The organism is Caldanaerobius fijiensis DSM 17918 (genome assembly GCF_900129075.1).
Lineage (GTDB): Bacteria > Bacillota > Thermoanaerobacteria > Thermoanaerobacterales > Caldanaerobiaceae > Caldanaerobius > Caldanaerobius fijiensis.
In genome coordinates this window covers 1-115,343 of the sequence record NZ_FQVH01000004.1, presented here as the reverse complement: position 1 = coordinate 115,343, position 115,343 = coordinate 1, and the positions used below count along the sequence as shown (strand labels likewise).

100 protein-coding genes, 2 tRNA genes and 3 pseudogenes (1 of these 105 running past the window's edge) are annotated in these 115,343 nt (G+C 37.3%); 30 read left to right on the top strand and 75 right to left on the bottom strand.

All coding sequences use genetic code 11. From position 1 onward, the window contains the following. Positions 1 to 571: the 5' portion of a Cof-type HAD-IIB family hydrolase gene (locus BUB87_RS03405; protein ID WP_073341785.1), read on the bottom strand. Its footprint begins 230 nt before the window's first position; 571 of the gene's 801 nt are visible here — the first part of the coding sequence; its start codon is at positions 569 to 571; the stop codon falls past the left edge of the window. 83 nt (positions 572 to 654) lie between these two features. Here BUB87_RS03405 and BUB87_RS03400 point away from each other — a divergent pair, with 83 nt between their 5' ends. Further along, positions 655 to 1,128: a general stress protein gene (locus tag BUB87_RS03400; protein WP_073341784.1), complete on the top strand. Its 474-nt coding sequence runs from the start codon at positions 655 to 657 to the stop codon at positions 1,126 to 1,128. Positions 1,129 to 1,150: 22 nt separating this feature from the next. Here BUB87_RS03400 and BUB87_RS03395 read toward each other — a convergent pair whose 3' ends face one another. The 10 genes from BUB87_RS03395 to amrA all read right to left on the bottom strand — a co-directional run bounded on the left by BUB87_RS03395 (position 1,151) and on the right by amrA (position 9,537). Then, positions 1,151 to 1,687: a 2-oxoacid:acceptor oxidoreductase family protein gene (locus tag BUB87_RS03395; protein WP_073341782.1), complete on the bottom strand. Its 537-nt coding sequence runs from the start codon at positions 1,685 to 1,687 to the stop codon at positions 1,151 to 1,153. Then, entirely contained in the window at positions 1,687 to 2,433 is a 747-nt protein-coding gene (locus tag BUB87_RS03390; RefSeq protein WP_073341781.1) for a thiamine pyrophosphate-dependent enzyme, read from the bottom strand. Before BUB87_RS03390 ends, BUB87_RS03395 begins: the two co-directional genes overlap by 1 nt. A gap of 2 nt (positions 2,434 to 2,435) precedes the next feature. Beyond that, the gene (locus tag BUB87_RS03385; RefSeq protein ID WP_073341779.1) at positions 2,436 to 3,494 is read right to left on the bottom strand and encodes a 3-methyl-2-oxobutanoate dehydrogenase subunit VorB; all 1,059 of its coding nucleotides are present in this window, start codon (positions 3,492 to 3,494) and stop codon (positions 2,436 to 2,438) included. 12 nt (positions 3,495 to 3,506) lie between these two features. Then, positions 3,507 to 3,722, bottom strand: coding sequence for a 4Fe-4S binding protein (locus tag BUB87_RS03380; protein WP_073341777.1), 216 nt, complete (start codon positions 3,720 to 3,722; stop codon positions 3,507 to 3,509). After that, positions 3,719 to 4,390, bottom strand: coding sequence for a hypothetical protein (locus BUB87_RS03375; RefSeq protein WP_073341775.1), 672 nt, complete (start codon positions 4,388 to 4,390; stop codon positions 3,719 to 3,721). Before BUB87_RS03375 ends, BUB87_RS03380 begins: the two co-directional genes overlap by 4 nt. 105 nt (positions 4,391 to 4,495) lie before the next feature. Continuing rightward, on the bottom strand, positions 4,496 to 5,683 hold the full coding sequence (locus BUB87_RS03370; protein ID WP_073341774.1) for a CdaR family protein: 1,188 nt from the start codon (positions 5,681 to 5,683) through the stop codon (positions 4,496 to 4,498). Continuing rightward, on the bottom strand, positions 5,676 to 6,503 hold the full coding sequence (gene cdaA / locus BUB87_RS03365) for a diadenylate cyclase CdaA (protein WP_073341772.1): 828 nt from the start codon (positions 6,501 to 6,503) through the stop codon (positions 5,676 to 5,678). Before cdaA ends, BUB87_RS03370 begins: the two co-directional genes overlap by 8 nt. A 148-nt stretch (positions 6,504 to 6,651) precedes the next feature. Continuing rightward, a complete protein-coding gene (locus BUB87_RS03360) occupies positions 6,652 to 7,065 on the bottom strand; it encodes an adenine nucleotide alpha hydrolase family protein (RefSeq protein ID WP_073341770.1) in 414 nt (137 codons plus the stop codon). An 82-nt stretch (positions 7,066 to 7,147) separates the two neighbouring features. Next, entirely contained in the window at positions 7,148 to 8,134 is a 987-nt protein-coding gene (amrS, locus tag BUB87_RS03355; RefSeq protein ID WP_073341769.1) for an AmmeMemoRadiSam system radical SAM enzyme, read from the bottom strand. Beyond that, positions 8,131 to 9,537 carry an AmmeMemoRadiSam system protein A gene (amrA, locus tag BUB87_RS03350; RefSeq protein ID WP_073341767.1) on the bottom strand — a complete coding sequence of 469 codons (1,407 nt, stop codon included), beginning with the start codon at positions 9,535 to 9,537 and terminating at the stop codon, positions 8,131 to 8,133. The genes amrS and amrA overlap by 4 nt, the downstream gene beginning before the upstream one ends. A 122-nt stretch (positions 9,538 to 9,659) precedes the next feature. On the opposite strand from amrA, the gene BUB87_RS03345 reads away from it, so the two are divergent. Next, positions 9,660 to 11,411, top strand: a complete 1,752-nt coding sequence (locus BUB87_RS03345; protein ID WP_073341766.1) for a glycoside hydrolase family 3 protein — start codon at positions 9,660 to 9,662, stop codon at positions 11,409 to 11,411. 22 nt (positions 11,412 to 11,433) lie between these two features. Here BUB87_RS03345 and BUB87_RS03340 read toward each other — a convergent pair whose 3' ends face one another. From BUB87_RS03340 to BUB87_RS03305, 8 genes are all read right to left on the bottom strand, one after another. Beyond that, positions 11,434 to 12,003: an ANTAR domain-containing response regulator gene (locus BUB87_RS03340; protein ID WP_073341764.1), complete on the bottom strand. Its 570-nt coding sequence runs from the start codon at positions 12,001 to 12,003 to the stop codon at positions 11,434 to 11,436. Positions 12,004 to 12,025: 22 nt separating this feature from the next. Next, entirely contained in the window at positions 12,026 to 13,357 is a 1,332-nt protein-coding gene (gene glnA, locus BUB87_RS03335; protein WP_073341763.1) for a type I glutamate--ammonia ligase, read from the bottom strand. Positions 13,358 to 13,518: 161 nt separating this feature from the next. Then, entirely contained in the window at positions 13,519 to 14,250 is a 732-nt protein-coding gene (locus tag BUB87_RS03330) for a GltB/FmdC/FwdC-like GXGXG domain-containing protein (RefSeq protein ID WP_073341761.1), read from the bottom strand. Continuing rightward, a complete protein-coding gene (locus BUB87_RS03325; RefSeq protein ID WP_073341760.1) occupies positions 14,247 to 15,515 on the bottom strand; it encodes an NAD(P)/FAD-dependent oxidoreductase in 1,269 nt (422 codons plus the stop codon). The genes BUB87_RS03330 and BUB87_RS03325 overlap by 4 nt, the downstream gene beginning before the upstream one ends. A gap of 1 nt (position 15,516) precedes the next feature. After that, positions 15,517 to 15,960, bottom strand: coding sequence for a 4Fe-4S dicluster domain-containing protein (locus tag BUB87_RS03320; RefSeq protein ID WP_073341758.1), 444 nt, complete (start codon positions 15,958 to 15,960; stop codon positions 15,517 to 15,519). 13 nt (positions 15,961 to 15,973) lie between these two features. Continuing rightward, a complete protein-coding gene (locus BUB87_RS03315; RefSeq protein WP_073341757.1) occupies positions 15,974 to 17,479 on the bottom strand; it encodes a glutamate synthase-related protein in 1,506 nt (501 codons plus the stop codon). Further along, positions 17,476 to 18,597 (bottom strand): class II glutamine amidotransferase, encoded by a 1,122-nt coding sequence (locus tag BUB87_RS03310; RefSeq protein WP_073341755.1) that lies wholly within the window; start codon positions 18,595 to 18,597, stop codon positions 17,476 to 17,478. The genes BUB87_RS03315 and BUB87_RS03310 overlap by 4 nt, the downstream gene beginning before the upstream one ends. A 198-nt stretch (positions 18,598 to 18,795) precedes the next feature. Beyond that, positions 18,796 to 20,148: a citrate/2-methylcitrate synthase gene (locus tag BUB87_RS03305; protein ID WP_073341754.1), complete on the bottom strand. Its 1,353-nt coding sequence runs from the start codon at positions 20,146 to 20,148 to the stop codon at positions 18,796 to 18,798. Between the two features lie 225 nt (positions 20,149 to 20,373). Between BUB87_RS03305 and BUB87_RS03300 the strand changes: the two genes are divergently transcribed. From BUB87_RS03300 to BUB87_RS03270, 7 genes are all read left to right on the top strand, one after another. After that, positions 20,374 to 22,125, top strand: coding sequence for an ABC transporter ATP-binding protein (locus BUB87_RS03300; protein WP_073341752.1), 1,752 nt, complete (start codon positions 20,374 to 20,376; stop codon positions 22,123 to 22,125). Positions 22,126 to 22,135: 10 nt separating this feature from the next. Further along, positions 22,136 to 23,929, top strand: a complete 1,794-nt coding sequence (locus BUB87_RS03295; protein ID WP_073341806.1) for an ABC transporter ATP-binding protein — start codon at positions 22,136 to 22,138, stop codon at positions 23,927 to 23,929. A gap of 65 nt (positions 23,930 to 23,994) precedes the next feature. Beyond that, positions 23,995 to 25,533 (top strand): stage V sporulation protein B, encoded by a 1,539-nt coding sequence (gene spoVB, locus BUB87_RS03290; RefSeq protein WP_073341750.1) that lies wholly within the window; start codon positions 23,995 to 23,997, stop codon positions 25,531 to 25,533. A 65-nt stretch (positions 25,534 to 25,598) separates the two neighbouring features. Then, positions 25,599 to 26,474: a hypothetical protein gene (locus BUB87_RS03285; RefSeq protein WP_073341749.1), complete on the top strand. Its 876-nt coding sequence runs from the start codon at positions 25,599 to 25,601 to the stop codon at positions 26,472 to 26,474. A gap of 102 nt (positions 26,475 to 26,576) precedes the next feature. Further along, complete coding sequence (locus BUB87_RS03280) at positions 26,577 to 27,053, top strand: ECF transporter S component (RefSeq protein WP_073341747.1); 477 nt, start codon at positions 26,577 to 26,579, stop codon at positions 27,051 to 27,053. Between the two features lie 5 nt (positions 27,054 to 27,058). Continuing rightward, positions 27,059 to 28,054, top strand: a complete 996-nt coding sequence (locus BUB87_RS03275; RefSeq protein WP_073341745.1) for an AIR synthase family protein — start codon at positions 27,059 to 27,061, stop codon at positions 28,052 to 28,054. 63 nt (positions 28,055 to 28,117) lie between these two features. Further along, a complete protein-coding gene (locus BUB87_RS03270) occupies positions 28,118 to 29,143 on the top strand; it encodes a Gfo/Idh/MocA family protein (protein ID WP_073341744.1) in 1,026 nt (341 codons plus the stop codon). 159 nt (positions 29,144 to 29,302) lie between these two features. Here the strand turns inward: BUB87_RS03270 and kdpDN are convergent, their stop codons facing one another. The 8 genes from kdpDN to BUB87_RS03230 all read right to left on the bottom strand — a co-directional run bounded on the left by kdpDN (position 29,303) and on the right by BUB87_RS03230 (position 38,570). Further along, complete coding sequence (gene kdpDN / locus BUB87_RS03265; RefSeq protein WP_143156603.1) at positions 29,303 to 30,430, bottom strand: KdpD-like non-kinase potassium sensor; 1,128 nt, start codon at positions 30,428 to 30,430, stop codon at positions 29,303 to 29,305. Positions 30,431 to 30,442: 12 nt separating this feature from the next. Continuing rightward, complete coding sequence (kdpC, locus tag BUB87_RS03260; protein ID WP_073341740.1) at positions 30,443 to 31,015, bottom strand: potassium-transporting ATPase subunit KdpC; 573 nt, start codon at positions 31,013 to 31,015, stop codon at positions 30,443 to 30,445. Positions 31,016 to 31,032: 17 nt separating this feature from the next. Next, positions 31,033 to 33,039, bottom strand: a complete 2,007-nt coding sequence (gene kdpB / locus BUB87_RS03255; protein WP_073341738.1) for a potassium-transporting ATPase subunit KdpB — start codon at positions 33,037 to 33,039, stop codon at positions 31,033 to 31,035. Positions 33,040 to 33,053: 14 nt separating this feature from the next. Then, positions 33,054 to 34,739, bottom strand: coding sequence for a potassium-transporting ATPase subunit KdpA (kdpA, locus tag BUB87_RS03250; RefSeq protein WP_073341737.1), 1,686 nt, complete (start codon positions 34,737 to 34,739; stop codon positions 33,054 to 33,056). 13 nt (positions 34,740 to 34,752) lie between these two features. After that, positions 34,753 to 34,830 (bottom strand): K(+)-transporting ATPase subunit F, encoded by a 78-nt coding sequence (kdpF, locus tag BUB87_RS15035; RefSeq protein WP_073341804.1) that lies wholly within the window; start codon positions 34,828 to 34,830, stop codon positions 34,753 to 34,755. A 326-nt stretch (positions 34,831 to 35,156) separates the two neighbouring features. Continuing rightward, a complete protein-coding gene (locus tag BUB87_RS03240; protein ID WP_073341803.1) occupies positions 35,157 to 36,236 on the bottom strand; it encodes a DUF362 domain-containing protein in 1,080 nt (359 codons plus the stop codon). 10 nt (positions 36,237 to 36,246) lie between these two features. Continuing rightward, a complete protein-coding gene (locus tag BUB87_RS03235) occupies positions 36,247 to 37,692 on the bottom strand; it encodes an ArnT family glycosyltransferase (RefSeq protein WP_073341735.1) in 1,446 nt (481 codons plus the stop codon). Between the two features lie 17 nt (positions 37,693 to 37,709). Further along, the gene (locus tag BUB87_RS03230) at positions 37,710 to 38,570 is read right to left on the bottom strand and encodes a decaprenyl-phosphate phosphoribosyltransferase (protein WP_073341734.1); all 861 of its coding nucleotides are present in this window, start codon (positions 38,568 to 38,570) and stop codon (positions 37,710 to 37,712) included. Between the two features lie 218 nt (positions 38,571 to 38,788). On the opposite strand from BUB87_RS03230, the gene BUB87_RS03225 reads away from it, so the two are divergent. Next, positions 38,789 to 38,872 (top strand) — tRNA-Leu (locus BUB87_RS03225). 110 nt (positions 38,873 to 38,982) lie between these two features. On the opposite strand, the gene BUB87_RS03220 is transcribed toward BUB87_RS03225, so the two are convergent. The 7 genes from BUB87_RS03220 to aroC form a co-directional block, all read right to left on the bottom strand. Beyond that, positions 38,983 to 40,011, bottom strand: coding sequence for a nicotinate phosphoribosyltransferase (locus BUB87_RS03220; RefSeq protein WP_073341732.1), 1,029 nt, complete (start codon positions 40,009 to 40,011; stop codon positions 38,983 to 38,985). Between the two features lie 36 nt (positions 40,012 to 40,047). Continuing rightward, positions 40,048 to 40,614 (bottom strand): lytic transglycosylase domain-containing protein, encoded by a 567-nt coding sequence (locus BUB87_RS03215; protein ID WP_073341730.1) that lies wholly within the window; start codon positions 40,612 to 40,614, stop codon positions 40,048 to 40,050. A 14-nt stretch (positions 40,615 to 40,628) separates the two neighbouring features. After that, positions 40,629 to 41,225: a dephospho-CoA kinase gene (gene coaE, locus BUB87_RS03210; protein WP_073341729.1), complete on the bottom strand. Its 597-nt coding sequence runs from the start codon at positions 41,223 to 41,225 to the stop codon at positions 40,629 to 40,631. Between the two features lie 11 nt (positions 41,226 to 41,236). After that, complete coding sequence (gene polA, locus BUB87_RS03205; RefSeq protein WP_073341727.1) at positions 41,237 to 43,864, bottom strand: DNA polymerase I; 2,628 nt, start codon at positions 43,862 to 43,864, stop codon at positions 41,237 to 41,239. An 88-nt stretch (positions 43,865 to 43,952) separates the two neighbouring features. Beyond that, positions 43,953 to 45,137, bottom strand: coding sequence for a DUF4349 domain-containing protein (locus BUB87_RS03200; protein ID WP_073341726.1), 1,185 nt, complete (start codon positions 45,135 to 45,137; stop codon positions 43,953 to 43,955). A 28-nt stretch (positions 45,138 to 45,165) separates the two neighbouring features. Beyond that, on the bottom strand, positions 45,166 to 45,684 hold the full coding sequence (locus BUB87_RS03195) for an RNA polymerase sigma factor (protein WP_073341724.1): 519 nt from the start codon (positions 45,682 to 45,684) through the stop codon (positions 45,166 to 45,168). An 87-nt stretch (positions 45,685 to 45,771) separates the two neighbouring features. Beyond that, positions 45,772 to 46,920: a chorismate synthase gene (aroC, locus tag BUB87_RS03190; RefSeq protein WP_073341723.1), complete on the bottom strand. Its 1,149-nt coding sequence runs from the start codon at positions 46,918 to 46,920 to the stop codon at positions 45,772 to 45,774. A gap of 246 nt (positions 46,921 to 47,166) precedes the next feature. Here aroC and BUB87_RS03185 point away from each other — a divergent pair. Beyond that, positions 47,167 to 47,255, top strand: a tRNA-Leu gene (locus tag BUB87_RS03185). A 199-nt stretch (positions 47,256 to 47,454) separates the two neighbouring features. Here the strand turns inward: BUB87_RS03185 and BUB87_RS03180 are convergent. The 3 genes from BUB87_RS03180 to BUB87_RS03170 all read right to left on the bottom strand — a co-directional run bounded on the left by BUB87_RS03180 (position 47,455) and on the right by BUB87_RS03170 (position 50,369). Beyond that, the gene (locus BUB87_RS03180; protein ID WP_073341721.1) at positions 47,455 to 48,243 is read right to left on the bottom strand and encodes a GGDEF domain-containing response regulator; all 789 of its coding nucleotides are present in this window, start codon (positions 48,241 to 48,243) and stop codon (positions 47,455 to 47,457) included. A 355-nt stretch (positions 48,244 to 48,598) separates the two neighbouring features. Further along, positions 48,599 to 49,072: a hypothetical protein gene (locus BUB87_RS03175; RefSeq protein ID WP_073341720.1), complete on the bottom strand. Its 474-nt coding sequence runs from the start codon at positions 49,070 to 49,072 to the stop codon at positions 48,599 to 48,601. Between the two features lie 910 nt (positions 49,073 to 49,982). Beyond that, entirely contained in the window at positions 49,983 to 50,369 is a 387-nt protein-coding gene (locus BUB87_RS03170; protein ID WP_073341718.1) for a helix-turn-helix domain-containing protein, read from the bottom strand. A 142-nt stretch (positions 50,370 to 50,511) separates the two neighbouring features. Between BUB87_RS03170 and BUB87_RS03165 the strand changes: the two genes are divergently transcribed. Beyond that, positions 50,512 to 50,664 (top strand): Spo0E family sporulation regulatory protein-aspartic acid phosphatase, encoded by a 153-nt coding sequence (locus tag BUB87_RS03165; RefSeq protein ID WP_073341717.1) that lies wholly within the window; start codon positions 50,512 to 50,514, stop codon positions 50,662 to 50,664. On the opposite strand, the gene BUB87_RS03160 is transcribed toward BUB87_RS03165, so the two are convergent. From BUB87_RS03160 to BUB87_RS03140, 5 genes are all read right to left on the bottom strand, one after another. Further along, entirely contained in the window at positions 50,661 to 51,218 is a 558-nt protein-coding gene (locus BUB87_RS03160; RefSeq protein WP_073341715.1) for a D-sedoheptulose-7-phosphate isomerase, read from the bottom strand. The genes BUB87_RS03165 and BUB87_RS03160 overlap by 4 nt on opposite strands. 21 nt (positions 51,219 to 51,239) lie before the next feature. Continuing rightward, positions 51,240 to 52,172, bottom strand: coding sequence for an ROK family protein (locus BUB87_RS03155; protein WP_073341714.1), 933 nt, complete (start codon positions 52,170 to 52,172; stop codon positions 51,240 to 51,242). Between the two features lie 102 nt (positions 52,173 to 52,274). Continuing rightward, positions 52,275 to 53,225: an SPFH domain-containing protein gene (locus tag BUB87_RS03150; RefSeq protein WP_073341712.1), complete on the bottom strand. Its 951-nt coding sequence runs from the start codon at positions 53,223 to 53,225 to the stop codon at positions 52,275 to 52,277. Then, a complete protein-coding gene (locus BUB87_RS03145; protein ID WP_084110833.1) occupies positions 53,222 to 53,665 on the bottom strand; it encodes an NfeD family protein in 444 nt (147 codons plus the stop codon). Before BUB87_RS03145 ends, BUB87_RS03150 begins: the two co-directional genes overlap by 4 nt. A gap of 27 nt (positions 53,666 to 53,692) precedes the next feature. Further along, the gene (locus BUB87_RS03140; RefSeq protein ID WP_073341711.1) at positions 53,693 to 55,738 is read right to left on the bottom strand and encodes a glucan 1,4-alpha-glucosidase; all 2,046 of its coding nucleotides are present in this window, start codon (positions 55,736 to 55,738) and stop codon (positions 53,693 to 53,695) included. A gap of 100 nt (positions 55,739 to 55,838) precedes the next feature. On the opposite strand from BUB87_RS03140, the gene BUB87_RS03135 reads away from it, so the two are divergent. From BUB87_RS03135 to BUB87_RS03105, 7 genes are all read left to right on the top strand, one after another. Further along, positions 55,839 to 56,216: a DUF4912 domain-containing protein gene (locus tag BUB87_RS03135; RefSeq protein ID WP_073341709.1), complete on the top strand. Its 378-nt coding sequence runs from the start codon at positions 55,839 to 55,841 to the stop codon at positions 56,214 to 56,216. 12 nt (positions 56,217 to 56,228) lie between these two features. Next, a complete protein-coding gene (locus tag BUB87_RS03130; protein WP_073341708.1) occupies positions 56,229 to 57,821 on the top strand; it encodes a glycoside hydrolase family 57 protein in 1,593 nt (530 codons plus the stop codon). Between the two features lie 155 nt (positions 57,822 to 57,976). Then, a complete protein-coding gene (locus BUB87_RS03125; protein WP_073341706.1) occupies positions 57,977 to 59,164 on the top strand; it encodes a CDP-glycerol glycerophosphotransferase family protein in 1,188 nt (395 codons plus the stop codon). Beyond that, on the top strand, positions 59,165 to 59,836 hold the full coding sequence (locus BUB87_RS03120; protein ID WP_073341705.1) for a phosphocholine cytidylyltransferase family protein: 672 nt from the start codon (positions 59,165 to 59,167) through the stop codon (positions 59,834 to 59,836). It abuts the gene before it with no gap. 78 nt (positions 59,837 to 59,914) lie between these two features. Beyond that, positions 59,915 to 61,102: a glycosyltransferase family 4 protein gene (locus BUB87_RS03115; protein WP_073341703.1), complete on the top strand. Its 1,188-nt coding sequence runs from the start codon at positions 59,915 to 59,917 to the stop codon at positions 61,100 to 61,102. Positions 61,103 to 61,206: 104 nt separating this feature from the next. Then, positions 61,207 to 62,388: an O-antigen ligase family protein gene (locus tag BUB87_RS03110; RefSeq protein ID WP_143156602.1), complete on the top strand. Its 1,182-nt coding sequence runs from the start codon at positions 61,207 to 61,209 to the stop codon at positions 62,386 to 62,388. Positions 62,389 to 62,408: 20 nt separating this feature from the next. Continuing rightward, positions 62,409 to 63,527, top strand: coding sequence for a glycosyltransferase (locus BUB87_RS03105; protein ID WP_073341700.1), 1,119 nt, complete (start codon positions 62,409 to 62,411; stop codon positions 63,525 to 63,527). A 40-nt stretch (positions 63,528 to 63,567) separates the two neighbouring features. Here BUB87_RS03105 and BUB87_RS03100 read toward each other — a convergent pair whose 3' ends face one another. The 7 genes from BUB87_RS03100 to BUB87_RS03070 all read right to left on the bottom strand — a co-directional run bounded on the left by BUB87_RS03100 (position 63,568) and on the right by BUB87_RS03070 (position 72,160). Beyond that, positions 63,568 to 65,937: a sugar phosphate nucleotidyltransferase gene (locus tag BUB87_RS03100; protein ID WP_073341699.1), complete on the bottom strand. Its 2,370-nt coding sequence runs from the start codon at positions 65,935 to 65,937 to the stop codon at positions 63,568 to 63,570. Further along, positions 65,934 to 67,175: a glycosyltransferase family 4 protein gene (locus BUB87_RS03095; RefSeq protein WP_084110831.1), complete on the bottom strand. Its 1,242-nt coding sequence runs from the start codon at positions 67,173 to 67,175 to the stop codon at positions 65,934 to 65,936. The genes BUB87_RS03100 and BUB87_RS03095 overlap by 4 nt, the downstream gene beginning before the upstream one ends. Before the next feature lies 1 nt (position 67,176). Next, the gene (locus BUB87_RS14335; RefSeq protein ID WP_159432360.1) at positions 67,177 to 67,371 is read right to left on the bottom strand and encodes a hypothetical protein; all 195 of its coding nucleotides are present in this window, start codon (positions 67,369 to 67,371) and stop codon (positions 67,177 to 67,179) included. Beyond that, positions 67,337 to 67,585: a hypothetical protein gene (locus BUB87_RS03085; RefSeq protein ID WP_073341694.1), complete on the bottom strand. Its 249-nt coding sequence runs from the start codon at positions 67,583 to 67,585 to the stop codon at positions 67,337 to 67,339. The genes BUB87_RS14335 and BUB87_RS03085 overlap by 35 nt, the downstream gene beginning before the upstream one ends. Before the next feature lie 109 nt (positions 67,586 to 67,694). Next, positions 67,695 to 70,157, bottom strand: a complete 2,463-nt coding sequence (locus tag BUB87_RS03080) for an alpha-mannosidase (RefSeq protein ID WP_073341692.1) — start codon at positions 70,155 to 70,157, stop codon at positions 67,695 to 67,697. A 22-nt stretch (positions 70,158 to 70,179) separates the two neighbouring features. Further along, positions 70,180 to 71,319, bottom strand: a complete 1,140-nt coding sequence (locus BUB87_RS03075) for a DUF362 domain-containing protein (RefSeq protein ID WP_073341691.1) — start codon at positions 71,317 to 71,319, stop codon at positions 70,180 to 70,182. A 13-nt stretch (positions 71,320 to 71,332) separates the two neighbouring features. Continuing rightward, positions 71,333 to 72,160 carry a Cof-type HAD-IIB family hydrolase gene (locus tag BUB87_RS03070; RefSeq protein WP_073341689.1) on the bottom strand — a complete coding sequence of 276 codons (828 nt, stop codon included), beginning with the start codon at positions 72,158 to 72,160 and terminating at the stop codon, positions 71,333 to 71,335. Positions 72,161 to 72,307: 147 nt separating this feature from the next. Between BUB87_RS03070 and BUB87_RS03065 the strand changes: the two genes are divergently transcribed. Next, entirely contained in the window at positions 72,308 to 72,733 is a 426-nt protein-coding gene (locus tag BUB87_RS03065; protein ID WP_073341799.1) for a transcriptional regulator PerR, read from the top strand. Here the strand turns inward: BUB87_RS03065 and BUB87_RS03060 are convergent. Beyond that, the gene (locus BUB87_RS03060) at positions 72,726 to 73,907 is read right to left on the bottom strand and encodes a pyridoxal phosphate-dependent aminotransferase (RefSeq protein ID WP_073341687.1); all 1,182 of its coding nucleotides are present in this window, start codon (positions 73,905 to 73,907) and stop codon (positions 72,726 to 72,728) included. The genes BUB87_RS03065 and BUB87_RS03060 overlap by 8 nt on opposite strands. Positions 73,908 to 74,185: 278 nt before the next feature. Here BUB87_RS03060 and BUB87_RS03055 point away from each other — a divergent pair, with 278 nt between their 5' ends. From BUB87_RS03055 to BUB87_RS14325, 4 genes are read left to right on the top strand one after another with little or no spacing between them, the layout of a single operon-like run. After that, the gene (locus BUB87_RS03055; protein WP_159432359.1) at positions 74,186 to 75,532 is read left to right on the top strand and encodes a radical SAM/SPASM domain-containing protein; all 1,347 of its coding nucleotides are present in this window, start codon (positions 74,186 to 74,188) and stop codon (positions 75,530 to 75,532) included. A 32-nt stretch (positions 75,533 to 75,564) separates the two neighbouring features. Next, a complete protein-coding gene (locus tag BUB87_RS14940) occupies positions 75,565 to 77,235 on the top strand; it encodes a glycosyltransferase family 4 protein (protein ID WP_073341684.1) in 1,671 nt (556 codons plus the stop codon). A gap of 52 nt (positions 77,236 to 77,287) precedes the next feature. Beyond that, on the top strand, positions 77,288 to 77,461 hold the full coding sequence (locus BUB87_RS14330) for a hypothetical protein (protein WP_159432358.1): 174 nt from the start codon (positions 77,288 to 77,290) through the stop codon (positions 77,459 to 77,461). 13 nt (positions 77,462 to 77,474) lie between these two features. Continuing rightward, positions 77,475 to 77,651: a hypothetical protein gene (locus BUB87_RS14325; protein ID WP_159432357.1), complete on the top strand. Its 177-nt coding sequence runs from the start codon at positions 77,475 to 77,477 to the stop codon at positions 77,649 to 77,651. A 150-nt stretch (positions 77,652 to 77,801) separates the two neighbouring features. On the opposite strand, the pseudogene BUB87_RS03045 reads toward BUB87_RS14325, so the two are convergent. The 7 genes and pseudogenes from BUB87_RS03045 to BUB87_RS03015 form a co-directional block, all read right to left on the bottom strand. Continuing rightward, a pseudogene (locus tag BUB87_RS03045) lies at positions 77,802 to 78,293 on the bottom strand (MutS-related protein); the annotation flags it as partial. Positions 78,294 to 78,594: 301 nt separating this feature from the next. After that, complete coding sequence (locus BUB87_RS03040; protein WP_073341681.1) at positions 78,595 to 80,370, bottom strand: ABC transporter ATP-binding protein; 1,776 nt, start codon at positions 80,368 to 80,370, stop codon at positions 78,595 to 78,597. Between the two features lie 11 nt (positions 80,371 to 80,381). After that, a complete protein-coding gene (locus BUB87_RS03035; RefSeq protein ID WP_073341679.1) occupies positions 80,382 to 82,121 on the bottom strand; it encodes an ABC transporter ATP-binding protein in 1,740 nt (579 codons plus the stop codon). Between the two features lie 102 nt (positions 82,122 to 82,223). Then, positions 82,224 to 82,541 (bottom strand): GNAT family N-acetyltransferase, encoded by a 318-nt coding sequence (locus BUB87_RS03030; protein ID WP_159432356.1) that lies wholly within the window; start codon positions 82,539 to 82,541, stop codon positions 82,224 to 82,226. Between the two features lie 396 nt (positions 82,542 to 82,937). Continuing rightward, the gene (gene gltA, locus BUB87_RS03025; RefSeq protein WP_073341676.1) at positions 82,938 to 84,329 is read right to left on the bottom strand and encodes an NADPH-dependent glutamate synthase; all 1,392 of its coding nucleotides are present in this window, start codon (positions 84,327 to 84,329) and stop codon (positions 82,938 to 82,940) included. Continuing rightward, positions 84,322 to 85,176, bottom strand: a complete 855-nt coding sequence (locus BUB87_RS03020) for a sulfide/dihydroorotate dehydrogenase-like FAD/NAD-binding protein (protein WP_073341674.1) — start codon at positions 85,174 to 85,176, stop codon at positions 84,322 to 84,324. Before BUB87_RS03020 ends, gltA begins: the two co-directional genes overlap by 8 nt. Before the next feature lie 87 nt (positions 85,177 to 85,263). Continuing rightward, positions 85,264 to 86,304, bottom strand: a complete 1,041-nt coding sequence (locus tag BUB87_RS03015) for a zinc-binding dehydrogenase (RefSeq protein ID WP_200792747.1) — start codon at positions 86,302 to 86,304, stop codon at positions 85,264 to 85,266. Between the two features lie 317 nt (positions 86,305 to 86,621). Between BUB87_RS03015 and BUB87_RS03010 the strand changes: the two genes are divergently transcribed. From BUB87_RS03010 to BUB87_RS03000, 3 genes are read left to right on the top strand one after another with little or no spacing between them, the layout of a single operon-like run. Then, a complete protein-coding gene (locus BUB87_RS03010) occupies positions 86,622 to 87,791 on the top strand; it encodes an iron-containing alcohol dehydrogenase (protein ID WP_073341673.1) in 1,170 nt (389 codons plus the stop codon). 39 nt (positions 87,792 to 87,830) lie between these two features. Continuing rightward, positions 87,831 to 89,522, top strand: a complete 1,692-nt coding sequence (locus tag BUB87_RS03005) for a [Fe-Fe] hydrogenase large subunit C-terminal domain-containing protein (protein ID WP_073341671.1) — start codon at positions 87,831 to 87,833, stop codon at positions 89,520 to 89,522. Then, a complete protein-coding gene (locus BUB87_RS03000) occupies positions 89,519 to 90,718 on the top strand; it encodes a PP2C family protein-serine/threonine phosphatase (RefSeq protein WP_073341670.1) in 1,200 nt (399 codons plus the stop codon). Before BUB87_RS03005 ends, BUB87_RS03000 begins: the two co-directional genes overlap by 4 nt. Positions 90,719 to 91,023: 305 nt before the next feature. Here the strand turns inward: BUB87_RS03000 and trpS are convergent, their stop codons facing one another. Next, positions 91,024 to 91,998 (bottom strand): tryptophan--tRNA ligase, encoded by a 975-nt coding sequence (gene trpS, locus BUB87_RS02995; RefSeq protein ID WP_073341668.1) that lies wholly within the window; start codon positions 91,996 to 91,998, stop codon positions 91,024 to 91,026. Positions 91,999 to 92,153: 155 nt separating this feature from the next. Here trpS and BUB87_RS02990 point away from each other — a divergent pair, with 155 nt between their 5' ends. Continuing rightward, entirely contained in the window at positions 92,154 to 93,776 is a 1,623-nt protein-coding gene (locus BUB87_RS02990) for an NAD+ synthase (RefSeq protein ID WP_073341666.1), read from the top strand. A gap of 6 nt (positions 93,777 to 93,782) precedes the next feature. On the opposite strand, the gene BUB87_RS02985 is transcribed toward BUB87_RS02990, so the two are convergent. From BUB87_RS02985 to BUB87_RS14650, 8 genes and pseudogenes are all read right to left on the bottom strand, one after another. Further along, on the bottom strand, positions 93,783 to 102,461 hold the full coding sequence (locus tag BUB87_RS02985) for a glycoside hydrolase family 94 protein (RefSeq protein ID WP_073341665.1): 8,679 nt from the start codon (positions 102,459 to 102,461) through the stop codon (positions 93,783 to 93,785). A 98-nt stretch (positions 102,462 to 102,559) separates the two neighbouring features. Then, the gene (locus tag BUB87_RS02980) at positions 102,560 to 103,708 is read right to left on the bottom strand and encodes a hypothetical protein (protein ID WP_073341663.1); all 1,149 of its coding nucleotides are present in this window, start codon (positions 103,706 to 103,708) and stop codon (positions 102,560 to 102,562) included. Positions 103,709 to 103,756: 48 nt separating this feature from the next. After that, on the bottom strand, positions 103,757 to 104,221 hold the full coding sequence (locus BUB87_RS02975; RefSeq protein WP_073341661.1) for an ABC-2 family transporter protein: 465 nt from the start codon (positions 104,219 to 104,221) through the stop codon (positions 103,757 to 103,759). Further along, the gene (locus BUB87_RS02970; protein WP_143156601.1) at positions 104,218 to 104,460 is read right to left on the bottom strand and encodes a hypothetical protein; all 243 of its coding nucleotides are present in this window, start codon (positions 104,458 to 104,460) and stop codon (positions 104,218 to 104,220) included. Before BUB87_RS02970 ends, BUB87_RS02975 begins: the two co-directional genes overlap by 4 nt. 5 nt (positions 104,461 to 104,465) lie before the next feature. Next, entirely contained in the window at positions 104,466 to 105,011 is a 546-nt protein-coding gene (locus BUB87_RS02965; protein ID WP_073341658.1) for an ABC-2 family transporter protein, read from the bottom strand. Between the two features lie 39 nt (positions 105,012 to 105,050). Continuing rightward, complete coding sequence (locus BUB87_RS02960) at positions 105,051 to 105,368, bottom strand: hypothetical protein (protein WP_073341657.1); 318 nt, start codon at positions 105,366 to 105,368, stop codon at positions 105,051 to 105,053. A 41-nt stretch (positions 105,369 to 105,409) separates the two neighbouring features. Further along, positions 105,410 to 105,511 (bottom strand): annotated as a pseudogene (locus BUB87_RS15030) (ATP-binding cassette domain-containing protein); the annotation flags it as partial. Then, positions 105,499 to 105,648: a hypothetical protein gene (locus BUB87_RS14650; RefSeq protein ID WP_234945937.1), complete on the bottom strand. Its 150-nt coding sequence runs from the start codon at positions 105,646 to 105,648 to the stop codon at positions 105,499 to 105,501. The gene BUB87_RS14650 and the pseudogene BUB87_RS15030, both read right to left, overlap by 13 nt. A gap of 114 nt (positions 105,649 to 105,762) precedes the next feature. Between BUB87_RS14650 and BUB87_RS15025 the strand changes: the two genes are divergently transcribed. Further along, a complete protein-coding gene (locus BUB87_RS15025; protein ID WP_073341655.1) occupies positions 105,763 to 106,065 on the top strand; it encodes an exo-alpha-sialidase in 303 nt (100 codons plus the stop codon). Here BUB87_RS15025 and BUB87_RS02945 read toward each other — a convergent pair. From BUB87_RS02945 to BUB87_RS02930, 5 genes are read right to left on the bottom strand one after another with little or no spacing between them, the layout of a single operon-like run. Continuing rightward, a complete protein-coding gene (locus BUB87_RS02945; protein ID WP_268761574.1) occupies positions 105,950 to 106,714 on the bottom strand; it encodes a GNAT family N-acetyltransferase in 765 nt (254 codons plus the stop codon). The two genes, BUB87_RS15025 and BUB87_RS02945, sit on opposite strands and share 116 nt — an antisense overlap. An 18-nt stretch (positions 106,715 to 106,732) precedes the next feature. Next, on the bottom strand, positions 106,733 to 106,870 hold the full coding sequence (locus BUB87_RS14320) for a hypothetical protein (protein WP_159432354.1): 138 nt from the start codon (positions 106,868 to 106,870) through the stop codon (positions 106,733 to 106,735). A 46-nt stretch (positions 106,871 to 106,916) separates the two neighbouring features. Next, positions 106,917 to 107,225 (bottom strand): ClpX C4-type zinc finger protein, encoded by a 309-nt coding sequence (locus BUB87_RS13975; RefSeq protein ID WP_084110821.1) that lies wholly within the window; start codon positions 107,223 to 107,225, stop codon positions 106,917 to 106,919. Between the two features lie 42 nt (positions 107,226 to 107,267). Beyond that, positions 107,268 to 108,770: an ABC transporter ATP-binding protein gene (locus BUB87_RS02935; RefSeq protein ID WP_073341652.1), complete on the bottom strand. Its 1,503-nt coding sequence runs from the start codon at positions 108,768 to 108,770 to the stop codon at positions 107,268 to 107,270. Between the two features lie 43 nt (positions 108,771 to 108,813). Further along, complete coding sequence (locus BUB87_RS02930) at positions 108,814 to 109,074, bottom strand: hypothetical protein (protein WP_073341651.1); 261 nt, start codon at positions 109,072 to 109,074, stop codon at positions 108,814 to 108,816. 830 nt (positions 109,075 to 109,904) lie between these two features. Here BUB87_RS02930 and BUB87_RS02925 point away from each other — a divergent pair. After that, positions 109,905 to 111,192 (top strand): annotated as a pseudogene (locus BUB87_RS02925) (IS110 family RNA-guided transposase). Positions 111,193 to 111,313: 121 nt separating this feature from the next. On the opposite strand, the gene BUB87_RS02920 reads toward BUB87_RS02925, so the two are convergent. From BUB87_RS02920 to BUB87_RS02905, 4 genes are all read right to left on the bottom strand, one after another. Continuing rightward, on the bottom strand, positions 111,314 to 111,529 hold the full coding sequence (locus tag BUB87_RS02920) for a hypothetical protein (protein ID WP_073341650.1): 216 nt from the start codon (positions 111,527 to 111,529) through the stop codon (positions 111,314 to 111,316). A 334-nt stretch (positions 111,530 to 111,863) separates the two neighbouring features. Then, on the bottom strand, positions 111,864 to 112,910 hold the full coding sequence (locus BUB87_RS02915; protein WP_073341648.1) for a uroporphyrinogen decarboxylase family protein: 1,047 nt from the start codon (positions 112,908 to 112,910) through the stop codon (positions 111,864 to 111,866). 84 nt (positions 112,911 to 112,994) lie between these two features. Beyond that, a complete protein-coding gene (locus BUB87_RS02910; RefSeq protein WP_073341647.1) occupies positions 112,995 to 114,218 on the bottom strand; it encodes an alpha-L-fucosidase in 1,224 nt (407 codons plus the stop codon). Between the two features lie 110 nt (positions 114,219 to 114,328). Continuing rightward, a complete protein-coding gene (locus BUB87_RS02905) occupies positions 114,329 to 115,141 on the bottom strand; it encodes a metallophosphoesterase family protein (protein WP_073341645.1) in 813 nt (270 codons plus the stop codon). Positions 115,142 to 115,343: the final 202 nt, after the last annotated feature.

The window sequence follows — 115,343 nt, the reverse complement described above, 5'->3', positions numbered from 1 at the left end:
CTTTAGTCACTCCTTTAGGTAATAGTTCTATGAATAATTTATCAGATTGTACCCATGTAAAATTATCCGTATATTTTTCAATATTTCGAACTAATCTTTTGGATATTTCTGCATCTCCTAAGAATAATATTTTCATTATATTTTTCATATTTTGTATATTTTCAACTTCAGTGCAGTAAACGTGATCAATATCCATAAAGCGATGTACAAGCTCAGTAATTTTTTTTACAAATATGCCATCAATTCCAAACGCTAACATATCTACAGAATTATTCTCTAACCATGTATTTGTTGCGATTTTGTATACATCATCGGGTAAAAATTCGCTATATAATATTCGCTTTGTTTTTGGATGATATATCATACAACCATTAAATAGTATCACAGGCACATCGATATCAAGCTCCTCAATAAAAGGCTTTGCCGAATTAATACCACGGCCAGTAGCAATGGTAAAAATCCCACCACTATTTCTAAATTTTTCTATAGCTCTTTTCGTAGCAGGTGTAATAACTCTCATATCATTTATAAGTGTTCCATCAATGTCAGCTATAACCATTTTATATTTCATCCGAAATTCACCTCTCGTAAATTATACCATAGGAATACTGTAAGCTAAATAGGTTATATTAAATATGAAAGGGAGGTATGAATATGTCAAAAGTAATAGGTGTTTTTAATACAAGAGAACAAGCTGAAAAAGCCATAGTTACTATGAGACAACAAGGTTTTAAAGATAACGAAATTTCTATTGTATCTAAAAAAGAAAACATTGAAAACAACAACAACGAAGGTATTCGCTTTGATTCAATCGCAGATGGTACTACCACAGGTGGTATCCTTGGAGGAGTTGCAGGACTGTTAGCCAGTGCTGGTGCTTTGGCTATCCCGGGTATTGGACCTATAGTAGCTGCAGGACCTATTGCAGCTATGTTAACAGGGGCAGTAGGAGGAGGTATTGCCGGCGGATTAATTGACATGGGCATTCCTGCTGCTGAAAGTCGCAGGTACGAGGAAGAAGTTAAAAAGGGCGGTATTTTAGTAGTAGCTCAGTCGGACAAAAATAAAGTAAACGATGCAGCTAGTATTATGAGGGCTAATGGTGCTTATGATGTTAAAACAGAATAACAGAGGAATTAATTTTCCTCTGTTATTGTACACTCATAGCGCCGCGTTCTAATGCCTCTATATTTTGTGGTATATATTTAGCTTTTGACCCCTCCATAATCTTGTTAAGCGCCTCATATGCGCTTTTAAAATCAACAATATTTGTCCTTTTTATAAAAGCACCGAGGGCTACCATGTTAGCTACCCTGAGATTTCCCAGCTCATTTGCTATATCATTAGCTTTAACATATACCACATCTATATCAGCTCTATCTGGTTTTATATCTATAAGGCTGGAATTAACGATCAACAAACCACCTTTTACTAAAGTCCGCTGAAATTTTTCTAGTGAGGGACGATTCATGACTATGACTGCTGTTGCTTCTGTGACTAAAGGCGAACCAGGATCGCCATCTGTCACAACCACATGGCAATTAGCTGTACCTCCCCTTTGTTCAGGACCATAGGAAGGTAACCACGAAACATTTTTGTTTTCAATCATTCCAGCATACGCCAAAAGCTGCCCCATAGACATTATTCCCTGTCCACCAAAACCTGCCATAATCACTCTCTGTTCCACTATTTGTCCACCTCCGGTGATTTAAATACTTTTAAGGGATAAACTGGTATCAAATTATCATTCAACCATTTTATAGATTCCACCGGAGTTAACCCCCAATTGGTTGGGCATGTTGATAAAACCTCCACAAGAGAAAACCCTGTCCCCTTTATCTGATTTTCAAAAGCTTCTTTAATGACTTTTTTTGCATTTCTGATATGCTTTATATCGTGTACAGATACCCTTGCCACATACTTTGCACCATCAAGAGTTGAAAGCATCTCACTTATTCTTATGGGATAACCATTCATTTCAACATTCCTGCCAAACGGTGTTGTAAGAGTTTTCTGCCCTAATATAGTTGTAGGTGCCATCTGACCACCGGTCATACCATATACAGCATTATTGACGTAAATAACTGTAATCTTTTCTCCTCTCGCTGCAGCGTGAACTATTTCTGCTGTACCTATTGCCGCTAGATCTCCATCCCCTTGATATGTAAACACAACACTATCAGGGACCACCCTCTTTATACCTGTAGCTACAGAGGGAGCTCTGCCATGAGATGCCTCCTGAAAATCGCAGTTTATATAATCGGATATGAAAACCGAGCAGCCAACGGATGCAACACCGATAGTTTTTTTCTGTATTCCCAGTTCATCTATTACTTCACATATCAATCTATGTATTATTCCATGGGTACAACCTGGACAATAGTGCATGGGTTTATCCGTCATACTTTTGGGCTTTTGAAATACGATCGCCATATTTAATACCTCCCCAAAATTGACTTTACTTTATTGACGATTTCTGCAGGCTCTATCACCACTCCACCAGGCCTACCCAAAAAGTGAACAGGTATCCTGCCGTTAGACGCCAACAAGACATCCTCGTACATCTGTTCTAAGCTCATTTCTACAGTAAGTAAAGCCTTTACGTCTAAATTATCAAAAGCCTTATAGGGAAAAGGCCATAGGGTAATGGGCCTTATAAGTCCTACTCTTAACCCTTCTTTAGAAGCCATTGAAATCGCCGTTTTTGCTATTCGAGATGTAATTCCATAAGCTACTATTACTATTTCTGCTCCCTCAATATTAAATTCTTCATACATAACCTCATTTTGCTTAATTCTATCATATTTTTCTTTTAAGCGGTAATTATGTTGTTCTAGAGCTTCAGGCTCTATATAAAGAGATGTTATAAGGTTAGGCTTTTCCCTATCCCTCATGCCGGTGGTAGCCCAGTCTTTTTGTTTAACAGGCAATTCTTCTGATAATTTTTCTTTAAATTCTACAGGTTCCATCATCTGTCCTAAAATTCCGTCCATAAGCACCATTACAGGATTTCTATATTTATCTGCCAGGTCAAATGCTTTATCCATCATATCTGCTATTTCTTGTACAGATGCAGGCGCTAATACAATCAAGTGATAATCACCATGTCCGCCACCCTTAGTTGCTTGAAGGTAGTCCGATTGGGCAGCCGTTATATTTCCTAAACCCGGACCACCTCTCATAACATTTACTATAACACAAGGTATCTCAGCACCCGCTATGTATGATATACCTTCCTGCATCAAACTTATTCCTGGACTGCTGGACGATATCATAACGCGTCCTCCAGCGCCACCGGCCCCATATACCATATTAATGGCAGAGACTTCACTTTCCGCCTGTAAAAACACACCTCCAACTTCTGGAAGTCTCTTTGCCATATATGCCGTTACCTCATTTTGCGGTGTTATGGGATAGCCAAAATAATATCTACAGCCGCTCATTACAGCCGCTTCAGCCATAGCTTCATTACCCTTCATCAAAATTTTCACAATATCACCTCCAAGTTATATCCTCTCTACTTCAATAACACAGTCAGGGCAGATCATTGCACAAAAAGCACATGCAATACATTTGTGCATATCTTCCTCAGCTATAGTTGAAGGGTGATAACCTTTTACATTTAAACTATCAGACATTTTAACAATTCTCACAGGACATACTGTTGTACACAGCTCGCAGCCTTTGCACAAATCCTGTTTAAACGATACCTTTCCTCTCATTTGATCGCCTCCATTAGCAAATGACTATTTATATTTTTAATATAAAACACCTCGCCAGCTACGTCTTTTATGCCTTCCAGTATTTCTTTTTTGCCCACCGTATACTTAATCGGTAAACCGCAGAGTTTAGAAAGTTCGCGACATAGTTCATTACCTTTTTTTATATCCTGTACAGTAGTTTCATGTAACAAATGGGTATTATTTAGCAAATGTGTAACTTTAAGCCTCGATGCCCTTTCAATGCTTACAAGGTAATTATATGCCTTTTCTGCAGTGGCGGTCATAGGTCTATTGGCATTTATAACATACCACATCTCGTAATTCATTTTTGAAAGATAATTATAAAAATAACCTAAGGCTAACGCACCTACGTCGTCACCGCCTACATCAAAAACCGTCGGCTTATAATCCTGCAATGCACCAAATATCCGTGGCGAAAGCGCAGGCATATCTAGAGTTCTATAGTGTTCTTCAGTACTTATAATATTTATACCCATTTCTTTATATTGTTCAGTAAAATTCCTTGACCTAAAATACGGATTTATGAAATCTAAGTCAACAAGATTTATAGGGCCTTTTCCTTCATCAAGGAGTTTAATAGCTAGATTCAACGCAATTTCCGTTTTACCAGAACCATAATGCCCCACTATTATGTATAGCTCTTTCATTGTTGTCACCTCATTTAGTACCTACTATAAATACCAGCTACTAATATAATACACCTCTTTTATTTGGTTTGCAAGCAAATAAAAAAAGGTCGAATTCAAACGACCTCATTGAACATTTACTTCTACATGAGATGGTTCAACGTTCAATACTTCTATCCCCTGTGGCACTTCAACCTTTACGGGCACCATATGTTTTCCAGAAAGAAGACCCGTGATATCTACATAAGCAGTTATGTCTGAATCTACAAGGTTATTTATATCGCTTTCGATACCTCGTAAAGTCAGCCTTACTTCTTGGGTTGCAACAGTACCTCTTGCGTCATCAGAACTCCTCACAACTATACCCTTCTTTACATAATTCTTTTTTACCAGCCTTTGAATATTAAGATTTACACTAACTTTATTGCCTTCATTGACGAGGATTACACCTTCTGGTACATCTAATTTTGCCTCTACTTTTGTACTCTTCACATATTTTGATAAATCCAGAGGTATAGTATTTAAATTATTGACTCTGTCTAATATGTCATCTCTAGCTGCAATTGTTATATAAGGTGGATCAACACCGTAGTCTACCAACTTTAGATCATCGGGCAATTTACCTTCAAAATTCACATTTACTTGGACGTCTTTTTTTCTATATATAGGAACTGATACATCAACAGTCTTAGGATTGTATTCCACATATTTGACCTCTTTGCCATCCTTATCTATCAAAAATATAGGCAAAGATACATTAAGCGTATCTTTTCTATTACTTATATTTACTTGCGCTGTAGCACTCTCTATATTCTTTATAATGCTTTCAGGACCTTTTACAAACACCTCATCAGGTCTTACAATGGGATCCGTGTTTATATACCCCTGTTTAGGTGTTCCTGTTATCCGTATACGCATTTTTATTTGCTGTTTTACCAATGCGTCAAGATATATCTTCATAGAATTAGGGCTGACGCTTACAACCTGGATATTCCCGGGCAATCCAAAAACATCTACAGGAAGATTATTCCATCCTTTTTGCTTAAAATTGCTTAAATCAACCTGAGCTATAATGCCTGAGGGATTTAACGATATTATATCATTTCTTCTACCCTTAACTTTTATATTAACTCTTTCATCTTTTTTATCTAATATCACTAAACCTGCTTGTTGAATCACACTCTCATTTTTAAAGCTAACGGGAATATTATTTACGTCATAGGTAATGATGGGATTTTCTGTACTTGTAACATAAAGCCACAAAAAAAACGCAATAATAATCGAGAATATTTTCCATCCCAGATCTTTACTCATGCTTGTTCACCCACTTAAACCAATTACTCGCCTTGAAATCTATCTGTTTTCTCTTTAACTGGCTCAATAAAACCTCTTTTAGCGTTTTAATATCAAGATACCTGGAAATTTTGCCGTTTTGTGCTATTGAAATGGTACCAGTTTCTTCTGACACGATAACACATATAGCATCAGATATCTCAGTAATACCTATCCCGGCCCTATGCCTCGTTCCCAAATCTTTGCTTATATCATTGTTTTGTGATAAAGGTAAAAAACATCCTGCAGCCATTATTTTGTTTCCTCTTATCAAAACAGCTCCATCATGTAAAGGCGTATTAGGTATAAAGATATTTATAAGCAATTCACCGGAAATAAGCGACTCCATCTTGGTACCAGTATTTATTATATCATTTAATCCTGTTTCTCTTTCAATAACAATAAGCGCACCTATGCTGGACTTTGACAGATACTTTACAGCCTTTACAATCTCTTCCACAACTTCTGCGCTGCTTTCCTGTTCAGTAGAAAATATAAATTTCGTAAAAACCTTATTTCTACCTAGTGATTCTAATGCATTTCTGAGCTCGGGTTGAAATACAATCAGCAAAGCTATTACTCCAACCGTCATGGCATTTCTCAATATCCAATTAATGGTTCGAAGCTGTAATATTTCACTGAGCTTTGTTGCGACTAATAAAATAAAAAGGCCTTTTAATAATTGTTCTGCTCTCGTTCGCCTTATAACCTGAAATATCTTATATAAGATATAAGCGATAATTGCTATGTCAACAAAATCACTGAAACGCATTGCCTTTACAAGGTTAACTAATTCATTCATCCCATCACTCCTATGCTATGCAGCTTTCTACATGTTCATATATTAATTATACAACAAATTTACCTTAAAATTAAATACCTGGTATTAATTTTTGAGTTAAAGATTAAATAAAAAATTAAAAAATAATAAAAAGGACCCTGACAGTCCTTTAATCGACAACTTCCAGAAAAATATTGCTTTTTTCTATCTGTTTTTTTAATGGGTTTATAACATCCCCATATCTTATCACTTCAAAAGCTGATCTCAATGATTTACCCACTATTATCTCAGTGATATTATTTTCTTTTGCGAACTGTGCTAATGTCTCATATATCTTTTTCCCTGTAAGTATAGTAACAGTTCCACCCATTTTTTGCGCAATATCAAATAAATCTAACAGTATCTTATGCTCTCTTATGTCCTTAGATATATCTTCAGATTTGTTGACATATACTACACAAAATTCCCCTTTTGTTTCGTTTGCCCTCTGTGCTCCTCGTTCTATAAGCCTTATGCAACTTCTCTGAGGGGTTATGCAAACCATTATCCTGCTTCGAGTGCCAGGATCAAAATTTTTTATCATCCACTATCTCCTTCCCATAATGGCCCAATTAACTCCCAATTATATTATATAATGAACTCTGTTATAAAGTCAAATTCAGGATTTAAAACTGAACTTTGATTTCTTTTCTGCACCTCGAACATTTTTTGTCCTGGCCCACTCCTACTATATCCACATATATGTCTCTTTTTATAAGAAGATTGCCACAATTGGGACAATAAGTATTGTTATCTGTCCCACCGACATTACCGATATACACATAATTAAGATATTTTTTACCAATTTTATATGCATTTATCAAGGTATTAATCTCCGTTGGTGGATTCTCCATTTTATAATTGGGGAAATACCTGGTAAAATGCAACGGAATATCTTTATCTATACTAGCTACCCATTTTACCAGTTCTTCTATCTCTCCAAGATTATCATTTTCACCTGTTACGATAAGTGTCGTCAATTCCACATGACACAGACGGGATGCTATTTCCACAGTGTTTATAACAGGCGCCAGTCTTCCTCCGCATAGCGTTTTATAATAATGATCTGAAAAAGCCTTTACATCGATATTAAGTGCATCAATATATGGCAATACGTTATAAAGAGGTTCTGGGTTTATATAACCATTTGTAACCATAATGTTTTTTAAGCCGCGGTCTTTAGCTATTTTCGCGCAGTCGTACATATATTCATACCATATTGACGGCTCGTTGTACGTATAAGCGATTCCTATATTTCCTCGCTGCCTTTCTGCTATATTTATTAACTCTTCTGGTCTTATCAATCTGTATTCCACATCTTGTTGTTGAGAGATATGCCAGTTCTGGCAAAACGCACAGCTCAAATTGCAGCCAAAAGATCCTATGGAGAGAATATAACTACCCGGATAAAAATGATAAAGTGGTTTCTTTTCTATTGGATCCATCGCTATTCCTGTCACCTTGCCGTAGTTATCTGATACAAGGATTCCATTTTGATTTTTTCTTGCTCTGCATATACCATATTTGCTATTTTTTATTCTACAGCCTTGAGGGCATAACTTACAATATACCATACCATCTTTCAATTTTTCATAATACATAGCTTCTTTCATTTATGTCTCACTACCTCAAATCTTTCTATACTATAATGCTCATATGGCTTTATTCCGGCTTTTTTAAGTGCTATAGATATTTGTTGATCTACTGTATCTACTCCTTCTAAATCAGGTAACAACAGGCCCGATTTATAACCACACCTCACGATGACGCCGTATTTTTTGGGATCTAATTCATCTTTAGAGCTTACTTTTTCAGGAGGCATCAAAACATCAACAGAGTATACTAAATCCTCCAGTTCATTTTCTTCTACAGGATAAAAACGTGGATCTTCAAATCCCGCACTAATAGCATTCATTATTATCTCCAATGCCACATTCTCTCTTTGAGGATATATTGTTCCTATGCATCCTCTTAAGTCTCCATCTTTATGAATTGACACAAACACTCCTGCTCTTTTATTTAACATTTCCTCCGGTAAGTCTTTCGGTATAGGCAATGGCGTTCTGTTTTTTAGATAATATTCAAGACTTTGCCTTGCCAACCTGACGTAAGGATCCTCATTTTCCCGTATATTTTTTATTTTACTTCTTTTAATATCATACAATTCATCTACAAGGCTAGGTTTTCCCGAACCTGTTACCAAAAACGCCGCAACGCCATATCCCACACCAAAGGGCCCTTCGTGGGATAAAACCCTTGCGTCAACTTCATACCCATCTAAGACACCCAACATAACGCATAAAGATCTGTATCCGCACTCTGCCGCTTCATGAATCAATTGCTTATCCATGTTTATTATGCCTACAACATCCATCTTACCCAGCATATCTAATAACGTTTTATCAAAGACTTCTCCTTTTGGAGAATAACCATTTGGACTATCAGGTGTCAAAACGTGCGAAAGATCGCCGCTGGCTATAAATATCACATTTCTGTCTGATTTTTCAACAGCCTTTTGTATGGCTATACCAAACTCATAAAGTTGTTCAAAAGGTAAGAATCCATATGACATGCGAATCAATTTAAATCCGCGGTAGTGTTGTGTAACAAAATAAAGAGGCACTATAGTTCCATGGTCCAATTCAGGTGACAATGAATATCTCTTTAGAGCATGAGAATCTATCTTGACATTAGGAATACCTTTGCCATCAGCTTCTTTCAATATCAGCTGGATTAAATCCTGATCGCTTTCAAATTCCAACTCCACACCTGGAGCCATAAATTGACCCAGGTCCCCTCTTAAGTGTAATTGAGCATCGACAGATACCGCATCCCTAAACACATATCCATGGGGAGATATGATTATTATAGTATCAGGTTTTAGTTCTTTTATTTGCCGTGCAATTTCGTTTAATTTGTCAATGGTTATCTGTATCTTCTTTTCTTCACCACGCCCTACTTCCGGTACTATTATAGGGGGATGTGGCATTAAATATGCAGAAAGTACTTTACCCATAATCATCACCTCAAAGTTATTTTGGTAGCTTATAATTAATTATACCACTTTATTAAAAACAAATATTATGCACTTATATATCTTGTTTATTTTTGATAAAATATAATCTAGGTGGTGATTATATGAAAAATTTTAAAATATTTGCTTTGTTGATTATATCTCTCTCTATTATCCTAAATTGCTGCACTGTTAAAAGCAAGTATCCCATAAATAAAAAAGAAACAAAAAAACCTAACAGATATGATTTTATAGATAATTATATTAAAAATATGACATTAGAAGAAAAAATAGGCCAGATGTTTATGCCTGCAGTCTACTATGATGGCGATAAAACTCAATTGGAAAAATACATAAAAATGATAAAAGATTATAAACTAGGGGGAGTCATCCTATTTCCTGAAAGCCTCGATACTGCTCAACTGGTAAATCTTACCTATACCATACAAAATGCATCTAAGATACCACTTTTCATAAGTACAGATCAAGAAGGTGGACTTGTTTACAGGCTGAAAGATGGTACCAAGCTCCCAGGAAATATGGCCATTGGAGCCACAAGGTCTACAGACCTTGCCTATAAAAACGGACAGGTAGTTGGTTCTGAACTAAAAGCTGTTGGTATAAACTGGAATTTAGCCCCTGTGGCAGATGTTAATTCAAATCCCGCTAATCCTATCATAGGGATTAGGTCTTTTGGGGGTTTTCCAGACCTTGTATCGCGTATGACCGTAGCCTATATGAAAGGCGAGCAAAGCCAGAATATAGCTACATGCTTGAAGCACTTTCCAGGTCACGGAGATGTAAACATCGACTCCCACCTTGGGCTTGGTATTGTGAACAAAAGTATAGATCAACTGGAAAAAAACGAATTAAAGCCATTCAGCGATGCCATAAAAGCAGGAGCAGATGCCGTAATGTCTGCACACCTTTCTTTTCCTGCCCTTGACGATACAAAGATAGAAGTAAAGACTTCTGATGGCACCATAAAAAAAATTACAATACCCGCGACCTTATCCCAGAAAATCCTCACGGGCGTCTTGAGGGAAAAACTGGGATTCAAAGGTGTTATTATTACTGACGCTATGAACATGAGAGCTATATCTGATAATTTTAATCCCATTGATGCAACCATCAGGGCAATAAAAGCGGGCGCTGATATAGTATTGATGCCTGTTGATTTGCAGGGGTCTTATGATGAATTACTAAAACAGGTGAAAAACGGAAGTATATCGGAATATAGAATAGATCAATCGGTAAAAAGAATCCTTTCATTAAAAAATAAAATAGGTATACTAAATCGACCTACAATTAATTTAGAAAAAGCAATTGACATGGCTACAAAAATTTTAAGTTCTAACACAAACAAAGCCATTGAAAGAGAAACCGCTCAAAAAGCCATAACCCTTGTGCGGGACAACAAGCACATAATACCGCTAAAAAACATATCTCCCCCAAAAAAAATTCTTGTTGTCGCGGGTAATAAGGTTAGAATAGATCAATACATAGCCCAAATTCGTAAATACTATCCGTACCATATAGATACCCTGGTAGTTGACGATGCTGTCTTAAACAGCAATAAAGAGCTCAGCAATACCACAAAAGCCGCGATCAACGGAGCTGATATAATCATAATAGGTACCGTAGATATAACAGAGAAGGACAACCAAATTGTAAAGATACTCAATAATTATGGCAGAGAAAAAATCATCATATTAATTGCTATTAAAAATCCTTATGACATTATGTATTATCCCAACGCTGAAACCTATCTTGTTCAATATGGGTGGAATAGGGCTAATTATGAAGCCGTTGTTGATGTTATTTTTGGAGGCATAAAACCAACCGGGAGATTACCCGTAAATATTCCCGGTTGCTAAATTATCTTTTGTGAAAGCACAACTATGAGTACATAATTATTATAGCATCGGCAATTTGCTCCATAGGTATGCCCTTGTCCATACTCCTTTTTCTCATGTATTTGTATGCATCATCTTCAGACATGCCTTTTACTTTCATCAGTAAACCCTTAGCTTTTTCAATTTTTTTACGAGATTCTATAGTACGTTTTAACTGATCAATTTCGTCTAACATTTTTGCTATTTTTTTTGAATTATATATGATATAATCGATAATCTGCACAAGACTATTTCTATCTAAACTTCTAGTTACATAGGTAAAATTACATTTTTCTCTAAGCTCTTCCATAAATTCTTTCCCTATGGTGTTGGATATGAATAAAATTGGAGAAATCCTTCCTTCTTCAAAAATTTTGATTATCTCAAATCCGCTTATACCGATAATATTATTGTCAAGTATTACTAAATCGGGCTTTAAACTTCTGGCAAGTCGAACGGTAGAAGACCCATCCTGTGTTTCATAAACAAAATAGCCATTTTGTATTAATATGGACTTAAGGGTCGTGCGTGTAACGTCATTGCTGTCAGCGACTATTATTTTATATTGTGCCACCGCCCATCACCCCTATTGTCCATTAAAACTTCTCAAGATATCTATCCAATTCCCACTGGCTGACATAAACTCTAAAATCATTCCACTCTATTCTTTTTGCCTCAATATATCTTTTTGAAATATGAGGACCTAAAGCTGACATGATTAATGAATCCTGCTCAAGGCAATTTAAAGCTTCATCTAATGTGCCTGGAAGGCTATCTATTTCCAATTCTTTTAACTCTTCATCTGTTAAATCAAAAATATTTCTATTAACAGGAGCTGGTGGTTTTATATTGTTCTTTATACCGTCAAGACCTGCTTTTAACATAACCGCAATAGCTAAATACGGATTTGCAGTGGGATCTGGACTTCTCAATTCAATTCTCGTGGCCATACCCCTTTTGGCGGGAACTCTTATCAAAGGGCTTCTATTTCTAGCTGACCATGCTATATACACGGGGGCTTCATAACCTGAAACAAGTCTTTTATATGAATTGACAGTAGGATTTGTTATAGCCGTAATAGCTTTGGCATGTTTCATGATACCGCCAATATAATTATATGCGATATCGCTCAGTTCTAATTTTCCATTAGGATCATAAAAAGCATTTTTTCCATCTTTCATCAGCGATTGATTCATATGCATCCCAGAACCGGCTATACCAAATACAGGTTTTGGCATAAATGTAGCATGCAATCCATGTTTCTGAGCTATAATTCTTACAACCATCTTAAACGTAAGTATTTTATCAGCAGTAGATAGAGCATCGTCATACTTAAAATCAATTTCGTGTTGTCCTGGTCCTACCTCATGGTGAGATGCCTCAACCTCAAACCCCATCTCTTTAAGAGTTCTCACCATATCTCTTCTGGCGTTTTCACCCAAGTCAATAGGAGCCATATCAAAATATCCCGCTTCATCATGTGTAATTGTTGTCGCATTACCTCTTTCATCGGTGAGAAAAAGATAAAATTCACACTCAGGACCTACATTCATTTGGAATCCCATGTCGCTAGCTTCTTTTATAACCTTTTTTAATGTATTTCTGGGACATCCTTCAAATGGTGTTCCATCAGGGTTGTATATATCGCATATCAGTCTTGCTTCAACGCCATCGTATTTCCACGGAAAAATCACAAATGTAGAAGGATCAGGCCTTAAATACATATCAGACTCTTCTATCCTGACAAAACCATCTATTGAAGAACCATCGAACATCAATTCGTCATTCAACGCCCTCTCCAATTCTTCTATAGGTATTGTTACGTTTTTCATTATCCCAAATATGTCGGTAAATTGTAAATGTATCAATTCGACTCCTCTCTCCCGGGCAATACGCAAAACATCTTCTTTAGATAAATTATTTGCCATTTTACAACCTCCTTAAAAGCCATATATCATAAAAAGGCGCACTCAAAAAGGATATATACAAATCCCTGAGAACGCCTTTGTTCTTTTCAACTCTTATTATATTTTACTATTTATAGTATACCAGAATTAATTATTTTTTGCAACCACAATATTTCGAATCTTCAGTGTGTATACAATCTACCATATGGCCTCTTGTTATACGGGTACAATTTAATAAAATCTTCTTTCATAATCTCATAAAAATCTACATTGAATAGTTTGGCATATTCTTCTACATATTTTGATATTATGATCATATCCTTATCGTCCAGAGGCATCTTTTTTACCTCCTTGCCCAGCTTATAGTCCTCTACATCTCCCCTAATATACATTACTCCGCCGTGCATACCCGTACCGCAAAAATCTCCAACGATGTCCCTATCCGTGTTAAGACCTAAAAGTATAAGAATACCACCTGCCATATACTCCCCAAAGAAGTCTCCAGCACTACCCCCTACCACAATTACAGGTACTTTATCCATATACTCTTTCATGTGAATACCTACTCTATATCCAACACTATCTCTTATATATATAGTACCTCCTCTCATGGCATAGCCGATGACATCACCGGCATGCCCATGAACTATGACCTTACCATCATTCATGGTATTACCTATTGCATCCTGACCATTGCCCTTTACCTCAATTGTAAGTCCATCCATAAATGCAGCCATATCATTGCCGGGAGTTCCTTCTATTATAATCTTGGCATTTGCACTTATTCCATCACCGATATATCTCTGGCCATTTACATTTTTAAGGTATATCTCCTTTTCCCCTTTTTTTATTTCCTCTTTTATCATTTCGTTTAAATCTTTATAATATATTCCTGATGCATCAATGATTTTCATGCAGACACCACCTCTCCCAGCATTTTTGCCTTTCTATATTGTTTAGGAAGATAAACATAACCGAAATCATCTTCCAACAGCTTATCTTTAAAGGGCGAAACATCCACTTTTTCTTTCATAAGATTTGTATAAATACCTGCTCTATCAACTTCACCTATTTTAATAAATCCTACTATTCGGTTATCTTTTAATACCAACTTCTTATAAACCGTCTTATCCTCATCCTTTTTAACAAGTACTTCAAACTCATCTGATGGCGGATTAATAATACCGGCTGTTATCATATGCACATCCTCAAAACCTATAGAGTTCATTGCAAAGCTGCCGTCATACACCATCTCATTACCTGTCATATTGGCGCCAGCAACTTCTCCCTGCATATATGCATTAGGCCATATAGGTATAACCCTGTTTTGCTCATACAACATATCATAAGCCTCAGCTACGTCACCTGCAGCATAAATTCCTTCTACATTAGTCATCATATGTCTATCAACCACTATACCCCTATTTACAGTAATTTCGCTCTCTTTAACCACATCTGTATTTGGCACAACGCCAATAGCTATAATAAGGTTATCGCATTCTAATTTTGTGCCATCTTTTAGGACAACACCGCTTACATATTCATCTCCAAGAATTTCTTCAACGGTATTCTGAGTTATTATCTTTATACCGAAATGCTCAAGCCTCTTCTGGACCATCATACCGCCCTGAGTATCCAATATGGCGCTGAGTACCCTATCGGCCAGCTCTACTACAGTTACATTGATACCAAGATCTCTTAATCCTTCTGCAGCCTTAAACCCTATCAGTCCACCGCCAACCACTACAACGTTTGAACCTGGCTTTACTGAATTTTTTAATTTCTTGGCGTCATCCATTTTTATAAAAGTGTGTATATTTTTCTTCTCAAGACCTTTCATAGGCGGCACAAAAGGCTTTCCACCTGTAGCTATCAACAATTTACTGAACTCTATTTCCCGTCCGTCTTCTAACAACACCGTTTTATATTGAGTATTTATTTTTACCGCCTTGCGCCCAAGGATCGGGGTGACATTATTTTTTTGATAAAAATCTCTTTCTCTATAAGCCATCCTATCTTCATCTACTTTATTTCCAAGATAATATGAGATCAATGGCCTTGAATAAACATGGTATGGTTCATCGGATATTATTACAATTTCATTATCCTTATCGTATTTCCTAATCGACTCCACAGCACCGACAGCTGCTGCTGAATTGCCTATTATGACGTACCTCATATTATACCCCCCTATCCTCGTATATCAGTGCTTCATTAGGACAATTGGCTACACAAGCAGGCATACCAACTTCTGCACATAAATCACACTTAGATACTACTTTATTTTCTACATCTCTGTTAATAGCACCAAATGGACATATCATTATACAGGACCAGCAGCCAACACATTTGCTTGTATCACAAGTCACCACACCTGATACAGGATCTTTTCTCATAGCACCCGTAATACAAGCTTTGGTACAAGGCGCTTTTTCACAGTGTCTGCACTGAAGCGAAAAAGAAAGCGGTATGTTTTCTTCCACAATCAATCTTGCAACAGGCCTGGGATTCTCCATTTTAAATGCTTTAATCACATTCTTAGATTTTGAATGGGATGTAATACAGTATACTTCACATAGCCTACAACCAATACAAACCTCTTCCTTTGCGTATACCTTTTTCACGCTCCTACCCCCCTCACTCTCCAGCAGCTTTAATTCCTAGAATCTCAAGTTCTTTTTCAGTCATACCTACACCTCTAAGCATAAGCCTATTACCTTTAAGACTTTCAATATCATTTATCCCCATTCCACCGAGAATTTCTTTTATCTCGTGACTCCACGCGTTTATAAGATTTACCAGTCGCCTCGCTCCTATATCTGGATTCAATCTCTTTACAAGATTAGGATCCTGAGTAGCAATTCCCCAGTTGCATTTACCTGTATGGCACTGTTGACACATATGACACCCCAATGCGATAAGAGCAGCCGATCCAATATACACCGCATCTGCACCCAGCGCTATCGCTTTTATAACATCAGTGCTATTTCTAATGCTTCCTGCTGCCACAATAGATACTTGATGCCTTATGCCTTCTGACCTAAGCCGTGCGTCAACAGCAGCTATTGCAAATTCTATAGGAATTCCCACACTATCCCTTATCCTCTTCGGAGCAGCACCTGTACCACCCCTAAATCCGTCTATAGCAATATAATCTGCACCTGCTCTTGCTATTCCCGACGCTATTGCAGCAACGTTGTTAACTGCAGCAATCTTTACACCAACAGGCTTTGTATAGTTGGTAGCTTCTTTAAGCGAATAAATAAGCTGCGCCAGATCCTCTATAGAATATATGTCGTGATGTGGTGCAGGAGAAATAGCATCACTGCCTATCGGAATCATTCTAGTCTGTGAAACATCTTCACTGACCTTCTCACCAGGCAAATGTCCTCCAATTCCAGGCTTTGCTCCCTGACCTATTTTTATTTCAACAGCCGCGCCCGCGTTTAAATAATCCTTATTTACACCAAAACGGCCTGATGCCACCTGCACAATAGTATTGGGACCGTATTCGTAAAAATCTTTATGAAGCCCACCTTCGCCAGTATTGTAACATATACCCAATTCTCTAGCAGCCCTTGCCAGTGACGCATGGGCATTATAGCTAATCGATCCATACGACATAGCTGAAAACATGATCGGCGTATTAAGCTCAATCTGTGGAGGCATTTTAGTTTTCAATTCTCCGTTTTCATCTACTTCTATTCTATCAGGTTTTCTTCCAATAAAAGTCTTTAATTCCATTGGTTCTCTTAATGGGTCAATTGAAGGATTGGTAACCTGGCTGGCATTTATAACCATTTTGTCCCAATATATAGGGTACGGCTTGGGATTGCCCATAGCTGCCAGCAACACACCGCCAGTTTCCGCTTGCTTATAGATATCTCTGATGGCTTCAGGTACCCAGTTGGCATTATCTCTATAGACCTGTGGGTGTTTTATTATAGTCAATGCCTGTGTAGGACATAATGTCACACATCTGAGACAATCTACGCATTTCATATCATCAGCCATCATTTTATCAGTTTCTTCATCGTAATAATGTACCTCAAAAGCACATTGCCTCATGCACACCTTACAATTAATGCATCTATCGTAATCCCGTATAACTTTAAATTCGGGCGTCAAAAGGCTCAGACTCATGCGGATACCTCCTTCGTCGATTTTTCCTGGGCTTGTTCATATTCTACATAACCTATAACCGGTTCACCACCTCTGGGTATCCAGATTTTATCCGGTTGTTTAATTACTTCTCTTATTGCAGATTCTTCGCTGGCAACCATCATAAAGTCACCTTTTGATGCAGCTGTTAGAGGCCTTAACTTTAACCTATCGTTAATAGCTACAAATCCATCAGTATGAGATAAAATAATAGAAAAAGGACCATTCAAAAGTGCTCTTCCATATACTATTTTAAGGTTTTTATATAATACTTTTTCCCTCTCACCCATCCTATCTACGGTACGCCATAAGGGAGATGCCACTACTTTACATGCCAGCTCAAAAGACAGCTTGTGCTTTCTTACGAGAAGGTCAAATATATACGCAGCTACCTCTGTATCTGTCTGAAGTGTACATTTATAACCGAATTGCTCTAAAAATTCGCGGTTTGCTTCATATGAAGACAATTCACCGTTGTGAACCACAGCAAAATTTAAGATACTAAAAGGATGGGCTCCGCCCCACCAACCAGGAGTATTAGTAGGAAACCTTCCGTGGGATGTCCATAAATATCCACGATAATTTTCAAGCTTATAAAAATTAGAAACATCCTCTGGATATCCTACCGCCTTAAAAACGCCCATATTCCTGCCACTAGAAAACACATAGGCACCGTTTATGTTGCTATTTACATAAAACACAAATCTCGAGGTAAATTCATCTTCATCCAATTCTAAAGCGTTTAAGTGTTCTAATTTTGGTTTTGCAAAATACCTATATATAAGGGGAACATTTTCAATTCCCTTAGTTTTCCTAGTGGGAATTCTTTCCTCATAAGCTACATTATACTGTGTCTTTAAATACCTTTCTGTGTCTTCCTTTGCCACGATATCATCGTAAAACATATGAAAAGCATAGTAATCCTCATACTCCGGATAAATGCCGTACGCCGCAAATCCTCCACCAAGACCATTGGACCTATCATGCATCGTTGCAATAGAGTCGGTAATCATTTGACCTGAAAACCTGTTACCTTTCCTATTTAAAATGCCACTTATTGCACACCCTGATGGAATTCTAATATTTCCTTCCCTTAACATTTTTTTCCCCCTTGCCATTATAGAGTAACTGCAAAATTATTTTCGAAGTCTTGCAAAATACGTTTAAGTCAAAAAGGAATATCTTGTAATAAAATCTCGATATTCCTTTATCAAAAAATATAAAGCAGTACAATAGTATTTATTATTATAAATGTTTTTTGTTTTTTTTGCAATATTATTTTTTATAAATTTCAAATTTCATATTCTTTGTTCTAATGGTATATAAGGCTTATGGCCAGATACACTTTTATATGCCGGACGTATAATTCTCTGTCCACTGACCAATTCCTCTATTCTGTGGGCACACCAGCCAGCAATTCTGGCTATAGCAAAAATAGGCGTGTAAAGTGGTTCCGGCAAATTCAGCATTTTATACACGAAACCCGAATAAAAATCCACGTTGGCCGAAATGTCTTTACTAGATTGTTTCATCTCAGCAAAAACTTTTGGCGCCAGTTCTTCAACCTTAAAATACAAGTTAAGTTCGTCCTCCATATTTTTCACTGCTGCAAGTTCAGCCGCTTTTTTCTTCAAAAGCACTGCTCTAGGATCTGATAGTGTATATACCGCATGACCCATTCCATATATTAGCCCGGATCTATCATATGCCTCTTTCTTGATTATCTTTTTTAAGTACTCCTTGATCTCTTCGTCATCATTCCAGTCATGCACGTGCTTTTTAATATCTTCCATCATACCCATAACCCTCAAATTAGCTCCACCATGCTTGGGTCCTTTTAGTGAACCTATGGCAGCAGCGATAGCAGAATAGGTATCTGTACCAGTCGATGTCACTACGTGAACCGCAAATGTGGAATTATTACCGCCCCCATGCTCAGCATGTAATATCAGTGACAGATCTAACAATTCCGCTTCCAACCTTGTGTACTTATTATCAGGTCTTATCATATATAAAAAGTTCTCAGCAGTATAAAGGTCCGCTCTTGGTGGATGGATGTATAAGCTATTATGGTCGTGATAATGAGATTTTGCTTGATAACCATATGCTACCATGGTAGGAAACCTTGCAATCAATTCAATACTTTGCCTCAAAACATTCTTTATACTGATATCATCTGGATTGTCGTCATAAGAATAGGAAGCTAACACACTTCTTGCCAGCTTATTCATTATATCAGGACTGGGCGCCTTTAAAATCATATCTTCTGTAAAACCATCAGGTAGACTCCTTAAATTTCCTAAAAGTTCCACAAAATCTTGCAGCTCAGTTTTATTAGGCAACCGCCCGAATAATAGTAAATAGCAGACTTCCTCAAAGCCATACCTTCCATCTTTCTGAAGTCCCTCAACTATTTGGCTGACATCAATTCCCCTATAATAAAGCTTACCTTCTACGGGTACCTTTTCATTTTCATCAATAGTGTATCCGTGCACTTCACCAATCTCAGTCAACCCTACCAAAACACCAGAACCATTGCTATTTCTAAGCCCTCTCTTTACTTCATATTTTGTATAGTACTCAGGATCAATTCTGTTGTTATCTTCAGCAACAACAGACATTTTGTCTAAAAACTCATTAAAATTTACCATATTGTTATCCCTCCTAAAATCGAACTAAATGGGCGCAATTAATAAATATCGTTATCTTTACAAAATGTTTGTAAATTGAGTACATGTGTTTATAAGAAGAGTATATTTTCTTAATTATATAATTAAAATAGTAAAAATTCAATAAGCGATTATAAATTAGTTTTATTATATAAATATTTGTGATATAATAAATTTAAAATACATCAAGGGAAGGGGAGAACATCGTTGAGAGAATACCTCGTGCTAAAAAATTTCTTTATAAGGCACAAATGGCCTTATATCATAGGAGCCATATCTCTAATAATGCTAGATTTTGTTCAAGCATACATACCTAGACTAATGGGTAACATAACTGATGGCCTAAAAAACAGAACTATGCCTTATGATCAACTAATAAAATATGTGTTTACTGTACTAGCCATGGCAATAATCATTTTCGTCTTGAGGTATTTCTGGAGAATGGGTTTTATGGGTACCGCCAGATGGCTAGAATACGAGATGAGAAGAGATCTTTTTTCACATCTCCTCATACTTTCACCAGATTACTACAATCACCATAAAACAGGAGACCTTATGGCCCATGCGACAAACGATATCCAGGCAGTAAGAATGTCAATTGCAAGAGGTATGACAAATTTAATGGATACGATTGTCTTATTTACCACAAGCCTCATTATTGTAGTCAAGACTATAAACCTAAAGTTAGCATTAGTTGGATTAATACCAGGTCCTTTTATGTTCATAATAGTAGTTATCTTCGGCCGAAAAATAAGAGAAAGATTTAGAAGGGTGCAAGAAGCTTTTGCAAACATGACAGATAAGGCAGAAGAAAACATAATGGGAATACGAGTTGTAAAGTCCTATGTACAGGAAAAAGGAGAAATTAAAAAATTTGATAAAGCCAATATGCAAAACTTTGAAGCTAATATGGCAATGGTGAGATTATCATCAATTTTCGGTTCTTCCATGCAAATTTTATCCGCCATAAGCACCGTTATTGTAATCATATATGGTGGTACTCTAGTAATAAACAAAACTATCACACTTGGCGATTTCGTAGCTTTTAACTCATACATAGGTATGCTTTTAGGTCCCTTGACATCGCTTGGTTGGGTTGTAAATATATTTCAAAGAGGAAGCGCTTCCATGAAGAGAATAAATACTATAATGAGGACAAAGCCAGAAATTGTCGACAGTCCCGACGTTGTCGATGTTAAAGAATTAAAGGGAGATATTAAGATACAAAACTTAACATTCAAATACGCAGAAGATTTAGAACCTGCTTTAAAAGATATAAATATCGAAATAAAGATGGGAAAAACGTTAGCCGTTGTAGGACGTACAGGATGTGGAAAAAGTACCCTTGCAAATTTACTGCTACACTTATATAAAGTACCTGAAGGTACAATCTTTATTGATGGAATTGACATAAATAAAATTCCATTGAAAACACTAAGAGAAAACATAGGATATGTTCCGCAGGATACATTTTTGTTTTCATCTACTATAAAGGAAAATATCGCTTTTTCTCCCGACGATATACCACTAGAAAAAATACAATATGCTGCTAAGTTGGCAGGCATTCATGACGAGATAATGGGCTTTAAAGATGGATATGATACAGTGCTAGGTGAACGAGGTGTTACATTGTCAGGTGGACAAAAACAAAGAACTGCTATCGCCAGAGCTGTCCTTAAGAATCCAAATATATTGATTTTGGACGATTGTCTCTCCGCCGTAGATGCTCAAACTGAGGAACAGATTCTCAGAAATTTGAAAGAATTTATGAAAAATAGGACCAGTATAATAATATCTCATAGAATATCCGCAGTAAAAGATGCTGATGAAATAATAGTCCTGGATGAAGGTAAAATAGTTCAACGGGGAACCCATGAAGAATTATTGGCAACAGAAGGTTTTTACAAAGAGTTATATAAAATGCAACAACTAGAAGAAAATATCAATACAGAGGAATGAGGTGAGGACATTGCCTAAGGAATATATTGATGAAGAAAATCCACAGGTAAAGTTATATGATAGAAATGTTTTAAATTACATGAAAAAGTACGCACAGCCTTATATAAAGCATTTTATCATCGTTTTTCTATTACTCCTGATAATCACAGGCACAAATCTAACAGGGCCCTACATATTTAAAATGGTCATTGATAATTATCTAAACGCCAAAAATATTAGCCCTATTGTAAAATACAGGGGCGTTGTTCTGCTAGGTTTTCTGTACTTTGGCATTGCCCTAGCCGGAGGAATATTTAATTTTCTCCAATCCGTCATGCTTCAATATATCGGTCAGAAAATACTATACAACATCAGGACTGATATATTCGTGCATTTGCAGCAAATGTCTCTCTCATTTTTTGACAAAAATCCCGTAGGCAGATTAGTTACCAGGATAACCAGTGATACAGATGCCATAAACGACATGTTCACAAACGTATTGGTATTTCTGGTCCAGGATATGCTTTTGATAACGGGTACTATAATTGTAATGATTAAACTCGATTATAGATTAGCACTTTTGTCCTTAGTTGTAGTACCGCTTGTCGCTATATCTACGATAATATTCAGAAGATACGACAGAAAAGCATACAGGATGATAAGGACAAGAATAGCAAGAATATATGCCTCACTCTCAGAATATATTTCAGGAATGAGGATTATACAAATTTTTAATCGTGAAAAAATGATATATGATAAATTTGACAATATAAACAAAGATTATATGAATGTGAGCTTTTACCAATTGAAAATTTTCTCAATTTTCCGGCCTCTGAACGAATTTTATAGATTTTTAGCCCTAACAATACTTATATGGATAGGCGGCGGTCAGGTGCTGAGAGGTTATATAACATTTGGAGTTTTGTTCGCTTTTTTCAATTATATCAATCAGTTATTCCAGCCTATAATCGATCTCTCTGAAAAATATGACATGATACAATCCTCAATGGCAGCGGCTGAAAAAATATACACACTTTTAACCACTCCACCGGACATAAAAGACCCTGAAAACCCAATTATACCAGAAACTATAAAAGGTCGAATTGAATTTAAAAATGTATGGTTTGCTTATAATGGAGAAGACTGGGTATTAAAAGACGTAAGTTTTACTATAGAGCCAGGACAAACAGTGGCATTCGTAGGCGCTACAGGAGCTGGAAAATCCTCCATCATAAGTCTTATTAGCAGGCTGTATGATATACAAAAAGGAGAAATTCTTATTGATGGCATAAATATAAAAAACATACCCCAATCTGTACTCAGACGTCATATTGCCGTAGTGCTTCAAGATGTATTTTTGTTCACAGGAGATATCAAGTCAAACATAAGATTAAATAACGAAGAGATAAGCGACGAAAAGCTCAAAGAAGTAGCCACATATGTAAATGCAGATAAGTTTATACAAAAATTACCAAAAAAATACGATGAACCGGTCACTGAAAGAGGTTCTACCCTTTCACAAGGGCAAAGGCAACTTATCGCTTTTGCCAGGGCTTTAGCTTTCGATCCGACTATATTAGTCCTTGATGAAGCAACCGCCAACATCGACACAGAAACCGAACAATTAATTCAAGATTCACTGATGAAAATATCTAAAAACCGTACTACTATAATCGTTGCTCATCGCTTATCAACCATACAGCATGCCGATAACATCATAGTCATACACAAAGGGCGCATAAGAGAAATGGGCAAGCATCAAGAGCTTCTAGCGAAACAGGGCATTTATTACAAATTGTATCAATTGCAAAATGCTAAAATATAATATTGCATAAATTAACCCCCCCCTGAATATAAATTAATAAGATTATATACTGGAGGAATCCCACGTTGGTCAAGAAAAAGACGTTTATTCAGGGGGCTTTTATTTTAACAATTGCCAATCTCATCACAAGGGTAATAGGTTTTGTATATAGAATAATATTATCAAATTTAATAGGCGCAGAAGGAATGGGTATTTATCAGTTGACGTTTCCTATATACATTCTTTCACTTTCTTTAGTCACAGGAGGATTTTCTGTGGCAGTGTCCTCTCTGGTTTCAAGAGAATCCACACACAACAATAATGAATGTTCGTTTAAAATAGTAAACACCGCTCTTAAGATCACAATTTCTTTGAGTATTGCTATTTCGATATTTTTACTATTAAGTGCTAAATGGTTTTCGCTTTATATACTTAAAGATAGCAGAACTTTTGCAAGTTTGCTTATCTTTGCACCAGCGATTTTTATCATCGCAACGTCTTCAATAATTAGAGGCTTTTTTGAAGGCATGCAGGATGTTACACCTAATGCCATTGCAAACATTCTTGAACAATTATCCAGAGTTATAATTGTCCTGGGATTATTATATTTTTTAAATGGTATAGACATATCTTATTCTGCATCATCAGCTATAGCTATGTTTGGTAACATAATTGGAGAAATATCTGGTTTTTTTTACCTTTCTTATGCTTTTCATAGAGAAAAGAAAATATATTCAAATACCAATTTAAAGACAACAAGTTATTTTGGCGACATAATAGCAATCTCGATACCTCTTACTGTAAATAGAGTTATTATCAATGCACTATCTGCCGTAGACAATATACTTATACCTCAGAGGCTTTCAGTAGCCGGTCTAAATAGCTCACAAGCCATCAGTATATACGGAGAACTAACGGGAATGGCTATGCCGCTTATTTTTTTTCCCTCAATAATAACCAATTCTCTTGCAGTAACATTAATACCAGCTGTTTCCGAAGCTCATTCCAACAAAAACTACAATTTAATCGAGCGCAGGGTAAGAGAAGCTATAGACGTATCACTGATAATAGGTTTTCTAACGATGACAATATTCCTGGCATTACCTGAACCTATAGCTCGCATGCTTTACCCCGCTGGCCACGTAGGCCAGATGCTATTCTGGCTTTCATTTACTATTGTACCTATTTTTCTAAATCAGGTATTTGCCAGCATATTAAATGGTTTAAACTTACAGGTTATTACCTTTAGAAACTCGTTTATCGCATCGTGTATGAGGTTATATTTCACGTACATACTTGTGGCTATGCCGTATTTAAAAATCAATGGATATATAATAGGGATAATAATAAGTTATACTATACTAAACATACTGGACTATACATCGCTTAAAAAACACACAAACATATCTATAGGTTGCAATAGTTTTATATATCCATGTATAGCTGCATTTTTTACATATTTTGCATTTAAATATTCTTTCGTATATTTCTTCCTGGCAGGAATAAATAAAGTAACGGGCTTGTTAATATCACTTGCTTTTGGCTGTTCACTATATATTCTAATCCTTATGTACTTTAGAGTCATAACCATTAACGCCATAAAAAAAATGTTTAGAATAAAATGATAATAAAATATGCAAGATAATAAAACTTATTCAAAGGTAGAATAATACATATGAGGTGATAACTTATGAATAATAAAATACTTAAGGTAAGCTTAACATTGTTTTTAATAACCATGCTTATATTAAACTTAAACGGCTGTAAACCGAAAAAGAAACCTAACATACCTAAAAACCTCAAAAAAACCAGCGCCGAATTACCTAAACCCTTAACCTCTCTCAAAGAGGATTTAGACAAACTTTATAAATCACTGGAAAAAGTTATCAACGAAAAGATAATGCCAAAGCCATCAACGTCAGAAAGCCGTGGAGGACAACAAGGTGGTCAAAGTAAACAACAGGGAAAAACTCAAAGCAGCCAAAAGAGCAGCAAAGCTAGCGAAAAAGGTAAAGCTGGTGAAAAACCTGCACCATCACCCGAACAAAAAGTCCTTTCAGATGCTACTAAAATCGTAGATAAAATACACAAGGATTGGAACGACTTACAGCCAGAACTGACAAAAAACGGCGCCAGCAGTCAAATGATAGAACAGTTCTCTAACAATTTAAATGCTTTGACAAGCAGCTTAAAAACCAACAACCCTGCAACAATAGCAGTAGCCACCAACGAAACATATAAGTTTATACCTGATTTTATGGCGCTATTTAAAGCAAAAAACATACCTGGAATATATAGAGTTATATACCAGATACGCAATATCTTTCTAAAAGCATATCATGACAATTGGTCAGGAGCAAAATCTGACATTGCGTCGCTCAACAGAGAATGGGCCACTCTGCGGGCATCAATAGAACAAAAGCAGGTATCAATAGCAAATAAAATCGATTATTCTATAAAAGAGCTAGAAAAAGCTATTGATAATAAAGACAAATCCTTAATAAAAATAGAAAGCGAGATATTAAATTCCAATATTAATTCACTGGAAAAGGCTATAAAGAAATAAATCCGGTTGCAGCCGGATTTATTTCTTTATCTTTTAGCCAACTCCAATATATGATAGAATATATTAATAAGACAAAAACCGACGAAGAAAGGGTGTGCTGTATTGAACAAAAAAACGAAACATATAGCTGTTTTAGGCCTTCTTATGGCCGTGCTGATAGTAGCAACTGCCGTCACTAAATTTGCGATTCCCAAACCTAGCATTTATTTCAACCTCGGCGAAGCAGTAATATATCTTGTGGCGCTATTATATGGCGGCAAGACCGGTGGTATACTAGGTGGAGTGGGTTCTGCATTGGCAGACCTTCTAGGTGGATACCCTATATGGGCACCATTTACTTTTGTTATAAAGGGGTTGGAAGGATACATAGTGGGCACTGTAAACAACAATAAAAATGCCCTTTTAGCCATAATTTCTGGTGCCCCTGTTATGCTTATTGGATATGCTATTTCTGCTGGATTGATATACGGCATCGGCGCTATACCCCTAGAATTTGCCGGAGACTTAATACAAGTTACATTAGGAGCGATTATAGCTCTTACGATATACAAAAGATTGAAAAACACGATCAGGAGATGATTTTATTGAAAACAGGAAAAGTTCTACCGGAATTACTTAAAAAATATGCCTATAACAATATAGGATTGAAAAGAAACGAAGTCATTGCACATGCCGGGGTTGGTATGGATTGTAGTATCATCGATTTTGGAGAAAATGTGGCCGTTTTATCTACAGATCCTATTACAGCAGCAGAAAAAAACAGCGGTTATTTATCTGTCATCATATCTTGTAACGATATAGCTGCATGTGGAGCTAAACCTTTAGGTATTCTTGTCACAATTTTATTGCCTGAAAATGCATCTGAATCTATTTTTAAAGACATGATGGAATCTATAGATAAAGCAGCTAAAGAACTTGGCATAGAAGTACTTGGCGGTCACAGCGAGGTCACTCCATCTGTTACAAAACCTGTGATATGTACAACAGCACTGGGAATAGCAAAAAAGAATTCTTTTGTCACAGCATCCAATGCTAAAGTTGGTGATGATATCATTGTGACAAAATCAATAGGACTTGAAGGAACAGCAATAATTGCATACGATTACGAATATATATTGACCAAAAACTTTAGTCATGAAATGGTGGAAAGAGCAAAAAATTTCTTAAAGGAGATCTGCGTAATTAAAGATGGCCTTATAGCATCAAGTACAGGTGTCAATGCCATGCACGACATCACAGAAGGAGGGCTTTTAGGAGCAGCTTATGAAGTTGCCGAGGCTTCAGGAGTCGGAATAGAAATATATTTAGATAATGTACCTATAAGACCCGAAACTAAATATATATGTAACTTTTTTAATATTAACCCATTAGGACTTATATCCAGCGGTTCTTTGCTGATATCTTCTAAAAACGGGAAAAATGTTGTAAGTAAACTCAAGGAATCCGGAATTGACGCTACAATAATAGGAAAAGTAATACCAGAAGGTCTTTATATCATCTCATCAAATGGCGAAAAGAATCCATTGATACCTCCAGAAAGAGATGAATTATTTAAAATTAAAGAAAATTTCCCGTGTTGACAGATGTTTTATATATGGTAGAATAATAATTGGTTCGTACAAATTATCCAGGGGGTGAGTCTTATGTTAAAAGTAGGTCTGATTGGCATCGGATTTATGGGGAGAGGCCATTTAGATAACTACATACGGTTAGAACAGGAAGGTTTTCCTGTCAAACTTACTGCAATTTGCGACATAGATGAAGAAAAATTCAAAGGTAAATTTGTGGAAGGTAACATTGACGTAGGTAAAGGCAAATACGACTTTAGCAAATATAACCTCTACACTGATATTGATGAAATGTTAGAAAAAGAACAGTTAGACTATGTTGATATAGCCCTGCCTACATATCTTCACGCAGAAGCCAGCATAAAAGCGCTTAACAAAGGAATGCATGTATTATGCGAAAAACCTATGGCACTAACCTCTGATCAATGCAGACAGATGATAGATGCCGCAAAGAAAAACAACAAAAAGCTCATGATAGCCCAATGTTTGCGCTTCTGGCCTGAATACGAAGTTTTAAAAGAGTATGTAGAAAGTGGCAAATTTGGTAAGGTGCTCAGCGGATACTTCTATAGAGGTGGCGGCACACCTAAGTGGTCCTATCAAAACTGGCTTTTACAAAAAGATAAAAGCGGAGGTTGCCTTTTAGATCAGCATATTCACGACGTAGATATGATCAACTGGCTCTTCGGCAAACCAGATAGCGTATCTACGATAGCAAGAAATGTAATTCCAGGAAGTGGTTATGATATTGTTTCTACAAATTATTATTACGCTGATGGCAAGGTCATAAACGCCCAGGATGATTGGACTTTAGGTGGAGACTATGGCTTTGAAATGCTATTCAGAGTGAACTTTGAAGGAGGCAATCTCATATATCAAGGTGGTACATTAAAGATAAACCCCAATGATGGAAAAGGATATATACCTGAACTGCCAAAAGATAATGGATATTACCGCGAAATAAAGTACTTTGTAAATTCTATTATAAACGATACGCCAATCACTGTAGCTACACCAGAAAGCACTATGGCAACCATTGAAATTGCTGAAAAAGAAGTAGAATCCGCAGACAATAATGGAAAACCGATTCCTGTGAAGTGAACGATGTTAGATGTTTCAATGAAATGATCGAATTGAGACAGCCTGGCAACAACTTGGCCAGGCTGTCTTTAGCAGTTTTCCTTCATTTTAGCAACTTTCCTTCATCGTGCTTTTTATCCCACAAGCTTAAAAGATCATAACAAGGCTAAATTTATACGCTCACCAGAAATACGGGTCAGCTACTATAAGGATATCTATAAACCTGGTTTTTTGCATGATCCGCCGCACAATGGAACCTTTTATAATTTCATCAATTCTCCTTCTCGCTGACTGACCCAATACGATCTGAGTTATTGCCTGTTCTTTAGCATAATCTATAATGGCTTGTACGGGATCCGACGAGATAATCATTTTAAATTCTGCATCCAGCTCATCACAAAGTTGTTTTATTGCATCCAATTTTTTTAGCTTTTCCGAATCCCTCAGCTCTATTTCTCTGGATACATGCAGTACATAGAGCTTGGCTTTTAGCATTTTAGCTACTCTCCAACTTCTTCTTATCAAATATTCAGAGTTATATCTCAAATTTATACAAACTAGAATTCTCTCCTGCGCCCCCATCAATCCTTCGACTTTTTTCATATTTCTGTATTCCAGTAGGCGCTCATCTACTTCATTGGCAACTTCTCTAAGAGCCAGTTCCCTTAACGCCGTCAAATTACCTTCTCTGAAAAAATTATTCAATGCCATTTCTATCTTATCGCTGCTATACACCTTACCCTGTCTTATCCTCTCCCTCAGCGCCTCTGGAGAAATGTCCACAACTTCAATTTCATCTGCGTATTCAAGTATATAATCTGGAACCGTCTGTCCAACCTTTATACCTGTCATCCTGTTTATGTAATCATTAAGGCTTTCCAGATGCTGAATGTTAACAGCGGTCATGACGCTTATCCCATTTTCAATCAAATCCAGTACATCCTTATACCTTTTCTTGTTTTTGGAACCGGGAGCGTTCCTGTGGGCCAGTTCATCCACTACAACCAATTGAGGCTTTCTTGCAATTATACCTTCAAGATCCATTTCTTCGAGTTCCATCCCATTATAGTATATTTTTTTTAATGGCAGTATCTCAAGTTCACCTATCTGTTCCTCTGTTTCTTTCCTACCGTAGGTCTCAACAAAACCTATGACCACATCTATACCCTGTCTTTTTAACTCATTAGCATCTCTTAGCATTTTGTATGTTTTGCCGACGCCAGGAGCAGCTCCGATGTAAATCTTCAATCTGCCTTTATTCGCTCTCTGTAATTCCCTTAAAAAATAATCCGAATTCTTGTTTTCCAAGTTCATTTCACCTCAACGATGTACTAAATCGTACAAAGCCAAATTCAATTTTAATACATTAACCCTCGGTTGTCCAAAAAGACCTAATGCACTTTTCTCAATATTTCTATCAATTAAATCTTTCACCTCCTGGTACTTAAGTCCATTTGCCTGTGCTATTCTTTTTGCTTGAAGATAAGCTGCATCAACTGATATATCAGGATCAAGGCCTGACGCTGATGCTGTAACCAACTCCACTGGTATATCTTTTTTTCTTATCCCCGGATTTTCTTTTAGCACTCTTTCTATATCTTTTTCCACTTTAGCCTTAAAAATCAGATTGCTTAACGCTAAATTACTACCTCCTGATTTTAACGGGTTATAATCAACAGCAGAAGGCCTCCCATGAAACCATCGATTACCTGTAAATTTTTGACCAATAAGCTCCGAACCAACAGGTACACCGTTTATATATATTATACTTCCATTAGCTTGATATGGGAAAATACTTCTGGCTACCAGTGCCATAAGCACCGGATAAATAATCCCTAATATACACATAAAGATAAGAGTCAATTTCAATGACTTCCATATATTATTTGCCATTTTACAACCTCCACCATTTACAACATCGATATTATTACATCAATTATTTTTATACCAATAAAAGGCGTAATAATACCTCCAAGTCCATACAACAGCAGGTTTTTCAAAAGAAGTGATCCCGCGCTCATAGGCTTATACTTTACCCCTTTCATAGCCAGCGGTATAAGAGCAGGTATAATCACTGCATTAAAGATAAGCGCAGATAATATAGCGCTCTGTGGCGACGACAGTTTCATTATGTTTAGTATATTAATAGAAGGCAAAGCCCCTGATATAATTGCAGGCAGTATAGCAAAGTACTTGGCTACATCATTGGCAATACTAAAAGTAGTAAGAGCACCACGGGTCATAAGCAGCTGTTTTCCTATGGCTACCACTTCGATTATCTTGGTAGGATTTGAATCCAGATCCACCATATTGGCCGCTTCTTTTGCCGCCATGGTACCACTGTTCATTGCAAGACCCACGTCAGCCTGAGCCAGTGCCGGAGCATCATTGGTACCATCTCCTGTCATGGCCACAAGACGCCCTTTTGCTTGTTCAGCTTTAATTGCCTTAATCTTATCTTCAGGCTTGCTCTCAGCAATAAAGTCATCAACTCCTGCTTCTCTGGCAATTGTGGCTGCTGTAAGAGGGTTATCCCCTGTTACCATGACAGTCCTTATTCCCATTTTTCTCAGCTGTTTAAACCTCTCCTGCATGCCAGGCTTTATAGTGTCTTTTAAGTATATAACCCCAATTATCTCATTATTTTTCACAATCACAAGAGGTGTACCGCCCAATCTACATATTTTGTCCACCTCTGCATTTAACTCATCAGGTACCTTACCTCCGGCATCCTTGACAAATTTGATAGCCATATCACTAGCACCCTTACGCACCTTAGTGCCATCTTCAAGGTCTAACCCGCTCATTCTGGTCTCTGCGCTAAATTCAATCGCCCTGGCATTCTTAAGCACGCTTTCACTGATAGTGACACCTCTTTTTTTAGCCAGTTCTACTATTGATCTGCCTTCAGGGGTAGAATCCTTTAAAGACGCCAGCATGGCATAATACGTGGCCTCTTCTTTAGAATGCCCACCAACGGGAATGAAATCATCGGCCATCCTGTTGCCATAAGTTATGGTACCTGTCTTATCTAAAAGCATCGTATCTATATCTCCGGCTGCTTCCACGGCTTTACCCGACTTAGCTATAACATTAAATTTAGCAACCCTATCCATACCTGCTATACCTATAGCAGATAACAAGCCTCCAATAGTAGTAGGAATAAGGCATACCAACAAAGCCAGAAGTGTAGTAACACTTACATTAATCCCCATATATGCCGCGATGGGTCTAAAACTCATGACAACAGCCAAAAATATGATGGTAAGGCTAACCAATAAAGTGGTCAGTGCTATTTCATTGGGCGATTTCTGTCTATTAGCTCCTTCTACCAGGCTTATCATCCTGTCAAGAAATGATTCTCCTTGAGACACTGTTATCTTAATCTTTATCTCGTTGCTGATAACCTTTGTACCGCCTGTCACAGAGCTAAAATCCCCACCTGCTTCTTTGATCACAGGAGCAGATTCACCTGTAATAGCTGATTCATCAATAGCTGCGATACCCTCGATAATCTCGCCGTCACCGGGAATTAATTCGCCAGCCTTGACTAAAACCACATCGCCCTTTTTCAGCTCTGATGAGGTCTTTTCGTATATTTTCCCATTTTTATCTATAACCCTTGCTATTGTTTCCTTTTTCGTCTTTTTAAGGGTTTCTGCCTGAGCCTTACCTCGGCCTTCTGCAATCGCTTCAGCGAAGTTAGCAAACAACACGGTTATGAACAATATCAAGGTAATAGTGCCATTATACCATACGTCTTTAGCTGTACTCCCAAAAAAAGTGGGAAATAGAGTTGTGAGCAGTGATATAAGTGTTCCAATTTCCACCACAAACATTATGGGATTTTTTATCATAGATTTGGGATCCAGCTTTTTGAAAGAATCTAAAACCGCATTTTTTATAATACCGTTCATGTTTCAGCACCTCGTTATAAAGTTTTTAGAAATTCTGATATAGGCCCTAATATCAATGCCGGGAAAAACGTCAATGCACCTACTATGAATATTACGGCTATAAATATCAAACCAAATAACGCACTATCTGTTCTGAATGTTCCAAGCGTTGGCTGCGCCGGTATCTTTTTTGCCATAGATCCTGCAACCGCCAGCAGTAAGAAAATCGACACATACCTTCCTATAAGCATCACCAAAGCTGTCATAATATTCATAAATGAAGTATTGCCGATAAACCCTGCAAATTCCGACCCATTATTAGCTGCTGCCGACGTAAATTCGTAAAGCATCTGAGTGATACCATGAAAGCCTGGATTGTTTATAGAAGCTCTTCCTGCAGGCAATAATATCGAAATTGCAGTAGCAAAAAGTATAAGCAATGGATGTATCAAAATGGCCAGTGCTATATATTTCATTTCCTTTGTTTCCACTTTCTTCCCTAAAAATTCTGGAGTCCGTCCTACCATCAAACCTGTAATAAACACCGTCAATACAGCATAGGTGATGATATTGATTAACCCGACGCCATCGCCTCCAAAAATCGTATTGAGCATCATGAGACTGAGAGGCACAGCGCCTCCTAATGGCGTATATGAATCATGCATGCTGTCTACAGAACCAGTAGTAAATGCTGTAGTAACCGTTGCAAACATGGCCGATTGTTCTGTGCCAAACCTTACCTCTTTCCCCTCCATATTCCCTGCTGCAGTATTTATTTGCAGTTTGTCATAAGGGAAACCAGGATGGGATTCGGCAAAAACACCGCCTGCCAAAAGCAAGACAAAAATCAGCATAAGAGAAGTATATAAAACCCACGCGTGTTTTTTGTTTTTTACCTTAAGCCCATAAGTATACACCAGGGATGAGGGAATGAGCATCATAGTGAGTATCTCCAATGCATTGGTCAAAGGAGTAGGATTCTCAAAAGGATGGGCTGAATTAGCGCTGAAAAAACCCCCGCCGTTTGTCCCCAAATGCTTGATAGATTCAAGAACAGCTACCGGCCCCCTGATTATCGACTGTGTAGTACCTTGAATCGTTTTGACATCAATTTTCCCTGCAAAAGTCATGGGAACTCCTTGCCATACTAAAATCAAAGTCATAATAATAGAAAGGGGCAGCAATAATCTCACGATAGTTCTTACTAAATCTACGTAAAAATTACCAAGCCCCTCTTCTTTGCCATTGCCGGCAATACCGCGTATAACAGCTGCCGCAGAAGCAAGGCCCGTACCAGCAGATGTAAACATGAGAAATATTATGACGATAAGCTGATTTGCAAAGCTTATGTCTTTTTCACCTGTATAATGCTGAATATCAGTATTAGTAACAAAGCTGACCGCTGTACTAAAGGCCAGTAAGGGATTCATATTTTTTGCCCCGGTAGGGTTATATGGCAAATAGGATTGTATTAAGAGCAAAAAAAATGCGATTAAAAGCATTACTAAATTAAAAACCAGGAGCGCAACCGCGTATTGTTTCCAATTCATATTTACAGTTACATCAATTCCACTTAACTTATATATGAAATTTTCTACTGGCTTAAATATAAATTCAAGCCTGGATTTTTTCAATTCGTATATTTTAAATATATATGTACCTAAAAGCATTGATAATAAAATGGCTATCACTATTATGACAACTATGCCTATAATTTGCATAAAACAATTCCTCCTAAAACCTTTCAGGATTTAATAAAGCATAAAATAGATATATCAACAAAAGTATAAAAATCAAATAGACTATAATCATTTTCCATCACCTTTTTTCATACTCAATCCTTATTATTTGCATAAAAAATTAAGTTTAATACATAACAAAAAACACCCCCGTTTCAGATATAATCACATTATAGAATTATCTTTAAGCATAATCAAATCCATGCAAAATCATAGTTTGATTGATAAAACGTTACTTTTTAAGTTAATAGATGATTTTTCTTTTTATATCTCAGCTATTCTCATTATTTTGCAATATTCCATAATTAATCGTTAGGAGGTAAATAATCATTTTATTCATACGGCTTCCTTGGCCACCCACTCTTGGTGCACATTAAAAAAGTACCTTTTAAAAGGTACTCAATAAGATTTAAAAAGTTTTCCCCAGTCAGTATTATTTTGAAATTCTAATACAATTTTCCTGCCTTTTAAAGGATACCAGATGTAATCATGATATACCGCTGACCCTAAAATAAAAACATATACTAACGGCGTTTGGAAAAATAATTTTTGAATCTTTTTAAGCGGGCCAAACCACAATAAATCACCTACTTTACTTGCCATGTTGTCACCGACTTTAAAGCCGAAATTAACATCACTTATATTTTCCCCTACAATGTCAATGTTTTCAATCATGCCATTACCCAATCCCTGCTGGTCAGCAATCCTTATATAGTCTATAGTCATCGGATCAAAACCCATCATCTTTGACGCAATAGCATCAATGGCAACCTGATCATGAGAAGCTAAAATATAGTTTTTTATAACAGGTATCATGGTCCTTGGCCCAGGGCCATTACCAGCAATAGTTCCATCCATAGCAGCAAATATCCCTGCGTGTATCTCCTTTTGTATTTTTAAAAGGTCCACAAGGGTTTCATGGATTACGCTATGGGTATAATGCCGTTTGGTATTGAGCAACCCTCCAAATGCATTCTTCATAGCACCTGTTGTAGTGGTATAAATGTGACATTTCATTGTGGGCAGGTGTACGATATTTTTACCGATAAAATAATCAGGTATCATAATACCTTTTGGATATATTTTATCTAAAACGAGCATTTCCGACTTTGGTTTATATTTTATCCATCTCATATCTTCTTTTCTAAAATTAAATAATACCTTTACACCATATCTTTTAAATATGCCCGTATATTTATTGAGCTTTTCGCCCTTAAAGGGATTTGTAACCACCGTATTATTCTGAACAACTACAATATCTTTAAAACCACAGTCTTTTAAGTAACATATCACTCCCTCGAGCTGCCATGGAGTTGTATTAGCCGCAGGATATGGATAATGCCATGATATATTATCTTTCAAAATCGTAACGCATGATTTATCCAGATGTTTCTCCATTTCTGCTAAAGACAATAACTTTTTATAATCCTCAATAACGTCTTCGGGACTTGTTTTTAAAACAGCTACCTTAGATCTCATAATCTTTACCTCACTTTCGAGCATAAACCCACACATTCCCTTGTCTATCAATAAACTGATAATTTTCATACATGGCTTCTTTCATTTCTTGTGTCCATCTGTCAGAGTTAGTGGTATGATCTGCATTCAAATCAAATTCCAACATTATAAGGCTAAATTTTTTATTTACAATATCCTTTACAATTTTATTTTGATCCCATATACCTTGATAATAAAGCTGCGTAAAAATAAATGGATCAAAATATATTTCCTTATTATGAGCTGGTAAAATCCCAAGATTTTCGGCTAACACAGGACCGTCTGCATTTTTTACATATTTATCAAGCTTCTCAAAAGGTGGCTGTGGTCTCCAACCCCAGCTCAATGTGTTTGGCCCAAACCTGTAATTGCCCAGCTGTATCAATATCAAAAACGCTACTGCAGCTAGAACCACCTGATTTTTTTCTTTTTTTGCAAATTTTATTGCATCATCTATCAATACACCCTCCATTACACCACAAACAGCAATAGGCTCTATAAGGTAATTAAGCATAGAGCCAACTTTTCCTACTGTCAATTGCACAAGGAATGCGAATAAAAAGTAAAAAGCGATAATCTTTCTCTGTGGATTTTTTATCCATAAAATCGCGGTTATAAAACTAATTATCAACATGAGGGTATATGTATTTACCTCATGGGACATAAAAAACCATAATTGTTTCAATGTAAAGAAATTGGCGTTATACTTGACGATATGCAAGTAAAATTGACCTCTCGTCAATATGTCAAGCAGTGCAAATATCGCAAGGCCCAAAAAAGCCATATATCCAATAAGTTTTAAAGCAATCTTTTTGTTTTTGGTGTACAGATATAAATAGGCTGCTGCCGTCGCTGCAATCATGGATTGTCTCGTATATAAAGCCAATAGGAAAAATAAAATTGTCCACCTCAGCTTTTTATAATCATTCTCATATTTAATAACCCAATATATACCCAACATATTAAAAAAAATTGACAATGTATCGATCCTCATATATATGCCCCAGACATATACGTAATCAATAGACATGTAAAATAGTCCACTCATAAATGAAACCAAGCGATTTTTCGTCATATGAAATACAACTTTATAAATGAGAAATGACGTACCCAGCACAGACAAAAAAGCAATGGTTCTACCTGTAGCAAAGGTTAAGCCAAAAATAGGAACAAGTAAAAACGATAATAAATTAAAAACAGGCGGATAATTTCCAACTATGTATGGTGGCACATTTATGTCCTTGTAGTAAATTTGCCCATGTAGCATAAGCCTTATTTGATTTAAAATAGGGCCTTCCCCATAATCTAAAGGTTGTGGATATCCAATAGCATAAACAGCTCGATATATGTAAAGATAAGCCACCCATGCCATGGATATGACTGCTAAAGCTATTGAAAACCAAAATATCAATTTATTGAAAAATATTTTTACTCTCATCTCTTTATACCCCCTCGTTAAAATTTATATATAATCACTAATGTAAAGACAAACCATAACATAATATCAATTACTAAAGGTATATCATTAGTTACAGTATCTTCGGGTGCTCCGCCTTTTTCATTATCATATAATAAGTAGAGGTATCTGTATAACCCGTATATAACGAATGGTATGGTAAGCATCAGTTTTTTATTATGGCCTGATAAAAACGTATATAATGAATATACAACAATAGTAGAAGCTACTGTAGAAGATATCATTTGGTCAAGAAATCCTTGCGAGTAAAATTTCAAATTCCCTCTGATTTTACTCGCATCTTTAAACAAAAGTTCATTTTTCCTTTTGCTAAGCGCAAGAAACAAGGCTAAAAGAGATACGGTTGTAGTGAGCCACGGCGATAGATTTTTTCCTATTGCTACACTGCCCGCTATCACCCTGAGCACAAAACCGAATGCTACAAAAAACGAATCTAATATTATCTCTCCTTTTACATAAAGTGAATAAACTAAAACCTCTGTGAGATAAACTAAGCATACAACTCCAACCAAAGTATTTATATTGAACGCTATAACCAATGATATGATTTCTAATACAACCGCTGTGATAAGGCCTTCAAATATTGAAACCTTGCCTGATGCAATTGGCCTGTTTTTTTTCACCGGGTGCATCCTATCTCTATTTATGTCTATTATATCATTTACAACATAAGCACCGCCTGAAATCAAACAAAAGAGAATAAAAACAAATAGAATAGTACGCAGAAAACGTAAATTAAACAATTCACCGGAATATATAATCGCGGCAAATACGAAAATATTTTTTATCCATTGTTTAGGCCTAAGGGCTTTCAAAACTTCAATTAAATGTTTATACAAACAGTAACCCCCTTTTTATTTTAACAAACGTTTTCACCATGAAATTTAATTATGTATAAACTCCTTATTAAGAAATATGCATATACATTTTTGCTTAATGCTATTATAGCATATGTATTTTTTAAAAAACAGCTACCAGCATGCAAAAAGAGTATTGACAATATAGAAAAACAATTATATAATAATATTCGCAATCGTTGCTAATACAATATGTAATTGCCGAGATGGTGGAATTGGCAGACACGCTACTTTGAGGGGGTAGTGAGGGCAACCTTGTGCGGGTTCGAATCCCGCTCTCGGCATATTATGATGAAATAAAAAGCGAGTATGAGCTCGCTTTTTTTGTTGGCTTTAAATATCAAATACCGGGCATACAACCCGGTATCTACTTGTGTAAACTGATCGTGATTTTCTATTTTACTTTAATTAATTTATCGTTATCTATTATTCCAGGTATCCTTCCCCTTTTAGCAATAGGTTGACCTTCTACTTCTTTTATATCCATGGTCATATCTATGGGATGTGCGCCAGATATATAACTACCAACACCAAAAGCATCAACGTAATCAGCCAGTTCTGAGATCTTTTCGGGGTATAATCCACCTGAAACGATTATTTTAACATTATTGAAGCCTTTTTGGTCTAATCTCGCCCTCACTTCTTTTACCAGTTCAACAGTCACACCACCTCGCTCTCCAGGCGTATCCAGTCTAACACCATACAGTCTTTTCCCTAATGCCTGGGCCACCCTTATAGACTCCTCCGCTTCATCTTTAAACGTGTCCACCAGTATGGTAATAGCCTCATCGGGAGGCGTTATTGCATCATAAGCCAGAGCTACTTCCACTGTATCCCCTGCAATCAGAAATGCGGCATGAGGAACTGTTCCTACAGGCTCTTTACCGTAAAGCTTTGCACCTAATATACAGCTGGCATTATCCGCACCGCCTACCAGTGCTGCTCTCTCCATCACAGGTGCTACTGCTGGATGTACATGTCTTGCCCCAAAACACAGCATTGGTTTGCCTTTGCAAGCTTTTTTTGCTTCTCTAGCAGCTGTCGCCCACCCGCTAGAACTAGCTAACATACCCAATATTACCGTCTCATATATACCAAATTCACTATACGGTCCTCTTATGCGCATAATAGTCTCTTTTGGTTCAAATACAGTGCCTTCAGGCATTGCCCATATCTCTACATTTTTGTTCTTCAATACACTAATGGCTTCCTCAATACCTGCTAACAAACCTTCTCTGCGAGCAAATATTTCTGCTGTTACAACCTTGTTTTCTAATCCCATCTTTCTGAGTATGTCCATTGTCCTCAGAAAATACACATCAGTGGTATACCCATTTAATATCTCTTCATGAGTTGCAGAATAAAGCCTATCACTACTTACGTTTATTCTCTTTAGATCCCTTAAACTCCTCAATTCTTCCATTGTCGACATCCTTTCTTTTGTTTATTTATTGTATTTCTATTTGGCATACAAAGCCCTATAAATTTTATAATTTTTTAAAACCCTTTGGGTATATATATCAGTCTCTAAGTAAGGAATATTATCTAAATTCCTACCGTCCTTGCTATATTTCTTGTTTTTTAACCATTCTTCTACATTTCCTCTGCCCCCATTATAAGCCGCAATGACCAATTTGACGTCACCAAATTCATCGCTTAAGTTTCTTAAATACCACGTACCCATCATAATATTTGTTTCTGGATCAAATAACATATTATCATTGTAATCTGCAATTTTAAGTTCAGATGCAATCCATCGACCCGTCTCAGGGGTTATCTGCATCAACCCAATAGCACCTTTTCTCGACACCACGTCAGGTCTAAAATTGCTCTCTGCTTTCATAATAGCAAAAACAAAAAAAGGATCTATCTTATACTCCATTGAATATGTATATACGTATTCTTTATATTTAAGGGGGTATATATGTTTTACTATAATTTTTGAAGCACCAGTTAGCGCCAAAATCACAATAACCGTGAAGGCAAATATTAATATAATCAGTCCCTTTTTATTTAGAAAAAACATTGCAAAACCCCCAATTATTCTATTGCTTCACAAAACAATCTTTCAACTTGCTTTCTTACCTCATCCAATGGTTTAGTATTATCAATTACCTTATCTGCCAATCTTAGTTTTTCGTCCAGGGGCATTTGACTGTTTATCCTATTTAATGCATCATCATAAGACAAGCCATCCCTGGCCATTACGCGCTCTATCTGGGTTTCTCTGTCTACATACACAACCCATATTTCATCTACTAATTTATCCAGTCCCATCTCTATCAATATGGCTGCATCGATTACCACAAGCTTATGAGTCTTTTGAGCCATGAGCCTTTCAATTTCAGCTTTCGTATATTTGATCATAGCCGGATGGGTTATCCGATTTAATGCTTGCAATTTCTCACTATCTGCAAATACTATACTTCCCAACTTTTTCCTATCTATATCACCATTTTCTTTTAGAATCTCAGGCCCAAAATAGGAAACAATATCATAGTAAACCTTTTGTCCTTTTTCCATCAAAAGCCTTGATACCATATCTTCATCTATTATATATGCACCCAGCTCCTTTAAAATACATGAAATCGTGCTTTTTCCACTCCCTATTCCACCGGTAAGCCCAATGATCTTCAATCTATCACCTCTCATTTTGCTTCAAACCAATTACGCCCCACGCTGATATCCACTAGAAGTGGAACTTTTAGCGCAACTACATTTTCCATGCTGTCTTTTACTATATCTTTTACCTGTTCTAATTCGGATACAGCAACATCCAGTATGAGCTCGTCATGGACCTGAAGGATTAATCTCGAATCCAAATGGGCCTTTTTAAGGCGGTCATACACCACATCCATCGCTGCCTTTATAATGTCAGCAGCAGAACCTTGAATTGGTGTGTTCATCGCTATTCTTTCGCCCAAAGTCCTTATGCTATAATTTTTAGAATTTATCTCCGGGATATATCTCCTGCGGTTGTATATTGTGGTCACATAACCTTTTTTTCTGGCTTGCTCAATACACTCGTCTAAATACGCTTTAACACCCGGGTACCTCCTAAAATAATTATTTATATATTGCTGGGCTTCGCTTCTGGATATCTTTAAATCCTTTGCAAGTCCAAAATCACTTATACCATATACAATACCAAAATTTACAGCTTTAGCACTACGTCTCATTTGAGGCGTAACCTCTTCTATGGGCACCCCAAAAACCTCTGAAGCAGTTCTAGCATGGATATCTTCATTATTTATAAACGCATTAATAAGATTTGCATCGCCTGATAAATGAGCTAAAACCCGTAATTCTATCTGCGAGTAATCCGCTGACATTATAAGGTGTTCTTCATCCCTTGGTATAAAGATCTTCCTTATACGCCTACCTATCTCATCCCTTACAGGTATGTTCTGAAGATTTGGCTCTGTACTGGAGATCCTTCCTGTAGATGTCACTGTCTGCATAAATGTTGTATGCAATCTATCATCATCACCCAATAATTTCATAAATCCAGAAATATATGTGTTTCTTAACTTGACCAGTGTTCTATAGCGCAATATTTTCTCTACTATATCATGTTGGGAGGATAACTCATCCAGTACTTCTGCATCAGTGGAATAGCCTGTCTTGGTTTTTTTTATCACCGGCAATTTCAGTTTTTCAAACAGAATATAACTGAGCTGCTTGGGAGAATTTATATTAAATTCTTCTCCCGCTAACTCATAAATCTCATTCGTAAGCCTGTTTATATCAAAATCAAACTCTTTAGCCAACTCGTTTAACTCATTTTTATCTATTTTAAATCCAACCTGTTCCATACTTGATAAGACTTCAATAAGAGGTATTTCTATCTTTTTATACAGATCAAAACTGCCATCATCCTTTAACTTTGCAATCATTGGATTATACAACTCAAATATAGCTTTTATGCGGCCAGCCGCATAATCTTGTATGTCCTTTATAGCAACATCCCTATAAGTTAAGCGACCTTTACCTTGCCCAAGAAGTTCATACTCTTCCTTTATGCTGTAACCCAAATAATCCCTAGTGAGGCTAGAAATAGGATATTCACTGTCTATCGAATTAATCAAATATGCAGCTATTGCTGCATCAAACTCGATACCTTTGAGGCAAATACCTCTTTTACCTAAATAAGTCATAAGACCTTTGATATTATATGTGAGCTTTTTTATACTGTCATCTTCAAACAATGGTTTAAGTGTCTTTGAAATATCCTCATTGCCATCACTGGTATGTAAAAAATAACCTCTTTTGCCATCGTACAAAGCAAGGTATATAAGCTGTTCCCTATCAATTATATAGTCAACAGCAACCATTTCTCTCGAGATGCTTTTGAGTGCTTCCTGTGATGAAGCCGTCTCAAGATGAAAATCATCTTTTGAAAATTCAACTAACTCCACCGCCGGCAATTTGCCCATAAGGCTTTTAAACTCCAATCGAGAGAACAGATCTCTAAGCGCCTTATAGTTCCATTGTTTCATTTTAAGCTCATTCATATCCAATTCTATTGGAATATTCACTTCAATAGTAGCTAACTTTTTACTCAAAACCGCCTGTTCCCTATATTCCGCCAGCAGCTCCCTCGTTTTTTTCTTATCAACCGTATCCAGATTCTCCAGTAAATTTTCAAGAGTATTATACTGAGATAGAAGAGATATCGCCGTTTTACTGCCGATACCCGGTACCCCCGGTATGTTATCGGACTTATCCCCTGCTAATCCTTTATAATCTGTTATTTGCGCCGGCCATACACCAATTTTCTTTTTAACTTCATCCGGCGTATACACATCTACCTCCGTAGTGCCCTTTTTACTTATCACCGATGTAATATTATCGCTTACCAATTGCAGCGAATCTCTATCACCCGTGACAATAAAAACATGCATACCCATTCTTTCGGCCTTTTTAGCCAGTGTACCTATTATATCATCTGCTTCATAACCCTCTATCTCTAATATGGGTATGTTAAAACCCTTAATAACATCCTTAAGCAATGGTAACTGCTGAATCAGCTCTTCAGGCATCCCCTTTCGATTGGCCTTATATTGGTCATATTCCTTATGTCTGAAAGTAGGTGCTTTTTTATCAAAAGCTACTGCAATATAATCAGGCTTATATTCTTCAAATATTTTAAAAAGCATCATTGTAAAACCATATATACCATTGGTATAAAGGCCTTCACTGTTGGTCAATAAAGGCAAAGCATAATAGGCTTTATACACAAGGCTATTGCCATCTATTAATACCATATTAGGCATCATATCTCTCCTTACACATAAAAGATAAAAAGCTATAAGTAAAACGTCTAATGATATTATAACTCAAAAACATAAAAAAGAGAAACAGTTATAACCGTTCCTCTTTTATATATTTGTATATATAGTACGCCATAAACACAATTAAAGCAGGTATTATTAAATACGTTATTCCTATTATTAATTTGCTTATAATAAGTAGCATCATATTGACAGATTTTATAAAAGCGTTGCGCAAATTATTTATCAATGATTTTATATCAAATCTGTCTACTTTTGGATAACTTTTTTCTATCATATCTATATTGACAGAAGCATTCTCTGTAAGAACATCCCAATTTTTAAGCTGGGTTATATACTGGTCTATTTCGGTATTTATTCTGCTCAACTGTTCTTCTATCTTTAATATTTCATCAATATTAGTAGCTTTGTCCATTAACTTTTGCAACCTATCCCTTTCAGCTTCTTTATTTCTTAATCTAGCATCTACGTCCATATAATCCCTCGTTATATCATCACCACTGATGGAAATCTGGCTTATATCACCCAATTCTTTTAAGCTTTCAATATAATCTCCTAGTTTTTCTTGAGGAACCCTGGCCACTATTTTACAACTTTTCGTCTCACTTTTTATTATATTTGAATTTACAACAAAACCACCTATTGCTTCAGCATACCTAACTGCCCTTTCATATGCCGAATCTATATCTGTAACAGTTATTGTCAAATAAGCATTTTTTATAATTTTTTTATCATATCTTATATCTCCACTATTTTTTAAGTTCGAACCTGTAACAGTATTTTCTATTCGAGCAGGACTTCCTCCTATACTGGCAGATTTACCTGTATCAACTGTTTTTTTCGCAGCACCACCTCCTCCTGTCACACCTGTCGCTTTAGTATCAGTTTCTGCAATAATTGGCAACCGTGCTTTATTATAATTAACACTGTTATTAAACGAATAATTATTAAACAATAATCCACCCACCAATAAACCGACAATAAAAACAATGGCAAACCTAGCAATATAAACCAAGTTATACTTACTTTTAGATTTATATTTATTTAACTTTTTAACAATATCTTCATGAAATCCTTCTGGCAAATCTACTTTTTCTAGTTGAGCCATATTATCTTTAATCTTTCTCAATAAATTATATTCTGATAAGCAATCCTGGCAATTGTCTAAATGTTCCTTGATTTTCTTTTTCAGACCATCATCTCCCATACCATCAATATATAAAGGTAAATATTTTTTTACATCCGTGCAGCGCATTTTTTGCCTCCTTTCACTACATTAGACGTTATATACCCTTAAAAGTTTTATTTTTTTTGATACTCTCTTTTAGCATGTTTCTAGCCCTTATCAACCTCGATTTTAAAGTTGACATCTTTATCCCTAATATTCTGGCAATCTCTTCGTATGTAAAACCGTAAATGTCCCTCAATACAATGACAGCCTTGTATTCAGGTTTTAACTTATTCAGCTCTTTTATAATTACGCTTCCTAATTCAGCATTTTCTACAAAATACTGAGGATCATTTAAGTCGTCTTTATATCCTGCATTGTATTTCATATTCTCAATTAATTCTATTCTCCTTACCTTATTTTTTCTCAAGTGATCTATACATAAATTTACAGTTATACGATAAATCCAGGTAGCAAAAGAACTTTTACCTTTATACTGATTGAATTTCTCATAAGCTCTAATTATGGCATCTTGTGCTATATCTCTGGCGTCTTCTTCATTTCCTAGCATCCTGTACGCCACATTGTATATCATGTGTTCGTACTCTTTTATAATGTCTTCAAAGTTATTCATAACAACCCTCCCCCTAATTTAGACGAAATCATCAAAAAAAAGTCACAAAAAATAGTGGTATTATATACCACTATTCGCTAATAATCGTTAATATCCTTTTTTAGAGTTAATTTCTTTATAAACCCTTAGTATATCTTCTATATTGTCACCGCCGTACCTTTCAAGCAGTGCAGATGCGATTTCCCATGCGACTACGGCTTTACCTACGATACTGGCAGCCGGAACAGCGCACACGTCTGATCTCTCCACTGAAGCCTCGACGGGCTGTTTTGTCCGCATATCTACGCTTTTGAGAGGTTTATAAAGTGTGGGAATAGGCTTAACGGCACACCTTACAACAACAGGTTGCCCATTGGTCATGCCCCCTTCTATACCTCCTGCACCATTGGTAACCCTGTAATAGCCCTTTTCTTCGCTATAGTATATTTCATCATGCACCATTGACCCTGGCATCTCTGCCGCTTTAAACCCATATCCGAACTCTACACCTTTTACCGCCTGAATACTCATGAGGGCATAAGCCAGCCTTGCATCCAGCTTCCTATCCCACTGTACATAGCTTCCGATACCTATAGGTAGACCGGTGACCACTACTTCAAATACACCGCCTAACGAATCACCTTCAGCCTTTGCTTTATCTATGAGATCTCTCATTTTGGCTTCTGCTTCGTTATCTGCGCAAAACATTTCAGATCTTTCTACTATATCCCAGAAGCACTTACTGTAATCTGTGGTTTCCTTACACTTTATCCCGCCAATAGAGACCACATGGGAATGAACTTCTATGTCAAATTGCTCTAACAATTGCATAGCCACTGCACCAACCGCTACCCTAATAGCCGTTTCCCTGGCACTGGATCTCTCTAGGACATCTCTTATATCTTTCAACCCGTATTTTATAGCACCGCTTAAATCTGCATGACCAGGTCTTGGCCTTGTAACCATCCGTTCACTACTGGACACAACAGGATCCATGATCTTTTCCCAATTAGGCCAATCCTTATTTTCTATCATCAAAGATATAGGTGCACCGGTGGTCTTTGAATTTCTTATGCCCGATAAAATTCGCACCTCATCGGACTCTATCTTCATCCTGAGCCCACGACCATAACCCATTTGCCGCTTTCTTAACTCTTCATTGATCCTATCCACGCTTATATGTACATTTGACGGCATGCCTTCTATTATCGCAACAAGGCATCTGCCATGAGATTCACCTGCTGTTAAATACCTCACCTACAACCCTGGTTCAAAAAACTTGACCTTCTTTCAGTCAACGGCCTTTCCAGAACCAGGATTCCTCCTTTCAATATTGATAAATTTGCCCTGTTGGGCATAATATAGAAAGACCTTAATAAAACAAATATCTACCCGATAATAGAATAACAGAGATCTTAACAATTTGCTAGTACTTTTTTGAGTAGATTTTATAAAAAAGGGTATTGATTATTTCTGCAAAATATGCTATATTATCTTTGTCACGCCGAAGTGGTGGAACTGGCAGACGCGCTGGACTCAAAATCCAGTGGGGCTCACCCCCCGTGTGGGTTCGACTCCCACCTTCGGCACCATTAGAAAATGAAGGCCCTAACGGATTAACCTCCTCAAAAGAAATCCGGTGTTCCTGAGGGGGTTATTTTTATGTCTAAAATGGGGTACAGAAACATCAAGCTGCGCTACCTCTAAATTACTTCCAAAAAAGCTCAATAGCATCGGCAAGTGACTTTGAGAGGATATGCTATGCTAGTCTTTCACAAAGTCACTTGCCTATTATTCTACCTTCTCTTGTTTTAAACTCGATATTTCCTTCATTAAGCTCTCTTTTGCAAAATTAATTAACTCCTGCTCATCTTTGGCGTTATCAGGATATGTTGCCACTCCAAAATACCACTTCCCAGGCAATTTATCTTTAACTTTTTTTATCACAACCATTGCACCATCAGCTCCTGTTATAGGAAGAATCAAAGCTAAATTATTATCATTAATTTCAAATACTGTGTCTATATCGCGAATTTTATGCTTTACTTGTTCTGCAATTTCTGAAATTTTAACTCTGATCTTTCCTTCGCATTGGGCTAGTACTAAAGATAGCTTTACGTTGCTTCTTTTAGCTCGGTTTATTTCGCTTTTTAACAGTTCTTTAAGTTCTGGACAACGATCTTTTTCTGCCGTGTGTCCTATTAGTTTTACTACACGTTTTACAAGCTCATCTGCTTTAAATGACTTAATGAGATATTCTACTGCGCCAATTTCTATTGCTTGCGCAATTGAAGAGGCTGTAGCATCTCCAGTCAGTATCATCGCAGGAATGTTTCTGTATTCTGGATATGATTTTAATTTCTGTATAAATTCAAAACCATTTTGATTTGGCAAATTAATATCTACAATCACTAAATCAAACAATTCCTTTTTACTTTTTATTTTTAACATTGCCTCTTCAGCAGTAGCTGCTGTTTCAACATCATAACCTTCTGCGCTCAATATGTCTTTAACCATAAGCCGTATTATCGCAGAGTCGTCCACTATTAAAATGCTCTTACTGTTTTTTCTTTCTTCCATAGCTTTTTATTGAGGCTAGCTTGTAGCCTCTCCCCTATCCTCCTTCAATTTTAGTAAGCAATTTTTATTCAGCTTTTTACACAAATTCTTCCCGCACCTTTATAATACTTAGATTCTGAACATTTTTCGGCATTACTAAGCTCCTTATTTTTGTTTATTCACCTTTATTATATTAGAACGTTTTGTAATATAGCAATAAAAAAATAGTCTGTGTCAAGTAGTTGTAGGTCAATTTTCTAATAACTTTTCTGCCGTATAACATTGTTTGCATATTTCATCCAAGGCAACACTCTGTCTCAATTTACCCTGAAAAATGGCGTTGAGAGTGGAAAAGAAAAACTTCTTATGGTGAGTATTAAATATGGAGATCAACCTCCTCACTTTGTATTCGTCCTCCAGGCAAAGAATACCCATCTATAATACTGTTATCGACCATCATAACATATACCTGAGTCTGCTTCTTGTTATTTCCTGGAAATTTATCTAAAGGATGATTTTTTACAATAAACTTTATCGTCTCAATATTCTTACCAATATACTTGTCAGCATCCACATCCTGTATTTTCCAAATTTGAGCATAAGGTAGCTTCTGGAACTTATCCTTCGTTAGTTCATATGATGAAACAACACCTTCACACGAAACTATTTTATACCCTCTTTTTTCTAAATAATTCTGAGCATTTTTAAGTTTATTGTTTATACTCACCACGGAATTGGTAACAATATCATTTGATTGCTTTGATCGGACGTTATTTTTAATACCAGCACAAGCTACAAATAAAAATACCAAAATAAGGATTGTTAAATATAAATAAACTAGTTTTTTCATCCAATATTACCCCCAGCTTCGTATTTCTTTTCTGGGCTCCTTTGTTGCTAAATGAGTGCCTTATGTGATGCAAATATTAATATTTCATTTTCCTCCTCAAGCCTTATCATTTTCTTTAACATAGCTTGATATAGAATTCATCGTTATATTTTCTTTGTCCCTTTGACATTCTGTAGACACTTCCTCTCTTTATAATGTTATTTTAACTCGTTCGAGTTATAGTGTCTATAATATTATACTAACACCAGAGTAACTGCCTATATGTACCGGTGGTATTCCAAAATCAGACATTGTTTTCACTCCCTGCTCGTTCTAAATTTTTTAGAAAATGCATACAAAAAAGGAAACAGTTTTTCTATGCTCTCCTTCTTGTCCGGTAATTATAGTTGACAAGTTGTTACAAAGTTTTTAATTGGAATGTCTTTCTAAAATATATAAAATAATGTATAATAAAATATGGGGACATAATAAACTAATTAGAAAGGAAAGAAAAATGATATTTAGACTTTTTTCTATTGTTATTCAAATAATAAATGTTGTAGGTTTAATCTTTATCATTTATCTATTATACAAAATTTTCTTACATATTTCTGAAAAAAAATAACATAAAATATCTGAAATACATGGTTAGAACAAGGTGTTTCTACCACCACCGCTTGACCTATTATACCGTCTCCGGCCCTTTAGTCTAATAAAAACGCTTTCAAAGTCCGATTTGCTCAAATTGGCCTAACATTGCTGATTTTTTCTTTTTTCTGAATATTGCTCGTGACTCCTTACTTTATCTTTATTCGCATTTTGATGTATTTAAAATGCCTATATAATAAATAATTCTCTCCTAAATAATTTTCTAATAGTCAAAAGAAAAAGTGGATATAACCGGTAAGAAAAGTATGCTGTAGTATGACATTTAAATTTGAATATAAGGAAGAATTACTTTTATTATTTTTTTTATCAGTTCCAATTCCTTTGGCGAACACTTGTTTAGCAAACTATTTATTTCTGGATCTTTATTACCACCACAGGCATCATAAACACCGTGAGCGTCATGTGCATAATATGACTCGAAAGGAGTTTTCCCAAAAATCAGATAATCCAAAGATACATGTAGACAATTAGCTATTTTTACCATGACAGAAAGGCTCATTTGCCTTTCACCTCGCTCTAACTGTCCTATATAATAATCCGAAAGTCCTACAATTTCTGCAAGTTCTTCCCGCGTAAGTTCCAGTTTTTCTCTTTCTCTACGTATTCTCTGCCCAATAATTTTATTATCTATCTGTTCTTTTTTCTCCACTTTTTTCACTCCTTACTTATAAATACTTTATCTAACTTTAAACTGCATCTCAATTTGCTGTATGCATATAATTATTATTTGCAATTTGCTAATGTTTGATGTAAAATAACATTTGTGGTTATTTCTTTAAGGAGTGAGCAAAGTGAATAAAAAAGAGAAAATAGAAATGATAAGAAATATTTTAAATAATGCAACAAATATGAATATAAAAAAAGAAATTATTTTAAAAATAAGCCAGAAATTCGATAAGCACGTCATTGAATATTATCGAAGATCTGGACAAGATGAGAATTAGTGATTAGATTTAAACCAGTAAACAATCATATGGGTAATAATCATATGTATATCTTCGATTTGCTCATATGTATTTATATTTGCAATTACGCTGATATCAGCTAATTCTTTGAGTTTTCCGCCTTTGCCGCCAGTCAAACCTATAACCACACTTCCCTTTTCTCTGGCATATTCTACAGCTTTTATGATATTCGGTGAATTTCCACTGGCTGATATAGCTATCACTATATCTCCGGGTTCCATCAAATTCTTCAATTGTTCTACAAATACATATTCATATCCCATATCATTGCCATATGCTGTAATATACGAAATGTTATCGCTGAGAGATATTATCTTTATACGCCTGTCGTCATCCCTTATAGCGTTTTTTCCAAAATCACATGTGAAATGATTAGCTGTTGCAGCACTTCCACCATTCCCCATGACAAATATCCGCTTTTTATTTTCATGGGCTTTTTTTAGAACCTCTATTATTTTAGAGATCTCCTCGGGATTTAAATCGTCTAAAGCTCTCTTTAGCTCATCTAAGTATCTTTTTATGAATTCCTTCATAGTCACATAACCCTTCCTTTCCTAATTTTCGGGATATAAAACCAGCGATGCCGCACCTATTAATCCGGCATTGTATCCCAACGATGTCTTTATTATAGGCGTCTTCCTGAATCTCGCAGATATAGCCCTTTTATAGGCTTCTTCTCTTATAATAGGCAACATAAGGTCATCAGCCTCCATGATTCCGCCGCCTAATATTACCATTTGTGGATTCAATATATTTATAATCCAGGATATAGCAATACCTATATACCTTGCAGCACCGTGGACAATTTCTTGTGCCAACTTATCGCCGTTCCTTGCAGCATCTGCTATATCCTTTGCCGTCAAAGCATCTCCTTTATTCCTGAGAATGGATTTTGCACCTGAATACATTTCTTTTAATGCCTTGTTTACCCACGCAGGGCCAGCTGCCATTGCCTCAAGACATCCCCTTTGGCCACAGCCACATAGCTCGCCGTTTTCTTCCACCACCATATGCCCGAATTCACCAGCCATCCCATCATAACCATTCAGCAACTTACCATTAATGACAATGCCACCGCCTATTCCCGTGCTAACCGTCATCCACGCAAAATTATCGCAATCTCTTGCCACACCGAACCACTTCTCTCCCCACGCACACGCATTTACATCGTTATCTATATAAACGGCCTTATTGTATTTCTTCGTGAATATTTGTGCTACAGGAACATCCTTTAAATTTGAAAAAGGTGCATACTTAAGAGTCCCATTACCTTTATCCACAATACCAGGCAATGTAATCCCTATACCAGAAACGTCTTCAAGAAATTTGCTGTAATATGTATCTATAATAGCAAATATCTGCTCAATCAGAACATCTGATCCTAAAACAGCACGGCTCTCCTCTTTATGATAATCCAGAATTTGACCGCTTTTATCTAAAATACCCACCAATACTTTCGTCCCGCCTATATCGATTGCTAAAACCAATAACCTCACCCCTTTTATATTACATACTATACCATAAATGTAAAATAAGATCTTTAAAAAAGGCCTGCAAAAGCAGGCCTTACACTGTTCTGGTGCTGCCTTTTACTGCTTCGATATTACATTATTGTTTTTACTCAATACTTCTGCTATGGCAGAGAGACTTCCAAGAGTACCAATAGCTTCATTAGGAAGAATTAACTTGTTAGCAGGGTTCTTAGCCATTTCCTGCAACGCCTCTATTTGCTTCAATGCTATGACAGTTTCATTGGTTCCTGACTCTATAATGGCTTTGTTAACCAAAGCAATAGCCTCGGCCTGTGCTTCAGCAATAGCTTTTATAGCGCTGGCTCTACCTTCTGCTTCTAAAATCTGGGACTGTTTTAAGCCTTCTGCCCTCCTTATGTTGGCCTCCTTTTCCGCTTCAGCCTGAAGAATTTTTGCCTGCTTTTCGCCCTCCGCTCTTGCTATCGCACTCTGTTTTTCACCTTCTGCCTGAAGAATCATAGCCCTCTTGTCTCTTTCAGCCTTCATTTGTTTTTCCATAGCCTGACGTATTTCATCAGGCGGAATGATGTTTTTTATCTCCACTGACAGAATCTTAATGCCATAAGCGTCTGTAATTTGATCTACGACCTTAAGCAACTCAGCATTGATTTTATCTCTTCCAGATAAGACCTCGTCCAGCGTCATGTTTCCGATTATGTTTCTCATATTAGTTATGGTAGAATAAACGATACCAGACTTATAGTCTTCGATATTATAAATGGCATCCCGTGCATTCATGACTTTAAAGAATATAACATTATCCACCGAAATCTTCACATTATCTTTTGTTATCACACTTTGTGGTTCAATGTCCAGTATCTGTTGTTTTGTGGATACCTTTGCCCTTACATAATCTAGAAATGGAATTATGACGTGCCACCCTGGTTCCAAAATCTTATAAAATTGACCCAGTCGTTCGACGATAAACACATTGCCTGTTGTAACAATTTTAATTGACGCCAACAGGACAATTAAAACAAACGCCAGCAATATGACAGCAGCGATCATGTTTTATCCCCCTCCAATTTCTTAATCAAAAACTTATTGCCATCAATACCTATCACTTCAACTACATCCCCCTTTTTTATCGGAGAACCTGCATTCTTAACCGTCCAATAAATCCCTCCAATCTGAACCAAACCCTCTTCGTCAACATCAACAGGTGCTATAAAGTGTTCGCCAATATACTTTTTTTCAAAGGCTAAAAAAGGCGGAACAGTTTTTTTGAGAATTTTTTGTACGTAAGGGTAAATCGTCAATATAAGCAAAATACTTGTGCCAAGAAAAATAATTGCCTGTATCCATAGAGAAAGTCTACATAAATCTGCAACAAATGCTAAAATTCCGCCAACAGAAAAGAATACAAAAAAGATGTTGCTTGTCAAAATATCAACGACTAATGCAACAGCTGATATTAAAAGCCATAAGGCTATTATAATAATTAACACCTCCTCTCCCCCATATTTTACTACAAATTACCTAAAGAAAGAACCCTCTTTACCCGCATATTTTTTATAAACGCATGAAGGCATGTCGCATACCTTTCCCTGGATAGATGAGATCAATAACAAAACATACTCAGCGTGGCTCCAGGCTAATGGCGTAGCAGACCCTGTCGGTTCCCCATTATCGTAAATTTGTTCTGATAGCATATTGCCTTCATTTGCAAATTTTTCCATGGCTTTAATATACTTGTTCGGATCATTGCCCCGCAAAATCTCATAATGGCCTCTCTCTCCGGTAAATATTGGCCAAAGCCGTCCTACTCCCTTGCCCTGGTATGGCTTCATATCTTCTGTTTCTCCGTACCCATCGTAGTTATACCGATGCCAGCATGGGCCCTTGGGGGTATCCACCTTTAATACATCATCGACCACTTTTAATGTCTTAAGTATTTTAGGATCATCTGCTGCTTTAACCCCCAGCCTAACCATCTCCAAAAAACTTACATCCACTATTTCCCTCTGATCAAACTCTCCACCACCATTGGATATTACAATGACATCCAGGGTATCTGGTTTTCCATTGGTACTGATCCTCAAATAATATTCACCGTCGCCATAGTAACCTGTGGTTGTGTAACACCATTTATCAATATTAGCCTGCCAAAGATCTGCCACATCGAGATATCTTTGCGCAGCTCCAAAATCACCATTGTCCACGGCGATCTCTGATGCACACACAAGACCAGCTATCTGTGCAGCAATAGACGCAGGCGAATATCCGCTGTTCTCCTCCCACCGTTCTTGAGGGGTAAATGGTCCATGAGCCAATATGTACTCCGCAGCGGGCTTTACCATGCTGTAGTAAAGGTCAATTCTACCTAAAAACCACGCCAGGATTATAGGATCTGCTACCTCGTCCATCTGAATGCTTCCCCAATAAGGCACACCATTTAACCATGAATTCTGCGGAAAGCTCCCATCAGGCCTTTGCTGAATTTTATCCAGATAATCAAGCACCCTGTTGGCTGTTTCTACATCACCTGCCATAAATAAAGCCATAGCTGCATGATATAAATCCCTGCTCCATACCAGGTGATAACCTGCTTTATTATCATCACTTGAAACCTCACCCCAAGGCATGCTCATAGACGCAATTATAGCACCAGGATATGTCTTATCCTCATAACACTTTAAAACCATAAGGCTTTTATAATACAGATCCGTGACCTTTCCACCAAAGTCATTTAATTTCTCGCAATATTTATTCCATTCTTTTATATACCGCTGCTCCAGCTTCTCATAATCATCTTTTAGCGTTGCCTGGCATGTGTTTAAGGCTTCAATCTCATTGCTGCCAAAAGATAATACCACTTTAAACTCATTTTTATCATTCCATTGAAGTTGTGCCATATGGACAATATTGCCATTACGCGCTATGTCAAACTGAAAATCCATTTCCCTATTTTCCATGAGGTCTTTTAAGCCATCATTAACACCTTCATATCCCGTTGAATAAGCACTCCACTTCACGTCTGTAGACAATGCCGAATACGTGTTGGCATCATATGTAACAAAGACATCTTTATCATGAAACTTCACATAATACCCTGTATCTCCATAACCGCTGTTGTCTAACTGTGGCTTATAATAAAGGTACAGACAAAAATCATCTTTATTCTCTGACAAAACTTCAAATCTCACCTTTAAAATGAGGGAATTTCGCCTCGGATCTGTGATTACCCTCTTGATTATCTGGTATTTGTTTTCTTTATCCGTATTGATCAACTCATAAGCCAGTGATCTATCGTCTATATATCTTAAATTATGATGCGTATCACAGCTTTCTACGTCCACATTTTCTCCATCAAATATAATAAACTGAAGTCCCCTTACATTAGCCCTATCTAGAGTTGGATAATAGACCTCTGTGACAATCCCATTAGCCAGCGTAAACCAGACCTTGGAATAACTATTTCTCGCTGTTCCAACACCAACCTTCTTAGCTGAAGCCCAATGAGGCTTTACTCCCGGCCCTCCGAATGCTTCTCCACCTACCTGTTTCCTTATAACATACATAAAACCACCTCATAAAATACCTTTGTAAGATAAATACTATACATGTTAATATTGTGTCTTATTGACAGCATTATATGTAATAGCGGGAGGTAAAAACCATATGCGAGGATTTGAAAGCCCCAGGATAGTTTTGATGATACGAGACCCTCTATGGATTTTTTGTTATTGGGATATAGATCAGGACAATCTAAATGGAGAGACATTGGTTTTAAAATTAGATAATATCACGAGAAATGAAACAACTGATATTGTCATCGATAAATATGCAAATAACTGGCACATATATGCAGGATATCCAGACGAAGAATTTCGAGTTCGCATCGGAACAATTGTCGGCAATAGATTCACACAAATTGCCGAATCCAATATTGTAAGGACTCCTCGCAATTCACCGTCAGATATATATGATGAATATTTTTCTGACATCTTTTATCGCCATATAAACCTGCACAATGAAATGAGTTCAAAATTTTTATAAAGGAGGACCAATATGCCAAAAGGATATGTTGCTATGATTTTGCACGCACATCTACCCTATGTACGTCACCCAGAACACCCGGATTTCCTTGAGGAGCGGTGGTTCTATGAAGCTATGTCAGAATGTTACATACCTTTACTGGATATATTTAACAAGTTGCGAGAAGAAAAGATTCCTTACCGTATCTCCATGACGTTGACGCCAACACTTGCTTATATGATGATCGATCCTCTGCTTCAAAAAAGATATTTGAGATATCTTGATAACATCATCGCACTTACAGAACAAGAAATAATCAGGACAAAGGATCAAAAACCTTTTAACGAACTGGCAATTTTCTACAATCAGCGTTATAAAACAATCTATAACTTATATATAAAAAAATATAATAAAGACGTTCCTGCAGCTATAAGGGATTTACAGGATTCGGGGTATGTAGAAATCCTCTCATCAGCTGCAACCCATGGCTTTCTCCCGTTTATGTCTTTATATCCCGAGTCTATAAAAGCACAGATATCCTTAGGTGTTGATACATACAGGAAGTTCTTTGGCAAAAATCCAATGGGATTCTGGCTTCCAGAGTGTGCATACACACCTGAAATAGATGAATTCCTGAAAAGAGAAGGTATAAAGTATATAATTCTCGAAACCCACGGCCTGATATACGGTAAACCGAGGCCTAAATACGGTGTTTACGCACCTATTTTAACACCCTCAGGTATTGCTGCCTTCGGAAGAGATGTAGAATCATCCAAACAGGTATGGAGTGCAACCGAAGGGTATCCTGGCGACTATAACTACAGAGAATTTTACAGGGACATAGGTTTTGAAGCCGACTATGACTACATAAAGCCATTTATACATCCCGACGGAATCAGATTAAGCACAGGCATCAAATACTACAGAATAACAGGAAAAACAGAGCAAAAGCAGCCTTACGTGCGACAAAACGCTGTATATAAAGCTGCAGAACATGCCGCCAATTTTATGTTCAACCGCGAGCAACAAATAAATTATTTATCCTCAATTATGGATAGACCTCCTTTGGTTGTATGCCCATACGATGCCGAACTATTTGGCCACTGGTGGTTTGAAGGTCCTGAATGGCTGGATTGCCTCCTGCGCAAAACCTACTTCGATACAAATATTTACCAATTTATAACACTGTCGGATTATCTCAATATGTTCCCTGTAAATCAGGTGGTTTCACCCAATCCATCCAGCTGGGGCAATAAAGGGTATTACGAGGTATGGCTAAACGCATCCAATGACTGGATTTATCGTCACCTGCACAGGGCTGAAGAGCGAATGACCCAAATGGCTAACGCATATAAAAATGCGACAGGTATCGTAAAAGAAGCATTAAACCAGGCTGCAAGAGAACTCCTTTTAGCTCAGGCCAGCGATTGGGCCTTTATAATGGATTCTGGCACAACGGTAGATTATGCCAAAATGAGGTTTAATATGCATATAGAAAGATTTAACAAAATATGTGATTTAATATTATCCAATAATATCGATGAATCATGGCTTAGAGCGGTCAATTATAGCGATAACATCTTTCCCGATATTGATTACAGCGTGTACGCGAGCGAAATGAAATAGTCAGCTTGCAAAAAGAAAGCATGTTGTACTTGAGGTGCAATAAAATTGCATCCTAAGTGCAACATGATTCAAAATACTCTGTTTATTTACTTTTACGTTAAATTGTATTATAATAATTTATAAATTTTTAAAACCATGGGGGAAGCTAATAAAAAATGATAAATGCAGCGGCCAGGATAAAAAATTGTTTAGAAAAAGTAATTTCTGACTTTACAAAGATTGAAAAAGGCAAAATCGTGATAATAGATGGAACTCCTTATTCTGGATCAAGTGCCCACGCCCTTTATAAGTTTATAAGTGAATCTATAAAGTACACCAATATTAAAATTTTATCAGAAAACGATTTGAGAATAAATCGCCTAAAGAATCTTAGACTTTTTATAAAAAATTTCAAAGAAGTATGTAGTGCCAATGTAATACTTACAACTCATATATACCGTAAATATAAAAAATCACAGGTTTATATTCAATTATGGCATGGTATACCCTTAAAAGCAATGGCTTTGATGGACAAAACTGAAAACGCAGACACAAAAAAGATGGTACCTAAAAATTTTAGTCAGTATGATTATATCATATCATCCTCTCCATTTTATAATACGCTGTTAAATTCGTGTATAGGCGTAGATGGTTCCAAATATATTGTTACAGGATTTCCTAGAAATGACATGTTGTTTAATGCCGATGCCAAAGAAAAGTTACAAAAAATAATCGGTCAGGATATTAGCGGCGATAAAATAATCTTCTATCTGCCTACATTTAAGGCAGGATATTATAATGATAGAATTGAAGGAGCTACTAGGAAGACAAATATTTTTGGTTTTGACAGTTTCAATTATGACCAGTTTAATGATTTTTTAGTCAAAAATAATATAATATTTATTGCTAAATTGCATCCTTTTGAGGAGAATATTTTCAAAGCTGAATTAAGTAAAAAATGCAGTAAAAACTTTATCTTGTTGACATCTGATGTGTTAAAGGAGCATAAGGTGGATCTATACGAGATCCTGGGCAGCGCAAACATGCTGATAACCGATTATTCCAGCGTTTATTTTGATTTTCTTCTTTTGGACAGGCCTTTGTTATTTATCAATAACGATATAGATATGTACGAGGAAAAGCGCGGCTTTTTATTAGGACCTTATGATTTTTGGACGCCTGGCCCAAAGGTTAAAAACCAAAATGAGTTGGAAATAGGAATTATCAAGAGTATAATGGGAGAAGACGAATACATAGAACAGCGAAAATCACTTATAAATGTATTTCACACCTATCGGGATAACAAATCTTCCCAAAGGGTATGGAATATAATAAAAATGTCATTTAGAAAGGATGTTATTTAGATGAAAGCTGTAATATTAGCGGCGGGTATTGGTTCAAGGTTGGGCAAAAAATTACCAAAGTGTTTAACTCAGATCAACAGCGATGAAACCATAATAGGAAGGCAGATTAGAATATTAAAAGAAAACGGCATAAACGAGATAATAGCAGTGGTGGGATTTAAAAAAGAACTCATAATGGAGTTTTACCCTGAAATATTTTATAAATATAATCCTCTCTATTCTGTAACAAATACTTCAAAAAGCCTTTTAGAAGGGATCAAAGACTTAGAGGACGATGTAATATGGTTAAATGGAGACACCGTCTTTGATGATAATATCATAAAATTAATAATGTCCTATGATGGAAACGCGGTAGCCGTCAACCGATCAAGATGTGCCGAAGAGGAAGTAAAATATAAAACTGACAATAATGGGTTTATTACTCACATATCCAAAAAAGTAAAAGACGCTGAAGGAGAGGCCGTAGGAATAAATAAGATATCAAAAAAGGATATAAATGAATTTAAACAAGCTTTATTAAAATGCAATGCCGATGATTATTTCGAGAAAGCCATTGAAATGATGGTAACTAAAGGCAAGCAATTTAAAGCTATTGATATAGGCGAAAATAGATGTATAGAAATTGATTTCAATGAAGATCTTTCAACAGCTATAGATTTGTTCAAGAAATAATCGATTGAAAAAAACTTGCTCTCATATTATAATAAAATTGAATTACGGCGCAATCAAAAAGCAAATGAGGTATGAATCATGAATATTTTAGTTGTGACTTCCTTTGATTATCCCCATGTAGGCGGTTTATCCACCCACGTGGAGATGTTAACAGGTGAACTCAAAAGATTAGGACACAAAGTCGATGTGGTATCCTTTAGTGACGTCAATAGACTTTATGCGAAGTATGTAGTCAGAGGGGTTTCATTCATATTAAATAAGCTCAAAAGAGGATTAGGAATAGTCTATACAAACAAGCAGAGGATTAAACTATTAAAATCTTTAGTGAATATAAGGTTGAACAAAACCAAGTACGATCTAATAAATGCAGAAGATCCCGCTGCGATGATAGCTTTAAAGGGCATCGACCTGCCAAAAGTTCTAACAGTGCACGGTTATGCTACTTTTGAATACTTGAGTATAGGATCTGTATTAAAAGATACAAAGCAGGAAGCATTTTTGTATGATATGGAAAGACAGGCCTACAATATGGCAGACGCGCTTATAGCAGTAGATACCAGAATAAAAAATTATCTTAAAGATTTTGCAAAAAAAGATGCAACCGTTATAAGAAATTTTGTAGATACAGATATCTATGACATCAAAAAATACGACGTATCCCAGTTAAAAAAGAAATTAAATGTCCCCGAGAACAAAAAGATACTATTGTGCCCCAGAAGGCTTACAGAAAAAAACGGAGTCGTATATCCTGCTATGGCCGTTAATTTGTTAAAAGAAAAATATCCGAACATAATGTTGTATTACGCCGGTGACGGAGAAGAAAGAGAAAAGATCGAAAATTATATAGCAAAATACAATCTTCATGATTATATAAAACTTCTGGGCAGTATACCCCATGACAGGATTGTTGAATATTTTTGCGTAGCAGACGTCGTTTTAATTCCCTCAGTGCATTCAAAAGGCATTGAGGAAGCTACATCCATAGCGGCAATTGAAGCTATGGCTATGGGAAAACCCACTATTGCCAGCGCTATTGGTGGTCTAAAGGAATTAATTGAAAACGGAAAATCAGGAATCCTCGTGCAAGAAAAGAATGAAATACAGCTAGCAGATGCCATACTTAAAGTCCTTACAGATGATGCACTAAGGGAAGCTTTGTCTACAGGAGCAAGGCAAAGGGTTATAGAAGAGTTTTCTTTGTCAAGTGGAGTTCAAAAATACCTTGATGTGTACCAAAAGGTTATTGTAAATAACCAAAAAAGATAGGAGTGTTGCAATTGTTTTTGAATAAGAAGGAAAGGTATAGCAATATATTGACATATTCTTTATTATTTTTTTTCATCTTCTTACCTTACAGAGAGGTATTAAGTTTGATATCTCCTGTTTTTAAGACAATACCCGATATATTAATTTTGGTATTATTTTTGACTGACATATTGAAAAATAAAGCATACAAAAAAATAAATTATACCGATTTGTCCTACTTATTATTTTTATTTATCGGACTTATCAGTACCATGTACAACCATATTGGAATAAAGGCTTTTATAGTAGAGGCAAGGAGCATCACACTGTACTACCTCATGTATTTTGTCATCAGGGATAAATATTTTGCAAATGAATTTAAATCAACACTAAAAAACATATTACTTGCTAATACGACTATCCTCATTATCCTGGGAACAATAGAAAAGGTGTCGTATAAAACCTTATTGTTTCCAAGAGTATGGGCAGAATCCATTATATACCCAAGTAATTTTTTAAGAATATACGGGGTATTTAACAACCCAAATACCTTTGGTATATACCTTGTTTTTGCCTTTCTAACATTTTTAATTCTCGATGTCGATTCGGGCAAAGTCAACAAATGGTTTTATTCCCTTTGCGTTTATGGCCTTGCCCTTACCGTTTCCAGAAGTTCTATAATTGCCATTGTACTTGCGATAATAATGATCATGTTGTTCATAAAGAACAACAAAAAACTAAAAGTCATTTTACTGATTTCATTTATAATAGGCGGTATTACTTATTTTGCAGTTGATTACGCTGGTAAACAAATTTATGCTTCTTTAAACGGCAAAAGCAGCATCAGTCAAAGTGAAAATATTTTAATTAAGAGGTTTAACGATCTTGGAACACAAAAAGATATACAAAAAAGTAACGCAAATGGACGTATTTTTTCCATAAAGACAGGATTAAAAATCTGGAGTGAACATAAATTGTTGGGCTCAGGTTTTGGCACTTATGGAGATGCTGCCAGTTTAATATTGGGCTCACCTATATACAAAAAATACAACTTGAGTGAAAATTTCTACACTGATAATGAGTATATAAAAATATTAACAGAAACTGGTATCCTAGGTACACTATCCTATATTTTATTCTTACTAGCTTTAATATACGAGGTCTTAGAAGATGGAAACAGGTATATGTACGCTATAATCATTGTAGCTTTATTTACCGGTTTGTTCTATAATATGTTTGAAGTTCAAATTTTTTCATTGTTTTTCTGGTTCTTAATGGGAGCAAAAAAGCAATTTGCCAAAATATAGCTAAAAACAAGGTGAAATATATGGATAAAATTAAAGTATTACACGTTATAGGTGGAGGCGAACTGGGTGGCGCAGAAATGCACGTTCTCACTATCTTTGAATACATCGACAAATCTGTTTTTGAGCCCCACCTCATATGCTTATGCAGAGGACCTATGTATGAAGAAGCCGTCAAAAGAGGTTTTAATGTAACAGTTGTCGAAATGAAGCATAAATTTGATTTCTCCACTATAAAACCCATAAAGGAATATATACAGAGAAATCAAATAGATATTGTCCATACCCATGGCGTAAGAGCCAATACGATGGCGCGCATCGCAGCATTTCTGGCACATAAACCTGTTGTAACCACATTTCACAGTTTTATAATGAACGATTACGATAGCAAGCTAGAAGCAATGGTGGCTAAATATATGACATTGGCCACCTCACCTATTTCCACAAAAATCATTACTGTATCCAATGCCCTTAAAAACGATTTGATCAAGATGGGCATTAATGGCAATAAGATTATAACCATATATAATGGAATAGATTTTTCCTCCCGTTTCGCAACTAAAACAAGAGAAGATGTATTGAACGAGTTAAACATAGACCCATCACAAAAAATAGTATCTGTCATCGCCAGACTTCAAACGGTCAAAGGCCATAAATACTTTATCGACGCTGCAAATATTGTATCGAAGCAAAGAGACGACGTTCAGTTTCTTTTAGCTGGGGATGGTCCCCTCAAAGAATCGCTGGTAAAGCAGGCCAAAGACCTGGGAATAAGCGACCGCGTTCATTTCATAGGACACCGCAGTGACATCGACAATATTTACGTGGCATCTGATATAATATGTGTCACTTCCTTGATTGAAGGGCAATCACTGGTTATAGTTGAAGCCATGTGGCACCAGAAACCTGTAATCTCAACAAATGTTGGTGGTCCTAGTGAATTGATATCCGACAAGAAAACAGGATTACTTATTCCTCCCGCCAACGCACAAATTTTAGCTGAGAAAATACTGCTGCTGCTCAATGACCCATGGTTAGCTTATTCGCTGGCATTAAACGGCAAAAAAAGCGTTGAGAGATTTTCTGTAAAAGAAATGATAAATAAGACAGAAAAAGTGTATAAAGATATAATCCAAAAATAAACTCAAAGTTCTTTAAGAATCGCGAACTTTGAGTTTATTTCTATTTTCCATCTATAGATTTTATCTTTTTTACATACATATCTGTAAGCTCTCTGGCGTATTCCTCGGTATAACCCTGGGCATATACTCTACATGCTGGTTGTTCAGGATCCGGGAGTACCATCGCCCATCCTTTATCGTGCTTTATTTTTGCTCCTTCTAAAACTTCATCATCCTTATTGGCTTCCTCGATAAGGCTTCTTATAATACGTCCCTTTGCATCCCAGCTACAGGGTACAATCTCTTTATCATAATAAAAATTAGGCAACCTATTCAAAAGTTCCTCAAGCGTGATCTTTTCCTTTGCCAGTATCTCTAATATTTTCACTAAAAAACTTATAGCATCAAAATTGAGGTCAAACTGTGTAATGCCACCGGAATTCCCCGTACTTTCTGCTATTTTCCCCATCCGCTCCTGTAAAGCCGTTTTAGTGTAAATCACCTGCTTGTTGCCAGCTTTCACCATATCAGAAATAGCATCAGGGCTATTAATAGGAATCACCACAGGCTCGGGGCTATCGCTTTGAATCATCAAATATGATCTCAAAGCTATCATTGTTTCTTCGGGAATAATCTTTCCTCCAGGTCCTTTAAGTCCCAGCGTTTCTCCATTATTGTCTATATAAAAGTCAATCTCTCCTATAGCCTGTATTTTACATCCACAGTAATTTAAAATAGTATTAAGTATCCGCTTCATGTAATCAGATGGTGTATTAAAACTTACAGTAAAATGTCTCTTTCGCAGGCTGTATGTGTCAATATTATTCAATAATTTTATCATATATACTTTATCGTAGTCAGGTATCATTTCCACATCCGTAATCTCGCCTACAATACACCTTTTAAAATCACCTTGAGAGAGAACATTTTCCAATTTTCGCTCCATGCCTTTGTCTATATTACACCCTTTGCTATCTAATATGTTTATGACCGATACTTCACTATCTTCAATGCGCTTTACGTGTACAGATCCACCCAGTCTATAATCTTTTACGGCAGCACGAGCCATAGGTAATATCAACGTTCCAAAATCATAGATATGGGCACCGGCCGACATCAAACCAGAGATCAAAGCCATTTTTAACATCTTTGATTGCACAGAATCATCACAGCTTACTCCTATTTTACCTTTTATGATACAGGGTATCACTGCTCCCAATCGCGCACAAAACTCTGGAGTCATGTCCACATTTACGTGACCGGATGCTCCATCATACCCAAAGATATTTTTCTTATATCGCGTACCCCATATTACATCACTGGACACAATACTTTCAGCATCAATCATCTTCTGTGGCCATATTTTTACATCAGGTTTTATTATGCTACCTTCTTTAATCAAGGTATCATCGCCAATGACGCTGTTCTCAAAAATACATACCCTATTTTTTAACTGCACTCTATGGCATACTACAGCAGCTCTTATCTCACTATTTTTGCCTACATAAGAGTTTTTCCATATAATACTTCTCTTTATAGTAGCATTGTCTTCAATAACAACATCATCTCCAATGACTGTACCGCTATCTATAAAAACATTTTTTCCTATTCTGACATTATCCCCTATTATGACATAATCACTTATAGAAGTATTTTCACCGATTTTTACGTTGTTGCCCATCCATATATTAGGTTTAAATGGTTTTTCTCTTAGATTTACCCTTATGCGGCCGTTCAATATATCTCGATGACAATTCATATATTCTTGAATATTTCCTATATCGCACCAATAACCCTCTGCGATGTATCCATATATAGGTTTATTTTCACGTAGTAACATAGGGAAGAAATCCTTGCTGAAATCAAAGACCTGTCCTTTTTTTATATAATCCAACACCTCAGGCTGTAGAATATAAATGCCGGTATTCACCGTGTCGCTAAATACCTCGCTCCAGGATGGTTTTTCCAAAAATCTTATAATCTTACCCGTGTCATCGGTTATCACCACGCCGTATTCCAAAGGCACTGCAACCCTTGTAAGCACTATAGTGACCAACGCGCCTTTGCTCCTATGAAATTCCAATGCTTTATCCAGCCGAAAATCCGTCAACACATCGCCGCTTATGACGATAAAAGGTTCATCCAAAAAATCTTCCGCATTTTTGACGCTGCCTGCCGTTCCCAGCGGTTCATCTTCTATATAATACCTCATATTTACTCCAAAGCACTTACCATCACCAAAATGCTCCTTTATAGTATTTGGCAGGTACTGAAGTGTAGCGCATATATCAGTAATACCATATTTTTTGAGTAGTTCTACCGTGTACTCCATTACCGGTCTATTAGCAACTGGAACCAATGGCTTAGGGATATTACACGTCAATGGCTTCAACCTGCTACCTATACCCCCTGCCATAACAACGGCTTTCATATTATACCCTCCTCTCTATTTCCTATTTTTTCAGGAATGGGTTTGCGGTTTTCCTTGTACCATGGAGATGTAGCAAATTCCAGTAAGATTTCGTTATAGACATCCATTGTCCTTTTACCGATATCCTCCCACTTATAATCCTTTTTAACCTTTGCATATGCACGCTTATAAAGAAGCTTGGCGTATTCCTCATCAAAAAGCAGTTTTAAAATCGCGCTGGCCAGCTCTTGCGGATTTTCAGGCTGTACTTTGATTCCATCATAACCCTGATCAATGATCTCTTTAAATCCACCCACGTCTGACACTATTACGGGAACTTTTGCTGCCATCGCCTCGAGAGCCACAATACCAAAGGGTTCATATAAACTAGGAAATACCGCTATATCCACATTGTTATAAAGCTTTACGCGGGTTTCGTCATCAATGTACCCTGTAAAAAGTACCTTATTACCAAGTCCCATATTGGAAACCTTTCTTTTATAATCTTCTTCTTTAGGCCCCGTCCCAGCTACTACCAACTTAACATCTGCATATTGATTAAGTACTATAGGCATTGCTTCTATCAGGATGTCAAGACCTTTTTCATGGACAAGGCGACCTATAAAAAAGATTATCTTCTCATTGGGACGTGCATATCTGGCTCTAAATATCTCGTCATAATAACCCCTTTCAAATTCGTCAATTCTTACTCCATTGGGTATAACCCTTATCTTATCAGGAGGAATATTAAAAATGTACTTAAGCTCATTCATCATATACCTGCTGCAGCAGATCACCTTCCACGATTCATACGTTAAAAACCACTCCACATTGCTTATATACCTCTGAGAGTCATTGTAAAGTCCCCTGTTTCTGCCAAATTCCGTCGCGTGGATGGTAGATAGAAGTGGAATCCTGTAAATATTTTTAAAAAAGCGAGCTGCATACGCTACCAGCCAATCATGGGCGTGAATTATATCAAAATCAACGTTTCTAAAAAGCCGTGTTCCTTCCTCCATCATAGCCATATTCATATGAGTAACCCATAAATTGAAATTCTCTGTTTGAATATTATAAGGGATCACCCTATGTACATACACATTTTCATCTACCTCAAACTCAGGCAAATTTTCATCCCTTACGGATAATACGTGGACTTCATTTTGTTGTGACAAAACTCTGGAAAGGTCCTGAACATGTCTTGAGAGACCACCTACAATCCGCGGTGGATATTCCCAGGATAACATGAGTATTTTCATTTTATTCCTCCTCATCAGAATATTTGATATTTATATCTGTTCCAGATAAGTCGTCTTTATACGCCTTGATCTTTACATGGGTGTGATCTTCAAAATATATGTTTAAAAACCTATCATCGGAAAACTTAATACCTATGACGGTCTTGCCAATAACCTGATCTTTAATAGTATTCATCATATCCTGTTCCAATGCCATCACCTTCTATACTCTTTTTAAACAAATAATTGATGTGGCCATCGTCATCTAATGTGATATTTAAAGTGCTTCCATCGTCAAATTCCAGCTTTAAAATTTTATTATCATGCTGCTCAAGGTTATTTATTTTTCTGCCAATTATATTTGATAGATTGTTTTCTATTAGTTTTAATTTGCGCAATTTTTTATCATATAACCTGTTAATTGTCGCCACTTTATCACCCCCACTTTATCACTCCCATATTTATATCAATTTTAGTATTTGAAATATTGCCTTTTTTATACAAAAAAATAACCCTTAAAAAGGGTTATTTTATAGATTTCTAAAACTCTATTAAATTGCATTCCGTTATTTCTTTCTCGTTATCTTCAGGGATCCTAAACGTCTTTATTTCACATTTTCCAAAAGTGGCTTTCCATTTGCGTTTAAGCGCAGGTACCTCTATTTCCACATCAGAGTTTACTCCATTAGTCTCATAGCAGCGCAATATATAGCCGTTGCCATCTTCTGCTTTTTTAAATACCGTAGCTATGACATTATCTTTCGATATCTTTATGCCTTCCATTTTCTGTGGTAAAGGCCCTCTGTGATATGTCTCCTGAACATGCATAAGTTTTACGTTGAATTCATATGCCTTTCTGGGAATAAAGCTATCTTGCCACGTTCCTTTGTGCGGAATCAAAGCATACCTGAATTCCTGTATTCCCTGATCCATAAACTCGCAAAATTCATCCCTGACTCCAAAATGATCGGCGTATATAGAACCGTTGACTACAGTCATCCTCATATCATTATCCTTAATATCAAAACTGTACTTGCTATTATTTAACAGCGCAAGGCCATATACCATACCTTCTTGTTCGCCTGTTAAGTCTATCCATTGCTGTCCGGGTTCTTCCTCACCATTTACAGGCCTTTCAATAAATCCATAGGGAATCTCATAGGTGGCCTTTGGCTTTAAAACATTAACAGGGAATGATAGTTTCAACATTTTGTGCTTTTCCCGCCAATCCAGTTTGACTTCTACCTCTATGTCAGGCTTGTGCCTGTACAGGATGAAATCCTGTCTTAAAATAGAGTCGTTGTATTTGTTTATGACTCTTAATTTAGCCCTTATAGGTCCATTTTCTATGAGCTTGACTTTTGCATCAGAGAATCTTGCTATTTCATCTCTGAATTCAAAAACCCCATGAGCCCATGTATCGCAATGGTTTATATCTATCACCACAGGAACAGCACCTTTATCCGATAAAATTTCGACGTTATTCTTTTTGTCGTACAACCTCCTTATATAGCCCGTATGTGGTTCAATCTCCAATCTGATATAATCATTTTCTAATGACGTGTCGTCAGCAACCAGAGATCCTTTGCTATTTACTTCAAATTCTTTATTTAGATATAACCAGTATACCCTGTAGCCCATCGCTGGAACATCAGCTACAAATAACGTATTCCATTTGTCATCTCTGCCATTGGTCTGCGGCCCTCTTATCTTCTGTAACGCCACAGGATTGCCTCTATCATCAGTTACACCCTTAACCAGCCTGTTTATTATTACAGGTGCTTTGACTTTCCACGAATGAGGATTAAAGACCACTACCGGTGTACCACAGTCATCATATTCCCACAGCGACCAATCCTTCTCTTTGCTTCTCACCTTTTCTATATCACCCATGGTATCTACAGCCCATGACATTTTCTGTAACGCACTGTTTAAGACATCAGCTGCCGTGTAAAGGGCTTCGCCGTGAAAATCCCTGGCATCGGTATAAGCATCTTTTATGCTACAACCTCCCATTATGTCGTGGAACTGATTGAACATAACCTTTTCCCACGCTCTTTGAATTCTCTTACCATCATAGGGCAAATCCACCAGATTGTATGCTATGGTAGCAAATTTTTCTGCCACCAGCAACGCATGTTCTGCTCTGCGATTGTTGGCCTTTATCTCTGAGACGGTAGAATAACAACCACTGGCGTGATGCTGCAGATCATCTCTGTAAACAGGCAGATCCACACACCTTTCGCTCATGGCCTCAAAATACTCATCAGGTGAGCTCATTATCAGGGCATCGCCGTATCGCTCCTCTTTCAAGCGCTTTATGGATTCAAGGTTTTTGACAGTAGGTCCACCGCCGTGGTTCCCCACCCCATAAAAAGCCATTAGATCTATTCCTTGTTCTTCAGCTATTCTCATCGTATCCTCTATTTTTTTATCAATTTCACCCCATGATGTACCATAGCCTGTGGGTATCCTGTACGCCATAACGCGACTGCCATCTGGACTCTCCCACCAGAACAGATTTCCCGGTACACGGCTGTTTTCATGATTGCCCGGCCTCATAAACACATAATAATCCATACCGCTCTTTTTAAGGATCTGAGGCAACATGCCGTTATGCCCAAAAGAATCCACATTATAGCCTACCTTTGCCATTACGCCAAATTTCTCAAGAAAATACCTCTGACTGTACAGGGCATGGCGCACAAAAGATTCTCCTGAAGGTATATTACAATCCGGCTGAATCCACCATCCCCCTACAATAGCCCAACGACCTTCTTTTACTCGCTTTTTTATCTCTTCAAACATCTCCGGCGCATTTTCTTCAACCCATTTATAATATGCTGCACAGGCGCTGGTGAAAACGAATTCCGGAAATTCATTCATTCTGTCCAGGGCTGAGCGAAACGTAGCTTTGACCTCTGCGAATCCTTCCTGCCATCTCCACAACCATACTGGATCAATATGGGCATTGCCTATGAGGTATATTTTTTTATTATTCATAAAAAAACCTCCATCCTTAAATTTATCGCCTGAACATAAAACGGGATATAAAAGGTTGCCTTATCTCTACAGCTCTATGAGGGCATAATTCCTGACAGCAAAAACATCGAATGCATTTATCGAGATCCACAACAGGCTTTTTGTTTAACATGGATAATGCTCCAGGAGGACAATTGGACACACAAACACCGCAACCCTTGCAACTATTATAGTTAAACTGAGGACGGGGCTTTACATGTTTGTTCAGATACTTTAAGACAAAAGGAGGAATCCTATCCATTAAAGCGAATCCCCTCAATCCAGGCACATCAAAATCTTCAACTGCGACATCTTTTACAGAGCACCCAATAACCTCTATGTTTTCCTTAAGGCCCAATCCCATTCCGTTAGCCCTTGCTACAGTTGGAACTTCGTCAGGTTTTAATCCAATAACAGATATAGCAATTGTATCCAGTGCAAAAGCGCTGGGTGATGCTATAATAAGCCCTACTTTGCGGGGCTTGCCCGCTGAAGGACCATTGCCTTCCATACCAACCACAGCATCCATTATAGACAGGGATGGCTTTATATGTAAACTCAGATCTATTAAAACCTGCGAAAAATCCTTTACATTAGGCATATTTAGATGATATCCAGCTTTGACCATTCCCGGTATAAAGCCAAATAAGTTTTTTACAGCTCCGGTATACACCATCATGCCATGGGTCTTCAATTTAGGCAGAGAAATAATTGCATCACAATCCCTGATCGCTTTCATCAGCGTTACTTGCTTTATGATCTTCCCGTCGGGAATCTTCTCCGTGATTTCACCTGTATCATAGTTGAGCAATGTCCCTGTCCTTTTGGCAACATCAGACATACCTGTCGCACTGTATATGGAACGAAGTAACCTTTCACTAAAAGGCCCACCGGGACTATCACCGATTATCGGTGTCGCACCGGCTTTTTGCACCAATTTAACTACCGCTTCTACCACCGAAGGATGGGTCGTCACCGCGTCGTCAGGCGAATTCTTTTTAAGCAGATTTACTTTTAGAAATACGCGGCTGTCTTTTTTGACGTAATTTTCTATTCCACCAAGGAGTTCAACGGCTTGCGCCACCGCCAGGTCTACATTTTTCTGGTCATAATCCTGACATTTTACAATCGATACTTTATCCATAAATACTCTCCCATTAACTCAACATAAATTTTTCTACCACGTGAGCTATTCCGCCTTCATCATTGGTCGGCGCTATATAATCAGCCCACGGTATAACCCTCTCGTCAGCGTTTCCCATAGCTACTCCCAATCCTGCATATCTAATCATAGATATATCGTTTAAACTATCGCCAACCGCTATTATCTGCTCCTTAGGTATGTCGAGATATTTTGACAAAATCTCAAGCCCCCTCCCCTTGCTCACCCCTTTAACCATTATCTCAAGATTGTTTTTGGCCGATTTAGTTACTTCGAAATCACCACTTTCCTCTATCCTTTTTCTTACCACATTGTCCAGAAAATCCGTATCATCATCACTTACCACAAATTTAACCAGATTATCTTTATATTGAGAAATTACTTCATAAGGATCATCTATAATTTCTATCATCATCCTCTCCTGCGGTGGTAATCTGTCGTTCCAGGTCTTATACAATAGAGAACCATACTTTAACTGTACTGTAAAAAGCCTATCCTCAGTGAAAAAGTGATAGTACAATTTATATTCCCGCGCTATCTCCAGCAACTTTATGACTTCCTCATAGGGCATATAACTCCTGTATATAATGCCATCTTTAGCCGATTTGTAAACAAGAGCACCGTTACACGCTATAACAGCTACATCATCGCCAAACATCCTGACGTATTCATTTATAGCCGGATAAATCCTCCCTGAAGCAAAAGCAATAACAGCACCTTTTTCTTTTGCCTTTTTTAGCGCCTGTATGTTTCTTTCTATAGGCATGCTTTGACTATTTAGAAAAGTTCCATCCATATCCATTGCTATCAACCTGTATCTCATCAAAACACCTCTTTTTCTCTTGCTTTTTTTATTTTAAAATAAAAAACTATTGCGGTCAATTGACAAAAAAACTTTTTTTGCATATAATATTATCACGTAAAGTATATGTTTATTAATAATTACTATTAAAGGAAGATTCGTATGTCGATAGAAGATCTCTCGATTATATTAAAAGAAAAGGGTTTTAAAGTTACACCACAGAGGCTGGCAATATACGATATGTTAAAAAACACTAAATCACACCCGAGCATTGACATGATATACAATAGTTTAAAGGATAACTTCCCGACCATGAGCCTTGCCACAGTGTATAAAACCGTAGATATGTTAAAAAAACTAAATCTGGTACAGGAACTCAATGTAGGAGAAGGAAGTTTTAGATATGATGCCAACGTAGCATCGCATCCCCATGTCATATGTTATAAATGCCACAGGGTTGATGATCTGGAGGATGCTGATTTTGACGACTTGATAGAAAAAGTCAACAAGTTAACTGATTACGATATCAAAAATCAAAAGCTTTATTTCTACGGCTACTGTCCTCAATGCAAGGGAAAGGATACCGCTAAATGACGGTATCCTTCTTTAATTTATCCATAAACGTTTTGATTCTTCTTACAGCTTCCTGAAGATTTTCCATTGATGTGGCATATGCCATTCTCACACAACCCTGTCCATTTTCCCCAAAAGCGCTGCCAGGCACAACTGCTACTTTCGCTTCATGCAAGAGCCTCGTGGCAAATTCTTCTGAGGTAAGGCCGGTTTTTTCTATAGACGGAAACACATAAAAGGCACCCTTGGGCTCAAAACACTCAAAGCCCATGTCCCTCAAGCTATCTAATAAATATCTCCTCCTTCTATCGTATTCAGCTAACATGATCTTTATGTCATCGTCGCCGTTTCGCAAAGCCTCCACAGCAGCGTATTGCCCCATAGTAGCAGCACAGGTCACGTTATACTGATGTACTTTGAGCATCTGTTTCGCCATTCCCTCTGGCGCTGCTATGTAACCTAACCTCCATCCTGTCATGGCATAGGTTTTTGAAAAGCCATTTATCGTGACAGTCCGCTCCCACATACCTGGTATGCTGGCAAAACATGTATGATCAATTCCGTATGTAAGCTCACTGTATATCTCATCAGACACCACAATAAGATCGTGTTTTTTCACGACTTCAGCGATAGCTTCCAGTTGTTCACGGGTCATTATCGCACCTGTAGGATTGTTAGGATACGGTAAAATCAAAACCTTACTCTTATCAGTTATATACCTTTCCAGCACATCGGGCCTTAAAACAAATTCATCCTCAAGATATGTTGGCACATAAACAGGCTTACCACCTGCCAATATGACACAAGGCTTGTAAGCCACAAAGGAAGGCTGTGGTATAAGCACTTCATCGCCCTCTTCTACCAGCGTGCGGATCGCCACATCTATAGCCTGGCTGGCTCCAATGGTCACAATAATCTCTGACTCCGGTTTATATGTAACATCAAAACGCCTTTTTAGATACCTGGATATCTCCTGCCTTAGTTCTAAAAGACCCGCATTGGGCGTATAAAATGTTTTTCCTTCATCAAGGGCTTTTTTCGCTGCTTCATCGATATGTTTAGGTGTGGTAAAATCAGGTTCACCTATGCACAGCGATATAGCTCCTTCCACTTCATTTACCATATTAAAAAAATACCTTATTGTAGAAATCTCAATAGATTTGGCCCTCTGTGCCACATATTTATCGTAATTCAAATATATCCCTCCTTACCTCTCTGATATTTATAAATAATTATACATTATATTTTGAATTTGTTCTACCATTGAATTTTTTAGCTGCAATTTACAATACATCGATTCCAAGAAAGTTTAAATTACGTATCACAATCTTTTTATTGTAGTTGACAAATATAACAATATATGTTATGTTTTTATAAAGTAATTTTATGTGGTAAAAGTATTAAAGCAAAATTTTTACATAAAATAATTTTTGGTGATGTGATATGTTGTTTATATTAAATCCTAAATGGAGGATGAGGAAGGAAAAGGGATATATCTTATTTTATGGAATGAATGATGAAATTGGTGCTGTAGAACGAAAAGCGATAGATCCTATTAAAGCTATAATATTATCTTTATTTAATGGTAAGAATACTTTTGAAGATGTTTATAATATATATTCATATATATTTAATGTAAACTATAATAAGGCACAAGCGGTCGTAGATAGCGTTTTTAATGAATTTCGACAATATTTTGTCGAATTTAATCCATATTATCACTATATAACTTATAACCCGGAAGACTTTATAATTCCTTTAGAGGAAATCGATTTAACAATTGGACGGTTGAGTGCCCCAGTAAGTTTTATTTTCTTATTAACTAATAAATGCTATACCAATTGTATATATTGTTATGCTGAAAAAGCTCCTGTTAAACAAGAAGATCTTTTGACTAAAGAAAGAATTCACTCGCTTTTAGATGAGGCAAAGTCAATAGGTGTTATAAATATTACATTGTCAGGTGGGGATCCTCTGACATATGAAGGCATTTTTGATTTATTAAAGAAAATAAAAGAAAATAATATATATCCATTTTTGTCTACCAAAAAATATATAGATGAGGAAACAGCAATCAAGTTAAAAGATAGTGGAATCGAAAAAATCCAATTAAGTATTGATACTTTAAACGATTTTGTTGCTGAAAAAATAGTTGGTGTTCCAAATTATGCTACACACATGATACAATCTATTAAAAATTTGAATAGAGTGAATATTAAGGTACAAATAAATAGTGTCATAACTTCTGTTAATAAAGATTATGTAAAAGACCTTATATATGGATTGTCCCAGTATGACATAGAGATTTTAAGAATTACTCCATATGGTAAAAGTATATATAGGAACGATGACAGTTATTTTCTTACAAAAAATGATTGCGATAGGATATCGGAAATAATAGAAGAATATAAAAATAAATGTAATAAAATAAAGATAAAATTCAGTGGATTTACCAATTATAATAATAAAACATTAGAGGAATACATGAAAAGATCTAAATGCACAGCAGGCTACGAATCATTTGTTATACATCCGGAGGGCTCAGTGACTCTATGCGAGGAAATGCCCAGAAAACCTGAATTTATAGTTGGCAACGTTAAGAAAAATACACTTATGGATATATGGAATTCTGACGAAATTATAAAACAACTTATACCTCCGAGAGATAAATTTATAGGAACAGCTTGTTATGATTGTTTTGAATTTTTTATTTGTCATGCGGGTTTAGGAAGATGTTTTAGAAATTCATTAAAAGCTTATGGAACAGCATATGCTCCTGCACCTGGTTGCCCCTATGCTCCTGAAGAAGTAAGAATTTAAGTAACAGGTTTAAATTGGGGGAGAGATAATAAATGGTTTATTTGGGACCATATAATTTACTCGAAGATTTCTGTAAAAATGATACTTTTAATATTAATGATTTTCGAGCAAATATTTTTACTTCTATTGATAAAAAAAGATGGACACCTGAATATAATAATATAGAAAAATACAACATTAATGTAGGTATATTGTTACCCGCCAAAGTTTTATTTAAAAACAAAATAGTATATTCTTATCCTAGTATAATAAACGTATATGAAAGTTTTTATTTAGCGATGAAAACATTTTATAATTGCAAGATTATGGATTTAAATGAAGTAGAAAGTCAACCTGATTTAGAAGAGTATGAGAGATTCCTGAAATCTGTAGACATTATGGTCGTTTTTGCTAATACAAACTTTGTTTACGATCTCATAAATATAAGAAATAAATCTGATCTTAAAACAAAATTTATTTTAGTTGCGTTAGGTGCTGTTGCTTCTACAGGATTAGTACACTATGCCAATATGTTGCGAAAAAGCGATATTGTTTGGGTTTCATGTAATGCTGACGAGGAAATATTAAAAAATATTTTTAATGAGATAAAAACAGAAATTATACCGTATGGAATAGATACTAACATTTTTTCGCCTATGGATAAAAAAAGCGATATTATTCGAAAAACAAAATTGGCTTTAGGAATACCAGAAGGTAATTATTTATTAACATATTGCGGGAGAATACATCCAGAGAAAAATATTCATACGCTAATAGAAATATTGGCTGATATAGTTAAAGAAAAAAAGAATATTTTCCTTTGTTTAGCTGGTTCAGTTGACACTGATATATCCGCACCATATTACTTTAAATGCAAAGGTTATTTCAGTTATGTAAAATATCTTATAAAGCAATATAATTTAGGTCATCACGTCATATATGTAGGCCCTCAGCAACAGCGAAATTTGGCTACATTGTATGCTGCATCGGATATAGTTTTAGATTTATCAATAAATCCCACAGAAAATTTTGGTTTTGTGCCAGTCGAAGCCATGGCCTGTGGAACACCTGTGGTTTGTTCCAAAATCGGTGGCATAAAAGATACAGTTATAGATGGTCAAACAGGCTTTTTGATCGACACCATATTTTCGCCTTATGGTATTAATATAGATAGATATATGGCTATAGAAAAAATAAAATTATTGCTCAACAATGAAAACATGAAATTAAAATTTAGCGAAAATGCTGTTGCAAGAAGCAAATTTTTTGGATTGCCAAATCAGTTTGCGAAAATAAAGCATTCAATCAATAATTTATTTATTGATTCTGATAAAACCTTATGCACATTGAGCGATAAAGGATTAATTCTAAAAAAGAGATTTGATAAAGATTATGGTGATGCAAATAAAATATCATATGAAACTACAAAGATGTTAACAAAATATTATGTTTCTAAAATTGTTGATAGTCTGAATGTTCTTCCCAATATGTTTAAAATTAAACTATTAACGCATTACGAAATAATAAAAAAAGGATCTGATATTTATTTATATATAAAAGATCCCACTTGGGCTCGCAAATATAAATTGAATGAACAAGAAACTGTTTTTTTGCAATCGATTAAAAATGATAGATTTTATAACCTAAGGGATTTTGATGCTAATGAAATTGCCTTTCTAAAAGAGTTAAATAATGAGGGTATAATTTATATTGAATTTATTTAAATTTATGTAAAAGCATATGCCATTATAATATTATACGGAGGAGGTATACAGTATGAGTTTAGAAGAACTCAAAAAATCAATAAATAATTCTAATTTAGATAATACAAAAATAGACGAATACATAAGTAATAGCGATACCTGTACATCCTGCAGTAATTCTTGCCAGGGTGGTTGTTCAGCTGGTTGTGTTAATGGTGGAACAAACGGAAGTTTATCAAAAAAATAGGAGGTTGTAATCTATGGACTATGATAATTTAGATAAATTAAAAGATGCTATTAACTGCAATAAATTAAATGATGTTATAGCAGATAAAGAAAAAGTCGATAAAGATAATATTATCACACCACTTTGTACACAATGTTCTAATTCTTGTATGCCAAACTGCTCACCAGGTTGCATTAATGGTGGGCAATAATATGTTTATATTAAGCTAGTCGGCATATGCTTTTGCATATTTTAATTATCAATTTTTGTACCCCTTCCCAAATTTCTATTTGCTTACTGAATTTTATATCAATCCACGTTTTTTTAGTAGACCGTTTATCTGTTCAAAACTTATCCCATATTAATCTGCAATATCCCTGGCAAAACTCATCCCTTGAGGCGGACTGGGTACGATTTTATAGGTTCTTTTAGATTTCGCCATACCCCTTTCTAGTCCTGCTACCATACTTATCAGCTTACTATCTCCTTCTACATCTGCATTTATTTTATCTACCCGTGCGGCCAGTTCGTGGAGATGAGTTGCAAAAACCATCCTGTCACCTAATAATCTTACCGCCTTCACTATATCCTCTGCCAGATAAAGGCTTTCACCGGGACTGGTACTGACAAAAGATTCATTCATAAGTATAAGGCTGTACCTCGTCGCGCTCTCAAATATCTCCGCAAGTCTTTTGCACTCTTCTGCCAATCTTCCTTCTTTTATATTGAAGGTTTCTTCGACTGGAAAATGAGTATACACATTGTCTACCGGACTTATTTGTGCTTCACATCCCGGTATAAAAAGGCCTGCTTGCATAAGGATTTGTACCAGTCCTATAGCCTTAGTATAAGTGGTCTTACCTCCCCTTTTTCCACTATATTCCCTCCGCTTAAAACCAGGATTCTATCGGCAATCCGTGCTGACCCCAATCTGTGTGAAATCAATATCCCTGTTTTACCTTGCATGAGATCAATAAAATCCTTATATGGCTTAGAAATACTGCCCAGGATACAACCTCCTTAAACCCCTGTATCCCCACACCGGCATTTAAAATGAGTTTGTTGACCAATTGACCGATAATCCATGTCTCCATCGCCGGTATAAAAGCAAAAAGAACACGAATAATTAAAATAAGCAGAGAATAACTTCTCGCTTAGCGAAAAACCGCAGCTTCGCGGTTGGCATTTTCCGTTTTCACCTTGGAATTGTAAAGCTTGTAAAACGTCCCCTGCTTCCCCAAAAGTTCTTCAAAATTTCCCTGCTCTGCGATTTTACCGTCATCTACTACAAGTACTCTATCCGCGTATGCGGTTGTGGACAATCGATGGGTTATCAAAATTATGGTCTTTTCTTTATACAAATTCTTGAGGGATATTAAGATGTGTTTTTCGGTTTCTGCATCCAGAGCTGATAAAGCCTCGTCTAATAATATTATCGGTGCATCTTTTAATAGAGCTCTGGCTATGCTTATCCTCTGCTTCTGGCCTCCGGATAAGGAGCTGCCTCTTTCACTTACCCTGGTGTCAAGGCCCTCGGGAAGGCTTGATATAAACTCATAAAGTCCTGCTGCCTTCACCGCTTCATATATCTCATCTTCTGTAGCGTCCTCCTTACCCAAAACGATGTTATCCCTTATGGTACCTGTAAAAAGCACCGTATCCTGGTGGACATAAGCTATTTTACTTCTTAACTCATCAACATTATACTCTCTTATATCTTTGCCCTGTAAAAGTATTACTCCTTCGCAAGGATCGTAAAACCGCATAAGAAGCCTAAAAATTGTACTCTTACCTATTCCGCTCTCCCCTACAATACATACCTTTTCTCCTTTTTGAATACTAAAGGATAGATCATTCAGCACCATATCTTTATCATACTTAAAATCCACACCGCAAAACCAGATATATTCATTTTGTTTTTCTTTAACATCTTTATAACTTGCCTTTTGTACTATGCCTGTCTCCTTTTCCAGCCCTATTATCTCAAAGACCCTTTCAGCAGATGCCATGGCCATTACCAAACTGGTGAGCATATAGGACATCTGCAAAAATGGTGATATCATGTTTGAGCTCAGCTGTATAAAAGCTATAAGGGTTCCCGGGGTCATACTCTTTTTATATATATAATATCCACCGATTCCGTATAAAGCGATTTTAGACAAATCTTTTATCCACGCAGAGGATAAAACATTATACCTGTTTATTAGTTCAATTTTAAACTGGAAATCAAATAACCGCTGCCATCTATATCTAACTCTATTTACTATATCACGCTGTACGTTATAAGCTTTTATGAAGTTATAATTGGCCAGCGCCTCCTGGGTATCGCTTAGTGCTTCTGATTCAGCCTGCATTCTTTCATTTATGATTTTGCGCATCCTGCTGCCAAATATGGTCCCTACCGTGAGGAGCAGAGGCCCTACCCCAAGACTTATGAGAGCAAGAATGGTATTCATCCTGTATAGATATATAAATGAACCTATAGCTATAATTACATTTGTTATATAACCTATGGTAATATGCGAAAGTACACCGGGAGCGTTGGTGGCTTCGTTTAAAATCCTGTTTTCTATATCCCCTGTCCTATATTTGGATATTTCTTTGTATTTTGATGTAAGGTAACTTTCCATCATTTTTGTCCGGATCTTGTTAGCAGACCTGGCATTAAATAGATCCAAAATGTATTGCTGCGCTGAATCTATTATTATACTTAGAAAAAAGAAAAAGATAAAAAGGGCCAACTCTCTTGTAAATTTATTCATATCTTTGCCCACAGCAAAGTCCACTGCCTTTTTTGAATAATCGGCCATGCTGATGTTTGCATAGGTTAAAAGAAAGGATAGGAGCAAAGCACACATTATTAAAACGTACCATGGGCTGGATATCTTGAATAATTGCATATAAATCCTTAAATAGTTCCTTCTTTTCATAACAACCTCTCCTAGGCCAGATTTTCATCAAGGGTATTTAAACCATACATTCGGGCGTAAAGGCCGTCAGTATTGATAAGTTGCATATGGCTACCCTGTTCCACTATATTTCCGTCCTGCAGAACAATTATCCTGTCATAATCTTTTACAAAAGAAAGCCTGTGGGATATGGCGATCACCGCCTTGTTAGCCGAGATCTTATTCAGGGCTTGATATAATTGATATTCGGCGTTGGCGTCAAGGGCCGCTGTGGCTTCATCCAGCATAATTACTTTCGCATCCTTTAAAAAAGCCCTGGCTATACCAAGCCTTTGCCTCTGTCCTCCCGATAGCTGCATACCTTTTTCCCCTATGGTTGTCTGATAACCTTGAGGTAGGCTCATTATAAAATCATACAGACCGGCGGCCTTGACGGCCCGATCTATTTCCTCTCCTGTAGCGTCAGGTTTCACAAGCTTTAAATTATCCATAATCGTACCTGTAAATACCGCGGTATCCTGCAACACTACAGCCAATTCATCCCTCAACTCTTTGTAATCATAATTTCTTAAATTCTTGCCTTTGTAATATATGTTGCCATTATCCGGTTCATAAAAGCGAAGTATCAGACTTAACACAGTGCTTTTGCCCGAACCGCTGGGACCTACAATGGCTACTTTTTCCCCGGCTTTTACTGAAAAGGATACCCCTTTGAGCACAGGCTTTTCACTGGAATATCCGAACCACACATTGTCAAATCTCAAAAGGTCACTCTCAGCGCCGCTATCTTTATAATTGCTGGTATCATCTTGCTCCTGTGGTATATTTAGCGCTTCAAAGAACCTCCGGGCAGAAACGTTTACCTTTATGAGGTCTGTCCACGAAGAAAACAACCTCTCCATGGTACCTGATATATTCTCGCTGAGTACAATAAAAGCGGTGAACATACCTACAGAGATGGTACCCTTGATTATATATATGCCTCCCAGTGCGTAGAGAAGTATATAAAACCCTCTGTTAATAAATGCTGTCAGTACACCGTACAATGCCTTTAAAAGCCTGTTGTACATGTAATATTTTAAATATTTATTCCAGTACGCTGCAAATCTTTCCATAGCCTTTTCTGTATAGGTATAGGATTTTATTATATCCACATTCATTAATACATCCTGTGAATAGGCGTTGGCATCAGCAAGAGCGGCCTGAGTTTTCTCTGATGAGGCCGATATAGGCCTATCTGCTATCCTGCCCATTAACAACGTGGACAAGGCAAATATAAGACATACAAAGGTCAGTATCCAGTTTAAACTCACCAGGTAAATGATTGAAACCACCAGGAGAGTTATATTGGTTATTATTTGATCAATAATGCCGAAGATACCTATTATAGCCCTATCTATATCGTTATCAATTACGGTTATCAGCTCGCCCGAGTGATATACTGAATAGGCTCTATTGGTGGAAAACATTAAAGACTTAAAAACGGCGGCCTTTATATCTACATCAAGCCCCAGCATGTATTTTACAACTATCATATAATGCAAAAAGTCAAGAAAAGATCGCAGCATATAAATTAGAGCGCCAATTTTAAGGGCGTATACAAAATTTAAGAATTCTTTTCCCAAGGCTGAGTCTATCATTTCCTGGGAATATTTTACGACTGTTACACCCAGTACCGACATAAATACGGCTAATATCAAAGCCAATAAAAACAGATAATTCTTACCCCTACCATATTTATAAATTTTTTTAAGATTATCTACAACCTCCATTTTCTAAGTTCACTCCTTAACTTTCACTTAATACCATACATGAAAGATACGGTTACACAGTCTCAAAAACGAGATGCTCTCTTTTTCTTTATCCATACTTAATTACTCCTTTACATAAGCCTCAACATAGTATACTTCTCTACAGCATATAAACCCTGCTTTTTGTGCAACTCTTGCAGAAACAGAATCTCTAGCATTGCTATAATACGGAATCTTTCCTTGAGTAAGCTTATCCAATGCATATACTCTAACTATCTGTGTGCCCAGCCCCTTATTCCTAAGATGCGGTTTTATATAAATAAAATCCACATCCCAGATATTTAAATACGCTGGCGCACATGATAAATATCCTAATATTTCATCATTATCTATTAATGCATATATTTCGCCCTCTCCTTCTTCTACAAAAATATTGAACAATTGCTGCAATGTAGGGCGATTGGTAACCTTTTCATCAGTGAACCTACTCCATTCTATAGAGGATGGAGCTTCCTACTTCATTGACCGTTGTCTGCTGTTATTCAAGTAAATGCTATTACTATTTTAAGCATACCCCATACCACAAATTTGTCAATAAGGATTTTTTGATATTTTATGTCGTTTATTGTCACTTGCTCGACATTATGGGCAGTCTGCATCAAGTACAAGCTTGCAATTCTTTTTTGTTTTATTCATCTCTAACAAAGGTTACAACAGTTCTAGGTAAAAAAAGACCTGTCTATACAAACTATAGACAGGTCTTTTTACTACCTGAAGTTTAAATTTAAAAAATAAGGATTTATTAGAGCGCCTTACGGCTCTTTTTTCACTTTTTTATCACTTATTGCTAAGATATTCATGTATAGCAGCAGCTGCTTTCTTACCGGCACCCATAGCCAGGATAACTGTTGCGGCTCCTGTTACAGCGTCACCGCCAGCATATACGCCTTTACGGCTGGTTTCCATGGTTTCCTCATTGACGATTATTCCGCCCCACTTTTGTTTATCAAGGCCCTCTGTCGTGGATGTGATAAGAGGATTGGGGCTCTGACCTATCGCTATAATGACCGTCTCCACATCTATCACATGCTCTGAACCCTTTTCAGGTATAGGTCTTCTCCTTCCTGATTCGTCAGGCTCGCCTAGAGCCATTTTCACACACTCTATACCTTTTACATAGCCATTTTCGTCGCCTATTATTCTCACAGGATTTGTTAAAAGCTTAAATATAATCCCTTCCTCTTTGGCATGGTAAATTTCTTCTAACCTTGCGGGCATTTCCTCCTCTGAACGCCTGTATACAATATATACTTCTTCAGCTCCCATGCGCTTGGCAGACCTGGCTGCATCCATAGCCACATTGCCACCGCCTACAACGGCAACCTTTTTACCTACCTTAACAGGCGTGGGGTGATTCGGGAAATCATAGGCTTTCATCAAATTAATTCTGGTCAAAAATTCATTGGCGGAATAAACTCCGTTTAAATTTTCACCTGGGATACCCATAAACTTTGGCAATCCTGCACCTGTACCAATAAAGACCGCCTCATACCCCATATCAAACAGATCGTCAATCGTAAGTATCTTCCCTATTACCATGTTTGTCTCTATTTTGACGCCCATCCTTTTTAACGAATCTATTTCCCTCTGCACAATCTCTTTGGGCAATCTGAACTCAGGAATTCCATACATAAGAACGCCGCCCGGGGTATGAAGGGCCTCAAATACGGTCACCTCGTATCCCAATTTAGCAAGATCCCCTGCACATGTGAGTCCAGCAGGACCTGAGCCTATTATAGCTACCTTCTTGCCATTCTTAGCCGGCAAATCTATTTCGTCAACTCCATTTTTCATATGCCAATCGGCTACAAATCTTTCAAGTCTTCCTATAGCCACAGGTTCTCCCTTTTTACCTCTAGTACAAAGGGATTCACACTGGCTCTCCTGAGGGCATACCCTTCCGCATATGGCAGGCAAGCTATTGGTTTCTTTAATTTTCTGATATGCACCTTCAAAATCTCCCTGTGTTATAAGCTTAATGAATTGAGGAATCTGCACATGTACAGGACAGCCATTAACACAAGGCTGATTTTTGCACTGTATGCACCTTTCGGCTTCCTCTATCGCCATCTTTTCATCATAGCCCAGCGCAACTTCCTTAAAGTTTTTGTTCCTTATATCAGGATCCTGCTCAGGCATTGGCACTTTTTTTGTCGACATATTAGCCATTTAAGATACCCCCTAACTTGCACTGATGTTCGTATTCTTCCAATGCTTTCTTTTCCATATCTTTATACATTGCCTGCCTTCTCATGGCTTCATCAAAATCCACCTTATGTCCGTCAAACGCCGGCCCATCAACACAAGCAAATTTTATTTCGCCACCAACAGATACCCTGCAACCTCCACACATACCTGTTCCATCTATCATAATGGGATTCATACTCACCATCGTAGGTATATTATATTCCTTAGTAATCTGGCAGACCATCTTCATCATGATCAATGGACCTATAGCTATGACTTCATCGTATTTATTGCCATTATTAAGAAGTTCTTTTAGTACATCTGTTACAAAGCCCTTGCGCCCCTTGCTGCCATCATCCGTAGTGATATAAAGATTATCGCTGACAGCCCTCATTTCATCTTCCAGTATCACGTATTCAGACGATCTGCCTCCAATTATGCTATCTATCTTAACTCCATTTTTATGGAGCATTTTTACCTTGGGATATAATGGCGCCACTCCAACGCCGCCCCCTATAGCCAAAACTCGTTTAACATCAGGAGAAAACTCTACAGGTACGCCAAGGGGACCTACAAAATCATGCAACCTATCGCCCACATTTAATTTACCTAATGCCTTTGTACTCATGCCTACCTCTTGAAATATGATAGTAATAGTGCCTTTTTCGGCATTATAGTCCGCTATGGTAAGGGGGATACGTTCGCCATTTTCATTTACCCTCACTATGACAAACTGCCCTGGTTTTGCTTTCTTTGCCATGAGCGGAGAATTTATAACCATCAACTTTACAGTAGGATTCAATTGCCTTTTTTCTAAGATCTCATTCATGATCCATGCTACACCTCCATGTATATGATAACAGAATTATGCCTGGTTGTACACCAGGCATACAATAATTATTTTTTTGACAATATACTAGGGTTTTAACACTACCTTCAGAGCATTATCTATTTTCTTATCAAATACCTCGTAAGCTTTTAATGCATCCTCCAGCGGGAAAGTATGAGTAATAAGGCTTCTTAAATTTATCTTCTTGCCTTTTATAAGTTGTATCAGTTCAGGTATCCTGTTTGCATTAACCAAACCCCAGGATAACGTGATGTTCTTATCCCACAGCTTTTCCAGCGGTAACTCAACAGGTTTTGAAAATACTCCCACCAGTGATACCCTTCCGCCTGGTCTGACAAGACTCATAGCGGTTTCATAACTGGATGTACCACCTACACACTCTATTACCACGTCAGCGCCTCTGCCATCGGTCAACTCTTTTATTTTCTGTACAGGGTCTTCATTTGCCGAAAGAACTACATCGTCAGCTCCCAGTTCTCTAGCAGCTTCAAGCCTTCCAAAATTTCTTCTTCCTACCGCTATAATTCTTGATGGTCCAAATAATTTTGCAGACGCTATAGCGCACAAACCAACAGGACCCGCACCCACGATAGCCACTACATCACCAGGTTTTATCCGAGCATTTTCTACACCAAAATATGCTGTAGAGAGTATGTCTCCTACAAATAATACGTCTTCATCCTCCAATTCATCGGGAATTAGATGCATACCCATATCGGCATACGGAACCCTCACGTATTCTGCCTGGGCACCATCTAAGACATTTCCAAATAACCATCCACCATCTACGCAGTGAGCGTATGTTCCTTCCTTACAGTAAAAACACGTACCACACTGTGTTATACAAGACACTGCTACTCTATCACCAGGTTTAAATTTGGAAACCTGTGCGCCTACTTGCTCAACAACACCCACAAATTCGTGGCCTATAATCAATCCCGGCTTTACAGGATACTCTCCATGCAGTATGTGAAGATCTGTTCCGCAAATCGTAGAAGTAGTAACTTTCACAATCGCATCTGTTGGTTTTACTATCTGTGGTTTATCTACCTCCTCAACCCTTATGTCTTCTGGAGCATGAAACACTACTGCCTTCATTTTCGCCATTTTCTGTTCCTCCTTCAAAATTCCCTATTGTTAATTACTAACATGCAATATATTTGTATTCTAAATTATGGATACTGTGTTCTGTATCCATAATTTTTTGTAATTCAATTATACAATAATGTTATTTTGTTGTCAATATAATATTTATATATAATTAAATCTTGTAACTCGTTATATGGTATATAATGCTAAAATACTGAATTTATCAACTTCGATCGCCAATAAAAACCAGAGAAGCGTCATAAAATATTGACATATTATAGACAATCTTTTATAATATTTTTTGAATTCTATAAAATATTGAAAGGGGATATATTATGAATTGGTTTAGAATTCCCGGTGACATTGTATTTGGTAAAGGGTCATTGGAGTATTTAAAGCAAATCAAAGGTAAAAAGGCGATAATAGTTACCGGTGGCAGTTCTATGCAAAAATTTGGCTTTTTAGACAAAGTTAAGGAATATTTAAAAAGCAATGATATTGAAATCAAAATATTTGAAGGCGTAGAACCTGACCCGTCTGTAGAAACCGTCATGAAGGGTGCTCAAGCTATGAGAGAATTTGAGCCAGACCTTATAATTGCTATAGGTGGCGGTTCACCAATAGATGCAGCTAAAGCTATGTGGGTCTTTTATGAATATCCAAATCTCACTTTTGATGACATAAAAAAACCATTCTCAATACCTCAGCTTCGAAACAAAGCCAAATTTATAGCAATTCCATCGACCAGCGGTACAGCTACCGAGGTTACGGCTTTTTCGGTCATCACCGATTATTCAACCAAGATAAAATATCCTTTAGCTGACTACAATATTACTCCTGACGTAGCTATTGTAGATCCCCAGCTGCCCATGACAATGCCTGCAAAATTAACCGCGCATACCGGTATGGACGCATTAACTCACGCCATTGAAGCATATGTAGCTACACTTCACACGCCTTTTACGGACCCTCTGGCGCTTCAAGCGATTGATATGATATTTTCCAACTTAAAAAAATCTTATGATGAAGGCGACGAATATTCAAGAGAGCAAATGCATATTGCCCAGTGCTTGGCAGGTATGGCATTTTCCAATGCGCTTTTAGGAATAACTCACAGTATAGCTCACAAAATTGGTGCTCAATTCGGAATACCTCATGGCTGTGCAAATGCAATTCTGCTGCCTTACGTAATACAGTTTAACGCAAAAGAAAGCGCAGCAAGATACGCGAAAATCGCCCGGTATATAGATTTAAAAGGCAATAATGACCAAGAACTTACAAATGCTCTTATTGCTAAAATAAGGGAATTAAATAAGCAGTTGAATATTCCGTCTACATTAAAAGAATACGGTGTTTCAGAGGATTACTTCAAAGGCCATCTTGATTTCATTGCCGAAAATGCTGTAGCAGATCCGTGCACAGACAGCAATCCAAGAAAGATAAATGTTGACGAAATGAAGAAGCTTATTACATGTGCCTACTACGGTGAAAATGTGACATTCTAATTTATTTTATCTTTTAAAGTCCGGCGAAAGGTGGTTTCAATGGGTTACATCAACTTTGCAAAAGCTAACTGTAAAAACTGCTATAAATGCATACGTGTATGTCCGGTTAAAGCTATAAAAATAAACAATGATCAAGCAGAAATCGTAGAAGAATTATGTATAGCCTGTGGTCAATGCTTATTAAATTGCCCCCAAAATGCCAAGACCATAAAAAGCGATAGGCCTCTAGTAGAATCTTTTATAAAAAACGGATATCTTACTGCAGTTAGCTTAGCACCATCTTTTGCCGGCCTTTTTAATTTCTCCCCTCTCAAATTAATCACTGCATTGAAAAAGTTAGGTTTTAATTGGGTTGGTGAAACTTCCGTAGGCGCTGATATTATCGCAAAATCATATGAAAAAATTTACAATAGTTCAGAGTGGGATATAGCCATTACCACAGCATGTCCTTCCGTAAACCTATACTTTCAAAAGTATCATCCCGACCTATTAAAATATCTGATACCCGTAGCCTCTCCAATGATAGCCCATGGAAGGTATATAAAAGAACTGTTAGGCAAGGACACAAAAGTAATATTTATAGGACCATGTCTGGCCAAAAAAGTAGAAGCCAACGATGCTGGTTCTATTGATGCGGTATTGAGTTTTGAAGACCTGCTAACCTGGATTTGCGATGAAAAGATAGACGTGGAAAATTTAGATGAAAGTCCGTTGGATAATTATAGCACTCCTGTCGCCAGCAATTACCCTATAAGGGGCTTATCATATAATACGATCAAAAACAAATCAAAAAAACGCCAACATATCACTGTAAGCGGCATAGATCAAATAAACCAATTAATCCAGGCAATAAAAACAGGTCAATTAAGCAATTGCTGGATTGAAGCTACTGCATGCAAAGAAAGCTGTATTGAAGGACCTGGTATGCCCAAAAATAGCAATGTCATTATGGTCGAAGAGAGAATACGCAACTACGCAAAAAACAAACGCACCTACAAAGATGTAAAAGAATACACTACAAAAGTATTTCAGCACTATCCCAGAATCAAATTGAATTTAACAATACCCTCTGAAGAAGAAATAAGAAGCATATTAAAGAAAATAGGAAAAAATACAGAAAAAGAAGAATTAAACTGTGGTGCCTGTGGCTACAACTCGTGCAAAGAAAAAGCTATAGCTGTGTACAATGGTATAGCAAATCTCTACATGTGTCTCCCCTATATGCGCTCAAAAGCGGAGTCATTGGCTGAAACCGTATTGAAGACAACTCCTAATGGTATTATTGTGGCAGATGAAAATTTAGATATATTAGAAATGAACAAAGCAGCATTTCAGATGTTTTATTTAAATGAAAATAAAATCAAAGGCTTAAATATTTCAAATATAATGGATGCTGACTATTACTTGCAAGTTTTAAAAAGCAATAAAAATATAAAAGAAAAGATAATCCATCTACCCAATTATGATATTATAGTTAAACTTAGTATATACTATTTAAAAGATGAGCACTTACTTATAGGCATATATACTGATATAACAGAAAAAATTAATGAAGAAAAAGCCAAAATTGAATTAAAGAAAAAAACAGCTGAAATGGCTCAGAAAGTCATTTTAAAACAGATGACCATCGCACAGGAAATAGCCAGCTTATTAGGTGAAACCACCGCTGAAACCAGAGTCATGTTAACAAAGCTTATAGATCTTTTACAAGGCAGTGATGATGTGATATGAAATACTTTTTTGATTATGGCATTGCTTCATTAAATAAAATAGGTGAGCATATATGTGGAGACGTTGTGGAAATAGTGAAAAAATCTGATAAATTAGATATAGTAATATCTGACGGCCTCGGCAGCGGCATCAAAGCCAATATACTTGCATCACTTACTACTAAAATTGTTTTTACAATGCTGAAAGAAGGCAGCAATATTTCTGATGTTATCGATACTTTAACCCAAACACTCCCCATAAACCGCGAAAAAGGCATCGCCTATTCAACTTTTACTATTCTGGATATTGATGAATCTAACACCGTTTATATTACTGAATATGAAAACCCTAAAATCATATTCATTAGAAATAATAAATTGGTGAATCTTATGCCATCATCAAAAAACATCAATGGCAAAATTATACGCCAGTATAGCTTTCCTCTAAAATTAGGCGATACCTTTATCATTATGAGTGATGGGATTGTAGGAGCCGGAAAAGGAAAAATAACAAATACCAGATGGCAATGGCATGATATAGCCCATTATGCAGTACATCTGTGTTCCCATGATTATTCTGCACAAAAAATCGCCAACATTTTACTGACGATCAGCAACAACTACTATGAAGAAAGTCCTCAAGATGATATGACGGTTGTTGCAATCAAAGTCAAAAAACCACAGCGGGTTAATGTCTTAATATGTCCCCCTCAAAATCAGAACGATGATGAACTAGTTGTAAAAAATTTTATGAAAGACAATAAAGATCCTATAAAAAGAATTGTATGCGGTGGTTCTACTGCTCAGATGGTTTGTAGAGTTCTAGAGAAAAAACTTCATAATGACGACAGGATATATGATCCTGAAGTTCCACCTATATCATTTATATCAGGTATTGACTTAGTAACAGAAGGGTTGTTAACTTTAGATAGAGTCGTAAAAATCATAAGAGAATTCCACAAAAATCCCTTAAATAATATAAACTTTAACAAACAGGATGCCGCAACACAGATGGCAAAAATACTATTGGACGATGCCACTCACATAAACTTTTTTATCGGTAAAGCCGAAAATCCACAGCACAAAGACTTCTATATATCAAAACATGAACTCATAAAGCAATTGATCGATTTGCTTATCACTGCATGGGTCTACTTTTTCTATCGCATACACCATCGCACTGGAGAAAATATCCCCTCTTCTGTCTTTCCCACCTGAACTTACCCTCTGAGCCGTGTAAAGCATGTCGCTCATGAGGCATGAGATATATCCCTAACTCTTCCATAGGTTTACAACATTTTCTGCCGCACAATAGACCACAATCTCCACCATCTTTTAGCGGAGATATATCAAGTAATCTGTATGCCCTTTTAAACAACCTGCGGTATTTATATGACAGAACCTTTCTCTTATAAGAATCCCTCCGAATGCTTTGCAGCAACAAAATCCCTCCTTTAGCTAGGTAAAATCAAAGGACTTTGCAACCTTTATCAAATCAGACTTGCAAAGCCCTTTACCTGAATTTATCTTAGTCCCATCTTCTCTTGAACACGCCTTAAGGTTTTTTCAGCAATAACTCCTGCCCTCTGGGCACCTTCAGATAAGACTACCCTTATCTCTTCTTCAGATAATGCGTAATACCTATCCTGTATGCCTTTCAACGTATTTACAGTGACCTCTACCAGATCCTTCTTAAGAGCACCATAGCCTTTGCCCTCATACTGTGCCACCACTTCATCGACGCTCTGGCCTGTCTGCACGCTCATAAGCGATATAAGGTTGCTGAGCCCCGGTTTATTTTCGGGGTCAAAATATATTCTGTTTTCCGAATCGGTAACAGCCCTCATGATCTTCTTTTTCACTTTATCGGGCGTGTCCAGAAGGGATATGCGGCCCATTTCATCCTCTTCGCTTTTGCTCATCTTTTTAGTAGGGTTAGTTAGTGACATTATCCTGGCACCTATTTTTCCTATAAGGGGCTCGGGAACCACAAAGGTTTCACCGTATCTATTATTAAAGCGCTGCGCTATATCCCTGGTAAGCTCAAGATGTTGCTTTTGGTCTGCCCCTACAGGCACATAATTTGTATCGTAAAGCAGTATATCTGCCGCCATAAGATCCGGATATGTGAAAAGCCCTACAGATACATTCTCCTTGCCTCTGCTTTTATCCTTAAACTGAGTCATGCGGCTCAATTCCCCAAAGTACGTCATGCATTCCAAAAGCCACGCCAGTTCACTATGTGCTGGCACGTAGGATTGGACAAAGATAGTGACTTTAGATGGATCCAATCCAACAGCCAGATATAATCCTGCCAGCTGTATTACTTTTTTCTTTAGCTCCACAGGATCCTGAGGTACCGTAAGGGCGTGAAGATCAACAACGCAAAAAAAACATTCATGCTGATCCTGTAATTCTACAAATTGCTTTAGTGCCCCCAGATAATTTCCAATATGTATATCACCAGTCGGCTGTACTCCTGAAAAAACTCTTGCCAATGCGCTTCAACTCCTTAGTCTCGTCTCAATTATTCTATATCTCTTATTATATCACAAAATATACACTGATACGTAATTGTTTTTCTCCTTTTTTATATTCTAAATTTGTGCTAAAATAAAGTTTAATAAGAAGAAACTGATGAGGAGCGATTAAGATGAAAGTTGCCATAGGACAGATCAATCCAACCGTAGGCGATCTGGTTGGAAATGCTAATAAAATAATTGAATATGTAGAAAATGCCAAAACAAAAGGTGCTGAACTTATTGTTTTTCCAGAACTTTCAGTTATCGGCTATCCACCAAAAGATCTTTTATACAATCCCGATTTTCTACATCATGTAGAAATAGTATTAAACGATATCGTCAACAAAATACACGATATATACGCGATTATTGGCGTAGTAACAACGACAGGTGATGGCTTTTTGCGCAATTCAGCAGTACTAGTTCGTGATGGAAGGATAGTCGATAAAGCCGATAAAACCCTTCTGCCGAACTATGATGTATTTGATGAGTCGCGCTATTTTATTCCATCAAATAACATACACTGTATAAACATCAAAGGTTTGAAAGTCGGTGTAAGCATATGTGAGGATATATGGAATGATAAAGACTTTTGGGAGCGTCCGCGATATAATATCGATGTGACAGAAGAACTGGTAAAAGAAGACCCCGCTTTCTTCATCAATATATCCGCATCGCCTTATAATTATAAAAAATACGAACTGCGCTCTCATATGATCTCAAAAATCGCTGAAAAATACCATAAACCTATAATATATGTAAATCAGGTAGGTGGAAATGACGAGCTTTTATTTGATGGTTCTAGCTTTGTGGTAAACGCAAAAGGCGACATTACAGTACAAGCCGGATCCTTTAAAGAAGACTTCATGGTCTTCGATATAGAAAACCTGGATAACGGCGAATGCATAAATGTAAATGAAGATATATCATGGATATACAATGCATTGGTAATGGGCATCAAGGACTATACAGCCAAAACGGGATTCAAAAAAGTAGCCATAGGCTTGAGCGGTGGTATAGACTCAGCCGTAACATGCTGTCTCGCCGTTGAAGCATTGGGCAAAGAAAATGTCCTCGGCGTATCAATGCCATCCAGATATTCATCAGAAGGAAGTAAAAGCGATGCCAGAATACTGGCAGAAAATCTGGGAATTGAATTTAGGACATATCCTATCGAAGATGTTTTTAAGGCCTATTTAAAAGTATTTAACGGAGACGGGGAACCTTTAAAAGATCTGGCAGAAGAAAATATACAAGCGAGGATAAGGGGCAATTACCTTATGTTCTTATCCAATCGCGAAAACAGGCTGGTCCTCACCACAGGGAATAAATCGGAACTGGCCATGGGATATTGTACGCTATACGGTGATATGGCAGGGGGGTTAGCTGTCATATCGGATGTCCCGAAAACCATGGTCTATGAACTGGCCCGGTATATAAATAGAGATCGCCAGATTATACCCGAGTCCACATTGACAAAGCCACCTTCTGCTGAATTAAGGCCAGACCAAAAGGATGTGGACTCATTGCCTCCCTATGAGATACTTGACGTTATACTGAAGGCATACATAGAAGATGAAAAATCCATTGATGAAATAGTCAGCATGGGTTATTCTGAAGATCTGGTAAGGGACATCATGAAAAAGGTCAACAGAGCAGAATACAAGAGAAGACAGGCCGCCCCTGGACTCAAAGTCACCACAAAAGCCTTTGGAATAGGAAGAAGAATGCCTATAGCCCAAAGATGGCTATAGGCTTCTTTAATTTCCCATATATATTTCAATGCGGTGTTGTGCTCCATCGTTTACCATGTGTATTACATTATCTCTGATTAGCTCACCGTCTAAATACGTACTCTTAACCCCTTTATTTACTCCCTCGGGATTTTTAATGTTTATAATATATTGAGTGTCTTTGTACCTATAGCTGATCGTATATTCTTTCCACCCCTTAGGTATACACGGGTCAACCATCAAATCACTACCTCTTATTTTTAATCCTAAAATATGCTCAATGCCTACTCTGTACATCCAGCCAGCTGCCCCCGTGTACCATGTCCACCCTCCTCTACCTTCATGGGGCTGAACTGCATATACATCCGCTGCCATAACATAAGGTTCCACCTTATATATCGATACTTCCAAAGGTGTACGGCTGTGGTTTATGGGATTTATCAGGTTATAATACTCCCACGCCTTATCGCCTTCTCCAAGAAGGGCAAAAGCCATTATTACCCATACGGCTGCGTGGGTGTACTGCCCACCGTTTTCTCTAACGCCTGGAACATAGCCTCTTATATAACCCGGCCTTAAATCTCCTTCATCAAATGGCGGCATCAATAATTTGATAAGCCCACTTTCCTTACTTATCAGGTAATGTTCTACAGCTCCCATGGCTTCTTTGGCTCTGTTGAGCCTGCCTCCACCGGATATCACTGACCAGGACTGAGCGATGGAATCTATCTTGCATTCAGAGTTCTGCACAGACCCCAATGGAGTTCCATCATCAAAGTATGCTCTCCTGTACCAGCTGCCATCCCATCCGCTCTCTTCAATGGCATCAACTATTTTCTGAGCAAACTCCCGATATTTTTCCGCCCTCTCGCTGTCACCCCACATCTCGCACAAAGGAATAAACCTGATCAAAACGGTATACAAAAACCAACCAAGCCATATGCTTTCTCCTCTGCCTTTGTTGCCAATTGCATTCATGCCATCATTCCAATCCCCTGAACCTATAAGCGGGATCCCATGGGGACCAAATCTCAATGCGCGGTCTATGGCTTTAACGCAATGCTCATACAGCGTCGATCTGGTATCAGATACCAAAGGTTTGTTGTATCTCTCGTCTTCATCTTCTTTCAAAGGCTCATCTATGAGATATGAAATTTCTGATTTTAATATATCTGCATCCCCTGTGCAGGTGATGTAATCCGCTGTTACAAAGGCAAGCCATAAAAGGTCGTCAGAATATCTGGTCCGTATACCTTTGTCAGATCCCGGATGCCACCAGTGTTGCACATCTCCTTCTTTAAATTGATGGGCGGCGCTATTTAATATCTGTTTGCGCGTCAACTCAGGGTATATATAGACAATGTTCATAACATCCTGCAGCTGATCTCTAAAACCATATGCACCGCCAGATTGGTAGAAAGCGGATCTTGCCCATACCCTGCACGCAATAGTCTGATATGGCAGCCAGCAATTAATCATAACATCCATAGACGCATCAGGGGTTTTGACCTGTATGGTTTTTGTAAGGCTGTCCCAGAACCTTCTCACCGCCTCATATTCTGCTTCTGCGTTATCTGTATTTCTATACTTAAAACACAGATTTCTAACCGTCTCTATATCGCGGCATTGTCCTAGCAAAAACGAAACAATCTTTTCCTCCCCCTTACCCAACGTTATCCTCACCTGTAATGCCCCACACGGATCATATCCTGCACCAACCCTTCCGGATAGTTTTTTCCTCCTCAGGGCTTCAGGAGAACCCAGGCTTCCGGATATGCCTATAAACTCCCGGCGATCTCCAGTATAGGATCTTTCACCTGTTTCTGATGTATCCAGAAAGGCGATCCTATCCGGAAAATCTTCGTTATAGCTGTTGCGTATGAGCAAAATACCGGTATCCTCATCTACCTCTGTGACAATAAAAGGCGCTGTCACCTGATCGGTTACCCCCATCACAGGCCTTATATAATACGTAAGACTTAAAGGTCGCGTATCCCCTGTGAGGTTTTTAAGTTTTAATAGACATATCTTCACAGGATCATCTTTTGGGACAAATACTGTTAATTCTTGCTGAATACCATTGCTTATGTGTTGAAATACTGAATAACCCTGCCCATGTTTAATCAAATAGGGCTCGCTATCCCTTATAGGTTGTGGTGTCACAGTCCATACCTGTCCGCTTTTCTCGTCCCGCAAATACAACACTTCCCCTGGAGGATCAACGACAGGGTCATTATACCAAGGAGTCAATTTGTTTTCGCGGCTATTTTCTGCCCAGGTATAACCTGAACCCGATTCGGATATCTGAAATCCAAAATGTTCATTGGAAACTACATTTATCCATGGGGCAGGTGTATTCTGCCCATCTTTTAAATAAATAATATACTCCCTGCCATCATGGCTAAAACCACCTATGCCATTAAAATGTAAAACTTCCGGCATCATAAGGGGTGTATTATCATATTGTGTGCCATCTTCCCATTCTCCTAGCTCGGGTAAATCCCCTTCTTCTTCCAATGCAATCTGCTCGTAAACAGGTCTATCACCCCTCAATACCACTCTCGCCACTTTATAGAACAGCTTCTTAACTTCTTCGTCGATATTATTGGCCTGTACCAGATGTACCCCTCCAGGTCTTCCGACCAATTCTCTGGCATGACTGGCCGCAATAGCTTCTTTTATCATGTCATTTAACGGCTGTAAATAGCTGCTTTTATCTTCATTTAATATGACCAGATCCACATTAAGGCCTTTAACCCGCCAGTATTCGTGAGCTCGTATAAGTTGATGTACGACATCAATGTCTTCCGTGTCGTCAATGCTTACGAGGACAATGGGCAAGTCTCCTGATATGCCATGTGCCCATAACGCCGATTGCCCCTTCAGGTTATTTCGGATTTCATCATGCCTATTTCGCCTCAATGGGCTGATAAACAGTATCTGCGGTATTATCTGCTGATATAACTGTATTTCGCTGGCTTTCATGTTTAAATATCTGGATTCGACTCGGCTTCTTGTCAATGCCAGTTCAAAAGCCCTCTCAATAGAACCACTGTCATGGTATTTTGCCGCCAGCTTTAAGGCTTCGCTACGGCTTTCTGCTATACCAGTTGTATAGGCGATCCTGACGGTCTGCCCTGGCATTATCTTTATCCTGCGCCTAAGGCTCATTATAGGATCTAATACAGGCCCTGTGGTATTGGAAAGGGGATGATCCACATCCAGCGCCACCGGATCTTTCAGAGAACGCCCTCGCCCGATAAATTTTGATCGATCCGTCTCATACTGGACATCTCCCACCAGTTCACCCCCGTCCACTGTTACGGTATGGAATACCCAAAACGAGCTTTGGTCGCTGCTCCTTGGCCTCCTATTGGCCAATAAGCTATCATATTCGCTTATATACTCCGTCTTTACAAACAAATTGCTGAAAGCAGGATGGGCTACATCGGCAGACTGCGGAGCCATCACCAGTTCCATATAGCTGGTTATCTCTATCGTCCTCGAATGCTCGCTGTGATTGGTTATATTTAACCTCCTTATTTCAGCTACATCGCTGGGTGAAACTATTATCTCTGTGTGCGTGTCGATGTTCCCGTCAGTTCTGAAAAATTCAATTTTGTGCTGTGAAAACACCACCTTATATTTATCTGGCATAACATCATAAGGCGCATACGTAGCAGACCATACGTTATTTGAGTTTATATTCTGTATATAAAAGAGCATCCCATAATCCCCTAATGGATCCTCTCTCCACCTCGTGATAGATTGCCCTTCTCCCACGCTATAACCAGTACCTCTATCTGTTACCATTATGGAATAATTTCCATTAGAAAGAAGGTGGACATCGGGAAGAGGGCCTTCATTGAGCCGCGGCATCCTTATAACCTCTACTTCTTCCTGTTCTACTACCTTTACTGGCTCGTAATGGGTTTTCTCTTCATTTTTAAAAGTAATTCCATCAGGTAATCGTTCCTGTAGCAACATCTCGGCGGAGCTTATCACAGGATCCGAATGGAACCGCTTTTGCATAATGTTGTCGTTCAGATAATTATCAAGAGCCAGAAAGCTCATCCCCTGATGATGTACCATAAAGCTCTTAACTACCTTATATTTCTCTCCCTGTACCAGCCTGCCAGTGGTGTAGTCTATAGCCTCGTAAAAGCCATAGGGGCCATCCACACCATGTTTTTTTAACATGCGGATATTTTGCATAACGCCCTCCGGATCTAATGGCAATGCCAACATAGTGGCGTAAGGAGCCACCACCACTTCATTGGCAAGTCCTCTTTTTAACCCGAGGGAAGGCACACCAAAGGCTTTATACTGATAATTCAGATTAATATCGAAAGAATAATAAGCGGATTCAGATGTACCCCATGGCACTTTTCGCTGATGCCCATAAAGTTTCTGCGCCCTTATAACAAAATAATATGTTTCGTCTAATAAGGTGTTTTCATAACTGCGCATGGTAAGCACCGGCATGAGATACTCAAACATTGTACCTGTCCACGATACCAGCCCTCTGTAGCCTTCTACTACTGTAAGAGCTCGGCCCAGGCGAAACCAGTGCTTTTTATCTATCTCACCCCTGGCAATAGCGATATAGCTGGTTTGCCTCGCTTCAGAAGCCAGGAGGTCATAGTAGGACTTAGAAAGCTGTCCTTCCTCTACATTATAACCGATAGAAAACAGCTGCCTGACCGGTACATAAAGAGGCTCAAATTGGGTAGAATCTATCAACCTCTTTAACCTGTCCACCAGGTTATTTACCCCTTCAATCGCCTTTTCTACATTTTCTTTAGCGATTATGATCTCGTTTTTGAAATCCTGAATCCACGAAATGATGCTATCGTCCTCAATATCTTTTGCGTATCTATCCAGATCACCTATAGCTTTACTATAGGTGCTTTTGAGCCCAATTAGCGAGGTGTTTTTTTCAATTTCGCTTACAATAGAAGCGATAAATCCTATTCCTTCCCACTGGGGCATTCTAATGTAACCATCAAGCCACGGCATCAATTGGCTCTGCTCTTTTAAATAATCTATTACCATGTCCTTTGCCTTTTGATGCCATACCAGATCATTTGTACCCACAGACACTTCCTCTAGATCTGTTTTCAACTTCTCTAACAATTTTCTAAAATTTACAATAGATATATCGGAGCAAAGCGCGTCCTTTAAAGGCCTTGTATCTAAAGTTGCATTACCGTTTTCAGATTTTATAAGCTCAATGGTATCCTGAAGGCCTTCAATATATGTTTTGTCAAAAACAGGACGTTTCATATAATCCAGAAGGCCCTGCCTCAATGTAATCATATACGCCACCAGATTACCGCTATCTACCGTAGAAACGTACCTTGGCCTCAGCGGTCTCAGCGTACGGGTATTGTACCAGTTAAACAAATGCCCATTCCACTTATCCATTTTTTCTATAGTAGAAATCGTGCTATCAAGTCTTTCTATCATTTTTAAAGTGCTCAAATATCCCAAGTCCCTGGCTGAAAGAGTCGATATGAGCAAAAGGCCTATATTTGTCGGCGAAGTCCTATGGGCAATACCATTGGGCGGATCCTCCTGATAATTATCCGGCGGCAAATAATTGTCATCAGGACCTACAAAATCTTCAAAATACCTCCATGTTTTACGGGCAATGAACCTCAGCTCCCCTATATCTTCTTCAGACAGCCGTTTTACTTCTCGCTCTACCGGCAGACTGATGTAATACGCTAAATAAGGAGATATACTCCATAAAGCGAGCAATGGCAATGTAAGCTGCCAGGTAAAGGGAAAAAAACTATAGTCAAGGGCAAATATCGCTAGTGCTTCCAGTACAGCCACCCACATCCTTCTAAAAGAACTGGATATATCATTTTTCAGTTTTCGCTCCATGTCCGCTGCAGTTACCCATTCCATGAGATTCTTTCTGGTAAAAAACACCCTCCACAGCGTGCGTATTACGGCATCAGACATTAAATAAGCCTGATACGGCATAAAGATAAACAAAACTAACGCCCTATACAGTGCTGCCTTAAAGCCCGTAATCACCGGCGAAAATCTTTTTCCTTTTGGAATCCAGATCTGCCCCGACAGTAGCAGATCAAAAGCTTCCAATACAGCAGGAAAAGCTACTGTGAGCAATATAAACCCAAACCATATATAAATATTTCCAGGAAATACACTAAAAACCATAGCAGTCAAAACCATCAAAGATGGCATTACCAGGCTTCTCCTCAGGTTATCAAATATCTTCCACTTTGATACTACAGACAATGGATTGCGTACAACTTTACCCTCTCTATTTTTAATTTTTGAAAATAGCCATGGAATCAGTTGCCAATCGCCCCTAACCCATCTGTGCAATCGCATGGCATAAGAGTTATACCTGGCAGGATATCCATCAATCAGTTCCACATCCGTGACAAGACCCGCCCTGACATAAGAACCCTCCAGCAGGTCATGGCTTAATATAGAATTATCGGGTATGGCATCGCGTAAAATACGCTGAAAAACTTCCACATCATATATACCTTTACCTGTGTATATACCTTCTCCAAATAAATCCTGGTATACGTCAGACACTGCTGTGGTATACGGATCTATACCCGATTGACCGGCAAAGATTCTGGCAAATAATGTGCGATTAGAACTTACTACATCTACGCCTATGCGCGGCTGTAAAAGCCCATATCCGTCTGTTACTATGCCTTTTTTTTCATCAATAATAGCCTTATTCAATGGATGCATAATCGTCCCGATCAATTCTTTTGCCGTGTCTATAGGCAATTGCGTATCAGCATCCAGCGTGATAACATACTTTATCTTAGGCAATTTTTTAATATCACTGCTTACGATACAATAACTGGTCTTTCTTGCGCCGCACAACATATCGTTAAACTCCAGCAACGCTCCCCTCTTGCGTTCCCAGCCCATCCATTTACCCTGGCTTTTGTTGTACTGCCTTTCTCTGTGAAAGTAATAGAAAATCTCCCTATCATCCTTCGTATAACGCTTGTTTAATTCTTTAATTCCGCTCAGAGCACAATCGACAATAGCGTCATCGTCGGGCATTTCCTTATCAGGTCCATCCTTAAAATCGCCCAATAGCGCAAAGTACACGTTTTCACCTTTATTAGCCAGATAATACTTCTCCAAATTGAACAGCAGCTCTTTGACCCGCTTTTCGTCCGACAATAATGCAGGAATAACCACAAACGTTGCTGCTTCATCCGGAACGCCATCCTTCAACTCAAGTTTTGGCAATATGTTAGGGCGAACAATACGGGTTACCAACCAGTTTACTATGCTTACCGATATTTCACTGGCTGGTATCAATACCGTCATGAAAACCAATGCCAAAATAACAGCAGCAGTCAAATTACTGAATTTACCTATATGCTTATAGGTATAACTCAAAAATGCCAGCTCTATTAAAACCGTAATGGCAAGTATAAAGCCTATATAAATAAATGCCACATGCTCTTTTGCCTTTTTTAAACGCTTGTGAATACCTTTGGCTTCAAACCCTATCTTCTTTTCTAAAACATTCTTTCCTTTGTCGATCAAATAATACCCGACATGCCTTTTTCTCTCATCGTCTTCTACATCACAGGCGCACTCAACAGCCTTAATAGCGACAAGCGTTTCTGAAACTTTAGCATTCAAAGCTATTTTCTCTACAATTTCCCTATAATAATTTCTCGATGCAAAATCCATTCTGGAATATGTACCACTGGGATCTTTTCTCAATATCTGTTCGACTGAGCTTAAATCTTCAAAAATGTCCGTCCAGTCCATACTGGACAGCAATTTTAAACTCGTTATAGAGTTACCAATAGTGACTTCCATCGAAGCCTGATACTGGTGCTCTATTTGAGCAATCTGTTCTTCTGTGACTCCAAACTCCGCCAGCAGATTTCTCAAATCGTTGATAATGTGCATTGCTTCCCTGCCGCGCTTTCTCAACTTTTGTAAAAGGTGTTCCACAAAAGAGTAATTAATCTCCGTACTCTTAATGTGTTCCTTTGCTGCTTTAAGTATATCCTCAGAATCCAGAACCCCTTCAGCTTCTCGCCACTGTTTTATGGTTTCATTTATTCTGCCGCACAAAAACCTTACATTTTCAATCAGCGCAATGCGCAGCATATAACCTAACGCCCATATCTCCCTTGTTGTAAGCAATGACTTGCCTTGATATGCTTTAATGAAATCAGAAATGACCTTCTCGTCAACTTTACCATCGGTATGGGCTACCATTTCCAGCGCCAGCGCATAAACTCTGGGATATCCATTTAAATATCCTTCCTTTAAAACCGGTAGCAGATCATTTCCGCTCTTTAAAATCCTCTTAACATCTTTAATCTGTTCTTCGATTATATAAAAATTATCCAATAACCATTCCGAAGCTGGGTTTACGGATTTTTTTAACCTCACTTCTTCATTAAGCTTTTTATAAAGGGATCTAATACACCTGTAATTATCATTTATCCTCCATAAAAGCAATTTTGGACTTCTTTTTTTATTAGAGATTATATGTCTCTTAGCCACTTCACTCGCATGCTTTTGCAGCTCTTCCGGAACCAGAAATACATCCTGCACATTGACAAAGCTAATGCTGTGAAACCTCTTCCTGTGTACCACCGTATAAGCTAAATAATAGACTATAGCCATTACAGCAATTACTGATATCCACATAATGTAAACCATGCCCTATCAACTCCTTATACCTATTATGTTGATATGCAAAAATATTATTCCCGGATTGAATTGTAAATAAACAAGGGCATGGTAAAAGAATCTTTATGCTAATTAAGTTGCTTCATAACATCTTTAAACAATTCTAAAAATTCGTTGTAGTCCCCTTCTTTATGCATACTGTATCTTTCCTTCTCATATATATCGCTTATTTTGCTTAAAATATGTTTATCTGATACAAAATTATATAAAAAGAAATTCAAGTCCCTTGCAGTGCTGCTATTTTTCAGTTCATATCCGTCTTTTATAGCCATCTTCAATATCCGCCTGTACATCTGCCTGATAGGAGAAAGCTTTGCCGCCCTTACACCAAATTCGGGTTTTAGAGACACTACCTCCTGCTTATACTCCTGTTCTTCGCCTTTATCTGCTTCTAAATGTAAAAACTTTCTAATAACAGAATACACTATGATGCCTATAACGGCACTCCACAATATATATACTACAATCCTTGCTATGGGGTTGCCATTAGCGGTTTCTTTTACTCCATCACGGTACAATAATTTACCCATGCGATCAACGTTACTCATGGCTTGTTCCATTTTTTCCGCCTGTTGTGGAGTCAAATTGGGAATTTTCCCCAAAAGCAGCCCAATCAAGTATGCCGGATAAAGAATTATTGCCTCTATAAAATTCCAGATAGTATAAATACCCCTGCTTAAAGCGCTATATATAGGAACAATGATCAGTAAAATAAAATTGAAGATTATAAACAACACATCTCTTGGGCCTAACTTGGTTTCAACATCATGTGCTACATTGGACTGGATCAAAAGAATAAGCTTTAGCAAAATAGCGTAATACACCATCAAACTCCCTCGAGCAAATATAAGAGAAACTCCTATTATGACTATGGCTTCACTTATAAAAGAGGTATTGCGATATCTTAAATACATTGTATTTTTAAACAATAAATAAAAACGCAGAATTGCTATGGTCTCTATAACGGCAATGGTCTGAAGCTCCATAAAAGAAGCTAAAGGCGTCATCATTATAACGACTGCTGGGAGTAACAAAAAAATTATAAAATATGGTGAGGTCATCTTACGGTAGAGGATCTGCATGATAACGAATGTATAAATGATAACCATGATATATATTGCTACATTTAAGGTATTATAAAACTTTGATAGCACAAGGTATGCAATTATAATTTCAGGAATTACATATAAAACCTCAAGCAAACTTTTCTTTTTCATAAACTATCACCTTTATATGAGCAATCTTAACGTCTGTTGTAGCATATGTTATGAACTGGCACTGGTGTAATGTTTTAAACCCTGTTTCCAAACAATATCGCTTAATAACCAAAAAAACCCGGCAGCAATCAATGAATAAGCTATATAGGCAGAATTAAAATTACCCATAAATACCATAGCAGGCAAATTAGCAATAATCATAATCGGAACTATAAGTGAAAATAATATCCTTACTATACCTTTATAAATAGATTCAGGGTATACAGTAAGGTTAAAAAATTCTTCAAAAATAGAATACAGTGCATACGCCTTTACCAGCCATAAAGATAGGCTCATCAGCAAAAAGGCAAAAAAGTACTTTATTGCTACACCTATAAATATAAACAAAATATAAAGCAAAGCATTAATCAATGTAACCTTTATAGTACCCGTAGATAGTACATACACAAATACCGGCAGAGCTAACATTGCCGTTAACACTGCATCAATGTTTAAATTAGCAATGGATATCAAAAAAAGTAATACACAGCATTTATAAATTGGTTGGTGGCAATGAGCAATAAAGAATCATTAAAGGACCAACTTCCAATTTGTCTGTTACCATATATTGCATCAAAAAACACAATGAGCACAACAAGCTGAATAACCCCTTGCAGCACATTTAAGAAAAAGTTCGCCCTGAAGCTGGTATCTGCTTTTATAGTGTTAATGAAAATACGCTTTATTACCTTAAAATACCTTGCCATATCCACAGCCATTAACCTCCCATAGATTTATAGGTTTTCAATCCCAATTTCCATTCAACTTTATAGATTAAATAAAATGAAACTATCCATAAAGCCTCTGTCAATATACCCAACAAGGCATCGTGATAAGTGACTTTACCCAGGTATATCTGTACGGGAAAAAAATTTATATAATAAAAAGGAAGTTTGCTGGTTATCCGCTGTATGAAATCAGGCAAAACATTTAATGGCACAATCTGACCTGACAAAAAAGTCATGATCAAAAAATAAATGCTTTTTATTCCACTGGAGTTTTCTAACCAGAATGCTGTCATGCTCAACACAAAATCGATTAAGTAGGCCAGTATAAAGCTTAAAATCAATGAAATCAACATCAAAATCAAATAATATCCATCCGTCTGGAGGTAAAAGTACTTGCTGAAGAATATCGATAAAACCACTGCAATGATGGCATTTTCTACAGAGTAAAAAACGTTGGTGGTAAATTGCCGACATGACCAGTACCCCAAATAGCTTACAGGCTTTAATAAAAAGGTGTCCAGGCCACCTGTCCTCAACCTCTTTCATCTGTAGTTTCATGAGTTCAATATACTTTTTCATGAGCCGATCCCCCCTGCAGTCTGGTCAAAAATATCCAGCAGTACATTCTCAAGATCGGGCTTTTGTACAGTCAGGTCGTATATATCCACAACAGAGCTTATATCGTTCAACAAAATACCCAGATTATCCTTTAACACTGTTATATCCAAAGATCCTTCAGATTCTTCTATATTTACAGCCAATCCTTCTATTTTAGAGCGAAGTTTCTTTAATGAAGCAAAATTTAATGATGTTACCCTGACAAAGCGCATATTCGATTGTACAGTAAGTCCTTCCTTAGAACCATCGTATATAATCTTGCCTTTATTTAACAACAGAACCCGTGAGCACAGATTCTCAATGGCATAAATCCCATGACGTTTACTTCTCCTGATGTAGGCTTTAGTATGCCCGACAGTATTTTAAGCGTGGTGGATTTGCCTGCACCGTTGGGACCAACAAGCCCTAAAAATTCTCCTTCCTGTACTTTAAAGGATATTCCATCCAGTGCCGTATTTGTCTCATATTCTCGCCTCTGAACAAGTTTAACAGACCAGATCCTCTCTTATATCGCCGGTATTTCATAGTTAAATTCTTCACTTCAATTATGCTCATAATATCCTCTCCTACGCAATTAGTGCGTTTCTTTTTTATACTACTTCTACATAAATCACCCAATTCCTGCTTTACACTTTTATCAATATAAAGACATCCTGACATAGTAGCCATATGGCTTTCGCGGAGAAAAGATGGACAAGGACTGATCCCATAAAAGTGGCTGATGAAGAAAACGTTCCTTGCTGTAATCCCGTGCTATTTAAAGATAATAATGGTAAGTTATATCTATTTTATAAAGTAGGGGAAAACACATTGGTATGGCGCACTATGGTAATCACTTCAGTTGATAAAGGCAGTGTTATAATTCCATATATCCCATCTTATACTTTCTCCATATTTTGTATCCCAGCTTTCCATACCATTCATCAAGCCAGGTATATCCTACATATGATATATCAAACCCTTTTATTTTAAGTGACTCTGTTATTCTGGCTGCTAAAGCCAATCCTATACCTTTATTTCTATAATTTTCTGCAACTCCAATACAACCAATACCACCCGTCTTTTTACCAAAGTAGTCTTCCCAAGTTATTCCTTTGTCAATTAATATAACAGCCCCTACTATCTCTTGGTCATAGATAGCAATGTGTATTTTTTCTACATCGCCATTATCACACAAATCCTTATAATATATATACCAATTCGGAAAATTAGTCCGTTCAAAATCAAGGATGCCTGAAACATCGCTTATATCTGCTTCTCTTATCTGTATTCCTAAATTTTTAATACGATCATACACATATTGAGGTGTTGAATAATTATTTAATTCCATAACCATATCAATAATTTCTTCTTTAAAATCAAACCCATATTTTTTAAAAAATTGTACAGCGCCTGGTAAATCTGTAGGCACACCAGGCCATATATATGATCCAACTCCAGCACCTAATTGAATGTTTTTTATTTTTAAATCTCCAAAATCTTTCATAACAGCGTCTAGCAATTGATGACCGATACCCTTATTTCTGTATTTTTCATCAACCATTAAAACCATTATTTGTCCTTTGGATAGCTCTATATTTAATAATGTAGCAATAAACCCAACGACCTTATTATTTTCTATAATTACATAATTGTTATATCATTCCTTGAAAATATATCCATCTATAAATTCTATAAATTTATCATATGATAATGGCCACGTATTATTAAATGTTTTGTACCATAGTTTATATACATTTTCAGCGTCTTCTTCTTTTATAAAATGTCTTAGCAGCATAATACAAAAGCTCCTCTCATTCTTGATCTTTACATCTCCTAAATGGCTAATCATCGCAACTATGTTTTAAAGGAGATGGCTCTGTGTAAATTATATAGGTGTTACATTTCGGACATTTGCTGACATTACCGCCGTGTATGACGTCTTCACCCAGATCTACCTTATATCTTTTTATGTTTTGCTTGTTTATCACTTGAACATCAAACTTATGTAACATCATCAAACAAGAAACTATACATTGGTCACATATAAACACATTAGGGCCTGCCACAAGCCTGTGACCATCTTCCTGAGTATTCCCGCAAAAAGAACACCTCAAGTCCTCTTTTATTACGTTGTTGACCACCTTTTCCATATTGAAAACCTCCCTCTATATATAAAATAATATTTAATAACCTTATTCTTGATACCTTTCTGCCTGCATTTTAAACAGTCGAGCGTAGTCGCCTCCTTTCTCCATCAACTCTCTATGAGTACCCACTTCTGAAATCATTCCATCCTTAATAAACACAATCTTTGATGCGATTGTGGCGCTGGAAAGCCGATGGGAAATGAATACCGTTGTCCGGTTTTCTCTCAGCTGGTCAAACAGCTTAAACACCTCATATTCAGCTTCTACATCGAGAGATGCTGTGGGCTCATCCAGAATCAGTATATCGGCATCGCGGAAAAAGGCTCTGGCAAGGGCTAATTTCTGCCACTGGCCTATTGATAACTCTATACCGTCATCTTCAAACTCCCGCGTCAAACTTGTTTCATAGCCCCTGGGAAGATTTCTTATAAACTCGTCAGCTTTGCTTTTTACTGCCGCTTCATAAATTCTATCTTTATCTCTTATATTATCTATATCACCTATGGCAATATTTTCCTCCACAGTAAAGGCGTAACGGCAAAAATCCTGAAATACTACTCCATACAGAGAGCGTAAGGCTTCTATGTCATATTCTTTTAAATCTATATCATCCAGCAGAATTCGACCTTCCGTCGGGTCATATAAACGGATCAAAAGCTTTACAAGAGTAGATTTACCCGCACCATTCAGACCTACCAGGGCTATTGTTTCGCCAGGGTATATCTCAAGATTTATATCTTTTAATACGTATCTATCTGTACCCGGATACTTAAAGGATACATTCTCAAATTTTATATAATGTTCACCTGATCTCCTGGGTTTAATCTTTTTAGATGTCTCATAAAGATGGGATTTTTGTTCAAGAAACGCGCGTAGATTCCCTATGTAGAGATTCCCTTGAGCGACAAAAGCACCTACTGTAATGACCATATTAATGTAACCGTGTATATTGAAAAGCGACGAAGTATAAAGCGAAAAATCACCCAGGGAAATATACCCTTTAAGTGCTGATATGCCCAACCATACGCTTAAGGCACCTATTACGCCCATTATGAGTAACGACGTCATAAAATTCCATAGGCTACTTTTAACCAATGTACCTTTATAAGCCACAAAGTATTTATTAAAAACGTTTTTATATCTAGAAACAATATAATTGCCGATACCAAATAAGCGTATTTCTTTTGAGAAATCTTTTGAGGTAACCATATTGGAAAGATAGTTCATCTGCCGCCTTTCTTTAACCTTGGTTTTGGTAACTTCAAATACCTTATCTTTAAATTTGTTTTGAACAATGCCATTAGGTATTGAAGACAATATAACAAGTACCGGCACCCATGGAGAAAATCTCATCAAAACTATAGAATAACTGATTAAAGTAGTACAATAAGAGAAAAAAGTAAATGAAGAAGAAACTATTGTAACAGGTCTATAGCTGACTTCTCTCATAGCGTTTTCCATTTTGTTGTAATATTCCGGAATATCGTAATATGCCTGATCCACCCTTTGTGCCTTATCCATGATCTTTAACCTTATATGATTTGACATAACATCTCCTGCCAGAGAATCGACTAAATCTTTTAAAGCAAAACTAGATTCCAAGATTAAAAAAATAGCACTGTAATAATGCAAGAAATATAATTCTATGATATTGTGCCATCCAATTATTGGTCTTTACGCTAACGACCACTGTATCTATAAGCAGTTTAGTTACCCATGCAGATGCAACAGACTGTAAACCTGATACAAGGGAAATGAAGAAAAGTGATATTGTTATAAATGGACTGGCTTCCCAAACCAATTTAAAGGTATAGAGAAATTGCGAGATATTATCTTTTACTTTTTTAGCCATTTTCTCCTCTCCTTCACTCATCCAGGCTATTATTCCAACTCTTTTTAAATCTATCTCTTTTTATAATTATAATATTTCTTTATAAAAACTTTTTCAAAGTCCAAATTTAACCAAATTTGCTGAATATCTAACACTTTTCTTCTATTTTTTAAATATTTTTCATGTTTTCTTACCTTTTCTCCATTTTTCTTCTATATATGTTTAAAATGCCTTTATTTCCATATCAAACACTATTATATTTTTTCTTGAATTTGGCATGTGACAAATAGACTAAAAAGTAATTTTCCACAAAGCAAAATATTGATTATTTAACACGAAAATAGATTTTCATTCCCAGCGGCTAAGTATTCCAATATTTGGCCATTATCTATTAATGCAAATAATCCTCCTCCCTTGTAAGATATAGTTGTAACAATTCAGTAATAAAATACTGAATGAGTTACCTATATTTAACATTTCTCCTTCTCCCCTTCAGTGAAGAAGGAAGAAATCAAGCATTTCGTTTAAATATGCTTTCCCCTAGGGAAAAGCGCCCTTCTGTAATTATCTCTAGTCTTTAGCTTCGCCAACTTGTTGGCCTGAACCTTGACAACGTAGTATAATATCTTGCAGAATAGGAAGTTTGATGCATCTCCTCCCAGAGACTCTTTCTATATGAAAGAGATTACTCGTAATAGAGACTATCAATCCATTCCGTGTAAGATTCTACGTTTTGGCTGGTTGAGGCCAACTTTCGTTGGCTCCTCGTTTCACGTGCAAGGTTGTATTCTTACAGGGAAATGGAATGGATCTTCCTATTTCAAAATATTTTCGTTAGGGGATTAATAACTATGACTAATCAACCAATAGCTGGCTTTGATGTTAGTAAAAAATTCAGTGATATGTGCATCCTAAGCCCTGACAACAAAGTATTCGCTAGAATGAGAGACATCATAACATATCCGACTTTAGAAAAGCTTGCTCTCTTTTAAAAGAGGCGGAAAAGGAGTTCGCTATGCCACCCATAATTATCATGGAAGCTACTGGACACTATCATAGACTCCTTTTCCATTTCCTCAAAAACTCTGGATATGAGGTTATTGTAGTTAACCCCATCCAGACTGATTCTATCAAAAATATCAACGTAAGGAAAGTAAAAAATGATAAAGTTGATGCTTACCGTATTGCTATCCTCTACAGGCTTAGGGAACTCAAGCCTACCAATACGCCTGTAGAAGCCATATTAGACATTCGCAATCTCTGCAGGCAATATTATGATATTTCCGATGACTGTACTGCTTACAAAAATAAACTAATTGCTATCTTGGACGAATTGTTCCCAGGGTTCAATGACATCTTCGGAAACATAGCATCTAAAACTGCACTTGAGATTCTCTCAACTTATCCTACACCAGAAGATATACTAAATGCTCCAAAGGATATGCTTGTTGAAATTATCTCTAAGGCTAGCTGTAAAGGTTTAAAATGGTCTTTGAACAAATACGACAAGCTTATAGAGATTGCAAATGAGGTTAAACCTTTATTCATCAAACATTCTAGCAGCAATGTTCTTTTAAACACTGTCATTACTTTAATTAAAACATTTCAAGACCACTTAAAACAGATTGAAAATGAAATACATAAAATTATTACAAATAATCCTGACTATGTCGGCAAAGCAATTGAACTTTTAGATTCAATTCCTGGTATAGATACTATAACAGCCGCTACAATACTTGGTGAAATAGGTGACTTTTCGGCTTTTAAGAGTCCTAAACAGCTTGTTGCTTTCTTCGGTATCGATCCTTCTCAAAAGGATTCTGGACAATTCAAAAGTTCTAAGAACAAAATGTCCAAAAGAGGTTCAAAAATACTCAGGAGAGTATTATATACTACTGCAATGGCCAACGTACGAAAAAATGTAACAAGGAATTATTTAACCCGGTACTATTTGAATATTACAACCAAAAGCTTGCTTCTAAGCCTAAAAAAGTCGCCTTAGTTGCTGTAATGCATAAGCTTGTATATATCATTTTTGCCGTGTTGAGAGATCAAAGCCCTTTTGTGTTAAGAACACCTGAAGAACATAAAAAATTACTCGTTCTTAAAGCGTTACAGCAACGGGGAAAAACGGCTTAATATTTTGTTGTCAAGGTTCAATTTTATCATTCAAGCCAGCTATTTTTTACCATTTTTAGGTGGCTTTGTTGTTGTGCGATTAATTTAAATACTGCATTTAACTAAAAAATTTTTTACTTTTTTAAAAAGTCTCTTGACAAGTATTAGCTGGTCTCTCCTGTTCCATAAACAGCTTATAATACAATCCTTTTTGCTCCATAAGCTCATGGTGCACGCCTTTTTCTATTGTCTTGCCTTTCTCAAGAACTATTATCTGGTCTGCATTGGTTATCGTCCCAAGATCATGGGTTATTATTATCACAGTCTTGTCATTGGCTAATCTTTCTATCTCGTCCAAAAATTTTCTTGAAGCTTCTTTATCGATGCTACTGCTGTGCCTGGCTCTATATTGCCTTTTTGTATCTGGAAAACCGATACCAAAAATGCTAAGGCCTCTAACACATAATAAAACAAATAAGGTACAGAAGAGCTTGTTGCCGCTAAGCTTTCCTGTAATGTAGAATTGTAAATGGTAGAATAGTAAAAACGATACAAAACAAAGGTACGAGCCATAATAGTTTTACATTTATAACTTTTATAATCGCAATCGTTGTAAAAAACAATATTATATCAACAATCATTTCACCGATGGCTTCGTACCTTTCCGCATACGTTTGGTAATTTCATCTCAATTATTTATTCCAGTGTGACTTGAGATACCCTATATAACGATCCATCATATCATCGGGAATATTGGCAGGTAAATGGTTGCCCACAGCAAATATCAAGCCGCGGCAGTGCTTTGCTAATTCAAGTGTGCGATCTATCTGGGAACGGACAACATCCCACTTTCCAAATGTCATGTCCCTGCAGTCCACACAGCTTCCAATTAACACTATATCCTGTCCGAAGCGTTCCACCATGAATTCAAAATCATTACAGGGTTCAAAAATTAAGCCATCAGCTCCAGCCGCCACTATATCTTCAGCAAATTCCATGAAATTTCCATCAGAACAGAATAATACTTTTTTGCCAGCAGCATGCAGAGGTTTCCAAAGCTCTGCATAACGTGGTATTATAACTTTTCGATAATAATCAGGATGCATAAAAGGGCCACTTGCCCAAACAAAGTCGTCATGCTGAATTATCACTTCAACGCTCGTCTTTGCCCACGCCTCCATGTGAAAAAGCGTATACCTGAAAAAGCTATCAAAAACCTTTTCCATTTTTGACGGATTTGATGCTCCCAAAAGTAGCATCTCCCAACCAAACGCCTGTATAGCTCCTGATACAATAGTTTTATAATAACCTCCTGTAAACAACTGATCGGGATATTCCTGCCTTGCTTGCTGAATTATATTTTCATATGCAGCCACCTGCTCATTGAAATCAGGCAATCCATACTCTGACACAGCATCAAAGCTCCACACTTCTTCAGGCGAATTAAAGGGGCATACTGCAGGATCATGTTTATCGCTGCCATCAACAGCATATTCAGCATGCCCCATATCCGTAGTCCTGCCAAATTTTGCCCAATCTCCATGCAGGCCGTCATTAGTATGCCATATAAAGTCGATATCCCATAGATTATATAAACGTTTGACCGCCTCAGGGTCAGATGGATCCAAACCTGTTTTGGTACGGATATAATCAGTATGATACTCCAAACTATATTCTGTATGAGCTAAACGAGGGGTGGACTTTAGATAAACGGTATCCAGCGCTAATTGCCTGCTCAACCTTATTCACTTCCCCTAATTTTAATCTTTGCCTCTATCTTTATAAGCTCAAGTGGACAATTATAACGCTTGTACTTTTGAAGGCTAATCCTTAACCTCTTCCAAAAGCTTGTAGCCGGCACCCAATACCTGACGCGGAGTACCTTCGACTTCAAGTTCTATGACAGTATCCAGCGGCTCAGGGGGAAGCGTTGGCAGATCATAAAGCACAAGCCTGTCTTTCTCCTGTGTAAATCTAATATCATCGCCACCCATAAACCTTGCACGTAAAACCTTGTTGCGCAACCCACCTATGGCCAGCTGGTTACCCGGCCAGCGGTTGCAGTGGAAATAAACGATATTGCCTTTGCGCGTAAAGCCACCTGTTATCATCCACTCCTGCTCCATCGGATCAGACGCATCATAGATAGACGCCCCATATTTTCTCAACCATTCACCAACTTCTCTTAACGCTCTGATGCAGGGTTCAGGTACACTGCCATCGGGCGCAGGACCTATATTTAAAAGGAGATTACCTCCGCCTGCTGCTACCTGTCTTAACATGCTTATAACAGTCCAAGCACTCTTATAGTTTGTATCGATCGGTGTATATCCCCAACTATCGTTAAATGTCATGCAAACCTCCCACGCCCGTCCCTCTTTTGCCGGCGTAATATGCTGTTCAGGGGTTCCAAAATCTTCAGGCAGACCTGACCTGTCATTTATGATTATGTCTGGCTGAAGGCTTCTTACCATGGCGTTCATTTTCTCGGCTTCCCATTCCTCCGGAGTAAGCGGCCAGTTTACATCATACCAGAGAATATCCACTTTACCGTAGTTTGTACAAAGCTCCTTGACCTGCCCATGTATGTAATCAACAAATCTACGCCTCGCAGCCTCATTGAATTTGCAACGCGCACCGTCAGGATGATGCCAATCCATAAGCGAATAATAAAAGCCAACCCTTAAACCCTCGGCACGGGCAGCTTCGACATATTCTGCGACAAGATCCCTGCCTGGTCCTCTCTTGACAGCAGTATAGTCGGTAAGCTTTGAATCAAAAAGGCAGAATCCTTCGTGGTGCTTGGTCGTCATGACCATGTACCTCATACCAGCCTCTTTCGCAAGCCTTGCCCATTCCCTGGCTACATTCGGCCTGGGATGCCATGTGTCCGCCAGTTTTTCATATTCCTCAATAGGTATGCGCTCACGATTCATAACCCACTCATGCCTTCCAAGTTGAGAATACAATCCCCAGTGAATAAACATACCAAATCTGGCTTCTTTAAACCATTTAAGCCTGCGCTCTCTGTCACCAGTATTTTCCATGTAACAAACCCCCTTTTATATTAATTAATTAAATTATATCATAAAATTTCCCAAAAATATATAATGCAACACACAGAGATTTTTATTAATTGTTTGTATGTGAAATTTCATCAGAACTCACGTACCACAAAGTCAACTGCATTTCCGGTGACGGTTACCAGCATCCAGCCCTCCGGTTGCTTACCCTCTGGAAGGCCAAAAGAAACAGCTGGAGCCACCAGAATTGGTACATTGTTCCAAGCAAGCGCAGTTGGATAATGAAGGTGGCCAGCCAACACCCCACAAATCCGGTCTTCATTCGCTTCGAATAGGTCGAGGAGTCGCCGGCGTGATTCAGGATCAATGTTCCAGTAATCAGCTTTCTCGTCCAACTGGACCCGAAATGGCGGGTGGTGCAAGAAGACAACCCTCGGACGGTCTGTCCTGTACTGACTCAATGTGGTCACAGATGTCGCTGACGACAACGGTACCGATGCTGGGTGACACAGTTCGCTACTGAGAAATGCCCACTGCTCCACCTCCTTTTCCAGCCCACTACCGAATAAGAGCGAGTTGAGACCGATCACGCGTACTGCCCCTACATTGACAGCAAAGAACGAAGGACCCACTTGGCTCTCGTACCGGGCCAACCGTTCACCGGTTACCTCTCCCTTGTCCCCAACATCATGGTTGCCCGGTACACAGAAAACCGGGACAGCGAACCGTTTCTTCCACCGCAACCACTCAGCATACTCCCATTCTTCGCCGCGCTGTGTTAAATCACCGGCGACCAGCACCGCATCTACCTTCTCAGCTTCGACAGCTGCTACGGCTCGCCGGAGGCGTTCCGTGCCCTGGGGGAGATGGAGGTCAGCCAGGACGGCCAGGCGCGTCGTTTTCCCTTGTTCCTGCACCAAACATTGACCATCTGATTTCTGAAGCATGTTTATTCATCTCCCTCTATTATCTTTCATTTTCTCACGATATCTCCGTTTTTCTTCAATTTTCTCATTGCAACAAGAACCTTCTATGGCTTATATTATCATTTTTTACTCATATTCCCTCCGAAATCGTAACCTTAATAAATCTCACTTGTTATTTCCATATTCTGGCGGAATGCCTCCACTTATCTCATGGGGCTTACCC

Bases quoted from the DNA above. Each gene is read 5' to 3' on its own strand.
- BUB87_RS03400 (WP_073341784.1), top strand. From the start codon at position 655: ATGTCAAAAGTAATAGGTGTTTTTAATACAAGAGAACAAGCTGAAAAA.
- BUB87_RS03390 (WP_073341781.1), bottom strand. From the start codon at position 2,433: ATGGCGATCGTATTTCAAAAGCCCAAAAGTATGACGGATAAACCCATG.
- BUB87_RS03380 (WP_073341777.1), bottom strand. From the start codon at position 3,722: ATGAGAGGAAAGGTATCGTTTAAACAGGATTTGTGCAAAGGCTGCGAG.
- BUB87_RS03375 (WP_073341775.1), bottom strand. From the start codon at position 4,390: ATGAAAGAGCTATACATAATAGTGGGGCATTATGGTTCTGGTAAAACG.
- BUB87_RS03370 (WP_073341774.1), bottom strand. From the start codon at position 5,683: ATGAGTAAAGATCTGGGATGGAAAATATTCTCGATTATTATTGCGTTT.
- cdaA (WP_073341772.1), bottom strand. From the start codon at position 6,503: ATGAATGAATTAGTTAACCTTGTAAAGGCAATGCGTTTCAGTGATTTT.
- BUB87_RS03360 (WP_073341770.1), bottom strand. From the start codon at position 7,065: ATGATAAAAAATTTTGATCCTGGCACTCGAAGCAGGATAATGGTTTGC.
- amrS (WP_073341769.1), bottom strand. From the start codon at position 8,134: ATGAAAGAAGCTATGTATTATGAAAAATTGAAAGATGGTATGGTATAT.
- amrA (WP_073341767.1), bottom strand. From the start codon at position 9,537: ATGGGTAAAGTACTTTCTGCATATTTAATGCCACATCCCCCTATAATA.
- BUB87_RS03345 (WP_073341766.1), top strand. From the start codon at position 9,660: ATGAAAAATTTTAAAATATTTGCTTTGTTGATTATATCTCTCTCTATT.
- glnA (WP_073341763.1), bottom strand. From the start codon at position 13,357: ATGGCAAATAATTTATCTAAAGAAGATGTTTTGCGTATTGCCCGGGAG.
- BUB87_RS03330 (WP_073341761.1), bottom strand. From the start codon at position 14,250: ATGAAAATCATTGATGCATCAGGAATATATTATAAAGATTTAAACGAA.
- BUB87_RS03325 (WP_073341760.1), bottom strand. From the start codon at position 15,515: ATGAGGTACGTCATAATAGGCAATTCAGCAGCAGCTGTCGGTGCTGTG.
- BUB87_RS03315 (WP_073341757.1), bottom strand. From the start codon at position 17,479: ATGAGTCTGAGCCTTTTGACGCCCGAATTTAAAGTTATACGGGATTAC.
- BUB87_RS03310 (WP_073341755.1), bottom strand. From the start codon at position 18,597: ATGTTAAGGGAAGGAAATATTAGAATTCCATCAGGGTGTGCAATAAGT.
- BUB87_RS03305 (WP_073341754.1), bottom strand. From the start codon at position 20,148: ATGGTAAATTTTAATGAGTTTTTAGACAAAATGTCTGTTGTTGCTGAA.
- BUB87_RS03285 (WP_073341749.1), top strand. From the start codon at position 25,599: ATGAATAATAAAATACTTAAGGTAAGCTTAACATTGTTTTTAATAACC.
- BUB87_RS03270 (WP_073341744.1), top strand. From the start codon at position 28,118: ATGTTAAAAGTAGGTCTGATTGGCATCGGATTTATGGGGAGAGGCCAT.
- kdpC (WP_073341740.1), bottom strand. From the start codon at position 31,015: ATGGCAAATAATATATGGAAGTCATTGAAATTGACTCTTATCTTTATG.
- kdpB (WP_073341738.1), bottom strand. From the start codon at position 33,039: ATGAACGGTATTATAAAAAATGCGGTTTTAGATTCTTTCAAAAAGCTG.
- kdpA (WP_073341737.1), bottom strand. From the start codon at position 34,739: ATGCAAATTATAGGCATAGTTGTCATAATAGTGATAGCCATTTTATTA.
- kdpF (WP_073341804.1), bottom strand. From the start codon at position 34,830: ATGATTATAGTCTATTTGATTTTTATACTTTTGTTGATATATCTATTT.
- BUB87_RS03240 (WP_073341803.1), bottom strand. From the start codon at position 36,236: ATGAGATCTAAGGTAGCTGTTTTAAAAACAAGTCCCGAAGACGTTATT.
- BUB87_RS03235 (WP_073341735.1), bottom strand. From the start codon at position 37,692: ATGAGAGTAAAAATATTTTTCAATAAATTGATATTTTGGTTTTCAATA.
- BUB87_RS03220 (WP_073341732.1), bottom strand. From the start codon at position 40,011: ATGGAAGAATTGAGGAGTTTAAGGGATCTAAAGAGAATAAACGTAAGT.
- BUB87_RS03215 (WP_073341730.1), bottom strand. From the start codon at position 40,614: ATGTTTTTTCTAAATAAAAAGGGACTGATTATATTAATATTTGCCTTC.
- polA (WP_073341727.1), bottom strand. From the start codon at position 43,864: ATGCCTAATATGGTATTAATAGATGGCAATAGCCTTGTGTATAAAGCC.
- BUB87_RS03200 (WP_073341726.1), bottom strand. From the start codon at position 45,137: ATGCGCTGCACGGATGTAAAAAAATATTTACCTTTATATATTGATGGT.
- BUB87_RS03195 (WP_073341724.1), bottom strand. From the start codon at position 45,684: ATGAATAACTTTGAAGACATTATAAAAGAGTACGAACACATGATATAC.
- BUB87_RS03180 (WP_073341721.1), bottom strand. From the start codon at position 48,243: ATGGAAGAAAGAAAAAACAGTAAGAGCATTTTAATAGTGGACGACTCT.
- BUB87_RS03175 (WP_073341720.1), bottom strand. From the start codon at position 49,072: ATGAAAAAACTAGTTTATTTATATTTAACAATCCTTATTTTGGTATTT.
- BUB87_RS03160 (WP_073341715.1), bottom strand. From the start codon at position 51,218: ATGAAGGAATTCATAAAAAGATACTTAGATGAGCTAAAGAGAGCTTTA.
- BUB87_RS03150 (WP_073341712.1), bottom strand. From the start codon at position 53,225: ATGATCGCTGCTGTCATATTGCTGGCGTTTGTTTTAATTGTCCTGTTG.
- BUB87_RS03140 (WP_073341711.1), bottom strand. From the start codon at position 55,738: ATGTATGTTATAAGGAAACAGGTAGGTGGAGAAGCATTCGGAGGGCCG.
- BUB87_RS03135 (WP_073341709.1), top strand. From the start codon at position 55,839: ATGCGAGGATTTGAAAGCCCCAGGATAGTTTTGATGATACGAGACCCT.
- BUB87_RS03130 (WP_073341708.1), top strand. From the start codon at position 56,229: ATGCCAAAAGGATATGTTGCTATGATTTTGCACGCACATCTACCCTAT.
- BUB87_RS03125 (WP_073341706.1), top strand. From the start codon at position 57,977: ATGATAAATGCAGCGGCCAGGATAAAAAATTGTTTAGAAAAAGTAATT.
- BUB87_RS03120 (WP_073341705.1), top strand. From the start codon at position 59,165: ATGAAAGCTGTAATATTAGCGGCGGGTATTGGTTCAAGGTTGGGCAAA.
- BUB87_RS03115 (WP_073341703.1), top strand. From the start codon at position 59,915: ATGAATATTTTAGTTGTGACTTCCTTTGATTATCCCCATGTAGGCGGT.
- BUB87_RS03105 (WP_073341700.1), top strand. From the start codon at position 62,409: ATGGATAAAATTAAAGTATTACACGTTATAGGTGGAGGCGAACTGGGT.
- BUB87_RS03100 (WP_073341699.1), bottom strand. From the start codon at position 65,937: ATGAAAGCCGTTGTTATGGCAGGGGGTATAGGTAGCAGGTTGAAGCCA.
- BUB87_RS03095 (WP_084110831.1), bottom strand. From the start codon at position 67,175: ATGAAAATACTCATGTTATCCTGGGAATATCCACCGCGGATTGTAGGT.
- BUB87_RS14335 (WP_159432360.1), bottom strand. From the start codon at position 67,371: ATGGCATTGGAACAGGATATGATGAATACTATTAAAGATCAGGTTATT.
- BUB87_RS03080 (WP_073341692.1), bottom strand. From the start codon at position 70,157: ATGAATAATAAAAAAATATACCTCATAGGCAATGCCCATATTGATCCA.
- BUB87_RS03075 (WP_073341691.1), bottom strand. From the start codon at position 71,319: ATGGATAAAGTATCGATTGTAAAATGTCAGGATTATGACCAGAAAAAT.
- BUB87_RS03070 (WP_073341689.1), bottom strand. From the start codon at position 72,160: ATGAGATACAGGTTGATAGCAATGGATATGGATGGAACTTTTCTAAAT.
- BUB87_RS03055 (WP_159432359.1), top strand. From the start codon at position 74,186: ATGAGGAAGGAAAAGGGATATATCTTATTTTATGGAATGAATGATGAA.
- BUB87_RS14940 (WP_073341684.1), top strand. From the start codon at position 75,565: ATGGTTTATTTGGGACCATATAATTTACTCGAAGATTTCTGTAAAAAT.
- BUB87_RS14330 (WP_159432358.1), top strand. From the start codon at position 77,288: ATGAGTTTAGAAGAACTCAAAAAATCAATAAATAATTCTAATTTAGAT.
- BUB87_RS14325 (WP_159432357.1), top strand. From the start codon at position 77,475: ATGGACTATGATAATTTAGATAAATTAAAAGATGCTATTAACTGCAAT.
- BUB87_RS03040 (WP_073341681.1), bottom strand. From the start codon at position 80,370: ATGAAAAGAAGGAACTATTTAAGGATTTATATGCAATTATTCAAGATA.
- BUB87_RS03035 (WP_073341679.1), bottom strand. From the start codon at position 82,121: ATGGAGGTTGTAGATAATCTTAAAAAAATTTATAAATATGGTAGGGGT.
- gltA (WP_073341676.1), bottom strand. From the start codon at position 84,329: ATGGCTAATATGTCGACAAAAAAAGTGCCAATGCCTGAGCAGGATCCT.
- BUB87_RS03020 (WP_073341674.1), bottom strand. From the start codon at position 85,176: ATGAATGAGATCTTAGAAAAAAGGCAATTGAATCCTACTGTAAAGTTG.
- BUB87_RS03015 (WP_200792747.1), bottom strand. From the start codon at position 86,304: ATGGCGAAAATGAAGGCAGTAGTGTTTCATGCTCCAGAAGACATAAGG.
- BUB87_RS03010 (WP_073341673.1), top strand. From the start codon at position 86,622: ATGAATTGGTTTAGAATTCCCGGTGACATTGTATTTGGTAAAGGGTCA.
- BUB87_RS03005 (WP_073341671.1), top strand. From the start codon at position 87,831: ATGGGTTACATCAACTTTGCAAAAGCTAACTGTAAAAACTGCTATAAA.
- BUB87_RS03000 (WP_073341670.1), top strand. From the start codon at position 89,519: ATGAAATACTTTTTTGATTATGGCATTGCTTCATTAAATAAAATAGGT.
- BUB87_RS02990 (WP_073341666.1), top strand. From the start codon at position 92,154: ATGAAAGTTGCCATAGGACAGATCAATCCAACCGTAGGCGATCTGGTT.
- BUB87_RS02985 (WP_073341665.1), bottom strand. From the start codon at position 102,461: ATGGTTTACATTATGTGGATATCAGTAATTGCTGTAATGGCTATAGTC.
- BUB87_RS02980 (WP_073341663.1), bottom strand. From the start codon at position 103,708: ATGAAAAAGAAAAGTTTGCTTGAGGTTTTATATGTAATTCCTGAAATT.
- BUB87_RS14650 (WP_234945937.1), bottom strand. From the start codon at position 105,648: ATGAGCATAATTGAAGTGAAGAATTTAACTATGAAATACCGGCGATAT.
- BUB87_RS15025 (WP_073341655.1), top strand. From the start codon at position 105,763: ATGGCTTTCGCGGAGAAAAGATGGACAAGGACTGATCCCATAAAAGTG.
- BUB87_RS14320 (WP_159432354.1), bottom strand. From the start codon at position 106,870: ATGCTGCTAAGACATTTTATAAAAGAAGAAGACGCTGAAAATGTATAT.
- BUB87_RS13975 (WP_084110821.1), bottom strand. From the start codon at position 107,225: ATGGAAAAGGTGGTCAACAACGTAATAAAAGAGGACTTGAGGTGTTCT.
- BUB87_RS02935 (WP_073341652.1), bottom strand. From the start codon at position 108,770: ATGTCAAATCATATAAGGTTAAAGATCATGGATAAGGCACAAAGGGTG.
- BUB87_RS02930 (WP_073341651.1), bottom strand. From the start codon at position 109,074: ATGGCTAAAAAAGTAAAAGATAATATCTCGCAATTTCTCTATACCTTT.
- BUB87_RS02910 (WP_073341647.1), bottom strand. From the start codon at position 114,218: ATGGAAAATACTGGTGACAGAGAGCGCAGGCTTAAATGGTTTAAAGAA.
- BUB87_RS02905 (WP_073341645.1), bottom strand. From the start codon at position 115,141: ATGCTTCAGAAATCAGATGGTCAATGTTTGGTGCAGGAACAAGGGAAA.